The organism is Actinoplanes ianthinogenes (assembly GCF_018324205.1).
GTDB lineage: Bacteria > Actinomycetota > Actinomycetes > Mycobacteriales > Micromonosporaceae > Actinoplanes > Actinoplanes ianthinogenes.
The window spans coordinates 2,930,411-3,045,753 of the sequence record NZ_AP023356.1 but is presented as its reverse complement, the minus strand read 5'-3'; the positions used below and the strand labels follow the sequence as shown (position 1 = coordinate 3,045,753).

At 71.6% G+C, this 115,343-nt stretch carries 91 protein-coding genes, 3 pseudogenes and 2 riboswitches (2 of these 96 running past the window's edge); of the genes and pseudogenes, 52 read left to right on the top strand and 42 right to left on the bottom strand.

The features are described 5' to 3' along the window. The 4 genes from Aiant_RS13675 to Aiant_RS13660 form a co-directional block, all read left to right on the top strand. Positions 1–1,287: the 3' portion of an RICIN domain-containing protein gene (locus tag Aiant_RS13675; RefSeq protein WP_189334342.1), read on the top strand. It extends 243 nt beyond the left edge of the window; the window shows 1,287 of its 1,530 coding nt (coding positions 244–1,530); the start codon falls outside the window, past its left edge; the stop codon is at positions 1,285–1,287. A gap of 68 nt (positions 1,288–1,355) precedes the next feature. After that, positions 1,356–3,716 carry an ATP-binding cassette domain-containing protein gene (locus Aiant_RS13670; protein ID WP_189334343.1) on the top strand — a complete coding sequence of 787 codons (2,361 nt, stop codon included), beginning with the start codon at positions 1,356–1,358 and terminating at the stop codon, positions 3,714–3,716. A 273-nt stretch (positions 3,717–3,989) separates the two neighbouring features. Further along, on the top strand, positions 3,990–4,496 hold the full coding sequence (locus Aiant_RS13665; RefSeq protein ID WP_189334344.1) for a SigE family RNA polymerase sigma factor: 507 nt from the start codon (positions 3,990–3,992) through the stop codon (positions 4,494–4,496). Further along, entirely contained in the window at positions 4,493–5,416 is a 924-nt protein-coding gene (locus Aiant_RS13660; protein WP_189334345.1) for a hypothetical protein, read from the top strand. Before Aiant_RS13665 ends, Aiant_RS13660 begins: the two co-directional genes overlap by 4 nt. Positions 5,417–5,453: 37 nt before the next feature. On the opposite strand, the gene Aiant_RS13655 is transcribed toward Aiant_RS13660, so the two are convergent. The 3 genes from Aiant_RS13655 to Aiant_RS13645 all read right to left on the bottom strand — a co-directional run bounded on the left by Aiant_RS13655 (position 5,454) and on the right by Aiant_RS13645 (position 9,292). Next, a complete protein-coding gene (locus Aiant_RS13655) occupies positions 5,454–5,876 on the bottom strand; it encodes a hypothetical protein (RefSeq protein ID WP_189334346.1) in 423 nt (140 codons plus the stop codon). A 228-nt stretch (positions 5,877–6,104) separates the two neighbouring features. Continuing rightward, positions 6,105–8,543: a glycogen/starch/alpha-glucan phosphorylase gene (locus Aiant_RS13650; protein ID WP_189334347.1), complete on the bottom strand. Its 2,439-nt coding sequence runs from the start codon at positions 8,541–8,543 to the stop codon at positions 6,105–6,107. A gap of 317 nt (positions 8,544–8,860) precedes the next feature. After that, positions 8,861–9,292 carry an SRPBCC family protein gene (locus Aiant_RS13645; protein ID WP_189334348.1) on the bottom strand — a complete coding sequence of 144 codons (432 nt, stop codon included), beginning with the start codon at positions 9,290–9,292 and terminating at the stop codon, positions 8,861–8,863. Between the two features lie 265 nt (positions 9,293–9,557). On the opposite strand from Aiant_RS13645, the gene Aiant_RS13640 reads away from it, so the two are divergent. After that, positions 9,558–10,361 (top strand): MOSC domain-containing protein, encoded by an 804-nt coding sequence (locus Aiant_RS13640; RefSeq protein ID WP_189334349.1) that lies wholly within the window; start codon positions 9,558–9,560, stop codon positions 10,359–10,361. Between the two features lie 349 nt (positions 10,362–10,710). Continuing rightward, positions 10,711–11,346: a 4'-phosphopantetheinyl transferase family protein gene (locus Aiant_RS13635; protein ID WP_189334350.1), complete on the top strand. Its 636-nt coding sequence runs from the start codon at positions 10,711–10,713 to the stop codon at positions 11,344–11,346. A gap of 15 nt (positions 11,347–11,361) precedes the next feature. On the opposite strand, the gene Aiant_RS13630 is transcribed toward Aiant_RS13635, so the two are convergent. After that, a complete protein-coding gene (locus tag Aiant_RS13630; protein ID WP_189334351.1) occupies positions 11,362–15,669 on the bottom strand; it encodes an NACHT and WD repeat domain-containing protein in 4,308 nt (1,435 codons plus the stop codon). A gap of 175 nt (positions 15,670–15,844) precedes the next feature. Between Aiant_RS13630 and Aiant_RS13625 the strand changes: the two genes are divergently transcribed. Both Aiant_RS13625 and Aiant_RS13620 read left to right on the top strand, forming a co-directional pair. After that, positions 15,845–17,344: a glycosyltransferase family 39 protein gene (locus Aiant_RS13625; RefSeq protein ID WP_229830936.1), complete on the top strand. Its 1,500-nt coding sequence runs from the start codon at positions 15,845–15,847 to the stop codon at positions 17,342–17,344. A gap of 124 nt (positions 17,345–17,468) precedes the next feature. Beyond that, positions 17,469–18,308, top strand: a complete 840-nt coding sequence (locus Aiant_RS13620) for an LLM class flavin-dependent oxidoreductase (protein ID WP_189334352.1) — start codon at positions 17,469–17,471, stop codon at positions 18,306–18,308. Positions 18,309–18,414: 106 nt separating this feature from the next. On the opposite strand, the gene Aiant_RS13615 is transcribed toward Aiant_RS13620, so the two are convergent. The 4 genes and pseudogenes from Aiant_RS13615 to Aiant_RS45675 form a co-directional block, all read right to left on the bottom strand. Continuing rightward, positions 18,415–19,596: an LCP family protein gene (locus Aiant_RS13615; protein ID WP_189334353.1), complete on the bottom strand. Its 1,182-nt coding sequence runs from the start codon at positions 19,594–19,596 to the stop codon at positions 18,415–18,417. Positions 19,597–19,786: 190 nt separating this feature from the next. Beyond that, positions 19,787–20,983, bottom strand: a complete 1,197-nt coding sequence (locus Aiant_RS13610; RefSeq protein WP_189334469.1) for a CynX/NimT family MFS transporter — start codon at positions 20,981–20,983, stop codon at positions 19,787–19,789. Between the two features lie 75 nt (positions 20,984–21,058). Further along, positions 21,059–21,898, bottom strand: a complete 840-nt coding sequence (locus Aiant_RS13605) for a siderophore-interacting protein (RefSeq protein WP_189334354.1) — start codon at positions 21,896–21,898, stop codon at positions 21,059–21,061. Positions 21,899–23,113: 1,215 nt separating this feature from the next. Further along, positions 23,114–23,653, bottom strand: a pseudogene (locus Aiant_RS45675) (hypothetical protein); the annotation flags it as partial. A gap of 705 nt (positions 23,654–24,358) precedes the next feature. Here Aiant_RS45675 and Aiant_RS13595 point away from each other — a divergent pair. From Aiant_RS13595 to Aiant_RS13555, 8 genes are all read left to right on the top strand, one after another. Then, positions 24,359–25,135 carry an L-type lectin-domain containing protein gene (locus Aiant_RS13595; RefSeq protein ID WP_189334356.1) on the top strand — a complete coding sequence of 259 codons (777 nt, stop codon included), beginning with the start codon at positions 24,359–24,361 and terminating at the stop codon, positions 25,133–25,135. A 136-nt stretch (positions 25,136–25,271) separates the two neighbouring features. Beyond that, positions 25,272–26,117, top strand: a complete 846-nt coding sequence (locus Aiant_RS13590) for a glycosyltransferase family 2 protein (RefSeq protein WP_189334357.1) — start codon at positions 25,272–25,274, stop codon at positions 26,115–26,117. After that, positions 26,114–27,220, top strand: coding sequence for a glycosyltransferase family 4 protein (locus Aiant_RS13585; protein ID WP_189334358.1), 1,107 nt, complete (start codon positions 26,114–26,116; stop codon positions 27,218–27,220). Before Aiant_RS13590 ends, Aiant_RS13585 begins: the two co-directional genes overlap by 4 nt. Then, positions 27,217–29,292, top strand: coding sequence for a hypothetical protein (locus tag Aiant_RS45670; protein WP_229830938.1), 2,076 nt, complete (start codon positions 27,217–27,219; stop codon positions 29,290–29,292). The genes Aiant_RS13585 and Aiant_RS45670 overlap by 4 nt, the downstream gene beginning before the upstream one ends. Next, positions 29,289–30,197 carry a hypothetical protein gene (locus tag Aiant_RS13570; RefSeq protein ID WP_189334359.1) on the top strand — a complete coding sequence of 303 codons (909 nt, stop codon included), beginning with the start codon at positions 29,289–29,291 and terminating at the stop codon, positions 30,195–30,197. The genes Aiant_RS45670 and Aiant_RS13570 overlap by 4 nt, the downstream gene beginning before the upstream one ends. Further along, entirely contained in the window at positions 30,191–31,453 is a 1,263-nt protein-coding gene (locus Aiant_RS13565; protein WP_189334360.1) for a lipopolysaccharide biosynthesis protein, read from the top strand. The genes Aiant_RS13570 and Aiant_RS13565 overlap by 7 nt, the downstream gene beginning before the upstream one ends. Further along, positions 31,450–32,688 (top strand): glycosyltransferase family 4 protein, encoded by a 1,239-nt coding sequence (locus Aiant_RS13560; protein WP_189334361.1) that lies wholly within the window; start codon positions 31,450–31,452, stop codon positions 32,686–32,688. The genes Aiant_RS13565 and Aiant_RS13560 overlap by 4 nt, the downstream gene beginning before the upstream one ends. A 4-nt stretch (positions 32,689–32,692) precedes the next feature. Beyond that, positions 32,693–33,862, top strand: coding sequence for a glycosyltransferase (locus tag Aiant_RS13555; protein ID WP_189334362.1), 1,170 nt, complete (start codon positions 32,693–32,695; stop codon positions 33,860–33,862). Here Aiant_RS13555 and Aiant_RS13550 read toward each other — a convergent pair. The 4 genes from Aiant_RS13550 to Aiant_RS13535 form a co-directional block, all read right to left on the bottom strand. Further along, entirely contained in the window at positions 33,802–35,214 is a 1,413-nt protein-coding gene (locus tag Aiant_RS13550) for a cellulase family glycosylhydrolase (RefSeq protein WP_229830940.1), read from the bottom strand. The two genes, Aiant_RS13555 and Aiant_RS13550, sit on opposite strands and share 61 nt — an antisense overlap. Positions 35,215–35,562: 348 nt before the next feature. Then, positions 35,563–37,311, bottom strand: coding sequence for a precorrin-2 C(20)-methyltransferase (locus tag Aiant_RS13545; RefSeq protein WP_189334364.1), 1,749 nt, complete (start codon positions 37,309–37,311; stop codon positions 35,563–35,565). A 5-nt stretch (positions 37,312–37,316) separates the two neighbouring features. Then, positions 37,317–37,934, bottom strand: coding sequence for a precorrin-8X methylmutase (locus tag Aiant_RS13540; protein WP_189334365.1), 618 nt, complete (start codon positions 37,932–37,934; stop codon positions 37,317–37,319). Continuing rightward, a complete protein-coding gene (locus Aiant_RS13535) occupies positions 37,934–39,373 on the bottom strand; it encodes a precorrin-3B synthase (RefSeq protein WP_229830941.1) in 1,440 nt (479 codons plus the stop codon). The genes Aiant_RS13540 and Aiant_RS13535 overlap by 1 nt, the downstream gene beginning before the upstream one ends. Before the next feature lie 181 nt (positions 39,374–39,554). Then, a riboswitch (cobalamin riboswitch) is annotated at positions 39,555–39,622 on the top strand. Positions 39,623–39,677: 55 nt separating this feature from the next. Between Aiant_RS13535 and cobN the strand changes: the two genes are divergently transcribed. Continuing rightward, entirely contained in the window at positions 39,678–43,208 is a 3,531-nt protein-coding gene (gene cobN, locus Aiant_RS13530; protein ID WP_189334367.1) for a cobaltochelatase subunit CobN, read from the top strand. A gap of 13 nt (positions 43,209–43,221) precedes the next feature. Here the strand turns inward: cobN and Aiant_RS13525 are convergent, their stop codons facing one another. After that, complete coding sequence (locus tag Aiant_RS13525; RefSeq protein WP_189334368.1) at positions 43,222–43,677, bottom strand: carboxymuconolactone decarboxylase family protein; 456 nt, start codon at positions 43,675–43,677, stop codon at positions 43,222–43,224. An 86-nt stretch (positions 43,678–43,763) separates the two neighbouring features. On the opposite strand from Aiant_RS13525, the gene Aiant_RS13520 reads away from it, so the two are divergent. Continuing rightward, positions 43,764–44,591 carry a sigma-70 family RNA polymerase sigma factor gene (locus Aiant_RS13520; RefSeq protein ID WP_189334369.1) on the top strand — a complete coding sequence of 276 codons (828 nt, stop codon included), beginning with the start codon at positions 43,764–43,766 and terminating at the stop codon, positions 44,589–44,591. Here Aiant_RS13520 and cobF read toward each other — a convergent pair. After that, positions 44,588–45,334 carry a precorrin-6A synthase (deacetylating) gene (gene cobF, locus Aiant_RS13515; RefSeq protein WP_189334470.1) on the bottom strand — a complete coding sequence of 249 codons (747 nt, stop codon included), beginning with the start codon at positions 45,332–45,334 and terminating at the stop codon, positions 44,588–44,590. The genes Aiant_RS13520 and cobF overlap by 4 nt on opposite strands. A 1,504-nt stretch (positions 45,335–46,838) precedes the next feature. Then, complete coding sequence (gene dinB, locus Aiant_RS13510) at positions 46,839–48,011, bottom strand: DNA polymerase IV (protein WP_189334370.1); 1,173 nt, start codon at positions 48,009–48,011, stop codon at positions 46,839–46,841. A gap of 91 nt (positions 48,012–48,102) precedes the next feature. On the opposite strand from dinB, the gene Aiant_RS13505 reads away from it, so the two are divergent. Together Aiant_RS13505 and Aiant_RS13500 are read left to right on the top strand one after the other, a co-directional pair. Beyond that, on the top strand, positions 48,103–48,465 hold the full coding sequence (locus Aiant_RS13505) for a hypothetical protein (protein ID WP_189334371.1): 363 nt from the start codon (positions 48,103–48,105) through the stop codon (positions 48,463–48,465). Between the two features lie 110 nt (positions 48,466–48,575). Next, entirely contained in the window at positions 48,576–48,974 is a 399-nt protein-coding gene (locus tag Aiant_RS13500) for an Hsp20/alpha crystallin family protein (protein ID WP_189334372.1), read from the top strand. A gap of 4 nt (positions 48,975–48,978) precedes the next feature. Here Aiant_RS13500 and Aiant_RS13495 read toward each other — a convergent pair whose 3' ends face one another. The 8 genes from Aiant_RS13495 to Aiant_RS13460 all read right to left on the bottom strand — a co-directional run bounded on the left by Aiant_RS13495 (position 48,979) and on the right by Aiant_RS13460 (position 57,400). Further along, complete coding sequence (locus tag Aiant_RS13495; protein ID WP_189334373.1) at positions 48,979–49,602, bottom strand: carbohydrate-binding protein; 624 nt, start codon at positions 49,600–49,602, stop codon at positions 48,979–48,981. Between the two features lie 13 nt (positions 49,603–49,615). Next, positions 49,616–50,626: an ABC transporter ATP-binding protein gene (locus Aiant_RS13490; RefSeq protein WP_189334374.1), complete on the bottom strand. Its 1,011-nt coding sequence runs from the start codon at positions 50,624–50,626 to the stop codon at positions 49,616–49,618. Between the two features lie 12 nt (positions 50,627–50,638). Continuing rightward, a complete protein-coding gene (locus tag Aiant_RS13485) occupies positions 50,639–51,670 on the bottom strand; it encodes an ABC transporter ATP-binding protein (protein WP_189334375.1) in 1,032 nt (343 codons plus the stop codon). Continuing rightward, a complete protein-coding gene (locus tag Aiant_RS13480) occupies positions 51,667–52,644 on the bottom strand; it encodes an ABC transporter permease (RefSeq protein WP_189334376.1) in 978 nt (325 codons plus the stop codon). The genes Aiant_RS13485 and Aiant_RS13480 overlap by 4 nt, the downstream gene beginning before the upstream one ends. A 65-nt stretch (positions 52,645–52,709) precedes the next feature. Beyond that, entirely contained in the window at positions 52,710–54,446 is a 1,737-nt protein-coding gene (locus Aiant_RS13475; RefSeq protein ID WP_189334377.1) for an ABC transporter substrate-binding protein, read from the bottom strand. Between the two features lie 26 nt (positions 54,447–54,472). Beyond that, positions 54,473–55,447, bottom strand: coding sequence for an ABC transporter permease (locus Aiant_RS13470; RefSeq protein ID WP_229830943.1), 975 nt, complete (start codon positions 55,445–55,447; stop codon positions 54,473–54,475). Positions 55,448–55,780: 333 nt separating this feature from the next. Further along, the gene (locus tag Aiant_RS13465; RefSeq protein ID WP_189334378.1) at positions 55,781–56,653 is read right to left on the bottom strand and encodes a TIGR03619 family F420-dependent LLM class oxidoreductase; all 873 of its coding nucleotides are present in this window, start codon (positions 56,651–56,653) and stop codon (positions 55,781–55,783) included. A 9-nt stretch (positions 56,654–56,662) separates the two neighbouring features. Next, positions 56,663–57,400: a hypothetical protein gene (locus Aiant_RS13460; RefSeq protein WP_189334379.1), complete on the bottom strand. Its 738-nt coding sequence runs from the start codon at positions 57,398–57,400 to the stop codon at positions 56,663–56,665. Positions 57,401–57,712: 312 nt separating this feature from the next. On the opposite strand from Aiant_RS13460, the gene Aiant_RS13455 reads away from it, so the two are divergent. The 3 genes from Aiant_RS13455 (at position 57,713) to Aiant_RS13445 (ending at position 59,696) form a co-directional block, all read left to right on the top strand. Further along, positions 57,713–58,138: a ribosomal maturation YjgA family protein gene (locus Aiant_RS13455; RefSeq protein WP_212847081.1), complete on the top strand. Its 426-nt coding sequence runs from the start codon at positions 57,713–57,715 to the stop codon at positions 58,136–58,138. Between the two features lie 149 nt (positions 58,139–58,287). Next, positions 58,288–58,731: an MFS transporter gene (locus Aiant_RS13450; protein ID WP_189334380.1), complete on the top strand. Its 444-nt coding sequence runs from the start codon at positions 58,288–58,290 to the stop codon at positions 58,729–58,731. Continuing rightward, positions 58,731–59,696 (top strand): DNA polymerase domain-containing protein, encoded by a 966-nt coding sequence (locus tag Aiant_RS13445; RefSeq protein ID WP_306415846.1) that lies wholly within the window; start codon positions 58,731–58,733, stop codon positions 59,694–59,696. Before Aiant_RS13450 ends, Aiant_RS13445 begins: the two co-directional genes overlap by 1 nt. On the opposite strand, the gene Aiant_RS13440 is transcribed toward Aiant_RS13445, so the two are convergent. Further along, a complete protein-coding gene (locus Aiant_RS13440) occupies positions 59,685–60,206 on the bottom strand; it encodes a hypothetical protein (protein WP_189334381.1) in 522 nt (173 codons plus the stop codon). The genes Aiant_RS13445 and Aiant_RS13440 overlap by 12 nt on opposite strands. A gap of 124 nt (positions 60,207–60,330) precedes the next feature. Between Aiant_RS13440 and Aiant_RS13435 the strand changes: the two genes are divergently transcribed. The 3 genes from Aiant_RS13435 (at position 60,331) to Aiant_RS13425 (ending at position 64,820) form a co-directional block, all read left to right on the top strand. After that, positions 60,331–61,383 (top strand): sensor histidine kinase, encoded by a 1,053-nt coding sequence (locus tag Aiant_RS13435; protein ID WP_229830945.1) that lies wholly within the window; start codon positions 60,331–60,333, stop codon positions 61,381–61,383. A 1-nt stretch (position 61,384) separates the two neighbouring features. Next, positions 61,385–62,026 carry a response regulator transcription factor gene (locus Aiant_RS13430; protein ID WP_189334383.1) on the top strand — a complete coding sequence of 214 codons (642 nt, stop codon included), beginning with the start codon at positions 61,385–61,387 and terminating at the stop codon, positions 62,024–62,026. Between the two features lie 88 nt (positions 62,027–62,114). After that, entirely contained in the window at positions 62,115–64,820 is a 2,706-nt protein-coding gene (locus Aiant_RS13425) for a putative bifunctional diguanylate cyclase/phosphodiesterase (protein WP_189334384.1), read from the top strand. An 18-nt stretch (positions 64,821–64,838) separates the two neighbouring features. Here Aiant_RS13425 and Aiant_RS13420 read toward each other — a convergent pair whose 3' ends face one another. Next, positions 64,839–65,186, bottom strand: a complete 348-nt coding sequence (locus Aiant_RS13420) for an MmcQ/YjbR family DNA-binding protein (RefSeq protein ID WP_189334385.1) — start codon at positions 65,184–65,186, stop codon at positions 64,839–64,841. A gap of 1,101 nt (positions 65,187–66,287) precedes the next feature. After that, a complete protein-coding gene (locus Aiant_RS13415; protein ID WP_189334387.1) occupies positions 66,288–69,014 on the bottom strand; it encodes an ATP-binding protein in 2,727 nt (908 codons plus the stop codon). Positions 69,015–69,134: 120 nt separating this feature from the next. Here Aiant_RS13415 and Aiant_RS13410 point away from each other — a divergent pair, with 120 nt between their 5' ends. After that, positions 69,135–69,383, top strand: coding sequence for an SCO4226 family nickel-binding protein (locus Aiant_RS13410; RefSeq protein WP_189334388.1), 249 nt, complete (start codon positions 69,135–69,137; stop codon positions 69,381–69,383). 89 nt (positions 69,384–69,472) lie between these two features. Here the strand turns inward: Aiant_RS13410 and Aiant_RS13405 are convergent, their stop codons facing one another. Then, entirely contained in the window at positions 69,473–70,501 is a 1,029-nt protein-coding gene (locus Aiant_RS13405; RefSeq protein WP_229830947.1) for an intradiol ring-cleavage dioxygenase, read from the bottom strand. A gap of 145 nt (positions 70,502–70,646) precedes the next feature. On the opposite strand from Aiant_RS13405, the gene Aiant_RS13400 reads away from it, so the two are divergent. From Aiant_RS13400 to Aiant_RS13390, 3 genes are read left to right on the top strand one after another with little or no spacing between them, the layout of a single operon-like run. Next, complete coding sequence (locus Aiant_RS13400) at positions 70,647–71,183, top strand: ArsR/SmtB family transcription factor (RefSeq protein WP_189334389.1); 537 nt, start codon at positions 70,647–70,649, stop codon at positions 71,181–71,183. Then, complete coding sequence (locus Aiant_RS13395) at positions 71,183–72,424, top strand: MFS transporter (RefSeq protein WP_189334390.1); 1,242 nt, start codon at positions 71,183–71,185, stop codon at positions 72,422–72,424. The genes Aiant_RS13400 and Aiant_RS13395 overlap by 1 nt, the downstream gene beginning before the upstream one ends. A 13-nt stretch (positions 72,425–72,437) precedes the next feature. Next, a complete protein-coding gene (locus Aiant_RS13390; protein WP_189334391.1) occupies positions 72,438–73,688 on the top strand; it encodes an ABC transporter substrate-binding protein in 1,251 nt (416 codons plus the stop codon). On the opposite strand, the gene Aiant_RS13385 is transcribed toward Aiant_RS13390, so the two are convergent. Then, entirely contained in the window at positions 73,675–74,538 is an 864-nt protein-coding gene (locus Aiant_RS13385; protein ID WP_189334392.1) for a hypothetical protein, read from the bottom strand. The genes Aiant_RS13390 and Aiant_RS13385 overlap by 14 nt on opposite strands. A gap of 42 nt (positions 74,539–74,580) precedes the next feature. Continuing rightward, positions 74,581–75,174: a TIGR03086 family metal-binding protein gene (locus Aiant_RS13380; protein ID WP_189334393.1), complete on the bottom strand. Its 594-nt coding sequence runs from the start codon at positions 75,172–75,174 to the stop codon at positions 74,581–74,583. A 62-nt stretch (positions 75,175–75,236) separates the two neighbouring features. Here Aiant_RS13380 and Aiant_RS13375 point away from each other — a divergent pair, with 62 nt between their 5' ends. Further along, the gene (locus tag Aiant_RS13375; protein WP_212847080.1) at positions 75,237–75,659 is read left to right on the top strand and encodes a MarR family winged helix-turn-helix transcriptional regulator; all 423 of its coding nucleotides are present in this window, start codon (positions 75,237–75,239) and stop codon (positions 75,657–75,659) included. On the opposite strand, the gene rnhA is transcribed toward Aiant_RS13375, so the two are convergent. Further along, positions 75,660–76,127 (bottom strand): ribonuclease HI, encoded by a 468-nt coding sequence (gene rnhA / locus Aiant_RS13370; protein ID WP_189334394.1) that lies wholly within the window; start codon positions 76,125–76,127, stop codon positions 75,660–75,662. A gap of 124 nt (positions 76,128–76,251) precedes the next feature. On the opposite strand from rnhA, the gene Aiant_RS13365 reads away from it, so the two are divergent. From Aiant_RS13365 to Aiant_RS13340, 6 genes are all read left to right on the top strand, one after another. After that, positions 76,252–77,166, top strand: a complete 915-nt coding sequence (locus Aiant_RS13365) for an ABC transporter ATP-binding protein (protein WP_229830949.1) — start codon at positions 76,252–76,254, stop codon at positions 77,164–77,166. Then, the gene (locus tag Aiant_RS13360) at positions 77,163–77,924 is read left to right on the top strand and encodes an ABC transporter permease (RefSeq protein ID WP_229830951.1); all 762 of its coding nucleotides are present in this window, start codon (positions 77,163–77,165) and stop codon (positions 77,922–77,924) included. Before Aiant_RS13365 ends, Aiant_RS13360 begins: the two co-directional genes overlap by 4 nt. Before the next feature lie 84 nt (positions 77,925–78,008). Further along, positions 78,009–78,845, top strand: a complete 837-nt coding sequence (locus tag Aiant_RS13355; protein ID WP_189334396.1) for an ABC transporter ATP-binding protein — start codon at positions 78,009–78,011, stop codon at positions 78,843–78,845. Further along, on the top strand, positions 78,842–79,651 hold the full coding sequence (locus tag Aiant_RS13350) for an ABC transporter permease (protein WP_189334397.1): 810 nt from the start codon (positions 78,842–78,844) through the stop codon (positions 79,649–79,651). Before Aiant_RS13355 ends, Aiant_RS13350 begins: the two co-directional genes overlap by 4 nt. Next, positions 79,648–80,787: a sensor histidine kinase gene (locus Aiant_RS13345; RefSeq protein WP_189334398.1), complete on the top strand. Its 1,140-nt coding sequence runs from the start codon at positions 79,648–79,650 to the stop codon at positions 80,785–80,787. The genes Aiant_RS13350 and Aiant_RS13345 overlap by 4 nt, the downstream gene beginning before the upstream one ends. Then, positions 80,784–81,401, top strand: coding sequence for a response regulator (locus Aiant_RS13340; RefSeq protein ID WP_189334399.1), 618 nt, complete (start codon positions 80,784–80,786; stop codon positions 81,399–81,401). The genes Aiant_RS13345 and Aiant_RS13340 overlap by 4 nt, the downstream gene beginning before the upstream one ends. A gap of 606 nt (positions 81,402–82,007) precedes the next feature. On the opposite strand, the gene phoA is transcribed toward Aiant_RS13340, so the two are convergent. Further along, on the bottom strand, positions 82,008–83,354 hold the full coding sequence (gene phoA / locus Aiant_RS13335; protein ID WP_189334400.1) for an alkaline phosphatase: 1,347 nt from the start codon (positions 83,352–83,354) through the stop codon (positions 82,008–82,010). Positions 83,355–83,559: 205 nt separating this feature from the next. Here phoA and Aiant_RS13330 point away from each other — a divergent pair, with 205 nt between their 5' ends. From Aiant_RS13330 to Aiant_RS13320, 3 genes are all read left to right on the top strand, one after another. After that, positions 83,560–87,348 carry a Calx-beta domain-containing protein gene (locus Aiant_RS13330; RefSeq protein WP_189334401.1) on the top strand — a complete coding sequence of 1,263 codons (3,789 nt, stop codon included), beginning with the start codon at positions 83,560–83,562 and terminating at the stop codon, positions 87,346–87,348. 165 nt (positions 87,349–87,513) lie between these two features. Beyond that, a riboswitch (cyclic di-GMP riboswitch) is annotated at positions 87,514–87,592 on the top strand. Between the two features lie 60 nt (positions 87,593–87,652). Further along, positions 87,653–90,982, top strand: a complete 3,330-nt coding sequence (locus tag Aiant_RS13325) for a Calx-beta domain-containing protein (RefSeq protein ID WP_189334402.1) — start codon at positions 87,653–87,655, stop codon at positions 90,980–90,982. A gap of 111 nt (positions 90,983–91,093) precedes the next feature. Then, a complete protein-coding gene (locus Aiant_RS13320) occupies positions 91,094–91,573 on the top strand; it encodes a hypothetical protein (protein WP_189334403.1) in 480 nt (159 codons plus the stop codon). A gap of 85 nt (positions 91,574–91,658) precedes the next feature. On the opposite strand, the pseudogene Aiant_RS13315 reads toward Aiant_RS13320, so the two are convergent. The 3 genes and pseudogenes from Aiant_RS13315 to Aiant_RS13305 form a co-directional block, all read right to left on the bottom strand. After that, positions 91,659–93,619: pseudogene (locus Aiant_RS13315) on the bottom strand (ABC transporter ATP-binding protein). Then, on the bottom strand, positions 93,616–95,352 hold the full coding sequence (locus Aiant_RS13310; protein WP_189334405.1) for an ABC transporter ATP-binding protein: 1,737 nt from the start codon (positions 95,350–95,352) through the stop codon (positions 93,616–93,618). The pseudogene Aiant_RS13315 and the gene Aiant_RS13310 overlap by 4 nt, the downstream one beginning before the upstream one ends. Further along, positions 95,346–95,960, bottom strand: coding sequence for a TetR/AcrR family transcriptional regulator (locus Aiant_RS13305; RefSeq protein ID WP_189334406.1), 615 nt, complete (start codon positions 95,958–95,960; stop codon positions 95,346–95,348). The genes Aiant_RS13310 and Aiant_RS13305 overlap by 7 nt, the downstream gene beginning before the upstream one ends. A 96-nt stretch (positions 95,961–96,056) precedes the next feature. Between Aiant_RS13305 and Aiant_RS13300 the strand changes: the two genes are divergently transcribed. The 5 genes from Aiant_RS13300 to Aiant_RS13280 all read left to right on the top strand — a co-directional run bounded on the left by Aiant_RS13300 (position 96,057) and on the right by Aiant_RS13280 (position 101,410). After that, positions 96,057–97,709, top strand: coding sequence for an alkaline phosphatase family protein (locus tag Aiant_RS13300; protein WP_189334407.1), 1,653 nt, complete (start codon positions 96,057–96,059; stop codon positions 97,707–97,709). Positions 97,710–97,828: 119 nt separating this feature from the next. Then, positions 97,829–98,707: an NBR1-Ig-like domain-containing protein gene (locus Aiant_RS13295; protein WP_189334408.1), complete on the top strand. Its 879-nt coding sequence runs from the start codon at positions 97,829–97,831 to the stop codon at positions 98,705–98,707. A 143-nt stretch (positions 98,708–98,850) separates the two neighbouring features. Continuing rightward, on the top strand, positions 98,851–99,672 hold the full coding sequence (locus Aiant_RS13290) for a peptidoglycan-binding domain-containing protein (protein WP_189334409.1): 822 nt from the start codon (positions 98,851–98,853) through the stop codon (positions 99,670–99,672). 32 nt (positions 99,673–99,704) lie between these two features. Then, on the top strand, positions 99,705–100,487 hold the full coding sequence (locus Aiant_RS45665; RefSeq protein ID WP_229830954.1) for a peptidase inhibitor family I36 protein: 783 nt from the start codon (positions 99,705–99,707) through the stop codon (positions 100,485–100,487). Between the two features lie 5 nt (positions 100,488–100,492). Further along, on the top strand, positions 100,493–101,410 hold the full coding sequence (locus tag Aiant_RS13280) for a peptidase inhibitor family I36 protein (RefSeq protein ID WP_189334410.1): 918 nt from the start codon (positions 100,493–100,495) through the stop codon (positions 101,408–101,410). Positions 101,411–101,462: 52 nt separating this feature from the next. On the opposite strand, the gene Aiant_RS13275 is transcribed toward Aiant_RS13280, so the two are convergent. After that, positions 101,463–102,434 carry an Acg family FMN-binding oxidoreductase gene (locus tag Aiant_RS13275; protein ID WP_229830957.1) on the bottom strand — a complete coding sequence of 324 codons (972 nt, stop codon included), beginning with the start codon at positions 102,432–102,434 and terminating at the stop codon, positions 101,463–101,465. Between the two features lie 81 nt (positions 102,435–102,515). On the opposite strand from Aiant_RS13275, the gene Aiant_RS13270 reads away from it, so the two are divergent. Beyond that, positions 102,516–103,223 (top strand): adenosylcobinamide amidohydrolase, encoded by a 708-nt coding sequence (locus Aiant_RS13270; protein WP_189334412.1) that lies wholly within the window; start codon positions 102,516–102,518, stop codon positions 103,221–103,223. Here Aiant_RS13270 and Aiant_RS13265 read toward each other — a convergent pair. After that, complete coding sequence (locus tag Aiant_RS13265; RefSeq protein ID WP_189334413.1) at positions 103,183–103,767, bottom strand: DUF1684 domain-containing protein; 585 nt, start codon at positions 103,765–103,767, stop codon at positions 103,183–103,185. The two genes, Aiant_RS13270 and Aiant_RS13265, sit on opposite strands and share 41 nt — an antisense overlap. A gap of 96 nt (positions 103,768–103,863) precedes the next feature. Here Aiant_RS13265 and Aiant_RS13260 point away from each other — a divergent pair, with 96 nt between their 5' ends. Then, on the top strand, positions 103,864–104,841 hold the full coding sequence (locus Aiant_RS13260; protein WP_189334414.1) for a class I SAM-dependent methyltransferase: 978 nt from the start codon (positions 103,864–103,866) through the stop codon (positions 104,839–104,841). Between the two features lie 38 nt (positions 104,842–104,879). Here the strand turns inward: Aiant_RS13260 and Aiant_RS13255 are convergent, their stop codons facing one another. After that, the gene (locus Aiant_RS13255) at positions 104,880–105,689 is read right to left on the bottom strand and encodes an HAD family hydrolase (RefSeq protein ID WP_189334415.1); all 810 of its coding nucleotides are present in this window, start codon (positions 105,687–105,689) and stop codon (positions 104,880–104,882) included. A 138-nt stretch (positions 105,690–105,827) separates the two neighbouring features. Between Aiant_RS13255 and Aiant_RS13250 the strand changes: the two genes are divergently transcribed. From Aiant_RS13250 to Aiant_RS13235, 4 genes are read left to right on the top strand one after another with little or no spacing between them, the layout of a single operon-like run. After that, positions 105,828–106,982: an NAD(+)/NADH kinase gene (locus Aiant_RS13250; protein ID WP_189334416.1), complete on the top strand. Its 1,155-nt coding sequence runs from the start codon at positions 105,828–105,830 to the stop codon at positions 106,980–106,982. A gap of 6 nt (positions 106,983–106,988) precedes the next feature. Continuing rightward, positions 106,989–108,647, top strand: coding sequence for an NAD(P)/FAD-dependent oxidoreductase (locus tag Aiant_RS13245; RefSeq protein ID WP_189334417.1), 1,659 nt, complete (start codon positions 106,989–106,991; stop codon positions 108,645–108,647). A gap of 2 nt (positions 108,648–108,649) precedes the next feature. Continuing rightward, entirely contained in the window at positions 108,650–110,119 is a 1,470-nt protein-coding gene (locus Aiant_RS13240) for an ATP-binding protein (RefSeq protein WP_189334418.1), read from the top strand. Continuing rightward, positions 110,119–110,523, top strand: coding sequence for an SRPBCC family protein (locus Aiant_RS13235; RefSeq protein WP_189334419.1), 405 nt, complete (start codon positions 110,119–110,121; stop codon positions 110,521–110,523). Before Aiant_RS13240 ends, Aiant_RS13235 begins: the two co-directional genes overlap by 1 nt. A gap of 18 nt (positions 110,524–110,541) precedes the next feature. On the opposite strand, the gene Aiant_RS13230 is transcribed toward Aiant_RS13235, so the two are convergent. The 4 genes from Aiant_RS13230 to Aiant_RS13215 all read right to left on the bottom strand — a co-directional run bounded on the left by Aiant_RS13230 (position 110,542) and on the right by Aiant_RS13215 (position 114,297). Continuing rightward, positions 110,542–111,375 (bottom strand): class I SAM-dependent methyltransferase, encoded by an 834-nt coding sequence (locus tag Aiant_RS13230; protein WP_229830960.1) that lies wholly within the window; start codon positions 111,373–111,375, stop codon positions 110,542–110,544. A gap of 185 nt (positions 111,376–111,560) precedes the next feature. Beyond that, the gene (locus Aiant_RS13225) at positions 111,561–112,064 is read right to left on the bottom strand and encodes a mycothiol transferase (protein ID WP_189334421.1); all 504 of its coding nucleotides are present in this window, start codon (positions 112,062–112,064) and stop codon (positions 111,561–111,563) included. 12 nt (positions 112,065–112,076) lie between these two features. After that, positions 112,077–112,940, bottom strand: a complete 864-nt coding sequence (locus tag Aiant_RS13220; RefSeq protein WP_189334422.1) for a hypothetical protein — start codon at positions 112,938–112,940, stop codon at positions 112,077–112,079. Positions 112,941–112,950: 10 nt separating this feature from the next. Further along, positions 112,951–114,297 (bottom strand): MFS transporter, encoded by a 1,347-nt coding sequence (locus Aiant_RS13215; protein WP_189334423.1) that lies wholly within the window; start codon positions 114,295–114,297, stop codon positions 112,951–112,953. Between the two features lie 152 nt (positions 114,298–114,449). Here Aiant_RS13215 and Aiant_RS13210 point away from each other — a divergent pair, with 152 nt between their 5' ends. After that, positions 114,450–115,208 (top strand): Clp protease N-terminal domain-containing protein, encoded by a 759-nt coding sequence (locus Aiant_RS13210; RefSeq protein ID WP_189334424.1) that lies wholly within the window; start codon positions 114,450–114,452, stop codon positions 115,206–115,208. A gap of 93 nt (positions 115,209–115,301) precedes the next feature. Here Aiant_RS13210 and Aiant_RS13205 read toward each other — a convergent pair. After that, positions 115,302–115,343: pseudogene (locus tag Aiant_RS13205) on the bottom strand (IS110 family transposase); its annotated part runs 174 nt beyond the window's last position; the annotation flags it as partial.

Genomic DNA, 115,343 nt, shown 5'->3' with positions numbered 1-115,343 from the left:
CCGTGCACCGTCTCGGGTGACGTCGGCGTGGGCCAGGAGAAGATGGAGTACATCGTCCACGTCACCTACTACGACAAGTCCGGCAACGTGCTGACCTGCCCGCTCAAGACGGCGCCGAAGACCGCGAAGCTGACGTCGGAGGGCCTGGGTTCGCTCAACACCGCCCCGGCCGGCAGCGCCCCGCAGTACACCTCCCGCAGCCTGGAAGGGACGTACACCTTCGCGCTCGACAACGACACCCGCAAGGCCACCGGCGGCTCGATCCGGGTCGACACCTCGTCGGTCGGCAACCTCTGCATGGACGCGGTGTCGAAGACCCCGGTGGCGGGCGCGCCGGTCAAGGCGCGGCTCTGCGACGGCAGCAGCACCCAGCAGTTCCGATACACCGAAGAGCTGTACATCAAGCTGGTGAACTCGGAGACGGACACCTATCCGAACGGCATGTGCGTGTACGGCACCACGGCGCACGCCAACGGCAAGGCCATCGTGCTCCAGGCCTGTCCGGCCTCCGGCGGCACCATCGTTCCCGACTACCAGTGGAGCCTGGACAACAGCAGCGCGCTCAAGTCGACCAGCCCGACGGGTGGCGTCGAGAACTACTGCATCAACCTCACCACCGCCAGCAAGGTGGACACGCCGCTGATCCTGAACTCGTGCGGCAGCAACGCGTCGCTGAACGTCTGGCGGTTCGACGCCGGGGTGGGCGCCGGCATGGCCGGTGAGGACACCAACCAGCTGGTCAACTACTCCCAGTTCAGCCGCTGCCTGGACGTCACCGGCCGGTCGGTCACCGCGACGTACATGATCGCCTGGTTCTGCAAGCAGGACCCGAACGGCGTCGTCGACTGGAACCAGACCTGGTACCACCCGATGCCGAACGACTCCGCGAAGGAGTTCGAGAAGAAGGGCGTCATCTACATCAGCACCGGCGGCAAGCGGTACTGCCTCAAGTCGCCGCTGGTGGCGACGTCCAGCAGCTGGGTGACGGTGACGACGACCGGGTGCCCGCAGACCACCACGACGAGCCTCACCGGCATCCCCACCGAGCTCATCTGGAACGTCAAGCACAACACCGGCAGCTACACCACGAGCTACCGGATCGAGGACAGCAAGGGTCTGTGCCTGCAGCCGACCGACCTCGCCACCGGTGTGAAGAACGTCGACCTCCACGCGGACGGCACCAGCAAGGTCAAGGTGGCCGTGTGCAGCAGCAACGAGTTGCAGAAGTGGAACGCGCCGCCGGACATCAGCAACTCCAGTCCGCTGAGTGACGTCACCGAGGACTGAGGCCCGCTCCGGAGAACTGATCAGGAAAGGAGAAGCACCGCCTGGGGGCCGCCGTTAGCCTTGCCGCCATGGAGAAGACGCATGCAGCCGACAGCCACGACCTCATCCGCGTGCACGGCGCACGCGTCAACAATCTCAAGGATGTCAGCGTCGAGATCCCCAAGCGCCGGCTGACCGTCTTCACCGGCGTCTCCGGCTCGGGCAAGAGCTCGCTCGTCTTCGGCACCATCGCGGCCGAGTCGCAACGGATGATCAACGAGACGTACAGCGCGTTCGTGCAGGGCTTCATGCCGGCCCTGGCCCGCCCCGAGGTGGACGTCCTGGAGGGCCTGACCACGGCGATCCTGGTCGACCAGGAGCGGATGGGCGCCGACCCGCGGTCCACGGTCGGCACCGCCACCGACGCCAACGCGATGCTGCGGATCCTGTTCAGCCGGCTCGGCGATCCGCACATCGGCTCCCCGCAGGCGTACTCGTTCAACGTCGCCTCGATCTCCGGCGCCGGCGCCGTGAAGGTGGAGAAGGCCGGTGTCGTCACCAAGGAGCGGCGCAGCTTCAGCATCACCGGCGGGATGTGCCCCCGGTGCGAGGGCCGCGGCGCGGTGACCGATTTCGACCTCACCGCCCTGTACGACGACGAGAAGTCGCTCAACGAGGGCGCGCTCACCATCCCGGGTTACAGCATGGAGGGCTGGTTCGGCCGGATCTTCCGCGGCTGCGGTTACTTCGACCCGGACAAGCCGATCAAGGCGTACACCAAGAAGGAACTGAACGACCTGCTCTACAAGGAGCCCACGAAGATCAAGGTCGACGGGATCAACCTGACCTACAGTGGCATCATCCCGTCCATCCAGAAGTCCTTCCTGTCCAAGGACCGGGAGGCGATGCAGCCGCACATCCGGGCTTTCGTGGACCGCGCGATCACCTTCACCACCTGCCCCGAGTGCGACGGCACCCGGCTCAGCGAGGGCGCCCGCTCCTCGAAGATCAGGGGCGTCAGCATCGCCGACGCCTGCCGGATGCAGATCAGCGACCTGGCCGCCTGGGTGCGGGGACTGGACGAGCCGTCGGTCGCCCCGCTGCTGGCGAAACTGCAGCACACCCTGGACTCGTTCATCGAGATCGGCCTCGGCTACCTGTCCCTGGACCGTCCGGCCGGCACGCTGTCCGGCGGTGAGGCGCAGCGCACCAAGATGATCCGGCACCTCGGGTCGTCGCTGACCGACGTCACCTACGTCTTCGACGAGCCCACCATCGGCCTGCACCCGCACGACATCCAGCGGATGAACGAGCTGCTCCTGCAACTGCGGGACAAGGGCAACACGGTCCTGGTGGTGGAGCACAAGCCGGAGGCGATCGCGATCGCCGACCACGTCGTGGATCTCGGCCCGCGGGCCGGCGCGGCCGGTGGCGAGGTGGTCTTCCAGGGCACCCTGGAGGGTCTGCGGGCCAGCGGCACGCTGACCGGGCGGCACCTGGACGACCGGGCGTCGCTGAAACCCGAGTTCCGCAAGCCGTCCGGCTTCCTCGAGGTCCGCGGCGCCGACCGGCACAACCTGCGGAACGTGGACGTGGACGTCCCGCTCGGCGTGCTGGTCGTGGTCACCGGCGTCGCCGGCTCCGGCAAGAGCTCGCTCATCCACGGCTCGGTGGCCGGCCGGGACGGCGTGGTGGCCGTCGACCAGGGCGCGATCAAGGGGTCCCGGCGCAGCAACCCGGCCACCTACACCGGCCTGCTGGAGCCGATCCGCAAGCAGTTCGCCAAGGTCAACGGGGTGAAACCGGCCCTGTTCAGCGCGAACTCGGAGGGCGCCTGCCCGAACTGCAACGGCAACGGCGTCATCTACACCGACCTGGGGATGATGGCCGGGGTCGCGACCACCTGCGAGGTGTGCGAGGGGCGCCGCTTCGAGGCGTCGGTCCTCGACTACAAGGTCGGTGGCCGGGACATCAGCGAGGTGCTGGCCATGCCGGTCGCCGAGGCGGTCGAGTTCTTCGCGGCCGGCGACGCCCGGAACCCGGCCGCCCACAAGATCCTGGAGCGGCTCGCCGACGTCGGCCTGGGTTACCTCACGCTGGGCCAGCCGCTCACCACGCTCTCCGGCGGTGAGCGCCAGCGGGTCAAGCTCGCCGTGCACATGGGGGAGAAGGGCGGCGTCTTCATCCTCGACGAGCCCACCACCGGCCTGCACCTGGCCGACGTGGAACAGTTGCTGGGCCTGCTCGACCGCCTGGTCGACGCCGGCCGCTCGGTCATCGTCATCGAGCACCACCAGGCCGTGATGGCCCACGCCGACTGGATCATCGACCTGGGCCCGGGCGCCGGGCACGACGGCGGCCGCGTCGTCTTCCAGGGCACCCCCGCCGACCTGGTGGCCACCCCCACCACCCTCACCGGCAAACACCTGGCCGAATACATCAAGGCCTGACCCCTGCGCCGCGGGCCGGTCCCGCGCCGCGTCCGGTGGCGGCGGGATGTCGTTGCAGCGCTGCATTGACAGCGCCAACTCGTTTCGGCAATGTGACGAAGCAATGTCCGGACCGGCGGGAAAGCGTTGTCCGCACGGGCCCTCCGCGGGTGCCGTGCGGCTCACGTCTCATCCGCCGTCCGGACCTTGCCCGCGCGACTAGTTGATCTCTAACGTCAGCCGGTCCGGAAAAAGTTCAGGAAATGAACCTGCCGATGGTCGGGAAGGGTGCCGATGCGCGACGACGCGTTCCGCGCGTACTTCGAGCGGCATCATGCGTCGCTGTCACGGCTGGCCTACCTGATGACCGGGGAGTCGGCGGTCGCCGACGACCTGGCCGCGGACGCGCTCACCGAGGTGTGGCGGCACTGGGAGCGGGTGCAGGCGGCGGACGATCCGGCCGCTTACGGTCACGGCATCCTGATGAACCTGGCCCGGCAGTGGGTGCGCCGCCGGGGCCGGGAGCGCCTGCTCACTTTCGGTGTCACGGGCCGCGCGCCGAGCGGCAGTGACGTGCCCGCGGTCCTCGACGTCCGCGGCGCCCTGCGCAAACTCCCGCATCGCCGCCGGGCATGCGTAGTCTTGCGGTACGCGTTCGACCTGTCCGAGCGCGAGGTCGCCGCGACGCTGGGCATCTCCGTCGGCGCGGTGAAGAGCGCCACCTCTCGGGGTGCGAAACAGTTGGCCGGCCTGCTGGGCGGGGCGGTCACCCGGATCGACGGCTGGGAGGCGGCCCGATGAGGCCCTCGGACGATCACCACGGCGTCCCGACTCCACCCGCGGCCTCGCTCTCGGATGATCAGTTGCGGTCGTTGCTGCACGCCGAGGCGGCCGCGCACCGGCCGGACCGGGAGGCGATGCTGGCCCGGATCACCTCCACCGCGATCAACGACCCGGCGCCGGCCCGGCAGCGCGGCTCCCGGCTGCGACTCGCGGTCGTCGGGGCGCTGGTCGCGCTGTTCGGCGGCGGTGGCTTCGCGGCCCAGTGGGCCCTGGCCGGCCAGACCGACAACGATCAGGCCATCCCGAGCGTCTCGACGCCCGCGACCCCCTCCGCGACTCCCTCGACTTCCGGCATGTCCACGTCGCCCCCGGCGAACGGGCCGAGCACGAAGCCGGCCACCGCGGCCCCGATCAGGTCGACGACCCCGACCGGCGCACCCGCGACGCCGACGGCGACCGGGACGGGGCCCGGTGCGGCCACCGGGACCCCGGTTGATCCGGACCCGGCCCTGACCAAGGGGCAGCCCGGCTACACCCGGGTCGAGCAGGGCCCGCTCTGGTCGGACGGCTCGATCGACCCGGCCAGCGGCGACACCCAGGGCGCGGGCGTGATCACCCTGAAGTCCACCGAGAAGCTGACCGCCCTCACGGTCACCGTCCGCGTCGCCAAGACCCCGGGCCTGACCTCGCGGGGCGGCACCAAGTCGGTCCCCGGCGCCAGCGTGAGCACCGATGTCACCGAGCGATCGGAGGCGCTGCTCTACACGTTCACGCTCGCCTCGGCCGACGAGATCGCCCCGGGCACCTACACGTTCACCGCGAAGTACAGCTACCCCGCGGGCGGCCGAAACGCCGGCGGCGACACCTACGAGGCGGTCGCCACCACGGCCGGCGGCCAGTCCCTCGACGTCTACGGCAACTTCTACCCGGCCGGCTGAGTTCTCCGAAAGCCCGCTGCCACCGGCGAACTGCATGTCACAGACAGTTGGCCAGGGCGTGCGGGCCGTAGGCGACGTCTTCGGACATCGCCACACCGGCGAATTCCGATCCGACGTCGATGCCGATCCAGCAGGTGATCTTGGCGTCGTCGCGGTCGCTCGTGGTGGTGACGCTCATCTTGACGTCCCTGGCCGGAATGTTCCTCGGCGCCATCACCGTCACCTTCCACGGCGTCATCACCCTGGTGCGGACCATCGTTCCGTCCGGGCCGGGCGTGTACGTCACGTCAGCCTCGCCGCCACCGGTGACCTTGAAAGTCAGCGGCAACGGATCGTTGTTGATCGTGGAGGAGGCCGGCGGGGCCTTCACGGTCACGCTCTCCGGAATCCCGCCCGAGTGGGGCCACCAGATGACGAGGTGGTAGACGAGCGCGCCCACCAGGGCGGCCACCACCGCCACGATGACAACTTCGACCTGACGGCGCATCAACGCTCCTGACACAGAAAATGATCATGAGCATGATGCGGCATCGGCCGGGACCGTGGGGGTCCCGGACCACCCGCGGACCGTGAAGGGTGGGCTGATCGTTATGGACGCGCAGCGGCCAGATCAGCCCGCCCGGCCCGCGCGGGAGCATGCGGTCTGCACCCGCGCGGACCTGCGTAGATAAATATTCTGATCGTGTGATCAGTCCTCGCGGGGGACCGTGACCGGAGCCACCCGCCAGATCCGGGCGGCATAGTCGGCCACCGTCCGGTCCGCCGAGAAGAACCCGCTGTGCGCCGTGTTCAGGATCGACATGCGGGTCCAGCGTTCCGGATCCCGCCAGGTCTGCTCGACCTCCTCCTGACTGTCCAGGTACGACCGGAAGTCGGCCAGCGTCAAATACTCGTCCCAGCCCAGCAGCGACTCGGCCACCTCGTGTCCCACCCCGGCGAACGTCCCCGCCGTGATCGAGTCCAGCGCCAGTTTCAGCTCGGCGTCCCGGTCGTAGAACTCCCGCGGGTGGTAGCCGTGGATCTGCATGTCGGCCGCCTGGTAGGCGTCGAGTCCGAAGAGGAAGAAGTTCTCGTCGCCGACCCGCGCCCGGATCTCGATGTTGGCGCCGTCCAGCGTGCCGATGGTGATCGCGCCGTTGAGCGCCAGCTTCATGTTGCCGGTGCCGCTGGCCTCCTTGCCGGCCAGCGAGATCTGCTCGGACAGGTCGGCGGCCGGGATGATCCGCTCGGCCAGCGTGACGTTGTAGTTCTCCGCGAAGACCACCTTCAGGTACGGCGCGACGACCGGATCCGCCGCGATCGTGGCGCCCACCGCGTTGATCAGCCGGATGATGCTCTTGGCCGCGTGGTAGGCCGGCGCCGCCTTCCCGGCGAACAGCACCACGCGCGGCACCCAGTCGCCGGTCGGGTTCGCCCGGATCCGGTGATACATGGTGATCACGTGGAGCAGCTTGAGCTGCTGCCGCTTGTACTCGTGGAACCGCTTGATCATCACGTCGGTGAGCGCGTCCGGGTCGCCGGCCGCGAGGTCCACCTTGTTGGCGCGTTTCACCGCGCGCCACCGCTCGGCGAACGACGCGTCCCCGGCCAGCCGCTCCAGCCCGGCCAACTTGTCCAGGTCGTTGAGCCAGCTGTCGTCGCCGAGCCCCTCCGAGATCAGGTCGGACAGCCGCGGGTTGGCCAGCTTGACGAACCGGCGCGGGGAGACGCCGTTGGTCACGTTCTGGAACTTGGCGGGCCAGAGGTCGGCGAAGTCGTGGAGCACGGTCTCGCGCAGCAGCTTGGAGTGCAGCTCGGCGACCCCGTTGACGGCCTCGGTGCCGACCACCGCCAGGTGCGCCATCCGGACCCGGCGCTCACCCTCCTCGCCGATGATCGACATCCGGCGGATCCGGTCGGTGTCGCCCGGGAAGTGGGCCTCCACCTCGCGCAGGAACAGCATGTTGATCAGGTAGATGATCTCCAGGTGCCGGGGGAGCAGCCGCTCGAACAGGTGCACCGGCCAGGTCTCCAGCGCCTCCGGGAGCAGCGTGTGGCACGTGTACGCGAACGTCCGCCGGGTGATCGACCAGGCCTTGTCCCAGTCCACCTCGTACTCGTCGACGAGCAGCCGCATCAGCTCCGGGATGGCGATCGTCGGGTGCGTGTCGTTGAGCTGGATGACCGTCTTGTCGGCGAAGTCGTCCCAGTCCTCGTTGCGCAGCCGGAACCGGCGGATGATGTCCCGCAGCGAGCAGGAGCAGAGGAAATACTGCTGCTTGAGCCGCAACTCCCGGCCCAGCTCGGTGCTGTCGTCGGGGTAGAGTACCTTGCTGATGTTCTCGGCGCGGACCGCCTCCTGCACGGCCTCGGCATACTGCCCGGCGGAGAAGCGGGACAGGTCGAACGAGGCCTCGCTGCCGCGGGCCCGCCACAGCCGGACGATGTTGACGGTCTCGGTGCCGTAACCGGGGACCAGCATGTGGCTGGGCTCGCCGAGCACGATCTCGCCGGGCAGCCACCGCTTGCGGGTCGGCGAGCCGGCGATCGGCTCGGTGTGCCCGTAGAAGCCGACCGTCTGCCGGTCGTCGGGCGCCGGGAACTCCCACGGATTGCCCTGGAACGCCCAGTCGTCCGGACGCTCCGCCTGCGCGCCACCCTCCAGGGTCTGCCGGAAGATGCCGAAGTCGTAACGGATGCCGTAGCCGACCGCCGGGATGTCCCGGGTGGCCATCGAGTCGACCAGGCAGGCGGCGAGCCGGCCGAGGCCGCCGTTGCCCAGGCCGGGCTCGACGTCCAGGTCCTCGATCTCCTCCAGCGAGCGGCCGAGCACCTTGACCGCCTCGGCGGCGACCTCGCCGGTGCCGGAATAGAGCAGGTTCTGCTCCAGCTGCGCGCCCAGCAGATACTCCGCGGAAAGGTAGTAGACCCAGCGCGGATTGCTGGCGAAGTGCGCGGCCGCGGTGCGCGCCCGGCGGTCGGCGAGGCGGTCGCGCACGGTCATGGCCAGCGCTTCATAGGCGTCCCGCGGGCTGGCCGACTCGACGGTCGTCCCGCGCCGGTAATAGAGGCTGCTGAGCAGATCCTGTTGGAACTCGTCCGCGGTGGTGCCCAGTCGTCGCAGACCGATGCCTTGGCGAAGATCCATGCCCCCATTCTGCCGCCAGCAAGTTTCCAACGGCTTGCGTTCCTCGTTCCCCCCGGCGAAGAACCCGCCACCGCGCCCCGCGCTGACGTGCGTGTCCCCGCCCACCCGCAAAAACGCAACCACCCCCGCGACTCGCGGTCCGCTGCGAATCCGACCGGTTTTGTACGCCCTCCGCAAACTCCCCGTCCGTACCGCGCGACGCAGGCGGCCCGTCCGGACCGCGACGCCCCGCCGGGCTGAAGCCCTCCCGCACGGAACCAATGTTCAGCCCAGCCGAAGCACCCGCGCCCATCTCGTCCCGCGGACGTCAGCGGTCGTCAGGCGGTGGCCATGCGGCGGGTCAGTTCGGCGGCTCGATGGAGTTGGACGGAGCGGGCCTGACCCAGGACGAACCGTCGGAGCGGGGCCGGCGCGGTGAGCGCGATCGACTCCCGGACCGTGGTGCCGCCCACCTCCGGGATGAGGGTGACGCGGGAGGTCAGCGTGACGAAACCGGGGCTGCGGACCGCGCTGACAATCGCCTGGCCGGGGACCTCACCAGTCATCGTGACGCGGATCGGGTTGTTCCAGTGGAACGGGCCGAAGGTGAAGCGTTCGACCGCCACGTACGAGACCACGGAGCCGGCCGGCCGGATGTCGCGGACCTCGACCACCAGCGGGGACAGGCCGATGTAGTTGCGCGGATCCATCAGGTGCGCGTAGACCCGCGCGGCGGGCGCCGCGACCGTGAACTCGTGGGCGAACTCCATGATCGCGCACCCTAGTGGATCGCGGTCGATTCGCGGGGCACCCGACGGCACGGGCGGACCCGGCCGTGCGCCGGCTCGCTGTTGATCCCGGCCAGCGGCAACTCGGCTGCGGTCCGGCCGTTCCCCTTCAGGTCCGTGTCGACGCTCCCCCCGCAGCCTTGCGTGCCTCTCCCGCCCGTTGCGTGTCCGTCCATCACCTCTCGCGTGGCGTCGGCGCCGTCCCGGGGCCGCGAGTTCCCGCCCGGATCTGGTAGGCACGGTGGTCATGGGACAGATAGCGGGGATCTGGCGTTATCCGGTGAAGAGCGCCCGCGGAGAAACCCTCGCCGAGGCCGAGGTCGAGGACGGCGGACTGGCCGGAGACCGGACGTGGGCGTGCGTCGACGACCAGGACGCGACGATCGGAAGCGCCAAGCACCCGCGCCGCTGGGGCGCTCTGCTCCAGGTCAGGGCGTCCGGGGATCCCGCGATCGTCGAGGTCGGCGGCGCGCGCTACGAGGCCGGCAGCGCGGAGGCGGACAAGGCGCTCGGCGAGCACCTCGGCCGCCCGGTCCGGCTGACCCGGACCGCCCCCGCCGAGCCCCGGATCCACCGGCTGCTGCCGGAGGAGGCCGGGATGGTGCCGGACTGGCTCGCCGACCTGCGGCCGGGGCAGGAGCGCGTCGAGGAAGCCGGCGGCCACGCGCGGACCGGCCGGTTCGTCGACTTCGGGGCGGTGCACCTGGTCACCACCGGCGCGCTGGCCGCACTGGCGGAGAAGGCCGGCCATCCGGTACCGGCCGAACGCTTCCGCCCCAACCTGCTGATCGACGCCGACGCCGACCCGGACCCCGGAACCGAGGTGGCGATCGGTGACGTGCTCCTCCGGGTCCTGTTCCGAACCCCGCGCTGCGTGATCCCCAGCCTCCCCCAGGCCGGACTGCCCACGGACCCCGTCGTGCTCCGGACACTCGCCCGCCACTACCGGATCGACGTGTTCGGAAACGGTAAGGGCGCCTGCTTCGGCGTCTACGCCGACGTGGTCCGCCCCGGCCGGCTGACGCTCGGGGCCCCGGTCACCCCGACGTAGGCAAGGCCACGCCCCACGCCTCGCCGCGGCGTCGGCAGGGGCGCTCCGGGCGTACCGACCATCCTCCGCGGCGTACCGACCATCCTCCGCGGCGTTCCGAACATCCTCCGTGGCGTACCGAACATCCTCCGTGGCCGGCGTGATCACTTTGACTCGCCGCCGTCCGGCGGTCGGCGCGTTCCGTGCCCGCCGCCCTGCCGTGGCCGTCCGGCGGGCGCTGGTGCGATTCGCCCGATCGTGCGTGACGCGGAGGTCCGCATCGGCGGCTCGACGTGATAACTTAGGGCAGCCTTACCTAAGGCGTTGCCCCACCTCCTCCGCTGCCCGGAGGAGGTGGGACACTCCGCAGGTGCTCGATCAACTGCTGCCGCACCCGGTGCGCGTCGCCGTCGCCTACTCCGACGATCCGGACGAGGCGTGTTACCCCGGCGAGGAAGCCCTGGTCGCCAGCACCGCTCCGGGCCGCCGCCGGGAGATCCTCACCGCCCGCCGCTGCGCCCGCGAAGCGCTCCTGGCACTCGGCCACGCGCCCACCCCTATCCTCCGCGGCCCACGCCGTGAGCCGATCTGGCCATCCGGCGTCGCCGGCAGCATCACCCACTGCGCGGGCTTCCGCGCGGCGGCGGTGTCGCACATCAGCGAGGTCGCGAGCGTAGGCATCGACGCCGAACCGCACGCCCCGCTGCCCCCACGGGTCCTCGGCGCCGTGACCACCCCGGACGACCGCGACCTGCTGGCTCGGCTCGCCGTCAGCCATCCGGAGACCTGCTGGGATCGCCTGCTGTTCAGCGCCAAGGAGTCGATCTACAAAGCGTGGTACCCCCTGACCGGCCGCTGGCTCGGCTTCGAGGACGCCTCCCTCGACATCGACCCGGCCACCGGCACCTTCGTCGGCCGGATCCTGCTGCCCGACACCCCGATCCCGCACCTCTCCGGCCGCTTCCTGGTGGAGCGCGACCTCATCCTCACCGCCGTCTGCCGCTGACCTCGCATGCCGCTTTCAGCGGCAGAGGGGCGACGGTTCGCTCCCTTCGTTGCGGCCCGCGATGATCGCGATCCGGCACATCTCCGGTACGACCTCGGCCGGATTCAGCTGCCACAACCCGAACGCCCCGTCGAGCTCAGAGCTCGCCAGCAGCCCGCCGCCCGGTGCGAAGCTCAGCGAAGCGATCCGGCTACGGTGCCCATTCAGAGTGGCGACCTCCGCCCTGCCGATCGTGTCCCAGAGATGAATGCGGCCGTCGAATTCGCTCGAGGCCAGCGTCCGGCCGTCCGGCGCGAACGCGATGGTGTCGATCTGCTGCACCTGCCGGGGCGTCTGCCAGCGTGGCTGTGCTCCGTCCGGGCTGAGGAACTCGACGTACCCATCCGTTCCGGCCACCGCGATCGAACCGTCGGCCGGGGCGACCGCGAGATCGGTGGCCTGATGGTTGCCGAGGCGATGGCTGCTGATCGGGGTGAAGTCGGTGGTCCGCCAGGTCCGCAGGTCCGAGGAGAAGATCTTGGTGGTGTCGTCGGCAGTGGTCGTCGTCGCGAGCAGGGAATCGCCGTCCGGGGTGAACGCCACCGTGTAGGGCATCCCCTCCGGCCGCAACCGGGTGCGCACCTCGCGGCGGACCAGGTCGTAGACCAGGATCTGTTCCCGGGACTTCGGATCGACCCCGGTCTGGAAGACCTCCGCGGGGGTCCGGCCGGTTGCCACCGCCACCAGGGAGCCGTCCGGCGAGACGGCGAGGTCCGTCGGCGTGCCGGCCAGCGGCACGGTCTCCCTGAGCCGGCCGGTCGCCGCGTCCCGGATCTCCAGCCCGGGCTTCACGGTGGCGTCCACCAGCAGGCCACCGGAGGTGAACGCGACCTGAACCGGGTTTCCGCCGGTCCCGACCTCGGCGGTCAAGTCGCGGGAGGCCACATCCCAGATGCGTATCCGCCCGCCCTCGGTGCCGGCCGCCACGTGCCGCCCGTCCGGCGAGAAACTGCTGTCGAACACCACGCCGTGATGCGGGAGCCAGGTCGTGGCCCGGCGGAACACCGCGGTCGGGGCGTCCTGACCGGTGACGACGACCAGCCTGCCGTCCGGCGAGGTGGCGACAACCGGGGAGACGCCGACCCCGGTGTCCTGGATCGTCTTGGTGCCATCGGCCAGGGAGAACATGGCGACGCTCCGGGATCCGTTGTTCGCGACCACCATCCCGTCGGCGGTGACGGCGAACCGGCTGTATCCGGGCATGTTCTCATCCGCCACGAGCGTCCTGAGCTGTTTCCCGGACGGGATCGCCGACTGAGCGAGCTGCCCGAACCAGTTCATCCCGACCAGGGTCCCGTCCGGCGCGAACGCGACCTGGACCGCGTCGGGGATGGTGGTCACCGGCCGCCCGTCGCTCAGCCGGAAGACCCGCGCGCTGCGCCCGGGATTCTTCGCGATCGCGGCGTATTTCCCGTCCCGGCTGATCGCCAAGTCGTAGGCGAAGTAGTCGCCGACCGGGATCGACCGCGTCAGCCGGCCGGTCCCGGCGTCCCACAGGCCGAGTTGGAATCCGGAGCCGCCGGTGTCGGTGCGGGTGGCCACGACGGTGCTGGTGCCCGGCACCCAGGTGGCTGCCGCACCACCCGGGAGGGTGTGGACGACGGCGCCGGAGGTGGTGTCCCAGATCTGCAGACTGTTCACCGCGAACGCGCTGGAGAGCAGGAACCGGCCGTCCGGCGAGAACGCCACGGAGACCACACTTTCCCGGGCCTTCTCCGCGGGCGTCACCAGTGGCTCGCCGATCGGCGTGAACGTGGCGGCGTCCCAGAGCCGGATCACCCCGCCGCCGTAACCGATCGCGATCCGGGTGCCGTCCGGGCTGACCGCCGCCGACCAACCGCCCGCTTCGGTGCCCAGCGTGCCGAGCGAGTTGAACATCTGCGCGGAGAGCAACGCTCCGCGGGCCTGCGCGGTATGTGCCTCCTGCCACCCGTCAAGTGCCCGCCGCACCGCGGTGATCTCGTCCCGGTCCAGCGCGTTCACCGACTCGGCGGCGGCCTGCCGGGAGGCGGCATCCTGCCGGGCGGCCTGTGCCTCCCGCTCCTTGTCCGCGGCGACCTGCTGCTTGTCGAGCGCCAGCAGACCGCCCCCGACGGCCAGCAGGAGCGCCACCCCGAGCCCGGCGGCGAGTCTCCGCAGCCGTCCGGTGGCCCGGCGCCGCGCCGCCTCGGCGGCCTCGGTGGCCTCGACTCCGGAGGCCACGAAGGCCAGGGCCGGCTCGGGCAGGGAGTTCGCGTCGGCGAGGCGTTCGCGGGCGGCGAGCAGGCGGGCGCCGCGCAGCAACAGGTCCGGGTCGCGGCCGGAGCGTTCCCAGTCCGCCGCGGCCTCGATCACCCGCTGCCGCAGCTCCAGGTCGGCGCGGGCCTCGGCGACCCAGCCGGCCAGCCGCGGCCATCCGGTGAGCAGCGCCTCGTGGCTGATCTCCACGGTGTCCGTCCCGGCGGTGACCAGCCGCTCGGCGACCAGGCGGTCGAGCACCCGGGAGCCGGCCGCGCCGCGCTCGCCGCGCCGCCGGACGACCGTGCCGTTGCCGGTCACCGTGACCAGGGAGAGAAGCTCGGCTCGCAGCGCCGACCGGTCGTCCGGGTCGAGCTCCAGGTAGATCCGCTCGGCGGTCTCCGCGACCGCGTGCCGGATCCCGCCGGTGGCCCGGTAGGCCTCGACGGTGAGCCGGTCGCCCTCGCGCCGCTCCCAGGTGGCCCGCAACGCGTGCGCCAGCAGCGGCAGGGTGCCCGGCTCGTAGCTGTCGCCGTCGCTGAGATCGCGCAGCATCAGCTCGGGCAGGCCCGGGTCGACGGTCAGGCCGGACTGCTCGGCCGGCTCGACCACGGCCCGGCGCACCGCCGCGGCGTCCAGGGGCCCGAGCACCACGTGCCCCGCGGCCAGCAGCTCGGCCAGCGGCGGCAACTCCACACAGGCTGGATAGAAGTCGGACCGCACCGCGATGACCACGAGCGCGGGCGCCGCAGCGGTCAGCGCCGCCGCGAAGGCGAGCTGCTCAGCCGGGTCGGCGCCCTGGGTGAACAGCTCCTCGAACTGATCCACCACGATCACCGGCCGCCGCCCCCGGGCCGCCGCCCGCCCGGCGAGCACGCCCATCTGCTGAGGCTCCCGCCGCACCGCCTCGATCAGCTCGTCGAGCGTCGCCTCCCTGTTCTCCCCGGACCCGACCCACCCGCCAACGCGGATCTCGTCCGACCCGCCACCGCCGTCACCCGACCCGCTGTCACCGTCCTCGCCCGGCCCATCCGGGTCGGTCTTGCCCGGCTCGCCTCCGCCCCGCGGCACGAGGTCGACGCTGGGCGCGGCCGGATCGGTGCTGAGCAGGGTGGTGATCTGCTGGATCAGGGTGCGCAGGGGAGTGGGGCCCGGAGTCAGCAGGATCCAGGGCCACCCGGACGCGGCCTCGCCCAATCGGCCGGTCCCGATCGCCGGGAGCAGGCCGGCCCGCAGCAGGGACGACTTGCCGGCGCCGGAGACGCCGGTGACGACCAGGGGCGGCGCGCCCACGATCTGCTCACTGAGCCGGGCCAGCAACTCGGCGATTTGTGTCTCGCGGCCCCGGAACAGCGGTGCGTCGGCCGGCTCGAAGCTGGCCAGACCGGGGTAGGGCGGGACCGAGGAGGCCACCGCCCGGGTCGCCGGTGGTGGCTCGCCGGTGACCGCGAGCAGTTGGCGGCGCACCTGTTCGAGCTGCTGGTTGAGCAGCAGGCTCTGGCCGGCGAACTGCTGGCGCAGGTCATCGATCGAGCGGCGGACGTCGATGAGCATCCAGTGCAGCTCGCCGACGTCGCTGCCCAGCTCCTCGAAGACCTGCTCCAGCTGCCGGCGCAACTCGTCGTCGGCGGTGGCCGCCTCGGTCAGCGCGGTGGCCACCGCGTCGATCTCGTGCAGCACCGCGGAGACCTCGGCCCGCAACTGCCGGCTCTGCTCGTCACCGGCGTCGAGCAGCGGCAGCAGGTCGGCGGCGACGGCGTCCCGCCACTGCTGCTCGGTGATCGGGCCGGCGCCGCGCATCCGCTGGGCCGTGCCGGCCAGGGCGTCGGCCAGGAAGTTGCTGCCCAGGCCGCCGAGCTGGGCCAGCGCCACCGCGAACCCGGCCGAGGCGCCGAGCCCGGCCCCGGCCACCGGGGCGACCGCGGAGGCGGTCAGGAAGGCCAGAATCGCATAGGGACTGGCGCCGCGGATCCGCTGCTTGGTGCGGCGGCCGGACTCGCGCACCCAGGCTCGCACGCCGGCGCGGGCACGCTCGGCGGGTGGCGGGGTGACATCGGGCTCGGGCACGTTTCCGTCCTTCGTGGACACCTGACAATTCCGGCCACCATCGTGGCATCGCCGGGCGACCGCCACATCAGACCCAGGGTTGAATCCGAGCTTCGGCCCGGGTCGTCCGGCCGGTTTTCTGCCGGACGCGGACGCGTACCGAAAAATGTCGGTGGGGGTGCGTAAGTTGGGCGCCGTGACCGAGACGCTGACGCCGCGTGGGGAGATCGGCCGCAGGCCGATGGCCTGGGTGCCGGTCGGCCTGATCGCCGTGGCCGCGACCCTGCTGCTCCTGGCCACCGCCGGGCGTTATGGCTATCACCGCGACGAGCTCTACTTCCGGATGCTCGGCGACCACCCCGCCTGGGGTTATGTCGACCAGCCACCGTTCACCCCGCTGCTCGACCGGCTGGCGATCGAGCTCCTCGGTGACTCGGTGTGGGCGATCCGGGTGCCCGGTGCCCTGATGATCGGCCTGGCCGCGGTGCTCGCCGCGGCGCTCGCGCGCGAGGTCGGCGGCGGCGCGGGGGCCCAGTCGCTGGCCGCCTCGGTGGTCTTCGGCACGTTTCCGCTCAGCGCCGCCCACGTCGGCTCGACGGCCGCGCCCGACCTGCTGGTCTGGCTCGGGGTGCTGCTCTTCGCGGTGCGCGCGCTGTTGCACGACCGGCCCCGGGCCTGGCTCGGGGCGGGCCTGGTCGCCGGGCTCGGGCTCTACAACAAGCACCTGGTCGTGCTGCTCCTGCTGTGCCTGGCCGGTGGCCTGCTGCTGGTCGGGCCGCGCCGGGTGCTGCGTTCGCCGTGGCTCTGGGCCGGCGTCGCGGTCGCGCTGCTCGTCGGCCTGCCCAACCTGATCTATCAGGTGGTCAACGACTTCCCGCAGGCGGAGATGGCCCGGGCGCTGGCCGAGGACAAGGGCGACGAGTCCCGGGTGTTGCTGCTGCCGTTCCAGTTCGCGCTCCTCAGCCTCCCTCCGGTGTGGATCGCCGGGATCGTCGCCCTGCTGCGCGACCCGGCCTGGCGACCGATCCGCGCCCTCCCGGTGGCCTATCTGTTGATGCTGGTCCTGCTGCTGCTCATCGCCGGCCAGCCGTATTACCCACTGGGTCTGCTCGCCGCGCTCTACGCCATCGGCGCGGTGCCGACCGTGCGCTGGCTGGCCGGCCGGCGGGCCCGGCTGGGCTGGCTGGTCGCCGGAGTGGTGATCTTCAGCGTGGTGGGGATCGGCATGTCGCTGCCGGTGATCCCGGAGGACCGGTTGGCGGGCTCGATCGCGGCCGAGGCCAACCAGACGGTGTCCGACCAGGTCGGGTGGCCGGACTATGTCGCGCAGGTCGCCGCGGTCTTTCGCGCGTTGCCCGCCGGCGAGCAGGCCCGGGCAGTTCTGTTCACGAGCAACTACGGGGAGGCCGGGGCGCTGGACCGGTTCGGCCGGCCGCTCGGCCTGCCCGAGGTCTACAGCGGACACAATGAGCTGCACCATTACGGACCGCCGCCGGACGACAAGACCGTGGTGCTGGCGGTGCTGCAGGCGGGACCGGCCCGGGTCGCCGAGATGTTCGGCACCTGCACCGAGCACGGCGCCCTGCGCAATGCGGCGGGTGTGGAGAACGAGGAGACGGAGGACGCCCACATCTACGTCTGTCATCCGACCGAGCCGTGGCACACCCTGTGGCCATCTCTCCAGCACTATTCCTGACGGCTGGGGTGGGCGCGGTCCGCTTGGGGGAGCAGGGGACTGCTTTCGGGTACGACCATGGGCGTACGCCGGAAGTCGTCCCGGAGCGGACGCGGTCGTGGGCCGCGTCCGCGACAGTGGGCGGATGACTGAGCGTGCGTTTCGATTCGGAGTCATCGCCGGGCAGGCTCGCACCGGCGCGGAGTGGACAGCGACCGCGCGGCGGGCCGAGGAGCTGGGCTATGACATCCTGCTCATCCCGGACACCCTGTTCACCCTCTCGCCGTTCGCGGCCCTCGCCGCGGCCGCCGCGGCGACCAGTTCGCTGCGCGTCGGCACCTATGTCCTGAACACCGCGAACCGCACCCCGGCGCACGTCGCCTGGGAGACCCGCAGCCTCCAGACGATCAGTGACGGCCGGTTCGAGCTCGGCGTCGGCGGCGGCCGGCCCAACGGCCAGGCGGACACCGCCGCGCTCGGCGGCATGTGGGGCACCCCGGCAGACCGGCTGGCCCGGACCGCTGACGTGATCGCCGCCGCCCGGGACCTGCCGATCCCGCCGGAGGTGCTCGTCGCGGCGTCGAAACCGGGCATGATGCGGCTCGCCGCCGAACAGGCGGACACGGTGACGTTCGGCCTGCCGCCGGCCACCACGCCGACCGAGCTGTTCCGTGCCGCGGACGCGTTCCGGTCGATGGCGAACCGGGCCGACCAGGTCGAGCTGCTGGTCGGGGTGACCGCGTTCGCGCCGACCATCTTCGCCCTGCCGGACTGGCTGTCCCGCCAGGTCGGCGGCGACCCGCAGGAGATGGCCGCGTCCGGCGCCGCCACGTTCCTGATCGGCGACGCCGACCACGCCGCCGAGGAGCTGCGCCGGCGTCGTGCGGAGGGCGGCTTCTCGTACTTCGCGGTGAACGGCATGTTCATGGAGGACTTCGCCCCGGTCCTGCAACGCCTGCGCGCCACCGACTCGGTGACCGCCTGAGCTTCCGGCGGCCCGGTGGTGGCGCCGGGGTCGCCGGCCTCGGCGCCACCGCCGAGGCGGTGGTGGACGGAGCCGGCGAGGGCTGGACGAAAGACCGGCCGGGGGCTCAGTTGCTGTTGACGACGAGTTCCGGGTGGCTGAGCAGGAACGGGTCCAGCTTGTCCTTCGCCGCGGCCGCGAACAGCTGCTTGGTCACGTCGTTGATCAGCTCGGCCTTGCCGTCCGACGTGCTGTAGAAGCTGCCGCTGTTGCTGCGGATGGGCAGCAGCTCGGCGCTGGCCAGCCCTTTCAGCCCGAAGAAGAAGTCGGACACCGGGACGTTGTTGGTGTCCAGGGTGAGCGACGAGCCGGCCGCCGCGAGCAGTTTCGACACCTTGGAGAGGTCGGTCAGCACGCCGCTGCTGGTCGCCTTCTTCATCATGGCGCGCAGCAGCTGCTGCTGGTGCCGCTGCCGGTCGTAGTCGCCGTGGGCGGAGTGCCGGATCCGGGAGTACTCCAGGGCCTCCCAGGCCTTCATGTTCCGGCAGCCCTTCTTGAACCACAGCGCGTTGCTCGGCGGGGACGTCGGGTCGGCGCCCTTCGCATACTCGATCTTGCCGTTGTTCACCACGTAGTGGCTGGACCACATGTCCTGGTCGACGCACATGTAGACGCCACCGAGGGCTTCCAGGATGTCCTTGAAGCCGTTGAAGTTGATCACGATGACGCCGTTGAAGCTGATCCCGGTCAGGTTGTGCACGGCCTTGGCGGCGAGCTTCATGCCGCCCGCCACGCCGCCCTTGCCCCGGGAGCCGTAGTAGAACGCGCCGTTGATCTTCTCGGTGCTGCCGTTGAAGCCGAGGTCCTTGTCGGCCGGGATCTCGGCGTTCGTGTCCCGGGGGATCGAGATCATCTGGGCCTTGTCCCGGGCGGCCGGGATGTGCAGCACCATGATGGTGTCCGACCGGGAGCCCTCACCGGACTGCTCCCAGCCGGTCCGGGTGTCCAGGCCGAGCATCAGCAGGTTGATCGCGCCGTCCGGCAGCTTGCCGTTGGTCTGCACCGCGCCGACCCCGCCCGACTGGCCGAGGGCCGAGGTGGTCGTCTGAACGTTGTCGGTCACCTGGCTGAGCAGGTAATTGGCGGTGACGCCGGTGCCGGCGCTGGTCACCAGCAGCACCGCGCCGAACGCGGTGAGCAGCTTGGTCCAGAGCGGCGCTTTGGGGCCCTTGGCCTTCTTCTTCTTTTTGTCCGGTGCGTCGGCTGCCAGAGGCTGACGGCCGTTGGTCCGGTCGGTTGCCGCTGGCATGCGTGACTCCTTGACTGAAGCGGCAGGCGTGGGTCCAGCCTGCCGCCGGAAGGATAGTGAACCTGATCCACCTTTGAAAGATCGGGTCGTCGACCTGGAGATCGGCTGTGAATAGCCTGAGGTCACTATCGGCCAGTCGCGAACGTCGTTGAGGTCTCCGGATTCAGGTTTGCGGCACCTGGAGCAAGACCTAAATCTGGCGATTGCGACCGGCGAAAAAGCCGGCAGTGATCTGCGGCACCATCAGACCCACCATGACCGCCAGCGGAGCGCGCCAGCCGCCCGTCGCGTCGTGCAGCACGCCGATGAGGATCGGCCCGGGGATGGCGATCAGATAGCCGACGCCCTGCGCGAAGGCGGACAACTTGACCACCGTGGCCGGTGTCCGGCCGCGCAGCGCGATCATCGTCAGCACCAACGGGAACGCCGTGTTCACGATGCCCAGCAGGACGGCCCACAGCCACGGCGCCGCGGCCGGATCGGCCCACAGGCCGGAATAACCAGCAATACCGAAAAGCCCCAAAACGACGGCAATACCGCTTTGCGCGCGCACCTTGCCGGCCACCGCGGAGAGCGCCAGGCCCAGCGGCACCCCGAGCAGCGAGGTGGTCGCGAAGAGCACGCCGGCCAGCTCGGCCGAGAGCCCGGCGTCCCGGTAGATCTGCGGCAGCCAGCCGATGATCACGTACGCCGAGGTGGACTGCATGCCGAAATACACGGCCAGGGCCCAGGCGATCGGCTGCCGGATCAGGCGCACCGGCGGCGTGCTCGCCGCCTGTGCCGGCGCGGCGGTGCGCTCCCGGGCCATCAGCAGCCACGGCGGCAGCGCGATCAGCGCGGCGAGCGCCCAGCAGCCCAGCCCGAGCCGCCAGTCCCCGAAGCCGGCGGTCAGCGGCACGGTCGCGGCCGCGGCCGCCGTCGCCCCGAGGTTCAGCGCGACGGAGTAGACCCCGGTGACCGTGCCCACCTGGGTCGGGAAGTGATCCTTGACGATCGACGGCAGCAGCACGTTGACCAGCGCGATACCCGCCAGCGAGACGGCGCTGAGCAGCAGGAACGTCACCGAGTCGGTGGCGAACGGCCGCGCGGCCAGACCGGCGGTGAGCAGCAGCAGGCCGATGACGATCACCCGTGCGGCGCCCAGGCGCCGGGCCAGGCGGGGCGCGAGCAGCCCGATGGAGGCGAAACAGACCACCGGCACCGAGGTCAGCAGCCCGGCCACCGTCGAGCTCATCCCGAGCCCGTCCCGGATCTCGGTGAGCACCGGACCCACGCTGGTCACCGCGAGACGCAGGTTCACCGCGGCGAGCACCAGGGCGACGAGGGTGAAGACCCGGCCATGCCGGGACCGGGTCCGCTGTTCTTCGAGCACTGCCACGTCCACCATCATCGTCCGACGGTGACGGACCCGCGACCTGGGGAGACGCCGGATGAGACGAAGGCCTCATCCGGCGTTCGGTCCTTACCGGGGGGTCGGCTGCTCCTGCTCCTGCTCGACCTTCGCGTTCCACTCCCGCTTGCTGGACTGCCAGCCGTCCTCGTTCATCCCGGCCCGCCAATACCCGGAGATGGAGAGCTGGTCCATGGGCAGGCCGCGGTCGAGGCGCAGATGTCCGCGCAACTCCTTCACGAAGCCGGCCTCGCCGTGCACGAACGCCTGCACCCGCCCGGCCGGGAACTCCAGCCCGCGCACCGCCTCGACCAGCGCCGCGCCGACCGGCCGCCCCTCGCGGTGCAGCCAGACGATCTCGGCGTCCGCGGCGGTCTCCAGTTTCTGCTCCTCGTCCGGACCCTCGACCTCGATGAACGCCCGCACCGAGGCGCCCTCCGGCATGCCGGCCAGCGCGGCGGCGATGGCCGGCAGCGCGCTCTCGTCGCCGGCCAGCAGGTGCCAGTCCGCCCCGGCCTCCGGCGCGTAGCCGCCGCCCGGGCCCATGAACCGGAACGGCTCGCCGGCCCGCGCCCGTGCCGCCCAGGGCCCCGCGATGCCGGCGTCGCCGTGCACCACGAAGTCGACCCACATCTCCGCGGCCTCGGGCAGCCACTTGCGCACCGTGTAGGTCCGAACCAGCGGCCAGCTCTCCCGCGGCAGCGTCTCCCGGATCAGGCCCATGTCGAAGGGCTCCGGATAGTCGACGCCGGGCTGCGGGAAGAGCACCTTGATGTAGTGGTCGGTGCAGCGGCTCGCGTCGATCCGGGCGATCGCCTCGCCACCGACCACCACCCGCACCATGTGCGGGGTGAGCTGCTCCACGCGCGTGACCACGCCTTCATGGGCGGGTCGCGCCGGTCTGTTCGACATGTTCGCACCTCAACTGGCCGGTGGGATCTTCGGCTGGTAAGGCTACCCTTATTCTGCGCGAAGAACCGGCCGGCAGGTGCGTTCTCCGGCGGCACGACGCGCGGTCCGGGGTCGAGCCGGCCCCGCGGCAGACGATGCCCCGCTGCTCAGCACACCGCTTGCCAGGTCCGGGGCCGCCAAAGACGTAATCGTTTTACGGTACGACCTCCAGCGCGCGCGACGCCGTTCCCGGCGATGCGCGGCCGCGTCCCTTCGCCGGGCGCGACTCCGTTGTCACGGGCGTGCGATTCCGGGCGTCCGGTTGCGCGCGACTCCGGGAGCACGGGCGTGCGGCTCCGGGCGTACCGAAATCGGATTTTGATCGTGGAAAGGGTGGTGCCCCGGGCGGCGCGGAGTTCGCGTCGGCCGGGGCACCCTCGTCAGCGGGATGGTTCAGTACCGCCGGGGGCGGGAGCGGGCGAAGGAGAACCCGATCACCGCGAGCAGGATCAGCACCGCGCCGCCGCCGAACCAGGCCGGGTGCTCGCTCAGCAGCGTGAGCGGCCCGCCCTTCGATCCGCCGCCGGCCGGGGGCTCGGCCAACTGGACGTCGGCGCCGGAGGTGGCGGTCGGCGCCGCCTGATCGGGCTGGCCACCGTCCACGCCGTAGTCCGCCGCGGGCGCCTCTTCGCTCTCGGTGACCTGCGGCTTCGGCTTCTTCGTGGCCGGCGCCGTGGTCTCCTCCGGGTCCTCGTCGCCGGTGGAGCCGGACGTGGTGGTGGAGGAGTTGCCGCTGGTGGACTTCGTCGACTTGGTGGTCACCGGCTTGGTGGTCGTCGCCGACGGGGACGGCGTCGCCTTGGTGGTGCTCTTCGTCGTGCCGGTGGTCTCGTCGGAGTCGCCGCCGGTGCCGGTGTTGGTGTTCTTGGTGGTGCCGGGCGAGACGGTGGTCTTGGTGGTCACCTGCGGGGTGGCGGTCGCCTGACCGCCGTTGTTGTTGCCACCGGTGTTGTTGTTGTTGCCACCGGTGTTGTTGTTGCCGCCGGTGTTCCCGCCACCGTTGTTGTTGCCACCGGTGTTGCCACCGTTGTTGTTGCCGCCGGTGTTGTTCCCGCCGGTGTTGCCACCAGTGTTGTTGCCACCCTGGTTGCCGCCGTTGTTGTTGCCGCCGCCCTGGTTGCCGCCCTGGTCACCGCCGGTGTTGCCGCCCTGGTTGCCGCCCTGTCCGGCGCCGGCGCGGACCGTGATCCGCACGGCGTCGATGGCCGGGGTCTGGTTGGCGCGCTCCATCATCGGCGTGCGGTGCGAGCCGTCACCGGCCCACGACGCGCACTGCGCGGTGCCCTCGGCCGGCATGCCTGGCACCTGGATGGTCACCGTGTCCGGCGTCCGCCCGCCCTTCTGGTCCTCGGTGGCGACGAAGAACGCCGGCACCGGCTCGGGGTTGGGCGCCTCCCGGGTGCTGTCCAGCATCCGGCACGCGGTGTGGAAGTGTCCGCGGACGATGCCGTTCTGCAGGACGCTCGACTCGACGTAGTAGCCACCCTTGCCGGCCGCGAGGAACCGGTCGCGGATCAGGTTGCGGGTGCTCACCTTGAGCGTGAACGGGGTGTTCGGGGCGACCTGGCGCGGCGACTCGGTGATCAGCAGCGAGGCGTCGTTGGCGGCCGAGGCCACCTCACCGAACTCGGTGGAGACGCAGCGGTCACCCTTCTGGAAACCGTCGTGCGCGGTGAGCTTGCTGTCGATGCAGGTGTCGGTGAGGATCTTCTGCCCATTGACGATCTTGCCGGCGCCGCTCTCGCTGGCCGCCTTCGTCGACGGGGTCTCGTCAGCGCGCGACAACTGGGTGAACCCGATCGCGCCACCCACGGCGATGACCGCGGCTCCGGCGGCCAGCAGCCGGGTGCGGCGCGACCCCGCGGCCGCGAGACCGGACCGGCGGTGACCCGTGCTTCCCATGACGTGCCCTTCGGTGATGTGGCGTTCGCCATTGTGTGGCGCCGACGAGCAGACGTTAGGAGCAGCACTCACAGAAAGCAATTCCGGAACATTATTTAAGGTTTCCGCGATCGAAACTTAAAGAAAAAGTCGGTCCGGCTCGTGAACCCCGGGCATCCTCCGAACGGATGATGCCGGTGGTTCAACGAGATCGCGCCAGATTTCGCTGACCTGCTCTAATGCAACCACACCCGCAGCGCAGAGTAAACGTGCCGCGACACGGCGGCGCGGGCGGGTCAATTCTGCGCCGATCGGCGGCCGTCCCTGCGGGGCGCCACCGAAGAATTCGACGTGCGTCTTTATGGAATGGCGTAATCGGGGCGGCTCGGCGCGATCGGTCCGGGCCCGGCGCCGGACCTGGGTGATCACGACGGGGGGACCGTCTGGGGTGAATAACCAGGACTCGCTCACGCGGCTCCGGAGTCTGCCCTACCTTTGGCCAGGTCTTAGTCGGGCAAATCGACTGAAATGGAGCATGTAGTGCGTCTCTCTCGTACATCGAGACTGGCGCGGGGCGGTCGGCTGGCCGCCACCGTGCTGTCGATACTCGCCGCCGCGCCCGCCGCGGGCGCGGCAGCCGCACCTCGCGCCATGCACGAGAGTCACCCGATCACCGACGGTTCCGGGAAGCACCTGGAACTCAACGGCACCGCCGCCATGATCACCCGCAGCAGCACCGGCAAGCGGCTCATTCAGCTGACCGCCGGCGGCTACAAGCAGATCGGGTCGGCCTGGTCCACCGAGCGGGTCGACCTGAACAGGTCCTTCACGACCTCGTTCAAGGCGTTCCTGCACCACGACCGGCCGGGCGCGGACGGCATCGCGTTCCTGGCACAGGGCCACGGGCCGCGCGCGCTCGGCGGCTGGGGCGGCGGCCTCGGCTACCGCGGCATCCGGCACAGCGTCGCGGTCGAGTTCGACACCTACCAGAACAGCACCGACCCGAGCGGCAACCACCTGGCCGTGGTGCTCGGCGGCAACCCGGACCGGCACCTCAAGACCGCCGAGGTCTCGATCCCGCTGTACGGCAAGCCGTTCCTCGCCCGGATCGACTACGACGGCGGCCACCAGCGGCTGCGGGTGTACGTCCAGGGGCTTTACAAGCACGCGCGGGAGAAGCTGATGCTCGACGAGAAGGTCGACCTGGCGCGCTGGGCCGGCGTCTCCGACGGCTGGCTCGGCTTCACCGGCGCGACCGGCGACCGGGTCTCCCACCAGGACGTCTACGACTGGACGGTCGACGCGCCGCCGGCGTGACCGCCCTCGCCGGCGCCGTTCCGGCGCCGGCCGACCCCCTCCCGCCGACGGCGCCGCAGCCGCCCGTCAGCACATTCGCCCACCCATGCGCCCGGCCCGCCAGGCCGTTTCCACCCTGCCCGATCGGAGACACCACATGCCCACGGTCGACCGTGTGCTCCCCACCGAGACCGGCACTGAACAGACCACCGTCGAGCCACCGGCCCGACCCGACCCGGAGCCCGATCCCGAGCCGATCGTCAGCGTCGTCGTGCCGGCGCTCAACGAGGCCCGGAACCTGCCGCACGTCTTCGCCCGGCTGCCCCAGGTGGACGAGGTGATCCTGGTCGACGGCGGCTCCACCGACGACACCGTGGCGGTCGCCCGGAAGCTGCGGCCGGACATCCGCGTCGTCACCCAGAACCGCCGCGGCAAGGGCAACGCCCTGGCCTGCGGCTTCGCGGCGTGCACCGGCGACATCATCGTGATGATCGACGCCGACGGCTCGACCGACCCGGGGGAGATCCCCAGCTTCGTCGCGGCGCTGCGCGGCGGCGCCGACTTCGCCAAGGGCTCGCGGTTCCGGCCCGGTGGCGGCAGCGCCGACATCACCCGGCTGCGCCGGGCCGGCAACCGGATGCTGAGCATCCTGGTCAACGTCCTTTTCGGTACGCGATACAGCGACCTCTGCTACGGCTACAACGCGTTCTGGTCGTGCCACCTGGACGTCTTCGACCTGGACAGCACCTCGCCCGCCCCGGCCGGCGCCGACGGCCGGCTCTGGGGCGACGGCTTCGAGATCGAGACCCTGCTCAACCTGCGTGCCGCCCGCGCCCGCCTGGTCATCGAGGAGGTGTCCAGCTTCGAGCACGACCGGATCCACGGGGTGAGCAACCTGAACGCGTTCACCGACGGCATCCGGGTGCTGCGGACCATCGCCCGGGAGTGGCCGCGCGGCCGCAAGCGGGAGTCCCGGCAGCTCGCCGGGCGGTCGGCGCGATGAGGGTCGGCGTCGTCAGCAACGCGTACCACCCCGACATCGGCGGGGTGGAGACGCATGTGCGGCGCCTGTGCGCCGGGCTGGCCGCGGCCGGCGACGACGTCGAGGTGCTCACCCAGCACGCCGCCCGGTCCACCGCGACCGTGGACGGCGTGCTGGTCCGGCGCTTCCCGCTAACCGTGCCGGCCCGCGACTACCGGGTCTCGCTGCCGCTGTGGCGGTGGCTGCGCCGGCACGGCGGGGACTACGACGTGCTGCACACGCACAGCTATCACGCGCTGGTGTCGCTGGGCGCCGCGCTCGGCCGGCACCGCACGCCGCTGGTCTTCACCCCGCACTACCACGGGACCGGGCACACCCGGCTGCGCGCCGCGCTGCACCCGGCCTACCGGCCGTTCGGGCGGCGGATCATGAGCCGGGCCGGGCGGATCGTCTGTGTCACCGGCGCGGAGCGCGACCTGGTGCTGCGCGACTTCCCGGAGACCGCCGGCCGGATCGTGGTGATCCCGAACGGGACCGATCCGCGCCCGGTGGTGCCCGGGCAGCGCAGCGGGGTGCGCGGCATCCTCTGCGTCGGGCGGCTGGAGCACTACAAGCGCGTCGACCGGGTGATCCGGGCGATGGTGCCGCTCGGTCCGGCGTACCGGCTGGACGTGGTGGGCGACGGGCCGGCCCGGGCCGCGCTCAAGCAGCTGGCCGGGCGTCTCGGGGTGGCCGGGCGGGTGGTGTTCCACGGCCGGCTCGACGACGCCGCGTTCGCCGGCTGCGTGGCCCGGGCCTCGGCGGCGGTCTCCGCCTCGGCGCACGAGGCGTTCGGGATGACCGTGGCCGACGCGCTCGCCGCCGGCATCCCGACCGTGGCCGCGCCGATCCCGGCCCACCAGGAGCTGGCCGGGCTGGCCGGAACCGCGGCCTGGCTGCGGCTGACCGACCCGGAGGAGACCGGCGCCCTGGCCGGTGCGCTGCGCGAGGCCGTCGCGGCGGGCCGGTCGGCCACCCCGGCGCCGCTGCCCACCTGGGCCGACGTGGTCGCGGCGACCCGCGACGTGTACTCGGAGATCACCGGGATGCCGTTGGCCGCCGGCGCGGGAGCGGGAGGCCGGTGAGCGCGGTCACCACCCGGCCGGCGCCGGGACTCGCCGGGCTCCGGCCCGGTGGCCCGCGCCGCCGGTTCGCCGAGGCGGCCCGGTGCGCGGCGACCCTGACGGTGGCCGGGGCGGCCGGCGCGGCCGCGATCGTGATCGCCTACCACCGGGCCGAGTGGGGCAGCGGCGGGCAGTTCGGCTGGTTCTGGGCCGGGATGCTGATCTTCACGCTGCCGGTCGGGTACTGGGCGCTGCGCCGGTCCGCCTCGCCGTGGCTGCGGCTGGGCGTGCTGGTCGGCTACGGCGCCTTCACCTACCTGCCGAAACTGCTCCGGCACCCGAGCGGCCCGCTGTACCACGACGAGTACGCGCACTGGGGCCAGAGCCACGAGATCCTGCTCGACGGCCGGCTCTTCGCGATGAACCCGATCGTCCGGGTGATCGGCGACTACCCCGGCCTGCACGCCTGCGTCGCGTCGCTGGCCGCGCTCACCGGCCTGAGCATCTGGCAGGCCGCGCTGGTCGTACTGACCACCGCGCACGTGCTGCTCACCCTCGGCGTCGCGGTGCTGGCCGGGCAGCTCTGGCCGGACCCGCGGATCGCCGCGGCGGCAGCCCTCGGCTACAGCCTGAACAGCTCGTTCCTGTTCTTCGACACCCAGCTCGGCTACGAGTCCCTGGCGATCGGGATCCTGGTCTGGGCGCTCGTCGCGGCGCTGCGCGCGATGCGGGCCGGCACGGTGCCGGCCCGGCTCGGCTGGGCGGCGCTCACCCTGCTGCTCGGCGCCGCGACCACCGCCACCCACCACCTCACCGCGCTCTGGCTGACCGGGGTGCTCGGCCTGCTCGCGCTGGTCACCACGATCCACTCGATCCCGGCCCGCGAGCTGGTCACCGCGGCCCGGGTGGCCTGGGCGCTCACCTCCGGCACGGCGCTGATCGTGGCGACCTGGCTCGGCGTGGTGGCCCCGCGGACCGGGGACTACCTGGATCCGTACCTGGGCCGGGCGCTCGACCAGATCAGCGGGCTGGCCGGCGGGGAGGAGGGCGGCCGGGAGCTGTTCAGCAAGTCGGTGCTGCCCTGGTGGGAGCAGAACGCGGCGTACGCCGCCCCGGTCGTCGCCCTGCTCGCGCTGCTCGGCGCGGTGGCCCTGTGGTGGCGCCGGCGGTACACCGACGACCCGCTGACCCGGGCGGGCACCACCGCGATGCTGCTGCTCGGGGGCCTGTACTTTCCGGCCACCCTGCTCATCCTGACTCCGGCGGGGGCCGAGGGCGCCCGCCGCTCCTGGGCCTTCAGCTACCTGGGCCTGGCGATCGTGGTGGCCCCGCTGGTGGTCGCGCTGCTGGACCGTTCCCGTCGCGTCCCGGGGCAGGGTGGCGCGTCATCCACATCGGCGCGTTGTCCACAGCCCGGCCGCGCGGGATCCCGTTTCCGCGCCACACTGGCTGCTGGGCTCGGCCCCCTGGGTGGGCGGGGACTGGAAAGTGGCGCGGGGCCGGTGGCCGTCGGGGGTGTGCTCCTCGCGGTCTGCGCGTTGCTGCTGGTCGGGAACAACGCGGCCGGGATGAACCCGTCCTACCGGTTCCCCGGGCCGCCGGCGTACGGCTCGGACACCCGGGCCGCCACGCCCGAGGTGCTCGCGGCCGCGCACTGGCTGCGCGACACCCAGGGACGCGGGGTCCGGCTGGTCGCCGACCGCTACTCCGGGTTGATCCTCGGGTCCTACGGCGAGCAGCAGCCGACCACCGGCTCGGTCAGCTTCCCCGCCTACGACCTTTACCGTGCGCGCCCCGGGCAGCCGATGCCGCCGAAACTGCTGGCCCAGCTGCGGGACTGGCGGTTCGAGTTCCTGGTGGTGGATCGGCGGATGGCCGAGCAGGTGCCGGACATCAACATCTACTTCGAGACGAACGAGCCGCTGCGCCACGACGGGGTGCCCGCTTTCGATCGGGCTCAGCTGACCAAGTTCGACAGTCTGCCGTGGCTGATCAAGATCTACGACGGGCCGCACCTGGCGATCTACCGCTTCGACTTCGCCGGCCTCGGGCGGCGGGCCGTGACGGCGCCGCGGCGCGAGGGACAGCGATGACAACGATTCTGCGGCCGCTCATGGTGGCGTACGCCAGCCTGTCGGTCCTGATCCCGGCCGCCGGACTGCCGTGGCCGGTCCTGCTGCCGGCCTGTCTGCTCGCCCTGCTCGCCATCGGCGAGCTGTGGGTGCGCGCGGTCACCGGGGCGCCGGTCGAGACCGGGATCCCGGCGGTGCGGCCCGGGCTGGTGGTGCTGGCCGGGCTGCTCACGTTGCCGGCGGTGGCGCTGCTGCTGCATCCGCTCGGCATCCGGGTCGCCGCGGGGCCGCTGATCATCGGGGCGGCGCTGGTGGCGACGGTGCTCGGCCTGGTCGCCCTGCTGCGGTTGCGCCGTGGGGCGGGGTGGACCGAGCGTGAGCCCGGGCCGGGCCGGCCGGACGGGTGGCCGGGGCTGGACGGTGCCGGCTTCCGGGGGGCGCCGTTCGCCGGAGCGTCCCGGGGCGGCCTGCCGGAGCCGGGCGGCCGGGTGGCGGTCCGGACCGCGGCGGCGGTGCTGGTGCCGATCGTGCTGTCGCTGCTCGGCGGCGGGGTGGCGATCCGGGCCGTGGAGCGGGGCGCGCGTCCCGAGCTGCCCGGGTACCTGACCGTGGCGCTGAACGGCTGGGCGGCCGGGATCAGCCACCCGGTGGCGGTGCCGGCCGGTGGGCTCGCGGTGCCGGTGCGGGTGACCAATTCCGGTCTGCCGACCACCACCCAATGGCTGCGGCTGCGGGTCGGCGGCGCCCTCGTCGCGGCTCGGCCGGTGACCGTGGTGACCGGAAAGGTCTACGCGCTCAGCGTCCAGGTGCCGGCCCTGCCGGCGGACGGATGCCTGCGGCCGGTCGGGATCAGCGTGGGCGGGGCGAGCACGGTCTTCTACGCCCGGTCCGGTCCGGCCCCCGCGGTCCGGGGGCGGGCGTGCTGATCACCGCGACCCGGCGGGTGCTCGACGACTCGCTGGCCCGGAACAGCCTATTGATCATGGCGACCACGGTGGCCAACGGCGGGCTGGGCTACCTCTACTGGATGCTGGCCGCGCGCGCGGTGCCGCAGCCGCAGGTCGGCACCGCCACCGCGCTGATCTCGGCGGCCACCGCGATCAGCATGCTGGCCAATCTGGGCGCCGGGCACATGTTCATCCAGCGGCTGCCGGGCAGCGCCCCGGACGTCTGGTCCCGGATCGTCGGCGGCGGCCTGCTGGCCGGTTGCGCGGCCACCGCGGCGGTCGCCACGGCCGGTGCGGTGCTGGTCCCGATGGCGGCGGCGAACTTCGGCTTCCTGGGCCGCCCGGCCGGCGCCGTCGCGCTGATCTGCGCGGCGACCGCGGTCACCGCCACCACCCTGCTCGACAACGTCTACGTGGCCCACCGCGCCGGGCACGGCATGTTCGTACGAAACCTGGTCCTGGCCGCGGGGAAGATCGGCGCGCTAGCCGCGATGCTGGCCGTGGGGGCGCACTCGGCCGGCGCCGTGGTGCTCTCCTGGACCCTGCCGATCCTGCTGGTCAGCGCCGCCACCCTGAGCGCCGGGCTGGGCCGCCTGCGGCCCGGCGTCCGGCTTCGGCTCAGCGGCCTCGGCGCCGAACTGCCGCACCTGCGGGCCGCGCTCACCGGCCACCACCTGATCAACCTGACCCAGGCCGGGCCGGCCGCGCTGCTGCCGGTGCTGGTCACCGCACGGCTCGGTGCGGGCGCCACCGCACACTTCTACCTGGCCTGGATGACCGCGTCGATGCTGTTCATGGTGTCGCCGGCGGTCGCCGCGGCGCTGTACGCGGAGCGCACCAACGCCGAGCGGGTCGGCCTCGGCCGGGCCGCGCTCGTGGTGCTCGCCATGGTCGGCGCCCCGGCCGCGCTGCTGCTCGCCGCCGGGGACCGGATCCTCGGGCTGTTCAGCGCGGGTTACGCGGCCGAGGGCGGACTGCTGCTGCAGATCCTGGTGCTGGCCGCGATCCCGGACGCGGTCACCAACCTGGCCGTGGCGCACTGGCGGTCGCGGGGCGAGTTCCGCCTCTGCCGCCGGCTGAACGTGGTCCGGGCCGTCTGCTGTCTCGCGCTGACCTGGCTGCTGCTGCCCGGCGTCGGGGTGACCGGGGCGGGCGTCGCCTGGCTGGTGGGGCAGTCCGCGGGCGCGCTGCTCGTTCTCTGTCTGGTCGCGCGCCGCGTGAAGGAGAGCCGATGAGGATTCTGCACCTGTCCAACCTGTACGCGCCGGTGATCGGCGGGCTGGAGCGCAGCATCGCGACCAGCAGCGAGGAACTGGTCCGGCGCGGCCACGAGGTCACCGTGCTGACCCTGGCCACCCCGGCCGCGCCCGGCCACGAAACGCTCAACGGGGTTCGCGTGCACCGGGTCCGCAGCGTCGCGAACACGCTGCTCCCGGCGATGAACGAGAACCCGGACAAGCCGTTCCACCCGACGTGTCCGGACCCGCTGACCACCGCCGCGATCGCCCGGCTGCTGCGCGCCGAGCACTACGACGTGGTGCACAGCCACGACTGGCTGATGTACAGCTACCTGCCGCTGCACCGGTCCCCGCTGGGGCGGCCGCACGTGCACACCGCGCACGACTTCGGGCTGACCTGCGTCCGCAAGACCTTTGCCCGGGACGGCGCCCCGTGCCCCGGCCCGCGCCTGTCCCGCTGCGTGAGCTGCGCGTCCGCCCAGTACGGCCGCCCCCGCTCGCTCGCCCTGACCACCGGCCTGCACGCGCACCGGCATCGCGGCATCGACGCGCTCACCGCCATCTCCAGTTCCGTGGCGCACGCCCTGGAGCAGGCCCGGCTCCCCGGTGACCTGCCCGTCCAGGTGGTGTCCAGCCTGGTCCCGGACGGGCTCGACGAGCTGGCCCGGACCACGCCCCGCCCGGACTGGCTGCCGGCCGGCGACTACCTGCTCTTCGTCGGGGCGCTCGGGCCGCACAAGGGCATCCACGTGCTGTTCGAGGCGTACCGGAAGCTCGTCGCCGGATGGGCCGGGCCCGGACCGGCGCCCGCCCTGGTCTGCCTCGGCACCCGCCGCGACGACACCCCGCCGCCCCCGCCCGGCGTGCTGATCCGGCACGACGTGCCGCACGCCCAGGTGATGGCCGCCTGGCGGGGCGCCGCGGCCGGCGCGGTCCCGTCGTTGAACGAGGGGATGGGCCAGGTGGCGGTGGAGGCGATGCTGGCCGGCGCGCCGCTGGTCGCCTCGGCCGCCGGCGGGCTCACCGACGTGGTGCGCGACGGCGAGAGCGGGCTGCTGGTGCCGCCCGGCGAGGTGGACCCGCTGCACGCCGCCCTGCTCCGCGTGCTCACCGACCACGAACTGGCCGCGCGGCTGCGCGTGGCCGGCCAGCAGCGCGGCCTGGACTTCACCGCCGCGCGCGTCGTCCCCCGGATCGAGGAGGTCTACCGTGCCTGCGTCGCGTCGTCCTAGGGTCATGGTCGTCGGATCGGGATGGCACTTCCTGTCCGGGATCAGCTATTACACTTGCCGGCTGAGCAACGCGCTCGACGAGCGCTTCGACGTCGGCGCGATCCTGATGCGGCGACTGCTTCCGGCCCGCCTTTACCCCGGGCGCGCCCGGGTCGGGCTTCGCCTGACCGATTTACGGTACGCCGAGAGCGTCCCCACCTTCGACGGCGTCGACTGGTGGGCGCTGCCCAGCCTGGCCCGAGCCGTCGCGTTCCTCCGCGCGCAGCAGCCCGACGTGCTGGTGCTGCAATGGTGGACCGGGGCGGTGCTGCACTCGTACCTGGTGCTCGCGATGGCGGCCCAGCGGCTCGGCATCCGGGTGGTGGTCGAGTTCCACGAGGTGCAGGACACCGCGGAGCTGCGGCACCGGTGGGCGGCCCGATATGTGCGGGCGGCGATCCGGCCGCTGCTGAGGCGGACCTCCGGGGTGGTGGTGCACTCGGCGTACGACCGGGACGCGCTGGCCGCCGCGTACGACCTGGACGGGGTGCCGGCGGAGATCGCGCTGCACGGGCCGTTCGACCACCACGCGGCCGGGGCCGAGCGGGTGCCCGGGCCGGACGGGGTGGTGCGGCTGCTGTACTTCGGGACGATCCGGCCGTACAAGGGGCTCGAAGACCTGATCGAGGCGTTCGCGGCGCTCGGCCCGGCCTTCCGGCTGACCGTGGTGGGTGAGACCTGGGAGGGCTGGACGCTTCCCGCCGAGCTGATCGCCGCCTCACCGGCTCGGGACCGGATCACCTTCGTCAACCGGTATGTGCCGGACGCCGAGGTGAACGAGTACTTCGCGGCGGCGGACGCCGTGGTGCTGCCGTACCGGCGCAGCTCGGCCAGCGGGCCGCTGCACATCGCGATGAGCCACGGGCTGCCGGTGGTGGTCACCTCGGTCGGCGGGCTGGTCGAGGCGGCCGGGCCGTACTCCGGCACGGTCTTCGTCCGGCCCGCCGACCCGGCCGCGCTCGCCGCCGGCATCACGAGTGCCGCCGGCCTCACCGGCCGGCGGCACGTGGACCCGTCCTCGTGGGGACGGACCGTCGAGGCGTACGAACGCCTCTTCGCGAGGATCGGCGTGACTCAGGAGAGCGTCACGTCGTCGAACCAGACGCTGCCCCTGTTGTCGCCCGACTTGAGGTGAAGCTGGACGCTGGCCGCCCCGGCCGGGGCGGTCGCGGTCACGGTCAGCTTGGTCCAGCCGGTGGTGCCGGCCGCGACCCGCTTCGACGAGGTCTGGCCCAGCCACCTGTCGTTCGCGTCGAACCAGCTCAGCGCGATCTCGCTGGTCCCGGTCGCGTTCTGGCCCTTGGCCCAGGCCTCGGCGCGCCACGTCTGTCCGGGCCGCACCGGGGCCACCGGGGCGATCCGGATCGACGGCAGGCCACCGTCGGCGCGGGTGGTGCCGCTGAACTTCGCCGACCAGGAACCGGTGTGCGCGGCGTCCGAGGAGCGCACCGCGGCGCCCTCCGACGCCAGGTACGGCCGCCACGGCGAGTTGCCCGGGGTCGCCTCGAAGCCGAGGTCCAGCAGGGTGTTCGTGAGCGGCTGCCCGGACCAGTAGGTCTGCACCACGGCCGCCGCGGCCTTCGCCGCACCGTCCGCCCGGTACAGGCCGTACTTGTACTGCGCGGGGATCTTGGAGACCGCCGAGTTGGCCGGGATCGCCCCGGTGCTGAAGTCGGTCAGGGTCCACGGGGCGACCGAGCCGACCCCGGCGGTCCGGGCCGCCTGGAACACCCGGGCCAGGTAGGCGGCCTGCTCACCCTCGGTGCCGGCGGCCGTGCTCAGGCCGGTCTCCCCGATCACGATCGGGAACGGGGCGGCCGCCTCCTGCGCCTTCTTGATCTCGGTGAGCGCCCGCTCCGAGTTGCCGTAGAAGTGGAAGTCCAGGTAGTCGAGCGGGGTGGCGGCCAGCGCGGTGCGGATCCGGGTGAGCCCGCTCGAGCCGGTGGTGCCGGAGACCGAGAGCGTCAGCGGCATCGTCGGCACGGCGGCCCGGATGCTCGGGACGATCTGCTTGACCCAGGCGACGGCCTTCGCGTCGGTCGGGTCGAACTCGTTCTGCACCTCGACCGAGAGCACGCGCGGGTCGTCCGCGTACGGCGTGAGCACGGCCTTCGCCCACTTGGCGCTGCCGGTCGCGTCGGTGTAACCGGTCCACCAGTCGAACAGGGTGAACTTGACGGTGAGGCCCTGGCCGGCCGCGATGCTGACGAACTTGGCCAGCTTGGCGGCGTAGTCGGCCTTCGGGGTGGGGTAGCCGAAGGCGGTCGGGAAGACGATCACGCGTACGGTGCCGGCGCCCAGAGCCTTCGCCTTGGCCAGGTCCGCCTCGATCCGGGCGGCGTCGAAGCTGGTCCACATGGCCGACCAGCCGGCGTTCGACGGGTAGTAGTTGATCGTCTTGGCGACCGTGACCGCGTCGAGCCGGGTGGCCAGGCTGGGGGTCTCCCTGACCGCAGCCGTCGCCGGGGTCTTCGCGGGGGTCTTCACCGGGGTCTTCGCCGGGGCGGGAGCCGGCGGCTTGGTCGTCGCGGGGGTGCTCGCTTTGGTGGCGGCCGGGGTTCTGCCCGGGGCCGGCGTCGCCGCTTCGGCCGCGCCGGTCTGCGCGAAAACGGACAGAACGAGTGAAGAGGCCAACATGGCAACGCGTCGAGCGGCGGATGTCATCTGAGGAGGAGCCCTTCACGGAGGTGCTTTCAGTGGCCTCTCCATTCGGCTCGGTGGCGCGTTGCCATCAGGTAACTCGTCGATGCAGTGCGGTTGCCCTTCGTTGCGTTTCGGGAGCGGCGGAGGCATTCCCCGAGCGGTGGCCGATGGTCGGCCACCGCCGTGCGGACGCTAGGCGACCGGGTAATGCCGTGGGGTGTAGACGATGGTCTCGCCGTCCGCCCTGGTCACCGCCCTGGTCTGGGACGAGCCGACGATCAGCAGGCAGCGCATGTCTACGGTGGCCGGGTCGAGCTCGCCCAGCGTGGTGACCCGCAGGGTCTCCTGCGGCCCGCCGACGTCCCGCCCGACCACCACCGGTGTGCCCGCCGCGCGGTGCTCCAACAGCACCTCCCGGGCGCGGACCAGCTGCTGCTTGCGGGTCTGCGAGGCCGGGTTGTAGATCGCGATGACCAGGTCGGCGGCGGCCGCCCCGGCCAGCCGGGTCTCGATGATCGACCACGGTTTGAGCCGGTCGGAGAGGGACATCACGCAGAAGTCGTGCCCGAGCGGCGCACCGGCCCGGGAGGCGACGGCCTGCGCGGCGGTCAGTCCCGGCACGACCCGCACCGGTACGTCCTTCCACTGCGGATCCTCGGCGACCTCCAAGACGGCCGCGGCCATCGCGAAGACGCCCGGGTCCCCGGACGAGACCACCGTGACCCGGCGCCCGCGTTTCGCCAGGTCGAGGGCGAACGCGGCGCGCTCGGCCTCCACCTTGTTGTCGGAGGCGTGCCGCCGCTGCCGGGGGTTGGCCGGGACCCGGTTGACATACGTGGTGTAGCCGACGATGTCGTCAGCCTCGGCCAGCGCCGCGCGTGCCTCCGGGGTGAGCCACTCGGCCGCGCCCGGCCCGAGCCCGACCACGGTCACCGCACCGGTCGCCGCCTCGGCCGCCGGATCGGTCCCGCCACCGGCCGTCGCCGTCCCGGCGTCGGCGGACGGCACTGCCGCCGGTTCGCCGCCGGTGCCGGCCGCCGCCGTCGTCTCAGCGCCGGCGAGCCGAGCGCCGCCGGTGCCTGCCGCTGCCGTCGTCTCAGCGCCGGCGAGCCGAGTACCGCCGCTGTCGGCCGCTGCCGTCGTCTCAGCGCCGGCGAGCCGAGCGCCGCCGGTGCCGGCCGCTGCCGCTTCGGCCTCGGCGAACGCGGTTGCCGCCGGGCTCGGCAGCAGGGCGAGCGAGAAATACGGCACGGTCGCCGGATCCACCTCGGCCAGCCGCCCGACCCGCTCCGCCGCCATCGTCGCGCGCTCCACGTAGAACGCGTCGTCGAGCCGCCCGGCCCGCGCCAGCGCGGTCCGGACCCCGTCGAAGGTCCGCCCGAGTTTCATCACCGCCGCCGACTCGGTCCCGGCGAGACGCCGCGCCAGCTCGTCCGGCGGCAGCGTGCCGGGCAGCACGGTGAGCACCTCGTCCCGCTCCATCAGCGGCCGCCCGAGCACCGCCGAGGCCGCGCTCACCGAGGTCACCCCGGGCACCACGGTCGTCTCGTAGCGGTGCGCGAGCCGCTTGTGCATGTGCATGTAGGACCCGTAGAAGAACGGATCCCCCTCGGCCAGCACCACCACGTCGCGCCCGGCGTCCAGGTGCGCGGCGAGCCGGGCCGCGGCCTGCTCGTAGAACTCGTCGATGGCGCCCTGATAGCCACCCGGGTGATCGGTGGTCCCGGTGGTCACCGGGTAGATCAGCGCCTCCTCGATCTGCCCGTCCCGCAGGTAACCGGCCGCGATCGCCCGCGCGTTGCTCCGCCCGTGCCGCGCCGCGTGATAGGCGATCACGTCGGCCGCCTCGATCAGCCGTGCCGCCTTGACCGTCACCAGCTCCGGGTCACCGGGCCCGAGCCCCACCCCGTAGAGCCGCCCGCGAACCACGTCGTTCGTCATGTGTCCTATTCCGCTTCCGAGGCCAGGGCGTTCACCGCGGCCGCTGTCATCGCGCTGCCGCCTCGTCGCCCGCGCACGATCAGATATTCCAGACCGGACTCGGCCAGGGCCTCCTTCGACTCGGCCGCGCCGATGAAGCCGACCGGGATGCCGAGCACCGCCGCCGGTCGCGGCGCGCCCGCCGCGACCATCTCCAGCAGCCGGAACAGCGCCGTCGGCGCGTTGCCGACGGCGACCACGGCCCCGCCGAGGCGGTCGCCCCAGAGATCCAGGGCCGCGGCGCTGCGGGTGTTCCCGATGCGAGCGGCGATTTCCGGTACGCCCGGCTCGCGCAACGTGCAGATCACCTCGTTACCGGCGGGCAGCCGCGAGCGGGTCACCCCGGACGCCACCATCTCGGCGTCACAGAGGATCGGCGCACCGTCCAGCAGCGCCTTCCGTGCGGCGGTCGCCACGCCCGGGCTGAACCGGACGTCCCGCACCAGGTCGACCATCCCGCAGGCGTGGATCATCCGGACCACCACCCGCGCGACGTCCTCCGGCAGCCCGGCCAGGTCCGCCTCGGCCCGAATCGTGGCGAACGACCGCCGATAGATCTCCGCGCCGTCCCGTACGTAATCCATCAGCCTCTCCTCGCCCCCGCCACCACGTCCCCCAGCACGTCCACCGGGAAGGTCTCCACACGGCCCGTCGCCCCGTCGAGCCCCGAGTCCGGCGCACTGCCCGGCCCCGGCTCCCGGCCCGTCACCGATCCGCCGCCGTGCTGATCTCGATCGGCCGGCCGGCCGTCGCCGGCCCGGCGGGTCACCGTGTAGCCGCCGCCGGTCGCCTCGACCCGAACGTGTGCACCCGCCGGACTCCCGCACGCTCGCGCGCAGCCCACCCAGTGCACCGGCAACCCGTCCACGAACCGGCTCGCCACCTCGGCGTCCTCCCGCACGTCGGCCAGCGATCTCGCGCAACCCGGCCGCCCCGCGCAGGCGGTGACCCCGGTCCACCGGGAGGTCGCGGTCACCGCAAGCCCCGCCCCGGCCAGCCGCTCGATCCAGGCCCGCGCCGCGGCCGTGGTGAGACCCGGCACCAGGACACCCCGCCACGGCGTGATCACCAGCCGCTCGGCGTCCTCCAGCACCCTCATCTGCCCGCCCTCGAGCCGCCCCAGCGGCACCAGAGCCCCGGCCGCCGCCCGGCCGCCATCGGTCGCGACAGCATCCGCGGCCTGGCCGCCCTCGGTCGCGACAGCATCCGCGGCCTGGCCGCCCTCGGTCGCGACAGCATCCGCGGCCTGGGCGCCGCTGGTCGCGGGAGGACCCGCGGCCTGATCGCCATCGGTCACCATGCCGATCAGGGCGGCCGGGTCGACGACCTCGACCGGCACCGCCACCGGCACATCCACCGGCACGATGCCGAGCGCCTCCGCGACCCGCGCCGAAACCCGCCCGGCGCCGTCGGCCAGCTCCCGCAACCGCCAAGCGGCCGCCCCGCCGCCCCGCTGCTCCTCGCGCTCGGCGAGAAACGCGTGCGCGCTCACGATCAGCGCCTCGACAACCCGGCCGGACTCGACCCGCAGCCCGGTGTCCCACCCGCCGAACCGCAGCCCGAACCGGACCCCGTCCGGGATCGCCGCCACATCCGCCGCCAGTGGCACCTGACCGATCGCGAACAGGAATTTCCCCGGCAACCGGGCCAGCCCCGGATCGCCACAGATCGCGGCGTCCAGCTCGCCGGTCAACTCCCGCACCCGGGAGTCGGCGAGCGGCGGCGCGGCAATGTTGCGTACCGAATCGTGGGTCGAGGACGGCAGCAGCCCGGCGTCGCGCAAGCGGTCGGCCAACCGCACCGCGTCGCTCGCCTGCAAGCCTCTGAGCTGCACATTCGCCCGGGAGGTCAGCTCCAGGCGGCCATCGCCGAACTTCTCGGCGAGCTCGCGCAGCGAGCGCAGCTGCGCGCCGGTCAGCAGGCCACCGGGCAGCCGGACGCGCGCCAGCAGCCCGTCGGCGGCGGCATGCAACCGCAGCGCGCCGGGGCAGGCGTCCGTGTCGGACTGTCGGTGGGCTGTCACGGCCCGGATACTACGGGCGGCCGCCGACAGGAACGCCATCTCGGGTCGGCAGCATCACAAGTTCGTCAGCGGCGTCACATCGAGAGCCCCCGGCCCGGAATCGTCAGCGGCGTCACTGACCAGCGGCCCCGGGCGTCCGATAGCGTGTAGCCGAACAAGTGAATCGAGCGGCGACGCCGCGGAGGAAGCCGGTGCGAGTCCGGCGCGGTCCCGCCACTGTCACCGGGCATGCCCGGGAGCCAGGAACTCCGGTCGCCGTTGATCTCTACTACCCGGGGCGCGGACCCCGAGGGGGAGCGCACGCGTGTTTTTGCTGCTGTCGACGTCCGACACGGACCTGCTCAGTGCCCGGGCCAGCGGCTCGGCCTGGCGGCTGGGCAACCCGGCCCGCACCGGGGTCGACGACCTGCCCGCCCTGCTGGACGGGGTCGAGCTGGTCGTGGTCCGGATCCTCGGCGGCCGCCGCGCGTGGGAGGAGGGCCTCGACGCGCTGCTCGGCGGTGACATCCCGGTGGTGGTGCTCGGCGGCGAGATGCTGCCCGACGCCGACCTGATGAAGCTCTCCACCATCCCGGCCGGCATCGCCGCCGACGCGCACACCTACCTCGCGCAGGGCGGCGCGGAGAATCTCGCCGCGCTGCACGACTTCCTCTCCGACACCGTGCTGCTGACCGGCAACGGTTTCGCCCCGGCCACCGAGAGCCCGCAGTGGGGCATCCTGCCGCGCGCGACGGACAACGACGCCGAGCCGACCGTCGCGGTGCTCTATTACCGCGCCCACCACATGGCCGGGAACACCGCGTTCGTCGAGGCGCTCTGCCAGGCGATCGAGGCCAAGGGCGCCCGCCCGCTGCCGATCTTCACGGCTTCGCTGCGCACCGCCCCGCCCGAGCTGCTCGCCGAGTTGCGCAAGGCGGATGCCCTGGTGGTGACGGTGCTCGCGGCCGGCGGCACCCGCCCGGCCACGGCGAGCGCCGGCGGCGACGACGAGGCGTGGGACGTCGGCGTGCTGGCCGACCTGGACGTGCCGATCCTCCAGGGCCTCTGCCTGACCAGCTCGCGGTCCGCCTGGGAGGCGAGCGACGACGGCCTGACCCCGCTCGACGCGGCGACCCAGGTGGCGATCCCCGAGTTCGACGGCCGGATCATCACGGTGCCGTTCTCGTTCAAGGAGATCGACCCGGACGGCCTGTCGGTCTACGTCGCCGACCCGGAGCGGGCGTCCCGGGTGGCCGGGATCGCGGTCGCGCACGCCCGGCTGCGGCACATCCCGCCCGCGGATCGCAAGATCGCCCTGATGCTCTCGGCCTATCCGACCAAGCACTCGCGGATCGGTAACGCGGTCGGCCTGGACACCCCGGCGTCGACGGTGGCGCTGCTCGCGGCGCTGGACGAAAAAGGCTACAAAGTCGGGAATTTCCGATCCTACGACGGCGACGGCCTGATCCACACGCTGATCGCGGCCGGTGGACAGGACCCGGACTGGCTCACCGAGGAGCAGTTGTCCGGAAACCCCGTCAGGATTCCGGCATCTCGCTACAAGTCGTGGTTCGACACCTTGCCGAGCGACTTCCGGGAGAGCGTCGAGCAGCACTGGGGCCCGCCGCCCGGCGAGCTCTACGTGGACAACGGCGACATCGTCCTCGCCGCCCTGCGCGACGAGAACATCGTGGTCATGGTCCAGCCCCCGCGTGGCTTCGGCGCCAACCCGGTCGCCATCTACCACGACCCCGACCTCCCGCCGAGCCACCACTATCTCGCCGCCTACCGCTGGCTGGCCGACGAGTTCGGCGCGCACGCGGTGGTGCACGTCGGCAAGCACGGCAACCTGGAGTGGCTCCCCGGCAAGAACGTGGGCATGTCCGCGTCCGACGGCACCGACGCGGCGCTCGGCGACCTGCCGCTGATCTATCCGTTCCTGGTCAACGACCCGGGGGAGGGGACGCAGGCCAAGCGCCGGGCGCACGCCACGCTGGTCGATCACCTGATCCCGCCGATGGCGCGGGCCGAGTCGTACGGCGACATCGCCCGCCTGGAGCAGCTGCTCGACGAGCACGCGAACATCGCCGCCCTCGACCCGGCCAAGCTCCCGGCCATCCGGGCGCAGATCTGGACCCTGATCCAGGCCGCCAAGATGGACCACGACCTGGGCCAGGCCCACCGGCCGGACGACGAAGAGTTCGACGACTTCATCATGCACATCGACGGATGGCTGTGTGAGGTCAAGGATGTGCAGATCCGCGACGGCCTGCACGTGCTCGGCGCCGCGCCGACCGGCGAGGCCCGGATCAACCTGGTGCTGGCCATGCTCCGGGCCCGGCAGATGTGGGCCGGCCAGGTCGCCGCGCTGCCCGGCCTGCGGGAGGCGCTGGGCCTGGCGGAGGACGCCTCCACTGCCGAGACCGACGCGATCGAGGAACAGGCGCGGGCGCTGGTCGCCGCCATGGAGGAGCGCGGCTGGCGCGATTCCGACATTTCGGATTTGTCCGATAACCCGGACGTCGTGCGAGTGTTGGAGTTCGCCGCCCGGGAGGTCGTTCCCCGGCTGGCCCGCACCACCGACGAGCTGACCCACGTCCTGCACGCGCTCGACGGCGGCTACGTCCCGGCCGGCCCGAGCGGTTCCCCGCTCCGCGGCCTGATCAACGTCCTGCCCACCGGCCGCAACTTCTACTCCGTCGACCCCAAGGCCATCCCCAGTGCCCTGGCCTGGGAGACCGGCCAGGCCATGGCCGATTCCCTGCTGGCCCGCTACCGCGCCGACTACGGTGACTGGCCGAAATCGGTCGGCCTCTCCGCCTGGGGCACCAGCGCCATGCGCACCGCCGGCGACGACATCGCCGAGGTGCTGGCGCTGATCGGGGTGCGCCCGATCTGGGACCCGGCCTCCCGCCGCGTCACCGGGCTGGAGCCGATCGCCCGCGAGGAGCTGGGCCGCCCGCGCATCGACGTCACGATCCGCATCTCCGGCTTCTTCCGGGACGCGTTCCCGCACGTCGTGGCGATGCTCGACGACGCCGTGCAGCTGGTCGCCGGGCTGGACGAGCCGGACAACTACGTCCGCGAGCACGCGCTGCGCGACCAGGCCGGGCACGGCGACTGGCGGCGGGCCACCACGCGCATCTTCGGGTCCCGGCCGGGGGCGTACGGCGCCGGCATCCTCCCGCTGATCGACAGCCGGAACTGGCGGGACGACGCCGACCTGGCCGAGGTCTACGCGGTGTGGGGCGGGTTCGCGTACGGGCGGGACCTGGACGGGGTGCCGGCTCGGGGGGACATGGAGAACGCGTACCGGAGGATCGACGTCGCGGCGAAGAACATCGACACCCGCGAGCACGACATCGCCGACTCCGACGACTACTTCCAGTACCACGGCGGGATGATCGCCACGGTCCGGGCGCTGACCGGGAAGGCGCCGGCGGCGTACATCGGAGATTCCACCAACCCGGACGCGACGCGGACCCGCAGCCTGACCGAGGAGACCGCGCGGATCTTCCGCGCCCGGGTGGTGAACCCGCGCTGGATCGCCGCCATGCGGCGGCACGGCTACAAGGGCGCCTTCGAGCTGGCCGCCACGGTCGACTACCTCTTCGGGTACGACGCGACCGCCGGCGTGGTCACCGACTGGATGTACGAGCAGCTCGCCACGACCTACGCCCTGGACGCGGAGAACCAGGAGTTCATGAAGAAGTCGAACCCCTGGGCGCTGCACGGCATCACCGAGCGCCTGCTGGAGGCGGCCGACCGCAAGCTCTGGGACTCCCCGTCGCCTGACACGCTGGCCGCGCTCCAGCAGCTCTACCTCGAGACCGAGGGTGACCTGGAAGACGCTTGATTTCTCAAGAGCGTCAGTCCCAGTTCTGGGGAGCCTGCTGCCGGGTCGTCACGTTGATCCGGTTGAAGAAGTTGGTGGTGGCGATCCACAGCACGATCGCGCTCAACTGCTCCTCGGTGAAGTGCTTCGCGGCCTCGTCCCAGATCGCGTCCGGGACGGGGTCGGGGTTGTCGGCCATCCGGGTGGCGTACTCGGACAGCGCCAGCGCCGCCCGCTCCGGCTCGGTGAAGTACGGCGTCTCCCGCCACACCGGCACCGCGAACAGCCGGTCGTCGGTCTCCCCGGCCTGCCGCATGCCGCGCGCGCCGCTGTCGGCGCACGGGGCGCACCCGTTGATCTGGCTGGCGCGCAGGTGCACCAGCTCCAGGACGACTTTCGGCACGCCCGCCGAGAACGCGGTCTTGTAGAGCAGGTTGACCGCCTTGGTCAGGTCCGGCTGCGGTGCGGTGTTCTTGATCCGAGGCTCCATGATCGGCTCCTTGTCACATCGGGTGAACTTGCTTCGTCGGACTCGTGACGCGCCGCGTCGCTCAGATGTGACAGGGGGACCGAAAAATGGGTGATGACCTGCTGGCCGCCGAGTTCGAGGCGAACCGGGGACGGCTGCGCGCGGTGGCCTACCGGATGCTCGGTTCCGGCGCCGAGGCGGACGACGCGGTGCAGGAGACCTGGTTGCGGCTGAGCCGGACCGGCGGCGACACGGTCGACAACCTGCCCGCCTGGCTCACCACCGTGCTCGGCCGGGTCTGCCTGGACATGCTGCGCTCCCGGGCGTCCCGCCGGGAGGATCCGCCGCCGGTCACCGAGCTGCCGAGCGCCGAGGACCCGGAGCGGGAGGCGGTGCTGGCCGATGCGGTGGGTGCCGCGCTCACCGTCGTACTGGAAACGCTCACCCCGGCCGAACGCCTCGCGTTCGTGCTGCACGACCTGTTCGCCGTCTCCTTCGAGGAGATCGCGACGGTGGTCGGGCGCAGCCCGGCCGCCGCGCGCCAGCTGGCCAGCCGGGCTCGGCGCCGGGTGCGGGGCGGCTCCCCGGCCGGCGCCGCCGACGCCGCACGGCAGCGCGAGATCGTCGACGCCTTCCTGGCCGCCGCCCGCGGCGGTGACTTCGCCGGCCTGCTCACCCTGCTCGACCCGGACGTGGTGATGCGCGGCGGCGACGGCGCGGTCGGGCTGCGCGGCGCGGACGAGGCAGCGCGGTTCTTCTCCGGGCGGGCCCAGGCCGCGGTGCCGGCGACGATCGACGGCGCGGCCGGCGCGTTCGTCCGCACCGAGCAGGGCGTGCGGATCGCGCTCAGCTTCACGGTGGCCGACGGCCGGATCATCGCGATCGACTCGATCATGAACCCCGACGAGTCGATCGTCATCGAGCTGCTGGACTAGCCGTCGTTCGGGCGCCGCAGCAGGTAGGTGTCCATGATCCAGCCGTGCCGCTCCCGAGCCTCGGCGCGGGTCGCCACGATGTCCTCCGCGACGTCGGCGACCCGCCCGGCGGCGAGGATCTCGTCCTCGGTGCTCACGTAGGCGCCCCAGTAGATCTCCGCGTCCGGATGCCCGGTGAACGCCTGCTGCGCGTCGAGCATCACCACCACGTCGTCGACGCCCTCCGGCCACCCCTCGGCCAACCGCCGCCCGGTGGTCACCTGGAACGGCTGCCCCACCCGGTTCAGCCCGATCCGGTGCTTGGCCGCGAGCGCCGACACGCTGCTGATCCCCGGAATCACCTCGAACTCGAAACTGACCGCCCCGCGAGCCAGGATCTCCTCCAGGATCGCGATCGTCGAGTCGTAGAGCGACGGATCGCCCCACACCAGGATCGCCCCGGTCTCGTCCTCTTTCAGATGCTCGGCGATCAGCTCCTCGATCACCTGCGACCGCCGAGTCCGCCAGTCCGCGATCGTCCCGGTGTAATCCGCCGGCGTCCGATCCCGATCAGGGTCCCGCCCCTCCACGATCCGCTTCCGCGGATGCGAATACCCCCGGATCATCCGCTCCCGCAGATCGATCAGGCTCTGCTTGGCCTCCCCCTTGTCGAGCAGGAAGAACACATCGGTCCGCCCGATCGCCTTGGCCGCTTGCAGGGTCAGGTGGTCCGGATCCCCCGCACCGATGCCGATCACGTACATCTTCCGCACGCATGCAGTCTGCCTCACCCCCAACCGTCGGCGTGCCTCCACCCTCGCGTCCAGCCCGCTTCGGCGGATCCCGCAGCCGCCGGCCCGTCTCGCCCTCCCTCCACCAAAATCAAATTCCTCATCGACGCGCGTCCGCTGGGGTGCGGATCGCACGCTCCCGCGCGGGCCGAGGGCGGCGATCTGGCCGCTGGCGCGTCCAAACCAATCGCCGCCCTCTTCACTGTCCGCGGCCGGTTCCGGAGATCAACCCCCGGCTGGCCCCCAGCGCCCTATCCGATCCCCGAATAGGGCCACCAGCACCAGCCGGACACTCCCCGGCTGGCCCCCAGCGCCCTTTCCGATCCCCGGATAGGGCCGCCAGGACCAGCCGGATGCTCCTCGGCTGGTCCTCGGCGCCCTGTCCGATTCCTGGGTAGGGCGGTCAGGGCCAGCCGGATGCTCCTCGGCTGGTCCTCAGCGCCCTATCCGATCCCCGGATAGGGCCGCCAGCACCAGCCGGATGCTCCTCGGCTGGTCCTCAGCGCCCTGTCCGATTCCCGGGTAGGGCGGCCATGGCCAGCTGGAGACTCCTCGGCTGGTCCTCAGCGCCCTATCCGATCCCCGAATAGGGCCATCAGGGCCAGCCGGATGCTGCTCGGCTGGGCCTCAGCGCGCTGGGCAGACGCGGGATCGGGGCGAGCCGCTTGATACCCCTGGCGCATGGGATCTCTTCATTGCCCGTGGCGGGTCACCGCCACCCCCGAACCCCACCCCGCCTCCCCGCCGCCTCGGCTGGCCGGAAGCCCTGCGACCTGCACAGGGCCGTGGTTGGGCTGGGCCCGGTGATGGTCATCCGGGATGGGAAACCACGCCCGTGCGAGTCGTTGCCGAGCGCACGTCACCCGCCCGTGCCGGGTCGTGGCCCGGGGCGGGTGACGTGCGGAGTTGTGATTCGGCGCGTGCCGTGTCCGTGGCTCGGGGTGGGTGGTTCGGCGTGTGGGTCATGGCCGACTGGGGGTCCTGCCGGCGCCGGGTCGTGGCGCGGGGCGGGTGACGTGCGGAGTTGTAATCCGGCGCGGCCGTGTCCGGCGCCGGGATCGTGGCGGGGGTTGGGTGGCTCGGCGTGTGGGGACGTGACCCAGCGCGGATTGTGGCAGGCGACCAAGGGTTGGCTGGGGTGGCTTGGCCCGCGGGTCGTGACGGAGCGGCGGGTCGCGGACGAGCGCGGGTCGTGACGGAGCGGCGGGTCGCGGACGAGCGCGGGTCGTGACGGAGCGGCGGGTCGTGAGCGGGCGCGGGTCGTGACGGAGTGGCGGGTCGTGGTCGAGCGCGGGTCGTGACGGAGCGGCGGGTCGTGACGGAGCGCGGGTCGTGATGGAGCGGCGGGTCGTGAGCGGGCGCGGGTCGTGACGGAGCGGCGGGTCGTGAGCGGTGGCCGGGTCGCGAGGCGGGGCTTTGCGGTCGTGGCCGGCGGCTTCGGGACACGGGGCGGACAGTGGTCGCAGGTCGTGGTGGGTCAGTCGGGGAGGATGGGGACGGAGGGGTGCATTTCGCGGTTGAGCATGTCGGCTCGGCGTAGGGAAGAGGCACCGAAGCGGTCTCGGACCCGGTCGACGGCGGCGTCCAGGCCGTCCTGGCGAGGCGGGGTGAAGGGCAGCTCGAGCTGCACGTTGCCCTCGCCGTCGAGGTTGCTCACCGCGACGCCGACCAGCGTGAGCCCGCGCTGGGCGATCAACGGCTGGGCCTCGCGCAGCAGCTCGACCGAGGTGCGGAGGATCGCACCGGTCTGCATCGTCGCTTTCAGCAGGCTGCGGGATCGGGTCACCCGCTCGAAGTCGGCGAAGCGCAGGCGCAGCGTGACCGTCCGCCCGGCTCGGTGGGCGCCGCGCATCCGGTGGGTGACCCGGTCGACCAGGGCCGCCAGCACCGCCTCGATCTCGTCGAAGGACCGGCCCCGGCCGAGGGCGCACTGCGCCCCGATGGAGCCGCGCCGCCCGCCGGTGGTCACGCGCCGTGGGTCGTGGTTGTGGGCGAGGGCGTGCAGGTGGCGACCGGCATTCGCCCCGAGCATCGCGACCAGGGCGGCCTCGCCGACCCGGGCCACGTGGCCGACCGTGTGGATCTGGAGGTCGCGCAGCTTGGCCGCGGTTTTCGGGCCGACGCCCCAGAGTTTCTCCACCGGGAGCGGGTGCAGGAACTCCAGCTCCGCGCCGGGCGGCACGACCAGCAGGCCGTCGGGTTTGCCGACGCCGCTCGCGACCTTGGCCAAGAACTTGGTGCGGGCGACGCCGACCGTGATCGGCAGGCCGGCCCGGGCGCGCACCTCGGCACGCAGCCGCCGGGCGATCTGCTCGGCCGTCCCGCTGATCCGCCGCAGCCCGTCGACCTCCAGGAACGCCTCGTCGATGGAGATCGGCTCGACGATCGGTGTGGTGTCCCGGAAGACCGCGAAGACGGCCTTGCTGGCCGCCGAATACGCACTCATCCGCGGCGGCACCACCACGGCCTGCGGGCAGAGCGCACGGGCCCGGCTCAGGCTCATCGGGGTGCGCACCCCGAAGGCTTTCGCCTCATAGGACGCGGCCAGCACCACGCCGCCGCCGACCAGGACCGGCCGCCCGCGCAGCGCGGGGTCATCGCGCTGCTCGACCGACGCGTAGAAGGAGTCCAGGTCCGCGTGCAGGATCACGGCGCCAGCTTAGTACACCTGTTCGAATAACGAGCGCTGTGGCGATAGAATCGGCAGGTCGTCGACGGTTCCGCTGAGCGAGGGTGGACATTTGTCCGAGATGGTGAAGAATGCCTGGGCCGGTTTCGCGCTGGGGATCTTCGCGGTGCTCGCGTCGCTGATCTTCGTGCTTGCCACCCCGGTGACGTCGACGGTGGAGACGCGGGCGCCGGGGAGCGACAGCATCGTCGTCGAGTCGTCGATCGGGCTGTATCCGCTGACCACGCTCATCATCCAGGCGATCGCCGCGGTCCTGATGTGCGCCGCGCTGGTCGTCATCGTCCGTGGCGGGCTGCCGGCCGGTCGCCGGTTGCTGCTGATCGGCGCGATCGTCGGCCTCTTTCCCGCCGTCGTCCCGGGAGTGCTGGGCTTCACCGCGTGGCTGACGTTCGGCCGGACGCCGCCGGCGCGCTGAGAGGGCCGCTGCGTGGCCGCGGTCACCACCGCGAGGGGGAATTGCACAGTGAGATTCTCGGTTCCTCAGACTTGAGTCACCCACACTCAAGTAAGAACGAGGAGCCACCCATGTTTCTCACCACCCCGACCGTGCGCGACCTCGAGCGTCTCACCGCCCGGGTCGTCGAGACCTCGTCCCGGACCGCGGGCGCGCGGCTCGACGCGTACCGGGAGAACGACACGTTCTGCATCGACATCGACCTGCCCGGTGTCGACCCCGCGTCGATCGACATCACCGTCGACGGCAAGGTGCTGACCGTGCGGGCCGAGCGCGGGCGCGCCGACCGCGAGGGTGTCCGCTACCTGGTCGCCGAGCGCCCGGTGGGTGTGTTCAGCCGGCAGGTCCAGCTCTCCGACAAGCTGGACACCGACCGCCTGGAGGCCGGTTACGACCAGGGCGTCCTCACGCTGAGCATCCCGGTCCTGCAGGAGCGCGAGCCCCGCAGGATCCAGGTCGCCGCGAAGTAAGGCCTCAGTGGTCGAACTGGATCCAGTTCACGTTCATGAACTCGCTGTCGTCGTCGGCGGCGAACGTGATGTAGACGGTGTGCGTGCCGGTCACCGGGGTGAGCACCGCGGTGTCGGTACGCCACGTCTGCCACCCACCGGTGTTGCTCACCGACACCTGCCCGACCGGCGCGTTCTCCAGCGTGTCGAGCCGGATCTGCACCCGCCCGCTCACCCCGGCGCCGGACGCCACCCGGAACTTCGCCTTCGTGGCCGGCACCTCGCCGAACTCGAAGTTGTCGAACCGCAGGTGATCGGCCCGGTTGATCCAGCCGACGTTCTGCCCGCCGCCCTCGTCCTCGGTGTCCTGCGCCTGGATCCCGGCCAGCTCGTTCGCCGCCTCGGCCTGGAGCAGCCCGTATTTCACCGGGACGGGCGCGGGCGAGGGCGACTCGGACGACGGTGAGACCGACGGCGCGGGAGCGACGGAGGTCAGCGCCGCCGGGGTGGTGACGGACGCGGGAGTGTCCTGCCAGCGGCCGATCAGATAGCCGATCAGCAGCAGGCCGAGCGCCGCCAGGCCGGCGACGGCCCGGTTACGGTTCGTCCAGGAGCGGGTCCGATAGACGGTCGGTGAGGGCTGGTCCACCCGGCAAGGGTAATCAAGCGTCCGTTCCCGCCATCGCCATAGCCTCGTCCCCCGCGAAGTGGCAGGCCACCTGCTGTCCCGGGGCCAGCTCCCGCAGCGCCGGCGTCTCGGTCGCGCACCGGTCGACGGCCTTCCAGCAGCGGGTCCGGAAGTGACAGCCGGACGGCGGGTTCACCGGGCTGGGCACGTCGCCGACCAGCCGGATCCGCTCCCGGGGCGCCGCGCCGCGGACCACCGCGATGTCCGGCGCCGCGGAGAGCAGAGCCTGCGTGTACGGATGCCGCGGCCGCTCGTACAACGCGTCGCGCCCGGCCTCCTCGACCACCCGGCCCAGGTACATGACCGCCACCCGGTCGCAGAAGTGCCGGACCACGCCCAGGTCGTGCGCGATGAACACGAAGGCGATGCCCAGCTCCCGGCGCAGGTTCTCCAGAAGGTTCATCACCTGCGCCTGGATCGACACGTCCAGCGCCGAGACCGGCTCGTCGGCCACGATCACCCGGGGCCGGGCGGCGAGCGCCCGGGCGATCCCGATCCGCTGCCGCTGGCCGCCGGAGAACTCGTGCGGGTACCGGTTGTAGTGCTCCGGGTTCAGCCCGACCATCTCCAGCAGCTCCTGGACCCGGCGCAGCTCGTCGCCCTTCGCCGCCATCCCGTGGACCCGCAGCGCGGTCCCCACGATGGTGCCGACGGTGTGCCGCGGGTTCAGCGACGAATAGGGGTCCTGGAAGATCAGCTGGATCTCCCGCCGGTACGGCCGCAGCTGCCGCTGGGTCAGATGCGCCAGGTCGGCGCCCTGGTAACGGATCGCCCCGCTGGTGGGTTCGAGCAGCCGGGTGATCAGCTGGGCGGTGGTGGACTTGCCGCAGCCGGACTCACCGACCAGGCCGAGCGTCTCGCCGGCGCTCAGCGAGAAGCTGACGCCGTCGACCGCGCGGACCCATTGCGCCCGGCGCGCCAGCAGGCCGTCGCCCTTGATCCGGAAGTGCATCTTCACGTCGTCGAGTTCGAGCAGCGTGGTCATCGGTGGGGTCCTCTACGGCAGCCGGGGCAGGATCTCGGTGTCGAAGATCCGGGCGGGTTCGGTCAGGTGGCACCGGGAGAGGTGGGCGGCGCCCGTCATCTCCGGCTGGTCGGTGGCGCAGCGGCCGGCGGGCACCCGGTCGCGGAACTCGCAGCGCGGGTGGAACGCGCAGCCACTGGGCACGGCGAGCAGGCTGGGCGGCGAGCCGGGGATCGGATGCAGCATGCCCGACGAGCCGGAGACCGCCGGGATGCTCTCCAGCAGCCCCCAGCTGTACGGGTGCACCGGGGTGCCCAGCACCTCCTTGACGGTGCCGTGCTCGACGGCCGTGCCGGCGTACATCACCAGCACCTCGTCGGCGATCTCGGCGACCACGCCGAGGTCGTGGGTGATGAAGACGACCGCCGAGCCGAAGTCCCGTTGCAGGTCGGCGATCAGGTCGAGGATCTGCGCCTGCACGGTCACGTCCAGCGCCGTCGTCGGCTCGTCGGCGATCAGCAGCTTCGGGTCGTTGACCAGAGCCATCGCGATCATCGCGCGCTGCCGCATGCCGCCGGAGAACTCGTGCGGATACTGGTCGAGCCGGCGGCCGGGGTTCGGGATGCCGACCCGGTCCAGCATGTCGGCCGCACGCGCCCGGGCGACCCGGCGGGACACGGAGTGGTGCGCCCGGTACGACTCCACGATCTGGTCGCCGATGGTGAAGAACGGATGCAGTGACGACTGGGGGTCCTGGAAGATCATCGCCGCGCCGGCGCCGCGGAACCTCATCAACTCGCGCTCCGGCAGCCCGACCAGTTCCCTGCCGCCGACCTTGATCGAGCCGGAGATCTCGGTGCGTTTCGGATCGTGCAGGCCGAGCACGGCCATGCTGGACACGCTCTTGCCCGAGCCGGACTCGCCGACGATCGCCAGCGTGCGGCCCAGCGGCACGGAGTAGTTCAGCCCGCGCACCGCGGTCACCGTGCCGTCCGGGGTGGGGAACCGGACGTGCAGGTCGGTGATCTCCAAGTAAGAATCCACAGCCGTTCCTAGGGTGGTCATCCGAGCCGGACCCGCGGGTCGAGGAAGGTGTACAGCACGTCGACGAGCAGGTTCAGCAGCACCAACATGATCGAGCCGAGCAGCACGCTGCCGAGCATCACCGGCAGGTCGTAGGTGGCGAACGCGCGCAGCGTCAGGAGCCCGATGCCGGGCAGGCCGAAGATGGTCTCGGTGAACAGGGTGTTGGTCAGCTGGAACGCGATGTCCATGCCGAGGATCGTCACCACCGGGGTGAGCGCGGCCCGCAGGCCGTGGCGATAGGCGACCCGCCGGGCGCTGATCCCCTTGGACCTGGCGGTACGCACGTAGTCCTGGCCGAGCGACTCGACCATCGACGAGCGGGCGTACCGGGTGTAGTAGGCGGCGTTCGTGACGCCGAGGGTCAGCCAGGCGGCCAGCAGTCCGGCGGCCCAGGCGATCGGGTTCGTCAACAGCGGGTGGTACTCGCTGTCCGGCAGCACCGTCACGTAGAGGGCGACGAGCAGAGCCACCACGAAGTACGGCACCGAGTTGATCAGCTGGGCGCCGCTGATCACGGTCCGGTCCAGTGAGGTGCCGCGGTGCCGGGCGGCCACCGAGCCGATCAGCACGCCCAGGCTGAAGTAGATGACCGCGCCGCCCAGCACGATCGAGAAGGTCACCGGCAGCGCCTGCCTCAGCAGCGTGGTGACCGGCTGGTTGAGCGTGTACGAGTACCCCAGGCAGGGCGCGTCGCAGTGCCGCTCGACGCCGCCGCTGGAGTACTCCCGGCCGACGGCGATGCCCTTGAGGTAGGAGCCGAGTTGCTCCAGAGCCGGCTTGTCCAGGTCGAGGCTGCCCTCGATGTCGGCGAGCCGTTCCGGCGTGCACTTGGGCCCGCAGATGACGCCCGCCGGATCGGTCGGGGCGAGGAAGAACAGGGCAAAGCTGGTGACCAGCGCGAGGATGACGACGGTGACCGAGCTCGCCACGCGCCGCAGGATGTAAAGCAGCACCGCAGGGAGTCCTATCGGGAGAGCCGGCCCCGGCCCGGGTGATCCCGGGCCGGGGCCGGGACGGGTCAGCTCTTCAGGTACATGTTCTGGAAGAACGGCATGCCCTGGGTCGGGTCGACGACCGTGCTACCCACGTTGGTGCCCTGCACGACGCCGGCCTTGGTGTAGTAGAACGGGATGCCGACGTACATGCCCATGATCTTCTCGTCGAGGGCGCCCCACTTCGTGGCGGCTTCCTCGGCGGGCAGCGCGCCGATCGACTCGATCTCGCTGTCCAGCGCCTTGTCCTGCATCATGCCCCAGCTCAGGCCGTTGCCGACCGAGGAGGACTCGAAGAGGACCGGGAACCAGCTGTTGCCGTTCGGCCAGTCGGAGCACCAGCCGCGCGGGCCCTGGGCCATGTTCACGTCGGACTTGTAGTCGGAGATCTTGGTGCGCAGGTCGGCGGTGGCCACCCCGACCGGGCGCACCTTGAAGCCGGCGGCCTTGAGCGCGTCCGCGCGGACCTGGCTGACCTGCTGCGAGACCGGCTTGGTGTTGTCGAAGAACCAGCTCACCTCGAAGCCGACCTTGCCGGCCGCCTCCAGCATCTTCTTCGCCGCGGCCGGGTCGCCCTGGCCGGTGCCGGACAGGCCGGGCAGCGGGTTGTACTTGGTGTAACCCGGGACGCTCGGCGGCATGATGGTGCTGGCCTTCTGCCCGATCAGATCGGAGATGCCGGCGGCCTTCCAGGTCTGGTCGTACGGCCACGCGGCGGCGATCGCCTTGCGGACCTCCAGCGGGATCTTGGTGGTGTCCATCTGCCAGACGTACGTGCACGGGCCGTTGCCCTGCACCAGCTGGGCCTTCTTGTCGCCGAGCACCTGCGGCACCAGCGAAGCGTCCACGTCGACGTAGTTGATCGCGTTCGCGTCGCCGCCGGCGCTGTTCAGCACCTGCTGCTGGGTCTTGACGTCGTCCTGGCCCCACTTGAAGTCGAAGCCGTCCGGGTACTGGTGGCGCGCCGGGTCGGTGTTCGCGTCCCAGTTGGTGTTGCGGACCAGCTTGAGCTCCGAGCCCGGGGTGTACGACGCGTACTTGTACGGGCCGGTCGCCATCGGGTGGCTCTGGTACTCCTGCTTGGTGTCCTTCGCCTGGGGGATCGGCGTGAACAGCGGGAAGGTCATGTAATACGGCAGGTCGGGGAACGGCTTGGCCAGGTGGACGATCAGGGTGTCGGCGCCCTGGGTCTCCACGCCGGCGAACTTGTCGCCACCGGCGTACGGGCCCTTGTACTTGTCGCCGTCCTTGAAGTACGCCTGCTGGTACGTCGCGCCGTCCGGGAAGACGTCGTGGGCGAAGGACCGCTTGATGGCGTACGCCAGATCCTCGACCTTGACCGCGGAGCCGTCCTCGTACTTGAGGCCGGCTTGCAGCTTGAACGTCCAGGTCAGCTTGTCGGCCGAGACGGTGCCCAGGTCGGTGAGGTCCGGCACCAGCACCGGGGTGCCGTTACGGACGTCGTACTGGGTGGGCGTACGGAAGAGCAGCTTGGCGATCTCGCCGGAGTCGGTGTAGTAGATGTCGGTCGGATCCATGTTGTTCGGGGTCGAACCCGAGTACACGGTGATCGTCCCGCCCTTGACCGCGCCCGCGATCTCGGCGGCCGGCCCCTTGGCGGCGGCGTCGATCGCCTGGGTCGCCGTGGTGATCGTGCCGGAGTCGTCCTTGGCCGACCCGTTGCTGGCCGACGGGCTGCCGCAGCCGGCGAGTCCCAGGGCGACCGCGGCGGCGGCCACCACGACCTTCTTGCCTGTTGCCATATTTCCTCTTCCTGAGTGTGCTTGCACTAACGCCGCGTGCGCGGGTCGAATGCGTCGCGGATCGAGTCACCGAGCAGGCTCAGCACGAGCACCAGCAGGGTGATGCCGATGACGGGCAGCCAGAGGTACAGCGGGTCGGCCCGGTAGTAGTTGGTGGCGGCCGAGATGGTCACGCCCCAGGACGGGGTCGGCTCGGTGAGCCCGACACCCAGCACCGTGAGACCGGCCTCGGTGACCATGTACGCCGGCAGGGCCATCGAGACCGACACGATGATCGGCCCGACCAGGTTGGGCAGCAGCTCCTTGCCGAGGATCTGCCAGGTGGGCACGCCCAGCACCCGGGCGGCCTGCACGAACTCCCGCTCCCGCAGCGAGAGCACCTCGCCGCGGATCAGCCGGGCCAGGCCGGCCCAGCCGAAGACGGAGAGCACGAAGATCAGCGAGTAGAACCGGATGGTCGACGTCTGCTCGGCGGAGATGCCCTCGGCACTGCCGAGGAAGATCGCCGCGAAGGTGGCCGGCACCGCGATGGCGAACAGCAGCTGCGGCAGGCTCAGCACGAAGTCGATCAGCCAGGACAGGATCCGGTCGAGCCAGCCGCCGGCGAAGCCGGCCACCAGCCCGACCAGCACGCCGATCAGGGTGGAGACGACGGTCGCCAGGGTGCCGATGATCAGCGACGGCCGGGCGCCGTAGACCCAGCGGGCGAAGAGGTCCCGGCCCAGCCGGGGCTCGATGCCGAACCAGTGCTCCGCGGTCGGGCCGATCGTCGGGTATCCGTAGTCGTCGATCAGATCCTGGTGCAGCGTGGTCGAGTCCTGGCCCTCCAGCGCGGCCAGCAGCGGCGCGAAGATCGCCATCAGCACGAAGAACAGGAAGATCCCCAGGCAGATCATCGCGGTCCGGTCCCGGCGGAGCCGGGCCAGCGCGATGCGCGTCGGCGACTTGCCCTGGGCCGGCGCGGCGGGCGCCGCGGCCTTCGGTTCGGCCAGCACTTCCACGAAAAGGTCACCTCCAAGAACGACACACCTCGCAGGCGCCGAGCGTGAGAGGTATTCGGGTGGAGGGAAGGTAGCCGGGAGCCCGGCGTCCGGGAAATGCGCTTGCGCATCGAATCAATAACGGCGGGGATATTGTTCAGGTCATATCTTCGGCGCTATTCGCAGATGGTTGTGCCGGTGCGATGGCGCCGTCGTTTCCGGTCCGTGAAGGTTTCGGTGGGCACCGTCGTATTTCCGGTCACCTGGCCGAAACGCCGGAAGATCTCCGGTTTCCAGCCGTGAAGACGGGACATCGAAGATCGTTCAGAGTCTAAAATGGAGAACCGAAATGACTCAAGGAGCCAATTCGGTGAGCATTCGGACACCGCGTTCGGCGGCCTTTTCCGGATCCACGTCCGGCCCACCGATCCGGGGATCCCAGTTGGGTTCGTAGAAAAGCTCGGTGGCGCCGGCGTCGGCATACCGTCGCGCCTGCGCCCGCATATCGGCCCAGGACGACTCGGCATTCATCACGGCGCGCACCACCACGCGTACCGAAGAAGGGTCCTTGCCGGCCTCGGCCGCGGCCTCGCGGACCACCCGCGCCCCGTGCTCGATCTCCGCCAGACTCGTCCGGCTGCTGCTCACCCATCCGGCGGCGATCCGGCCGGCCCGCCGCAACGCGACCTCGGCGCTCCCGCCGAGCAGGATCGGCGGGCCGCCGGGCTGCACCGGCCGGGGCAGCATCCGGCTCGGCGGCACCCGGTAGAACTCGCCGTCAAAAGCGGACACGTCGTCGGCGAAGAGGGTGCGCAGGACGGCCAGGTACTCCTCGGTGCGGCGGCCGCGCGGGTGCGGGTCCGAGCCGGTGGCCACGAACTCGGGCTCCGACCAGCCGGTGCCCAGCCCCAGCTCGAACCGGCCGCCGGTGAGCAGGTCCAGGGTGCCCGCCTGTTTCGCCAGGTAGGCCGGCGACACGTAGGGCAGGTTGATCACCGAGACGCCCAGCCGGATCCGGGACGTGGCGGCCCCGGCCCAGGTCAGCGCCACGATCGGGTCGAGCACGCTCTGATAGATCGAGGCGAGGTCCTGCTCCTGGCCGACCAGCAGTCGCTGGAACGCCCAGAGGCCGTGGTAGCCGAGCTCCTCGGCCTGCTGGGCGATCGACGTCAGCGTTTCCGGCCGTGCCCACGCGCCGGACACCGGGCATCCGAAACTGATCAACACTCGTGCAGGTTACTGCGCGGTGCCGCCCTCCTGCGCCAGCAGCTTGTCCACCTTGGCATTGATCTCGTGGCCGACGTACGCGGCGATCGAGGCGTGGTTCAGCGCGGTCGCCGGCGCGATCGTCGGGTTCGTGGCGGCGTCCGGTCCCGGGTTCGCCACGCCGCCGGGAATGACCTTGCCGCTCGCGTCCTTGCCCGGGTCGAAGCAGAGCATCGCCTGCGCGAGTGCCTCCCGCCCGGCCTTGCTCCGGGCCCACTCGGTCATCCAGGCCTGGAATTCGCTCTTGGTCACGTCGTCCTCCAACAGCCCCCAGGGGCTGGTGTCGCTCTCCTGCACGGTCGTGTACCGGGCGGAGAAGTGGGCGTGCTCGGTGTGCGGACTGTTCCCGGTGTAGCTGCGCGCGGTCCATCCCCAGGACCGCGACCAGATCGTGCGGTTGTAGATGACGTTCTGCAGGCGGTCGTCGCGCCCGTCGCGGTGCCGGGTGATGATGATCTCCAGCGCCCGCTGCATGGTCCAGCCGGGTTTGTGCAGGTCATCGTCGACGTCGATGGCGTGCACCTCGTTCCTGTAGTCGGCGTCCTCGTAGGGCGTCGACCCGGTCTCGTCCGGGTTGTGGTCCGACGGCGTGCGGGCGTGCGCGGCGTCGCCGATCGAGCCGTCGCTGGACCTGTCCCGGGCGGGCGCCAGCGCGTCGAACTCACTCCGCAGGGTGACCAGGCACGGGACCAGGATCCAGGACGCCATGGGGTTCCTCCTCCCAGGGATCGGGCACCGGTTCGCCGGCGTACTGCTCGGCGGGCCCCGGATCGTGCGGCCCGGCGGTCCGTTCCTCCGCGCCCGGCGTGGCCCGAGCCGGTATCGAGACGGGCGGGGCGGCTCTCGGGTCGGTCATCGCTCACTCCCTTCGCGACATCCGATGATTCCCGCGATCCCCGGCGAATCGCATTCCCCGACCGGGTGGCCGCAGTGCCAATTCACCACCATCAAAAACAGACAGACCCCTTCTTTGCGTACGCCATGAAGCGCCCCTTGAGGTGATCGCCTAGCGTGCTGAGCGTGACCGATCCGGAGAGTGCCGGCGCCTGGCGGCGGTTCGACGGCGCCGTGCGACTGCCGGCCGCCGCCGCGGCGGCCGGCAGCGTGCTGCTGGCGTTCGCGATCCGGATGGTCACCGGGAGTCCGATGCTGAGCACCGGTCTGGTCGAGCAGGCGTCCGGGACGGCGCTGTACGCGAGCGCGGTCTTCGCCGGGGTCGTGTTCCTCCGGCCGCGGCTGCCGGTTCCGTACGTCGCCCTGATCGCCGCGGGGTGGTGCTGGGCGGTCGAGTTCCTGCAACTCACGCCGATCCCGGCGGACCTGTCGGCACGCAGTGTGGTGGCTCGTCTGGTGCTCGGGGTGAGCTTCGACCCGGCCGACCTCGTCTGGTACCTGGCCGGGGTGGTACCGGCGGCCTTGGCGCTGGCCTGGACCCGGCGGCGGTGACCACGGGTTCAGCCCGGCGGTCGCCGGGCGGTCCGGCACCGGGAACACCTCGCGGGTAGCCACGGGACGGTGCGCTGCCGTACCAATAATGGATCGCAACGGGCGGCGACCGTGAGTGATCCGCATGTCGAGCAGACCGAGAGGCGGCCGTGACCGATCCGCATGTGCACGTCGAGGTGAACCTCGTGCGCTCGGGTTCGCGGTGGGCCGTCGGGTGGATGACCGGCGTTCTGGTCGCCGGGGGCCTGGGGTCGCTGGTGTTGTTCGTGCGGTTCTTCGTCAACTCGTTCGCGCTGCCCGGCGTCGAGCCGGAGAACCCGGTGCGCGGCGGGTGGTACCTGCTGTGCTGCGCGATCGTGCTGGTCACCGCCCCGCTGACGGCCACCGTGATCGGCGTCGTCGGCAAGCAGAAGATCTATGCCACGGTGTGCGCGATCCTCGCCCTGGGCGGGCTGGTCCTGGCCGGGCTGATGACACCGAGCGCGCTGGACGGGATCGGCGTCGTGCGGAAACCGCCGGCGCCCGCCCCCACCCCGCGGATCTCGCAGTGCGTGGAGCGCAGCGGCGGCGACACCCGCTGTCCCGGTGGATGATGGACGGCATGGCTGACGAGCGCGACGGTGTGCCGCTGACCAATCTGGATCAGGAGATCTTCCCGGGGGCCGGGGCGACCAAGCGGGACCTGATCGACTATCTGGACGCGATGGCCGACCGGCTGGTCCCGGTGCTGCGCGACCGGCCGCTCTCGGTGATCCGGGTGCTCCGCGGCCAGGACCAGTTCATGCAGAAGAACCTGCCGAAATACACCCCGGAGTGGGTGCCGCGGACCACCGTGTGGGCGGAGGCGTCGCACCGCGAGGTGACCTACGCGCTCGGCAACGACCGGCGCACCCTGCTGTGGTTCGGCAACCAGCGGGCCGTCGAGTTGCATCCGGCGCTGGCCACGATCGACGCCCCGCACCGGCAGACCCACCTGATCATGGATCTCGATCCGCCGCCGGACCGGGACTTCACGGTGGTCGTCGGGGCGGCCCGGCTCGTCCGGCAGGCCCTCGCCGACTGCGGGCTGAGCGGGGCGGTGAAGACCAGCGGGTCCAAGGGGCTGCACGTCTTCGTGCCGCTGGGCGGCGATCCGGCGCCGGAGGACGTGGCCGCGGCGCAGCGCGCCGTCGCCGCCCGCGCCGAGCGGATCGATCCGGAGTCGGCGACCACCGCGTTCATCCGCCAGGACCGGCACGGGAAGGTGTTCCTGGACGCCACCCGGGCGGGCGGGGCGACGGTGGCGGCCGCCTACAGCCCGCGGATCCGGCCCGGGGTGCCGGTGTCGTTCCCGGTCGCCTGGGAGGCGCTGGACGACGTGACGCCGGCCGACTTCACCATTCACACCGCCGTCGAGCGCCTGGGCGGGGCCGACCCCTGGGCGGCCGCGATGCCCGCGGCCCAGGTGCTTCCCGATGATCTCGTGGCCGAGGGGCACACCATTCCGGTGGCCCGGGTGCAGGCCATGCACGAGGGGAAGCGCCGGGCCAAGGCGAAACGCGAGGCTTCAGGAGGCTAGGGCGCTCCAGAACGGGACGGTCGGGCGGACCCGCCGGTTGGCGGGCTCGCCGAGGCCGAACTCGCGGTGCAGCCAGTCGCTGAGGTCGACGCCGTAGCAGAGCACGTCGCTCTGATAGATCGAGAGCACCGGGTGCCCGGGGATGGCGGCCGGCAGATAGCGGTGGGCGTAGAGAGGCACCATCCGGGGCGCGATCATCAGGCCGGCGCGAGCGGTCGCGACCCGGTCGCCGAACGGGGCGCCCCAGCCCTCGTACCAGAAGTCATTTTCGGCCACGTCGAACAGCACGCCCTCGACCGGGGCGGTCAGGGCGGAGCGCAGCGCGGAGCGGTCGCCGCCCCGCCAATCCGGCCAGCCGATGCCGGTGGGCAGGCCCGCGGCGAGGAAGGCGCGATGGTCAGGTGCGAACGTGAAGCCGAACTCGGCCTCCAGGTCGCTGAGTTCACGATCGGACAGGCCGGGCGCGATCGTGAAGCGGCCGGAGGCGGCGAGCAGTTCCGCGGCGGTCACTCGATTACCTTAACCAGCGAGGCGGCATACATCGAACGATGTAGCTCGTACGCGGGAGGCGTCCATGCGGGTGACTACTGCCGGACGACGCGCCGGAGCGGGCGTCGCGCCTAGCGTCCTGAGCATGAACTTCATCTATCCCGTCGCCGCCGCCGCGACACTCGTCGGGGTGCCCGCCGGGCTGGCGCTCACCGGCGGCAATACGCAAACTGTGATGACTGTCTCACTCGCCGTGACTCTCGCCGGGCTGACCCTGGTGGCCCGGCGCCGGCCGCGGAGCGCGCTGCTGCTCTCGGTGCTGATCGTCGCGGCCTGGCGGTCGTCCGAGCTGATCGGGACCGGCTGGGTCTGGCCGGCCACCGCCGTCCTGGTGCTGACCGTGCTGGCCGGGTATCCGCGGACCGCCGTCACGGTCGCGGTGTGCTTCCTCTGGTACGGCGTCGCCTGGGACTGGGCGGTCGAGGAGCATTCCGCCGACTGGGTGTTCGCCCATCTGGGTGGCGAGGGGCTGTGGCTGACCGCGGCGCTGGCCGGGGCGTTCGCGGGCGTGACCACCGTCCGCTGGCGCGCCGAGCGGGACGAGCGCCGCTCCGCGCAGGCGCACGTGGAGATCGCCCGGGACCTGCACGACGTCGTCTCGCACACCCTGGCCGTGGTGGGCGTGCACCTGAACGTGGCGATGGACGCCTTCGACGACGACCCGGCCGAGGCCCGCGCCTCGCTGAGGCTGGCCCAGGAGGTCCGCGGCCGGGCGATGGCCGACCTGGGCGCGCTGGTCGGGGTGCTGCGCGGCGGCGAGGTGCCCGGCCTGACCGGTCTCGGCCGGCTGGCCGAGCAGGTCCGCGCGGCCGGGTTGCCGGTGTCGCTGAACGAGTTCGGCGACCCGGTCGAGGTGCCGGCGCCGGTCGCCATCGCGGTCTACCGGGTGGTGCAGGAGGCGCTGACCAACGCGGTCCGGCACGCCGGGGCGACCCGGGCCGTGGTGACCGTCCGGTACGCGCCGGACGGGGTGCTGGTCGACGTGCAGGACGACGGCGCCGGCGCCGAGCCGGCCGCCGACGGGCACGGCATCGCCGGGATGCGCGAGCGGGTGGCCGCGCTGGGCGGGGCGCTCACCGCCGGTCCCAACGCCAAGGGCTTTTCGGTACGCGCGAGCCTGCCCCTGCTGAAAGGGTGACATGACGATCTCCGTGCTCATCGCCGACGACCAGCAGCTGGTCCGGGCCGGGTTCCGTAGCCTGCTGCGGCGGGGCCGGGACATCGAGGTGGTGGGTGAGGCCGCCACCGGGGACGAGGCGGTCCGGGCGGCTCGCGCCCTCTCTCCGGATGTGATCCTGATGGACATCCGGATGCCCGGGATGGACGGCATCGCCGCCACCGGGAAGATCCTGGAGTTCAGCTCGACCAAGATCATCATCCTGACGACCTTCGAGACCGACGAGTACGTCTTCGCCGCCCTCGCCGCCGGCGCCAGCGGCTTCCTGACCAAGGAGATCGACCCGGAGGGCCTGCGCACCGCGGTCCGCGTGGTCGCCGCCGGCGACGCGCTGCTCTCCCCGAGCGTCACCCGCCGGGTCGTCGGCCGGTTCGCGCACCGCCCGCCCGCGGCACCGGCCGGCGACCGGCTGGCCGTGCTCACCGACCGCGAGCGCGAGGTGGTCGCCCTCGTCGCCACCGGCCTGTCCAACGACGAGATCGCCGCCCAGCTGGTGATCAGCCCGCTGACCGCGAAGACGCACATCACCCGGGCGATCAGCAAGCTCGGCGTCCGTGACCGGGTCCAGCTGGTGATCGCCGCCTACCGGGACGGGCTCGTCTAACCGCTTTGCACCCCGGCTCCTCCTCAACCGGGTGCGTTCCGGCCCGATAGCCCCGGTTGACCAGTAGATCGAGGGCGGAGGCGTCGCGATGACTCGCAACAACGCGGAGGGACCGGTGGACATCCGCGCCTGGGTCCGGGTCTGCATCGCCGTCGCCGCGGTCCTCGCGGTGCTCGTCGTGCTGATCGGCGCCGGCGTCGGCAGCCCGGGTCTCTCCACCTGGGCGCTGGCCATCGGGGCCGTCGTCGCGGCGGCGACCTGCTGGCGGCGTGGCCGGCTGTTCACCGGCCGGGCCCGGTGGGGCTGGTCGACCATCGCGGCCGGCGTGCTGAGCTGGGGTCTCGGCATCGGGTACACGCTGGTGCGGTACTGGCCGACCGGCGGCACCTCGGAGGTCCCGTCCCCGGCCGACACCGGATACCTGGGCCTGCTGCTGCTGGTTCCGCTCGGTCTGCTGATCCTGCCCAGCGCCAGCCAGCCGCTGGCCAACCGGGCGCGCAGCGTGCTCGACGGCATGCTGGTCGCGGCCTCGCTGGTGCTGGTCAGCTGGGTCTTCGTGGTCGACGGCCGGCTCGACCCGGCCGACAACGGCCTGGGTTTCTACCTGACGCTGCTCTACCCGCTCGGCGACATCGTGATCGGCACCATGATCGGGTACATGCTGCCGCAGCGGCGGGCGTTGTACCGCTGCTCGGCCGACCTGACCTTCTTCGGGCTCGGCGTGGCCGCCTTCGCGGTCTCCGACATCGGGTACGCGTACCTGCGGATGATCCACGACTACCAGGCCGGGAACCTGATCGACCTGGGCTGGCTGATCGGCTTCGGGCTGATCACCATCGGCGCGGCCCGGCCCAAGGACGCCGAGCCGCTCAAGAGCGAGTTCAGTCCGCGGCTGCGGACCAGCGGGGTGCTGCTGCCGTACGCGGCGGTCCTGGCGGCGCTGTTCGCCAGCGTTCTCTTCCACCTCACCACCGGGCACAGCAGCCCGTTCGTGGCGTACACCCGCTCGCTGCTGATCCTGCTGCTGATCGGGCGGCAGGTGCTGACCCTGCTGGAGAACCGGGAACTGACCCGGAACCTGGAGGCCCGGGTCGAGGACCGGACCGCCGAGCTCTACGCCCGGGAGCAGCACTTCCACGCGCTGATCCGGCACAGCTCGGACGTGGTCACGGTGATCGACGCGGACGGGCGGGTGACGTACCAGAGCGAGTCGATGCAGCGGGTCTTCGGCTACCCGCCGGAGGTGTTCGTCGGCCGGCACTACACCGAGATCGTCGACGCCGAGGTGTCGATGCGGCTGGCCGAGGCGATGCGGCAGGTGGCGGCCCGGCCGTACGCCACGACCACCCGCGAGGTGGTGCACACCCACCAGGACGGCCGGAAGCGTCCCTCCGAGATGATCATCACGAACCTGGTGGACGACCCGCACGTGGGCGGGTTCGTGCTGAACACCCGCGACATCAGCGAGCGCAAGGAGCTCCAGGACCAGCTGGTGCACGAGGCGTACCACGACCCGCTGACCCAGCTCGCGAACCGGGCGTTGTTCCGCGACCAGGCGGCGACGGCGCTGCGCCGGAGCACCGAACTGACCGTGCTGCACCTGGACCTGGACGGGTTCAAGCGGGTCAACGACAGCCTCGGCCACCTGGCCGGCGACCAGCTGCTGGTGCAGATCGCCGACCGGATCCAGGCCTGCGTCCGGGGCGAGGACCTGGTCGCCCGGTTCGGCGCCGACGAGTTCGCGGTGCTGATCGAGACCTCCGACGCCGAGACCGTGGCCCGGCGCATCCTGGACGATCTGGAGGCTCCGGTCGAGGTGGGCACCCGGCGGATCCACGTCCGGGCAAGCATCGGCCTGGCCGACGCGACCCTGCTCGACGAGCCGGACGCGGAGCAGCTGCTGCGCAACGCCGACCTGGCCATGCACCACGCCAAGGCGGCCGGTGGCAGCGCCTTCGTCAGCTTCCGCGCGCAGATGCAGGAGGGCCTGGTCGAGCGCCTGGAGCTGGAGAACGACCTGCGCGCCGCGCTGGAGAACCACGACCTGCGCCTGCACTACCAGCCCACCGTCGACCTGGACACCAGTGAGGTGGTCGGCTTCGAGGCCCTGGTCCGCTGGCCGCACCCGACCCGCGGCATGATCAACCCGCTGGACTTCATCCCGATCGCCGAGGCGACCGGCATGATCGTGCCGCTCGGCCGCTGGGTCCTGCACGAGGCCTGCCGCCAGGCGGTCGAGTGGAGCGCGGCCGCCGGGGGCCGGCCGCTGAAGATGTCGGTCAACGTGTCGGTCCGCCAGTTCGACCAGCCCGACTTCGCCGAGACGGTCGCGGCCGTGCTGGCCGAGACGGGCATGCCGGCCGACCGGCTCTGCCTGGAGATGACCGAGTCGGTGCTGATGACCGACACCGAGGCCAACCTGGAGCAGCTGGTCCGGCTCAAGGCCCTCGGCCTGACCCTGGCCATCGACGACTTCGGCACCGGGTACTCGTCGCTGGCCTACCTGCGCCGCTTCCCGGTCGACACGCTGAAGATCGACCGCTCGTTCGTCGAGCGCCTCGGCGGCGTCCTGACCGGCGACACCGCGCTGACCGACACGATCGTCCGGCTCGGCAAGAGCCTGGGCATGGCGACGGTCGCGGAGGGCATCGAGGAGTTCGGGCAGCTGGCGGCGCTGCGGGAGATGGGCTGCGGGTTCGCCCAGGGCTACTACTTCTCCCGCCCGGTCCCGGCGGCCGAGGCCGGCCGACTGTTCCTGGAAGGCGCCGACACGCCGGTCGAGACGTCCGTCTGACCCCGGGCGAGGTGCGGGTCAGGCTAGGCGTGGGAGATAGGCGGACCAGACCTTTCTGGGGACGACCATGCGCCAGGCGTCCAGGACCAGCTCGGTCATCTCCTCCTCGCCGAGCTGGTCGAGGCGGGCGACGACCCAGTTGAAGCGCATGTCGGACTCGCGGGGCAGCTGGAACGTCGCCGGGTCGGCGGCGACCAGGGCGGCCCGCTCCTGTTTGGGGAAGCCGAAACCCATGGTCGTCTCGTCGCGGGAGAACGCGACGTAGACGATCTTGCCGACGCGGAATTTCACGCGGTCCCGGATCAGGTGTTCCTCGCTGCGCGGCAGATCCCGGGCGATCCGCCGGACGTCATCGACGGTGACCATGTCAGCGAACCTAGACCCGGGGTACGACAGGAAATCCGCTCAGAGACCGCGGGGCCGGGGCACCGGCGGCCGCCTCCGGAGATCCGGTGAGGCGGAGGACTCCGAGGCGGGCGGCGTCGGGACGGGAAAGTCCGCGGGAGTGGGCAGCGGCGCCGTGGGTGCGTCCTGCACCTTGGCCCGTGCCACCCGATCGGCCGCGAGCTTGTAGGTCGCGGCCCGCACCAACTCCTCGGGTACGCCATGCCGTCCGGGCCCGTCCGACGCCGCCTCCGCGAGATTCCGGGGCGGTTCAGCCGCACGCCGGGGCCGCTGCGCCTCCGGCTCCGGCTCCGCAACGGCGTGTCCTGACCACTGCGGATCCGGCAGCGACGAGTAGCGCACCCCGCCGACCGCCTGCGGCCCGGGGATTCCCGGCACCACATGCGGCACCGGAGCCGGGAATCCGTCCGCGGCCCCCACCGGTGAACCCGTGCCCGCGGTCCTGCGCCGGCTCGGCATCGACTCGGGTGCCGCGGCCGAACCCCCCGTTCGCAGATCCGCCGCGGAAGCGGCAGGTGAAGCGGGCGCCAGAGGTGAAGCGGGTGCCAGAGGTGAAGCGGGCGCGAGGGGTGAAGGGGGCGTCAGGGGTGAAGGGGGCGCCAGGGGTGAAGCCGGCGCCGCGGAGGAGACCGGCGTCCGAGGTGAATCCGGTGCGGCGGGTGAGGCCGGCACCAGAGGCAGAGCGGGTGCCGGCGGTGAGGCGGGCGCGGGACGGGACGCCGGCGCGGGAGGTGACGCGGGAACGGAAGCGGCCGCGGGCTCACCCGTTCGGGACACGGCCGCGGAGGCGCGGACCGCGCCGCGGCGGCGTGGCCCGGCCACCCGGGCCGCCAGGCTGAACACTCGCCGGGACGCCTGGTCGTACCCGTCCCGGTACGCCTCCTCCCGCTCGAACCCGCTGGCCCGCCGCTCGTGCCACCGCCCCAGCGCATACCCGACGCAGCCCACGAAAGCGCTGAGCAGGACGAGCAGAATGACGGTGTTGCCCGGAGCGGTCATGTGCGTATTGTGCCGATCGAGATAGACCGTGAGCTATGGCCCGTTTGACGTACCCCGAATGAATTAACTCGAAGGCTCAACCGTCGCGAGCCAGCCCGCGATCTGGGTCCGGCGGGTCACGCCCAGCTTCGTGCGGATGTGTTCGACGTGCGCGGCCACCGTCCGCGGCGAGATGATCAGCGTCCCGGCGATCTCCCGGTCGGTGTGCCCCGAGGCGACCAGCCGGGCCACCTCCAGCTCCCGCGCGGTCAGCACGGCCTGTGCCGCGAGAGCGGAACCGCCCGCCGGGGTGCCGGCCAGCCACGCCGCCGGCAGCCCGGGCCAGGCCGCGCGGGCCGCCGCCACCAGCGCCGCCGCCTCCCCGGGGCGCCGCGACCGGTGCGCGCACCGCGCCTGGTCCAGCAGCACCGCGGTGCCCTCCCAGAACCGCCGCCGCCCGGCCCAGAAGCCGGCCGCGGTGGAGAGCGACGAGCGTGCCTTGCCGGTCTGCCCCTCCGCCAGGTGGATCAGGCCCCAGGCGTGGTCGAGGGCGCCCAGCGTTCCCGGGATCCGGCGCTCGGTCAGCAGCGCCGACACCCGGGCGAGCCAGTCCCGTGCCTGGGTCGGCCCCTTTCCGGCGAGGTAGGCGCGGGTGCCGCTCACCGCGTACGGAAAGAGGTAGGAAGCGTCCTGGACCGCGGCCGAGGCCGCGTAGCCCTCCTCGCACCAGGCGATCGCCGCGTCGTGGTCCTCGTCGAGCAGAGCGAGTTCGGCCAGGCCCCACCAGGCCGGCGAGACCCGCTGGAGCTCGCGCATCGCGCCGCCCAGCTCGGCGGCCCGGGTGAGGGCATCCCGCGCCGAGGCCAGGTCGCCGTGGCCGAGTGCGGCGTACCCGAGCACGTGCAGCGCGGTGATCCGGGTGGTGATGCCGCCGCGGCCGTCGGCGAGCGCGGCCCGGGCCTGCGCCGCGGCGCCGTCGAAGTCGCCGGTCGCCCAGCGGACGTGTGCCAGGTGGGCGGCCATGTAGTGCCGGTCGTTGAAGCGTTCGACGCGGTCCGCGTACGCGATCCCCTCGCCCAGCCACCGCTCCGCCCGGTCGTAGTCGACCAGCACCGACGCGGACGAGCCGAGCATCCGGTACGCCCGCGCCGCCTCCCGTTCCCGATCCGCCTCGGCGGCCCGGGTGATCACGCTCTCCAGCAGCGCGTACCCCTCGTCGAGCCGGCCCAGGAAGAGCAGCACCGAGCCGACCGTGGCGTCCACGTCGTACCCGTGCGAGAGCCGCCCGTGGTCGAGCGCCTCGGGCAGCCGGCGGTCCAGCATGTACGCCGCCGCCAGCGCCGCGTGCAGCTGGGCGAGCACCTCGGTGTCGCCCGCGGCCAGCGGCAGCCCGGCCCGCAGCATCGCGGTACGCCGGTCCAGCCCGTCGCCGAGCAGGTGGCGCACCGCCACCCAGCCCGGCAGCAGCGCCGCGGCGGCGAGTGGTTCGCCGCCGTCGAGCCGGATCCGGTACGCCTCCGCGTACGCCCGGTCGGCCCCCTCGTTGTCGTCGATCGCCGCCAGCTCCCCGGCGTACGCGGCCAGCAGCGCCGCCCGGGACACCGCCGGGTCGAGCGTGCGCAGCGCCCGCTGGTACAGCTCGGCCGCCTCCTGGTGCGCGGAGAGGGCGGCGGCCCGGGCGGCGGCGGTCAGCGCGTAGGGAAAAGCCTCGCCGGGACGCTGGGCCCGCTCGTACTGATCGCTGATGAACGCGGCGGCGAAGCCGGCCGCCGTGGCCGCCTCGGCGGCCTGTCCGTGCAGCTCCCGGCGCCGCAGCGGGGTGAGGTCGGCATACAGCGCGTCGCGGATCAGCGCGTGCCGGAAGTCGAACGCGGTCCCGTCCGCGCGGGCCTGCACGAAGAACCGCTCGCTCAGCTCCCGCAGGGCGCCGTCGAGCGCCTCCGGCGAGCTTCCGGTGATCGCCGTGAGCAGATCCAGGTCGAACGAGCGGCCGAGCACCGACGCGGCCCCGGCCAGCGCCCGCGCGCCCGCGCTGAGCTGCTCGGCCCGGAACAGCACCGCGTCGGCCAGGGTGTCCGGCACCCCGTCGGCCGCGGCCAGGAACTCCTCGACGTGCAGCGGGATCCCGTCGCTGCGATTGAAAACCGTCGCCACGGCCGCGGTGGCCAGCGTGCCCCCGGCGATCGCGGCGGCCATCGCCGCGGTGTCGGCGCGCCCGAGCCGGGGCAGCCGCACCTCCTCGGCGTGCCGCTGGGTGAGCAGCCGGGTGCGCCAGACGCGCATCGGGACCCGCGGATACAGCTCGTCACTGCGGTACGTCCCGATCACCAGCAGTGGCCGGGACCGGGCGCGCGGGGCGAGCCGGGCGAGCACCTCCAGGGTCAGGTCGTCCGCCCAGTGCAGATCCTCCAGTGTGATCAGAACCGGTCGGTCGGCGATCTCGTCGAGCAGCTCTACCAGGTCGGTGACGAGCATCCGCCGATGCCGGTCCGGGTCACCGGCCGGCTCCTCGCGCAGCCGCCGCCGCATCCGCTCGCCGGCCTCGGCGGTGACCGGATGCCGGCTCAGCCGGGCGCTGAGATCGGTGAGCAGCCCGGCCGCGGAGCCCGCGTCGCCCGGCGCGGCGCCCGCGGCGATCACCAGGAACGCGCCGGCCCGCCGGCTGATCTCGCCGAGCAACCGGGTCTTGCCGATCCCCGCCTCCCCGGCGAGGAAGAGCAGTTCGCCGCGCCCGGCGGCGGCCTCGGCCAGCCGCCGGTCGGCGAGGCCGAGGAGATCGTCGCGTCCGATGAGGACGGGACTGCTGAGCATCACAGCGGAACTTTAGGGGCCGCGATCGAGCTTCCTAGGTGTTATGACCGATGTCCGACCGGGCCGGCGCGGGCACGCTGAGCGAGTCACGTTTTCGCCGCACTGCGAGGAGAAAAGGCGATGGCGAAGTTCATGGACGTTCACGAGGGGTTCTTCGGGGTCACCGCGGAACAGCTGAGTGCGGCGCACGATGCCGATCTGAAGATCGAGGGCGAGGAGGGCGTGCACTTCGAGCGCGCCTGGCTCGACCCCGAGTCCGGCAAGGTTTTCTGCCTGAGCACCGGACCCAGCAAGGAGGCCGTGATGCGCGTGCACGAGCGCGCCGGCCACCCGACCACCCAGGTCTACGAGCTTACCGCCGAGGTCTGAGTGGGGGAGTCGGGGCGCGGGTTCGCATGGGGGCCGGCCCGCGCCCCGACTCCACATCAAAAACCCGATTTACGGTACGGCCGGAGCCGTCACCAACTGAACGGATTCCACCAGTGCCGCACCTTCTTCGGGTGCGGCTTCCGCTGTTGCGGGGGCTTCGGCGCCGTCGTCGCTGGACTGGCGCTCGTACTCGTACTCGTACTCGTGCTCGTGCTCGGCGCGGCGCTGGCTGACGGAGACGGGCTGCCCGACGGCGCGCCCGAGGGCGGCGCCCCGGACGGCGGTGTCCCGCCGCCGCTCTCCTCGGTGCCGCTCGGGTCCACCGCGGCCGTCAGCCTCGCGACGAACCCGGCCTCGACGCTGCCGGTCACCGTCGCCAGCTCGCGGGCCGCCGAGTCGTCCCCGAACACGTTGTCCGTGGCCAGGGTGATCTGGCTCAGGTTGGTGACGCTCCGGCTGTATCCGTCGGTGGCGTAGACCAGGTCCGCCACCTCCTCCGGGATGGCGATCTGCGAGGTCTTCACGATCGGCCCGGCCCCGCTGGTGGCGTTCGCCAGCGACGAGTACACCTCGAAGTGGATGTGCGGCCAGCGTCCCGAGTAACAAGCCGGGAAGATGCTGGTGAAGGTGACCGTCCCGGCGGCGTCGGTCTCCTGGATGCCGCGCAGGTAGTTCTCGCCGGTGATCCCGGTGGAGTACAGCGAGTAGTTGCCGTCCCGGTCGCAGTGCCACGCGTAGACCGCCGCCCCGGCCAGCGGCGCGCCCTCCAGGTCGACCACGGTCAGCGAGAACTCCAGCGGGACGCCCTCGGCAACGGTCGCCGAGGTGCCGAACGACGACCGGATGTCGCTGCGCACGATGCCGGACTCGGTGCGCACGTCGATGCCGTTGGAGCCGTCCGCCGGGTACGGCCCGGCCGTCTCCGACTCGACCTCCGCCAGGGCCGCGGCCGCCGGTCCGGCCGTGCCGGCCAGCGTGCCGGTGACCGCGATGGCCGCGCCGGCCCCGCCGATCAGGGTGAGCATCCGGCGCCGGCTCATGGTGCCGAGGTCGAAGGCCAGGCCCTTGTCGTGCACCTCCCGCACGTACGCCGCGTTGTCCTGTTCCAGCTCGGTCAAGGGTGCCGCCCTCCTCAGTGGTTCGTTGACCGGGAGAGCGAAACATCGACGTTTGTGCGGGCCCTGTCGTGCGCCTGTGCCCCGGATAAGCGCGACTTGGTAAAGAACTGTTGCGCAACATCTCTTTACCAAGCATGCTGGGGGCATGGCAGAGATTCGCGACGAGGCCGTCCTCAAGGCCGTCGCCCACCCGCTGCGCCGCCGCATCCTCGACAACCTGCGCGTCGACGGCCCCTCGATGCCGAGCGCGCTCGCCCGCGCCACCGGCCAGGCGGTCGCCAACGTCAGCCACCACCTGCGGGTGCTCGCCGAGGCCGGTCTCGTCGAGGAGGCCCCGGAGCTGGCCCGCAACCGCAAGGAGCACTGGTGGCGGATGGGCGACCCGCGCCTGACGTGGGACCCGGCCAACTTCTCGCCGGAGGCCGCCGAGGCCGCCGACGCGATCGGCCTGCAACGCCAGATCGACCTGATCAACACCTGGCTGGGCAGCCCCGCCTCGCGCACCGAGCCGTGGGTGCACAGCGCGATCGCCGCCGACTTCTGGCTGCGGCTGTCCCCGCAGGAGCTGGCCGAGCTCGGCGCCGAGCTGGAGGCCGTGGTCCTGAAATATCGGAACCGTCCCGAGCGGGAGGATCGCGAGCCGGTCTTCCTGATGAGCCGCGGCTTCCCGGCGAGGCCGTGATGACGGGCATCCTCGCCGATCCGGAGTTCCGCAAGCTCTGGGGCGGGCTCACGGTCAGCAAGCTCGGCAGTTCGGTGGCCGCCGTGGTGACCCCGCTGCTCGCCGTGCAGGTGCTGGACGCCGACGCGTTCACGGTCAGCCTGCTCACCGCCGCCGCCTGGGTGCCCTGGTTGCTGATCGGCCTGCCGGCCGGCGCCTGGGTCGATCGGATGACCAAGCGCCCGGTGCTGCTGGCCTGCGACGCGGCCAGCGCGTTGCTGGTCGCCAGCCTGCCGGTGGCCGCCTGGCTCGGGCACCTCACGGTCGCCCACCTGCTCGCGGTCGCCCTGCTGACCGGCATCGCGTCGGTGTTCTTCGAGGTCGCGCACACCGGATACCTGCCCGCCATGTTCTCCGCGGGCGACCTGGTCCGGGCGAACGCGATGACCCACGGCAGCGACTCGGCCGCGCAGATCGCCGGGCCGGCCCTGGCCGGGCTGCTCGCCGCGGTCACCGGCGCGGTCGCCGGCCTGGCCGTGGACGCGGCCAGCTTCGCCGCCTCGTTCCTCGGGCTGGCGCTGATCCGGCGCCCGGAGCGCCCGATCGCCCGGCCGGCCCGGCAGCACCTGGCCCACGAGATCCGGGCCGGAGTCCGCTGGCTGCTGCACGATCGGTACCTGCGCAACCTGATGCTGCACGGCACCGTGGCCAACCTGGCGCTGACCGGATACACCGCCATCATCGTGGTCTTCCTGGTGCGTGACGTGGGCGTCGGCACCGGCACGGTGGGGCTGCTGCTGTCCGCGTCCGGACTGGGCGGGGTGGCCGCGGCCGGGGCGGCGCCGTTGATGGTCGGCCGGTTCGGCGCGGCCCGCGCGATGCTCGTCTGCAAGGTGGCGGCCGGGGTGTCGTCGCTGCTGATCCCGTTCGCCGGGCCGGGAGCCGGGCTGATCCCGTTCGTCGCCGGGACCGCGCTGGTGGCCGCGTCCGTGGTCGCCGGGAACGTGATCGTGGGCAGCTTCCGCCAGGCCTACGTGCCGCCGGCACTGCTGGGACGGGTGCTCACCGCGATGCAGTTCGTCAACTACGGGATGATTCCGCTGGGGGCGGTGCTCGGTGGGGCGCTGGCTACCGCGTACGGAAATCGGACGGCCGTCGCCGTGATGACCGTGACCTACGCGCTCTCCGGCCTGATCCTGATCTTCGGGCCCTTCCGGGCCCGGCGGGAGTTGCCCGGACCGGCGCTTTGCGGCGTTCGGTAATAGTCTGAGCGGCATGCGCATGGTGGCCGTTCTCGCAGTGGCCGCGCTGCTGGGCGCCGCCGCCTGCGGGTCCGGCGGTGATCAGGAGCCGCCCGCACCCAGCACCGTCGAGGTGTTCACCTGGTGGACCGAGGGCGGGGAGAAAGCCGGGCTGGACGCGCTGGTGTCCCGGTTCACCCAGGACTGTCCCGGCCAGCGCTTCGAGAACGGGGCGGTGGCCGGCGGCGCGGGCGTCAACGCGAAACAGGAGCTGACCCGGCGGATCGCCCGCAAGGACCCGCCGGACACCTTCCAGGCGCACGCCGGCGCCGAGCTGACCGACTACATCGACGCTGCTCAGGTGCAGGATCTGACGGCCTATTACGACACCTGGGGGCTGCGTAAGGCGCTGCCCGCGGGCCTGGTCGACCACCTCACGGTGAACGGCAAGATCTACTCGGTCCCGGCGAACATCCACCGCGCCAACGTGGTCTGGACCAACCCGGCGGTCCTGGCCCGCGCCGGGATCACCGCCCCGCCGAAAGATCTTCCCGCCTTCCTCGCCGACCTGGCCAAGCTGAAAGCGGCCGGCGTCGAGGCGCCGCTCGCCCTGGGCCGCGACTGGACCCAGCTGATGCTGCTGGAGGCGGTCCTGATCAGCGACCTGGGCGCGCCGGGATTCGCCGGCCTGTTCACCGGCAAGACCGACTGGACCGGCGCGCCGGTGAGCCGGGCGATCGGTGACTTCGCCCGGCTGCTCAGTTACGGCAACCCGGACCGGGACAGCCTCGACTGGCCGCAGGCCGAGCGGTTGCTGATCGACGGCAAGGCCGGATACCAGCTGATGGGCGACTGGGAGGCGGCCGACCTCACCGCGAAAGGCTTCCCCGGGTACGGCTGGTTCACCTTCCCCGGCAACGGCGGCACCTTCCAGTGGCTCGCCGACGCGTTCACGATGGCCACCGGCACGCTGAACCTGACCGGCACCGAGTGCTGGCTCAAGACCGTCGGCTCGGCCGCCGGGCAGCGTGCCTTCAACGCCGCGAAAGGCTCGATCCCGGCCCGCACCGACGTGCCGTCCGCCGGCTTCTCGCCCTACCAGCAGTCCGCCATGGCCGACTGGAAATCGGCGACCCCGGTCCCGTCCTGCGCGCACGGCTCGGCCTGCTCCCAGCCCTGGCAGAACGCGATCAACGCGGCGCTGACGGCCTACGCCGTCCGGCGCGACCAGCGCACCCTCCAGGCCGACTTGGCCCTCGCGGCCGACCAGTTCATCCGCCGCTAGGCCGGCCGTAACCGTGCCGCATCCGGAACCTCATCGGGTCGGTGCCGGTGGCAGTGACGTGCTCGATCAGCTGCGCGCGCAGCGGCTCGGGCACCGGGGACTCGTTCCACTCGAGCGCGGTGACCAGCTCGGCTACCCCGTCGAGCTGAGCCGGACCGAGGGGGGCCGCGGCCAGCGCGGTGAAGATCAGGTCCTGCGGCTCGGTCAGCAGGAGACGGTGGGGCGCCAGCTCGTGCCAGGGTGTGCCGCCGTCGCCCTGCCGCGGCGAGAACCCGGCCCAGGTGATCAGGGCCCGGATCCGCTCGATCGCGTCCGGATACCGCCGGGCCACCAGCGCGGCCAGCCGCTCCTCTGCGTCCTCCTCGGAGCGTGACACGGGCTCAGCCGCCTCGGCGAGACCGGGGGGCGCGGCCCGCAGCCATCGGAGGCGACGGTCCGCCCGCTTCGTCTCCTGTTCGGCCAGCCGCTGCTCCATCCGCAACGAGCCGGTCAGGCCGTGCTGGGCGAGCCACCCGCTCAAGGCCCGGCCGTCGAGCAGGTCGGCGTCACTGTCACCCATGGCGCGGATGCCGGTCTGGTGGTGCAGGCTCCACCGGGCGATCTCGGCACCGCCCGCGTCGCGGACCAGGATCGTCGGCCAGCCGCGACACCGGCATCGGTCACCGTTGCCGCCGTCCTCGATGGCGAGCAGACGGGACAGCTCGTCGATCCGGGCGCCGGTCACCGTCAGGCGAGCGGCGTCCGGGTCGTCGACCTTGTCCGGCGGCGCCTCGACGATCAGAACCTCGGCGGCCGCTGCGAGGACCCGCTGGATGAGTGCGGTGGTCGGCGGCATCTCCTCATCGATCACGAGGAAACCGTAGAAGGACGCCGAGTCGGCCCCAGGCCGGGATCAGGGGCAGCGGCCGAGGAGCAGCAGGATCTCGGCCAGCGGGCCGCTGCCGGGCGGGACCGGCCGGGCGGGGGCGAAGGCGGCGCCGGGAGCCAGCCGACTCGCGTCGTCGGGGACGGCGCGGGCGATCGGGAGCGTGGCGGCCAGGATCTCCGGCTCCGGACGGTAGGGCAGGCCCAGGGATCGGGCGACGTCCCAGCCGTGGACCACGTAGTCGACCAGGTGGAACGTGAGGGCGAGGCGGCCGGGGAAGGTGCGGTCGGTGCTGAACTCGGGCAGGACGAACGGGCGGTCCAGGACGTCCGGCTCGGCGAAGGCGTCGAGGACGGTGGTGACGGCGTCGGCGTAGCGGTCGGCGAAGTCGGCGCCGATCGGCTCCGGTGTCCAGAAGGAGACGTCGGCGCCGTGGCCCCGGGCGGCCGCGGCGAAGCCATGGTGCTGGGCGGTCATGTGCGCCAGCAGGGCGGCCAGGTCCCACCCCGCGCACGGGGTCGGCTGGGCCAGGTCGGCCGGGGTGGCCCGGGCGACGAGAGCGACGGTGGCGCGGACGGCTGCGGCATGGATCGGGCGGAGGTCCTCGGTAATCGTGTGCATCCGCCTACCATCTACTCTCGCTTACGATTGGTCAAGCCCGCGGGACGTGAAAAGCTGCGCGGGTGGAGCGGGACGATCTCGGGGCGATGGTGGCGCGGCTGGGGCGGCGGCTGATCGCCATGGAGCAGCCGATTCTGGGCCGGCACGGGCTGTCGATGTGGGCCTACGTCGTGCTGAACGGGCTGGCCGGGGGGTCGGTGCGGACCCAGGCGGCGCTGGCGGCGAGCATCGGCGCGGACAAGACCCGGCTCATCCCGATCCTCGACGACCTTCAGGCGCGGTCGCTCATCGAGCGGGAGCCGGATCCGGCCGATCGCCGGGTTCGGCTGCTCGGGCTGACCGCGAAGGGACGGGCTCTGCATCTCGCGGTGCAGGGGGAGATCCGGGAGGCCGAAGCGGAACTTCTCGGGGACCTGCCGGCGGGGGAGCGGGACGCGTTCCTGCGTGCGCTCGTCGCCCTGTCCACCCGTGCGGCGCCGGGCTGATCAGAGCTTGGCGGCGGCCACGGCTTCCTGGAGGCCACGGGCGGCCAGGCGGTCGGCCCGCTCGTTCTCCGGGTGGCCGGCGTGCCCCTTCACCCAGTGCCAGCGGACCTCGTGCTTGCGGACCACCTCGTCCAGGCGCATCCACAGGTCGACGTTCTTGACCGGCTGGCGGGAGGCGGTCTGCCAGCCGTTGGCCCGCCAGCCGCGGATCCACTTGGTGATGCCGTCGCGGACGTAGACGCTGTCGGTGTAGATGTCGACGACCAGCGGGGCGCGGTTCAGCGTCTCCAGCGCGCGGATCGGAGCGGTCAGCTCCATCCGGTTGTTGGTGGTCGGGGTGGCCTCACCGCCGCACAGATCCTTCTCCGCCGTGCCCCAGCGCAGCACCGCGCCCCAGCCGCCGGGCCCCGGATTCGGCACGCAGGCCCCGTCGGTGTAGATCTCCACGACCCGGGTCAGCTCCGCCATGCCGGGAACCCTACCGGCGAGTGAGCGAAACCATCCGGGGCCTGCCCCGGACAGGGGCGGGGGGAGGTCGCCGTATGGTGGCCGGAGGCGGATCGGATGGGCGGAACTCATGGTGGGTGGCGACGTGGCCGCGGTCGAGGTACGGGACGTCGTGGTGCGTTACGGCGACACCACAGCCGTCGACGGGGTGTCGCTCAGCGCCCCGCGCGGGCGGGTGCTCGCCCTGCTGGGACACAACGGCGCCGGCAAGACCAGCCTGCTCCAGGTCTGTGAGGGCTTCCGGAAACCGGACGCCGGCACCGCCCGCATCCTCGGGATGGACCCGGTCGCCGAGCACGACGCCCTGATGCCGCGCCTGGGCATCATGCTTCAGTCCGGCGGCGTCTACCCGTGGGCCGCGGCCGGCGAGATCCTCCGGCTGTTCGCCTCGTTCGCGGCGAACCCGCTGGACCCGGAGATGCTGCTCGACCGCCTCGGGCTGCGCAAGGTCGAGAAAACCCGGTTCCGGCGGCTCTCCGGCGGCGAGCAGCAGCGGCTCAGCCTCGCGGTCGCCCTGGTCGGCCGCCCCGAGCTGGTCTTCCTCGACGAGCCGACGGCCGGCATGGACACCGAGGCCCGGCACACCACCTGGCAGCTGATCGAGGAGCTGCGCGCCGACGGTGTGTCGGTGCTGCTCACCACGCACCTGCTGGACGAGGCGGAGCGCCTCGCCGACGACGTGGTGATCATGCGGTCCGGCCAGGTGGCGGCCACCGGCACGCCGGCCGAGCTGACCGCGGCGGCCGGCATCGACCTGCTGGAGGTCCGTGCCGACCCGGGCCTGGACCTAACCGTGCTCCAGGGTGTCCACGAGGTCGCCGAGACCTCGCCGGGGGAGTACTCGATCTCCGGCGCCCTGGACACCCGGGCCCTCGCCGACGTGCTCGGCCGGTTCGCCGCGGCGGGCGCCCACGTCACCGCGGTGAGCAGCCGCCGCCGCACCCTGGAAGACGTCTACCTGTCCCTGACCTCGCAGCACACGGTGGGAGCCGCCAAGTGAGCGCCGGAACCTTCGCCCCGGCACCCGGCCGGGCCCCGATGCGCACCGTCATCGGCAAGCAGATCCGGATGGAGCTGCTGCTCACCGCGCGCCGCGGCGAGGCCGTGGTGCTGGCGATGGGCGTGCCGTTGCTGGTCCTGCTCGGCGCCGGCCTGACGCACGCCACCAACCTGCCGACCGACGACCGCCTGGGTTTCGTGGTGCCCGGGGTGCTCGCGCTGACCGTGATGTCCACGGCCTTCACCGGCCAGGCGATCACCACCGGGTACGAGCGCAGTTACGGCGTACTGAAAAGGCTCGGCGCCTCCCCGCTCACCCGCCCCGGGCTGCTGCTCGCCAAGACCGCCGCGGTCCTGGCGCAGATCGTGCTCCAGGTGCTCGTCCTGGGCCTGGTCGGCGTGGCGGTCGGGTGGCGGCCGGAGCTGAGCGAGGTCCTGCCGGCCGCCGGGGTGACCGTACTGGCCGCGGCCGGGTACAGCGGGCTCGCGCTGCTGCTGGCCAGCGTGCTCAAACCGGAGACGACGACCGGCGCGGCCACCCTCATCTACGTGCTGATGCTCTCGGTCGGCGGCATCATGTTCGCCGCGCCGGACCTGGGGACCGTCGGCTGGTTCCTGCTGCCGCTCGCCGCGCACGCCCAGGCGCTGCGCGACACCCTGCTCGACGGTGGCAGCATCCCACTGTCGATCTGGCTGGCCCTGGCCGCCTGGGCGATCGTCTGGCCGGCCCTCGCCGCCAAGAAGTTCCGCTGGGAGTGAGCGGCTGTCCATCGATCGGTGGACAACCGATGACCGCCGCGCGGTCGTCGCGCCGGGGTGGCCCGGACAGCGACGATCGTCGGTATGGAAGCCATCGAGGTAACCGGTCTCCGGAAGACCTACAAGGACAAGGAAGCGGTCCGCGGCATCGACCTGGTCGTCGCCCGGGGTGAGATCTTCGCGCTGCTCGGCCCGAACGGCGCCGGCAAGACCACGAGCGTCGAGATCCTCGAGGGGCACCGGCGCCGGACCGCCGGGGACGTGCGGGTGCTCGGCGAGGACCCGGGCTCGGCCGGGCGCGCCTGGCGGAGCCGGATCGGGATCGTGCTCCAGGACGCCGCCGACGCCGCCGACCTCACCGTCACCGAGATGGTCCGGCACGTGGCCGGCTTCTACCCCGAGCCGCGCAAGGCCGACGAGGTCATCGAGCTGGTCGGCCTGACGGCCAAGAAACGCAGCAAGATCCGTACGCTCTCCGGCGGCCAGCGGCGCCGCGTGGACGTGGCGCTGGGCATCGTCGGGCGGCCCGAGCTGCTCTTCCTCGACGAGCCGACGACCGGTTTCGACCCGGAGGCACGCCGGCAGTTCTGGGAGCTGATCCGGACCCTGGCCGGGGACGGCACCACGATCCTGCTCACCACCCACTACCTGGACGAGGCGGAGGCGCTCGCCGACCGGCTCGCGGTGCTCGCCGACGGGCGGATCGTCGCCGAGGGCACCCCGGCCACGCTCGGCGGACGGGCCGCGGCGGGGTCCAAGGTCAGCTGGCAGGAGGGCGGGCGTACGCGTACCGAAGAGCACGCCGACCCCGGTGACCTGCTGCGCAGGCTGGTCGCGAGCGACGTCGACCTGCGCACCCTGACGATCACCCGGCCCACCCTCGAGGACACCTACCTCACCCTGATCGGAGCGAACCGATGACGACGACTCGCCTGGGCTCGCCGACGAAGATGAGTCTGGCCCGCGGCCACGTGGAGGTCCTCCAATTCCTCCGCGACCGCACCTCGGTGATCTTCACCTTCCTCTTCCCGGCGATGCTCCTGCTGCTGTTCGGCACGATCTTCGGCCAGTCCTACGAGGAGACCGGGGTGAGTGCCAGCCAGGTCTACGCGGCCAGCATGATCGCTTACGGCGTCCTGACCACCGGGTTCGTGACGATGGGCGCGGGCCTGGCGATGGACCGCGAGGACGGCACGCTCAAGCGGCTGCGGGGCACCCCGCTGCCGGTGGTGTCCTACCTGGCCGGCAAGCTGATGCTGGTCCTGGTCCTGGCGGTGTCCGAGGTCGTGCTGCTGCTCCTGGTCGGCGTCCTGGCCTTCGACATGCCGCTGCCGGACGCGAGCCACTGGGCCACGTTCGCCTGGCTGTTCGTGCTGTCGGTGATCGCCTGCACCCTGCTCGGCGTCGCGGTCAGCGGGATCGTCAAGCACGCCCGCAACGCCGGCGCGATCCTCAACGTGCCGGTGGTGTTCCTCCAGTTCATCTCGGGCGTCTTCATCACCCCGATCACCCTGCTGCCCTCCTGGCTGATCACCGTCGCCTCGCTGTTCCCGGTCAAGTGGATGGCGCAGGGCTTCCGGTACGTGTTCCTGCCGGACAGCATGAAGCAGTTCGAGGTGACCGGTTCCTGGGAACTGGGCCGGATCGCGATGGTGCTCGGCGCCTGGTGTGTGATCGGATTGGTGTTGTGCCTGGTGACCTTCCGGTGGAGCGACAAGGACCGATGACCCGTCCGGAGGCCGGCCAGAGTGATCACTCACTGTGGTGGGACATCTACTTCGCGGTGATCGCGATCGTCGTCTCGATCGCGATCACCGTCGCCGACGCTCCACCGGCGCGCCGGATCACCGCGGTCGCCGCCCTGGCCGGGATGGCCCTGGTGCACATCGCGGTCGGGCGCCGGATGGTCCGCCTGCACGCCGACACGGTCCCCTCGATCGTCACGCTCTTCGTCCAGATCGCCCTGTTCGCGGTGGCGATCGTCGCGATGCCGTCGGCCACCTGGATGCTGTTCGCCGTCATCCCGCTGATCTTCCAGATGGCCCCGCTGCGGGTCGCGATCGCCGCGGTGCTCCTGGTCAACGCGGTTCCGGTGGTCGTCGACGTGCTCTTCGGCACCGGCGACGTGCGGGCCGACCTGGCGATCGCCGGGGTCTCCGCCGCCTCCGGCATCTTCCTCGGCCTGTGGATCGTCCGGGTGGTCCGGCAGAGCACCGACCGGGCGAACCTGATCGCCGAGCTGGAGGCGAGCCGCGCCGAGGTGGAGCGGCTCTCCCACGAGGCCGGCGTCCAGGCCGAGCGCGCCCGGCTGGCCGGCGAGATCCACGACACCCTGGCCCAGGGCTTCACCAGCATCATCACGCTGGTCCAGGCGGCCGACCCGGAGCTGCGCGACGAGCGCCTCGCGCTCGCGGTCCGCACGGCGAAGGAGAATCTGGCCGAGAGCCGGGCCATCGTCGCCGCCCTGTCACCGTCCGCTCTGGCCACCGGCCTGCTCGACGCGGTGCGCCGGCAGGCCGCCCGTTTCACCGAGGAGTCCGGCGTCAAAGCCCATTTCCGTACGACCGGGGAGCCCCGTGACCTGCCGACAGCGGTCGAGGTGGTGCTGCTCCGGGCGGCGCAGGAGGCACTGACCAACGTGCGCCGGCACGCCAAGGCGAACGAGGTGGGCGTGCTGCTCGCGTACTCCCCGGCGTCCGTGCGGGTGGTGGTGCGGGACGACGGCGACGGCTTCGACACCGCGGCGACGGGCGGCTTCGGGCTGCCCGGCATGCGGGCGCGCGCCGAGCAGGTGGGCGGCACGCTGACCGTCCGCAGCGACCCCGACACCGGTACCACGATCGAACTGGAGGTCCCCGCATGATCCGCATTCTCCTGGTGGACGATCATCCGGTCGTACGGATGGGGTTGCGCGGCATGCTGGACGCTGAGCCGGACCTCACGGTCATCGGCGAGGCCTCCGACGGCGCCGAGGGCGCCGAGCTGGCCCTGCGCGAGCGCCCCGACATCGTCCTGATGGACCTGCGGATGCCCGACGCCGACGGGGTCGAGGCGACCGGCCGGATCCTCGCCGCCGACCGCGACATCAAGGTCATGGTCCTGACCACCTACGAGTCCGACCGCGACATCCTGCGCGCCATCGAGGCCGGCGCCAGCGGCTATCTGCTCAAGGACGCCTCCCCGGCGGAACTGGCCGACGCCGTCCGCGCCGCCGCCCGGGGCGAGACGGTGCTCGCGCCCAGCGTGGCGTCCACCCTGGTCCGTCAGGTCCGCAGCCCGGCCCCGCCGGCCCTGTCCGCCCGCGAGACCGAGGTGCTCAAACTGGTCGCGGCCGGCCACACCAACGCCGACATCGGCAAGCGCCTGTTCATCTCCGAGGCCACGGTGAAGACGCACCTGCTCCGAGTCTTCAACAAGCTCGACGTCGCCGACCGCACCGCCGCCGTGACGACCGCCATGCGCCACGGCCTGCTGTAGCGGGCTGGTGCTCCGGGCCCTGTCCGGGGCCTCGATAGGGCCGTGTGCGCCAGCCCGACAAACCCGGCTGGTGCTCCGGGCCCTGTCCGGGGCTCCGATGGGGCCGTGGGCGCCAGCTCGACAACCTGGGCTGGTGCTCCGGGCCCTATCGAGGGCTTCGGTGGGGCCGTGGGTGCCAGCTCGACAACCTGGGCTGGTGCTCCGGGCCCTATCGAGGGCTTCGGTGGGGCCGTGGGGGCCAGCTCGACAATCCGGGCTGGTGCTCCGGGCCCTATCCGGGGCTTCGGTAGGGCCGTGGGCGCCAGCTCGACAACCCGGGCTGGGCCTGGTGGCCCTATGCCCGACCGGGATGGGGCCGTGGGCGCCAGCCGGGGGTGGGGGCGCGCCGCGACGGCGAGTTGCGTCGGTTTTGATCTCCGGAACCACCCGCGGACAATGAAGGAGACGGCGATCGCTCTGGACGCGCCAGCGGCCAGATCGCCGTCTCCGGCCCGCGCGGGAGCATGCGGTCCGTACCCCCCAGGGCGCGCGTACACCAAGAATTTGATCTTGGGGTGGAAGAACGCGAGGACCGAATCTCTGGCCCTCGCGTCGTTCGCGCAGAAACTAACGAATGCCGAGGGCTCGCTTCATCGTGAAGAAGAGGTCCGTCTGGTTGGTGACGCCGAGGACGTTGGCGGCCTGCGGGCCGCCCGCGGCGATCCGGACCTCGGTGCCGGTGTGCTGCTGCGAGCCGGTGATCTCGGCGGTGGCGTAACTGATCGTCATGTTCGCGTTGTCGTGCGTGATCAGCGTGGCGGTGTAACCGAGCGTGGCGGCCTCGACGATCTGGCTGGTGTGGCCGTGGTCGGCGGTGACGACGACCAGGGTGTCGGGGTTCCGCTTCTGGTAGTCGAGCGCCTTCTTGACCGCGAGGTCGAAGCCGACCGTCTCGCCGATCTGCCCGCACGGGTTCGCGGCGTGGTCCTGCTTGTCGATCGAGGCGCCCTCGATCTGGAGGAAGAAGCCGTTCTTGCGGTGCCGGGTCTGCTTGTCCAGCACGTCCAGCGCCTTGGTGGTCATGTCCACCAGGTGCGGCTGGGTGGCGGTGCGGGCGGTGTTCCCGGCGCACCTGGACGGTGCGGTGCCGGTCCGGGTCGGGGCCGGGCCGACCCACTCCAGGTCCATGTTGTTCTTGGCGAAGGCGCCCAGGATCGGGGCGTCCGGGGACGCCTTGGCGAGGCCGTCGGCGTCGGTGACGATCTGGTAGCCGGCCGCCTTCGCCTGATCGGTAACGGTCTTGCCCTGGAACGGACCGGCCTGCACGACCTGGTCGAAGTACTGCTTGCCGCCGCCCAGCAGGACGTCCGGCCGGGTCTGCACGAGCTGCTCGGCGATCGAGCCGGCGCCGCCGTTGACCTTGTCGTTGACCGCGCACGCGGTCATCGACTGCGGGCCCTTGCAGCCGCGGTCGACCACGTGCGAGCCGAGCACGGCCGGGGTGGCGTCCTGCAGTTCGGCGGTGGTCACGTCGCCGGTGCGGTAGCCGGCCTTCTTCGCCAGCTCCAGGATGGTCGGGAGCGGCTTGCCGTCGGGGAGCACCGAGATCGCGCCGTTGTAGGTCTTGTGGCCGGTGGCCCAGCCGGTGCCGGACGCGGCCGAATCGGTCACGTACTCGGGCAGCGACGGGTTGTCCTTCTGCACGGCGTAGGTGGTGTACGCGCCGGTCAGCGGCAGCGTGTCCATGGCCAGGCGGCCGTTCGCGCCGACCTGGTAGTTGCGGGCGATGGTGATCTCGCTGTCGCCCATGCCGTCACCGATGAGCAGGATGACGTTGCGCGCGGTGCCGCCCTGGATGGCGTGCTTGGCCGCCCGGGTGTTGTCGTGGTGCGAGTCGCCCGCCATCGCCATGGACGGAACGGCCACGACCGCGATCGCGGCGGCGGCCAAGGCTGCGCGTCCTCGGATATTCATACGTGCGCACTCCCTTATGCGTGGTGATCGGCCTCAGGTCATCAGCTCCCGGCGTCCGGGAGGTGTCCGGCGGGTGCTGAATCGGACAACAAGGCACTACGGATGATCGATGAACGCGGGAAACGGTGAATGCCGGACAAGGCGGTGCCCGAGCGGCCACAATCATTGCGGCGAGACGTGTTTCCGCAGCTCAGAGGTGGTACAGATGCGTTTTCAGATTCCGCCCCGGCTGTGGTCGCCGGCGAGGTTCCGGAAGGCTCTGGTGGCCGCGGTGGCGGCGGGACTGGGGTCGGTCTTCGTGGCCGGGGTGCCCGCATCAGCCGACGGCGAGCCCACCGTGATGACCGGATGGGTGGAGGGATTCGCCGAAGGTGAGGCCGGCACGCACACCGAGACCCTGGCGATCACCACGGACCCGCCTCCGGCCGAACCGGTCAACCTGCACGTCTCCGTCGAGGAAGACGCCAACGCGGCCGACAACGGGGGACGTGGCCACGCGACCGCGGGAGTCGACTTCGAGCCGGTCGAGACCGACGTGCTCTACGACCCCGACTCCGAGACCGGCGCGGCGTTCGTCGAGGTGACGATCCACGGAGATGCCGTCTTCGAGGGCATGGAGACGTTCACCGTGGTGGTCGGCGGGGAGCCGCATCAGGTCCTGCTCCCGGACGACGAGGAGCCGCCGCTTCTGCCGGTGGGATTCGACGAGAAGGAGGGCTCGACCGTCGATCTCAGCGCCACGGTGAACGAGCCGGTCGACGCGCCCACCCCGTTCTTCGCGCAGGTGATCCCGGACGCGTTCCCGGACGAGGGGGACACCGCGGAGGTGGACGACTTCGACGACGCGGGCCTGGTGAAGTCCGGAACGGTCAACCCCGGGGACACCAGCATCGATCTGGGCTCGATCGACCTGAAGATCGACCGGACCGACGAGTTCACCGAGCGGGTCGTGATCGTCGTCGGGCTCGGCCAGCCGCAGGACGGTCTGGCTTTCGGCGTGGCCGCGACGATCCAGGACGCCGACGACGACCTGCCCCCGAGGATCGTGGCGAACCCGCCCGGGGACATGTCGATGCGGGAGGGCGCCTTCTACGACGTTCCGTTCCACCTGGAGTTCGGCTACGAAGGCAACATGGCCGCGCGTACCGAGAAGCCGGTGTCGGCGAGCTGGACGATGAGCTCGGCGGACGCCACCCTGGACGCCGATTACGACGGCCCGGCCGAGGGCACGGTGGACTTCGACCCGGGTTCGGGTGAGGGAAGCGTTCACTTCGGCACCGTCAACGACGGGGACTTCGAGTCGGACGAGCACGTCAGCCTCAGCCTGCACGACCCGGTGAACGCGAGCGAGATCGCCGGGAGCCCGATCACGCTGACCATCACCGACGACGAGAGCTATGTGCCGCCCGCGTTCTCGATGACCTCCGAGGTCTCGGCCACCGAGGGCCAGGCGGAGACCGCGAAGTTCACCGTCACGCTCGACGAGACGCAGTCGGAGGACGCCTACTTCAACGTCTTCGTGCGGGAGGGAAGCGCCGGCGCCGGCGACTTCGGCCCGGTGGACGAGAAACTGCTGATCGAGGCCGGTGACCGCACCGCGACGGTCGAGGTGCCGATCCTCGACGACTCCGCGTACGAGAGCACCGAGCAGGCGACCGTCGAGGTGGTGCTGGACGGGGACGAGTCCGGCCCGACCGGGACCCTGTCCATCGACGACGACGACCCGGTGCCGACCCTCACGCTGAACACGGTGACGGGCGCCGAGGGCGGGACGGTCGACGTGATGGCGACCCCGACCGGCGTGGCCCAGGACGATCTGACCTATGCGGTGACGCTGACCGGCGACGGGGCGAGCCCGGCGGAGGCGGAGGACTACAGCGCCGACTCCGGTCCGGTGGAGCTGCCGGCCGGCACCACCGAGCCGGTGCGGCTGCGGCAGATCTCGCTGCTCAACGACACGATCGACGAGCCCGCGGAGTCCCTGAAGGCGACCGTGACCAACGAGTCCGTGGAGGGCGTCGACCCGGTCAGCACCCACTACACGATCACCGACGACCCGGCGGACCTTCCGCCCACGGTCTCGCTCGGCAGCACGACCGCGGTCGAGGGCGGCGGCTTCGCCGAGGTGCCGGTCGACCTGTCCTTCGCCGGGGCCAACGGCGCCACCTCGACCGAGCAGTCCGTGTCGGTCGGCTACGAACTCCTTCCCGGCACCGCGACCGCCGCTGACTTCGGCCCGTCGGCCAGCGCCAACCCGCTGGTCCTGCCGCCCGGCACCACGCACGGGTCGATCCAGGTGCCGATCGTCGACGACGCGAGCCGCGAGCCGATGGAGTCGTTCTACGCGCGGACGACCGGTGTCACCCCGACCGGCGCGACCCTCGGCAGCGAGATCGGGACCGTGACGATCCGGGAGAGCGACCAGGACCAGCCGCGGCCGACCTTCTCGATCAGCGGCGACACCCGTGTCGCGGAGGGTGGCACGGCCACCTTCAAGATCGTGCTCAGCAAGGCGGCCGATGCCGACGTCGACCTGACCGTGGCGATGCGGCCCGGCACCGCGACGGCGGCCGGGAACGACGAGGGCGAGCAGGACTACGGGCTGCCGGTCGCGACCGTGCGGATCCCGCAGGGCGGCGTCAGCGCGACGGTCGAGGTGCCGATCCGGCAGGACTCCGTCTACGAGGGGGACGAGTCCGCACAGCTCATCGTCCAGCTCGCCACCGGCGAGGACGACGCCGCCGGGGATCCGCAGCAGGTGGACCTGACGATCGTGGACGACGACCCCAAGGTGCAGATCGTCCTTGACCCGGCCGCGACCGCGGTCACCGAGGGGGACACCGTCAAGCTGTCCGGACAGGTCAAGGGGGTGGCGCAGCGGGACGTGACCTTCGACCGCCCGGTGATCGCGGCCTCCGCCGAGATCGCCGACTACGAGCTGAGCGACCCGGACACGGTCGTCCCCGGCGGCACGGCCAGCGGCACCAAGATCAATCTGGGCACGATCCACTTCAACCGGGATGCCACCGACGAGGACACCGAGGCGATCAAGCTGTCCTTCGGCGGCAACGTGCTGACCTTCCAGGTCGCCGACGACCCGAAGGACGTCGCGCCGAAGGTGACCATCGACGACACCTCGCTCGGCGAGGGCGACGGCGCCGCCGAGCTGACCGTCTCCCTGGTCTTCAGCGGCGAGACCAGGGCCACCGAGCGGACCATCACGGTGCCGTGGCAGACGGTCGACGGGACGGCCGACGCCGGCAAGGACTACACCAAGTCGAGCGGCCAGCTGACGCTGACACCGCCGCTCTCGGTGGGCACGATCCGCGTGCCGGTCCTGGCCGACACCCGGGACGAGGCCGATCAGACCTTTACGGTACGGCTGGGAGCACCGTCGCCGGCCGACGTCGCACTGGCGAAACCGGCCGGCAAGGTCACCATCGAGGACGACGACAAGCCGAAGGCGCCCACGCTGACCGCGCCGGCCGGTATCTCCGGTGTCGGCCGGGTGGAGCTGACCGGCTTCGCCGGGGCGAACGCCAAGGTGGAGCTGCTCAGCGCGGTGGGCACGTCCGGCGGATCGTTCCGGACGGTGCTGACGACCAAGGCGGACGACGACGGGGCGTACCAGTTCACGCCCAACTTCGCTCTCGGGTACCGGGTGATGACCAGGGCGAACGGGTTGACCTCGCCGGTGCGTACGGTCCAGGTCAAGCAGGATCCGACGCTGACCGTGGTGTCCGCGAAGCGGAACGTGACCTTCTCGGTCAAGGGCGACCCGGACGAACCGGGCCAGCGGGTGATCATCCAGCGGCAGGTGTCCGGTGACTGGCGTGAGGCCGACACCGGCGAGCTGAACGGCGCGGGGAAGTTCACCACCACGCTGAAGTCGCTGAAGCCGGGCACGTACGTGTTCCGGGCGGTGATCGCGTCGTCGCCCTCGATCGGGGTCGTCTCCGGAGCGTCGGACTCGGTGACGGTCAAGATCAAGTAGTCGCTCCGGGCGGTGAAGGATCCTTCGCCGAAAAAGGCGTTCCGCCAAAAAGGCCCCGATTTGCCGGTTAGATTACGGATGGCTCCGCCTCACGTGGCTCTGTCGTCCCGTGTTTGCGCTGCTGAGGGCCGGTTCACCCGGCACCCCGACCGCCCCAAGGTGCGGTACCCGAAAAGGCAACCTCGTCCCGCGACGAGGACGCGAAGCCAGGGGCCTCCCCGCTGGAGGTAGCCCAGCCGCCGAAGGAGACAGGAAGAGAATGCGTCATCGACCAATCCAAACGGCGTCGCACGAGCGAGTGCCGTTGACACTCTGGGGACCCAAGCGGATCCGGACAGTTCTGGCGACGGTCGCTGCCGCCGCGGCGGGCCTGGTGCCGGCCATGATGGTGCCGACGCCGGCGCTGGCGGCCAACCCGTCGTCGGTCGACAACCTGACCATCAGCGATGCCGGGAACTGGGAAGGCAGCAAGGTCACCTTCACCGTGACCTATGCCGGGTCGGCGCCCGGTGACTTCACCTTCAGCACGGCGGATATCGCTGGGCAGGCGACCGGCGTCGCCAGCTTCTCCAACAGCGGTGCCGACGACCTTCAGGACTACATCTCCACGCCGAGCCGCACCAGCATCACCTTCCCGGGAACCGCGGCGAGCACCAACAACACGGTCACCGTCACGGTGGATACGCAGAAGGACGCGGGCACCACCGACGAGACGTTCAGTCTGGTGGCCACGGACACCCTGTCGAACACCAAGTCGGCGACCGGGACGATCTGGGCGGCGTCCAGTTACCCGACGTTCGCGCTGTCGCCGTCGACCTCGACCGTTGCGGAGACCGCGACCAAGGACGCCGGGGGGAACCCGGTGCAGAAGACGGTGACTGTCACCGCCACTCTCACCGCTCCACTGGCACACGACATCTCCATCCCGGTGTCCACGGCCAACGGTGACAACGCGGACCCGCTGAAGGACGCGGTCTCCACGGGCGGTGTCCTGCGCGACTACGACGCCCTTCCGTCGACCGCGATGATCACGATCCCCGCGTACACCTACACGGGTAGCACCACGGTCCAGCTCTACGACGACAACGTCGACGAGACGGACGCCGCAGGGCAGTTCTTCTGGGTCAAGGCGGCCGCGACCCCGGTCCTTCTGTCGACCACTCCCAGCACGACCGACAAAGCGAAGATCACGATCACCGACGACGACGCCACACCGGTGGCGACGATCGGTGACGCGGCGGCGGCGGTGACCGAGGGGGGCGCGCTCAACTTCCCGGTGACTCTGGACCGGCCGTCGGACGCGACGAACCTGGTTGTCGGCTACTACTCGGCGGACGGGACGACCACGACCGACTCGACGGCGGCGACCGCCTCGGCGGACATCACCACCCCGGGCACCAGCGGCAGCCCCAACACGGCGACGATTCCCGCCTACGCCACGACCCGGACGATCGCGGTCCCGACTGTCGACGATGCGACCTTCGAGGGCACCGAGAACGTCAAGGAGATCCTCACCAGCACCAGTACGGTGGGCGTCACGATCGGCACGAAGTCGACCGGCGTCGGCACGATCAAGGACAACGACGCGGGCCCGGCGGTCACCCTCACCACCGTGACCACGGTTCCCGGTGACCCGCTCCCGGAGGGTGACTCCGGTGAGAAGGTGCAGAAGATCAAGGTGACGGTGGCCTCCAGCCCCTCCACCAACCCGGTTCCGGTGAAGATCGACTGGGCGACCAAGGACGGGACCGCCACGGCGGGCTCGGACTACAAGGCCGCCTCGGGCAGCTTCACCATCCCGGCCGGCACCACCCTGGCCGACTGGTACGGGGAGATCCCGATCACGGTCTACGGCGACACGGTGAAGGAGGGCACCGAGAACTTCACCATCGACGTCACCAGCTCGACCAGCACCATCGGCGCGGTGAGCAGCAGCCCCAGCCCCATCACCATCACCGAGTCGGGTGAGGCGGACGCCAAGCCGACGTTCAACGTCGGCGACGTCTCGGTGGCCGAGGGCAACAGCGGCACGACGCTGGCCAAGGTCCCGATCGTGATGACCGGCGCCTCGCCGACGGACACGGTCTTCACCACCACGTTCCACGACGGCAGCGCGATCACCGGCGGCACGGCGGCGGGTGACAACGACTACACCCCGCCGACCGACAGCACGGTGACGATCAAGGCCGGCGACAAGACCGGGTGGCTGAGCATCCCGATCAACGCGGACACCACGTTCGAACGTGACCAGGTCTTCAGCGTCGACGTGACCACCCTGAGCGGCAACGTCACCTACCTAAACACGCCGGATGTGCAGCACACCGCCCGGGTGACGATCGGCAACGACGACACGCAGCCGACGATCACGTTCAACTCGAGCAACGCGACCGAGGGCCAGCCGGTCACGGTCACCGGCAAGGTTGTCGGCGTCTCCGAGTACGCGTACAGCGTGGGTCTGACCATCGGCGGATCGGAGAAGGACCCGGCGACGGCGGGCACCGACTTCAAGGCGCCGGACGCCCTCACGGGCACGAGGATCGCGGTGCCCCGCGGTTACTCCGGAGCGCTGACCGACATCCCGACCGTCGGCGGCAGCTACACCTGGAACGTCACCACGCTCGACGACCTCATCGACGAGCCGACCGAGGGCTTCACGGTCACCGCGAACGAGACCACCGCGACCGGATTCACCCCGGCCTCCGGTACCTACAAGATCGCGGACGACCCGCTGGACCTGCCGCCGGCCGTGTCCGTCGGCGACGTGACGGTCAACGAGAAGGACGGCAACGCCGAGGTGCCGGTCAACCTGGCCTTCACCGGTGACGCGACCTCGACCGTGCAGAGCGTCACGATCCCGTACTACACGGCGGACGGTACGGCCAAGGCCGGCAAGGACTACACCCTGACCAAGGGCACGCTGACGGTGGCGCCCGGCACGATGACCGGGACCATCAAGGTTCCGATCATCAACGACGCGGAGATGGAGCCCGACGAGACCTTCTCGGTCCGGCTGGGCGCTGTCGGTCCGGTGGGCGCCAGCGTTCTCAGCGGTGACTCGACCGTCACCATCAAGAGCGACGACATGTCCAACCCGGTCACGCCGACGCTGGCTGCTTCTGGGCCGGCCAAGGGCGCGGGTGTGTTCACGCTGAGCGGTAAGGCGGCGCCGAACACCAAGGTCGAACTGTGGGGCTCGGCACTGCCGGCCACCGACCCGACCAAGATGGACTACTACCAGATCGTCACGTCGGACGGCAGCGGCAACTTCTCCTTCAAGACGAAGTCGCTGACGCAGGGTTACGCGTTCGTCGCCCGGTCGCAGGAGATCAACTCCAAGACCGTGACGGTCAAGCTGACCCAGAACCCGGCTCTGACGCTCGGCAGCACCAAGGGCAAGCTCACCGTCACCGTCAACGGCAACCCGAAGGCCGCCGGCCAGACGGTCACCGTCCAGCGCCTGGTGAGCGGCAAGTGGACCACCATCGCCTCCGGCAAGACGACCGCGAGCGGCTTCTCCAAGTCCGTCTCGATCAAGTCGAAGACGAAGGTCTCGGTGCGCGCCATGGTCTCCGGCAACAGCAGCATGGGCATCGCGTCCGGCTACTCGGCGACCAAGACCATCACCATCAAGTAAGCATCACCTGACCCGAAACAACGGGGGCGGCCGTGAGGCCGCCCCCGTTCCCTTTTCTCGGATGCGGTGACCGGCGGGCTTATGCTGCCCGGCATGAATCGAATACTGCGAATGTCTGCTGTCATCCTCCTCGCGCTGGCCGGCACGCTGGTGAATGCCGGTCCGGCCGCCGCCGTCCCGCGGCTGCTCGCGCACGTTTGCAAGGAGATCGGTTCGTTCGCCGGATACACGGGTGTGCACTGCGCCGACCTGTACCGGGAGGGCAGCCAGGTCTGGGGTGGCAACGAGATCATCTGCCAGTTGACCGGTGACCAGCACCAGGTCGTGGCCTGCGCCGGAATCAAGGAGCAGCCGACGCTTCAGGTGAACTCGACCACCTACCGCGGCACGGCGGGCACCTGCGGTGCCGCATACGGGCACTCGCCGTGCCGCGCCGAACGCATCATCAACTACACCCAGCGAGTGACTGCCTGCGACGCGATCGTTTATGGCGGCACCGTCAAGACCACGATCTTGCTACCCGGGGCCACCCAGCCCATCGGCGGCACCTACACCCAGCTCTTCACGGACGAGTACGGCATCCGCTGCTGAGCGCCGCCGGTCGGGCACCGCTTGAAGGCGGGAGCATGGTGGCGGGGCCGGCCCTGAGGACCGGCCCCGCCATTACCGTGAGCGGTCAGTCCACCTCGGCGACGGCCTGGGCGAACTGGGCCGAGTACAACCTGGCGTACGCGCCCTCCGCCGCGATCAGATCGTCGTGGGTGCCCTGTTCCACGATCGAGCCGTTCTCCATCACCAGGATCACGTCGGCGTCGCGGATCGTCGACAGGCGGTGGGCGATGACGAAACTGGTGCGGCCGGTGCGGAGTGTGTTCATCGCCCGCTGGATCAGCACCTCCGTACGGGTGTCCACCGAGCTGGTCGCCTCGTCCAGGATCAGGATGCTGGGCTCGGCCAGGAACGCCCGGGCGATCGTGAGCAGCTGTTTCTGCCCGGCGCTGACGTTCGAGCCCTCCTCGTCGATGGTCGTCTCGTAGCCCTCGGGGAGCATCCGGACGAACCCGTCGACGTGCGCGGCCTCGGCGGCCCGCACGACCGCGGACTCCTCGAAGACATCCGCACCGTAGGCCAGGTTCTCCGCGATCGTCCCGCCGAACAGCCAGGTGTCCTGCAGGACCATCCCGATCTGCTCGCGCAGCTGCTCCCGCGGCATCGTGGCGATGTCCACCCCGTCCAGGGTGATCCGCCCGCCGGTCACGTCGTAGAACCGCATCAGCAGGTTGACCAGCGTCGTCTTGCCCGCCCCGGTCGGCCCCACGATCGCCACGGTCTGCCCGGGCTCGACCGCCAGCGACAGGTTCTCGATCAGCGGCTTGTCCGGGGTGTACCGGAAGGAGACGTTCTCGAAGGCGATGCGCCCCTGCACGGACGGAAGCGACACGGGAGCCGGGTCCGGCGACTGCTCGGGCGCGTCGAGCAGGGCGAACACCCGCTCGGCGGAGGCCACCCCGGACTGCACCAGGTTCGCCATCGACGCCACCTGGGTCAGCGGCTGGCTGAACTGCCGCGAGTACTGGATGAACGCCTGCACGTCGCCCAGCGACAGCGACCCGGACGTCACCCGCAGCGCGCCCACCACCGCGACCAGCACGTAGTTGACGTTGCTGATGAACATCATGGCCGGCTGGATCAGGCCGGAGATGAACTGCGCGCGGAAGCTCGACAGGTACAGCTTGTCGTTGTGCTCGCGGAACGTCTGCTCGGCCTCGTGCTGCCGGCCGAACACCTTGACCAGCGAGTGCCCGGTGAACATCTCCTCGATGTGCCCGTTGAGCTGGCCGGTGGTCTTCCACTGGGCGACGAACTGCGGCTGCGCCCGCTTACCGATGGACTTCGTCAGCAGGAACGACACCGGGATGGTGACCAGGGCGATCAGCGCCAGCAGCGGCGAGATCCAGAACATCATGCCGAGCACCCCGACGACCGTCAGCAGGGCCGTGACCAGCTGGGCGAACGTCTGCTGGAGCGTCTGCGCGATGTTGTCGGTGTCGTTGGTGGCCCGGCTCAGCACCTCACCGCGCGGCTGCTTGTCGAAGTACGACAGCGGCAGCCGGGACAGTTTCGCCTCGACCTGGTTACGCAGGTCGTAGACGGCGGTCTGCACCACCCGGGCGGTGATCCGGCCCTGGAACACGCCGAACACCCAGGCGAACACGTAGACCACGACCACCCAGGCGAGCACCCGCATCAGCTTGTCGAAGTCGATGCCCTGGCCGGGGATCACGTCGTTCATCCCGGCGAGCAGATCGGCGACCTTGGTGTCGCCCTGCTGGCGCAACCCCTCGACGGCCTGCTCCTTGGTGACGCCGGCGGGCAGCATCTTGCCCACCACGCCGTTGAAGATCACGTCGGTGGCGTGGCCGAGCAGCCGGGGCCGAGCACCGACAGGAAGACCGACGCGATGCCGAAGAGCAGCACCAGCCCGACCAGCATCCGCTGCGGGGCGAGCATGCGCAGCAGCCGCTTGGTGGAGCCCTTGAAATCCTCCAGCTTCTCCGGCGGTCCACCCGCCATCATCATCCGGGCGGCCGGCGGACCCCCTGCCGGGCCCATCGGGCGACGGTTCGGCGCGGTCATGCGGCAGCCTCCTGCTCCGTGAGCTGCGAAAGGACGATTTCCCGGTACGTCGGGTTGCCGTCCATCAATTCCTCGTGCGTCCCGGTCCCGACCACCTTGCCGTCGTCCAGCACGACGATCCGGTCGGCGTCCCGGATGGTGCTGACCCGCTGCGCCACGATCACCACGGTCGCGTCCGCGATGTGCTCGGTCAGCGCCGCCCGCAGTGCCGCGTCGGTCGCGTAGTCCAGCGCCGAGAACGAGTCGTCGAACAGGTAGATCTCCGGCCGGTGCACCAGCGCCCGGGCGATCGCCAGCCGCTGCCGCTGCCCGCCGGACACGTTGGTGCCGCCCTGCGCGATCGGCGCGTCCAGCTGCCCGTCCATCCGCTCGACGAAGTCCCGGCCCTGGGCGATCTCCAACGCCTCCCAGAGCTCCTCGTCGGTGGCGTCCGGATTCCCGTAGCGCAGGTTGGAGGCGACCGTGCCGGTGAACAGGTACGGCCGCTGCGGCACGATCCCGACGATCCGTGACAGCAGGTCCGGGTCGAGCTCGCGTACGTCCACCCCGTCCACCAGCACCGAGCCCTCGGTCGCGTCGAACAGCCGGGGGATCAGGTTGAGCAGGGTGGTCTTGCCGCTGCCGGTGGAGCCGATGATCGCGGTGACCTCCCGGGGCCGGGCGATCAGGCGTACGTCGGAAAGCACCGCGGCCTCGGCCCCCGGATAGCGGAAGCTGACCGCTCGCAGTTCCAACTCGCCTTTGCCGGTCACCTCGGTGACCGGCGCCGTGGGCGGCGTCACCGAGGACTCGGTGGTGACCACCTCCTGGATCCGCTCGGCACACACCTCGGCCCGCGGGATCATGATGAACATGAAGGTGGCCATCATGATCGACATGAGGATCTGCATCAGGTAGCTGAGGAACGCGGTGAGCGCGCCGACCTGCATGGCCCCGTCGTCGATCCGGTGGCCGCCGAACCAGAGCACGGCGACGCTGGACACGTTCACGATCAGCAGCACGGTCGGGAACATCAGCGCCATGATCTTGCCGGCCTTGAGCGAGACCTGGGTGAGGTCGTCGTTGGCCACCTCGTAACGGGCCTGCTCGCGCTCGTCGCGGACGAACGCCCGGATCACCCGGATGCCGGTGATCTGCTCGCGCATCACCTGGTTGACCCGGTCGAGCTTGACCTGGAGGCTGCGGAACAGCGGCCGCATCCGGCTGATGATCAGGCCGACCACGCCGATCAGGAGCGGGATGATCACCAGGAGCAGCGCGGAGAGCGGCACGTCCTGGCGCAGCGCCAGCACGATCCCGCCGACGCACATGATCGGCGCGGAGACCATCAGCGTGAAGGTGAGCAGCACCAGCATCTGGATCTGGAGCACGTCGTTGGTGGTCCGGGTGATCAGCGACGGCGCGCCGAACTGACCCACCTCGCGGGTGGAGAACCGCTGCACCTGGCTGAAGATCGAGGTACGCAGGTCCCGGCCGACCGCCATGGCGGTACGCGCCCCGAAATACACCGCGACGGCCTGCGCCGCGATCTGGAGCACGGTGATGCCGAGCATCCCGCCACCGACCCGCATCACGTAGTCGGTGTCGCCCTTGATCACGCCGTTGTCGATGATGTCGGCATTCAGGGTCGGCAGGTAGAGCGTCGCGAGCGTCTGCAAGAACTGGAAGAGCACGATCAGGCCGATCGTGTTCCAGTACGGCCGCAGGTGCGCGCGAAGCAGTTTGATCAACACTTCGATTGCTCCCCCGAGTCGGATAGAAGGATGCCGTCGAGCAGCAGCGACGCCAGATCGGCGCCGGAGAAGGAGTCGTCGGCGTACGGCCCGAAATTGGTGGCCCCGCAGTAGAGCAGCAGCACGCGGGCGGCCTGGGCCGCCGGAATCCGCAGCCGGTGCGCGTCCGGTTCGAGGACGGCGGTGACCGCGTCGAGCAGCCCGGCCCGGGAGGCCGCCATCCGTTCCCGGGCCTCGGGGTTCTCCTCATTCGCGAAGATCAGCCGGCGCGCGGCGTGGAAGAGCTGCGCGTGCTCGGCCATCCGGGCATACACGATCTCGGCCGCCTCGGTGACCCGGCTGCGCAGGTCGGCGGAGCGGTCGATGGCGGCGAGCGCGTCGAGTGTCGGCTGCGGGTCGAGCGCCTGGAGCACCGAGCAGACCACCAGCTCGGACTTGTTCTGGAAGACGCCGAAGATGGTGCCCTCGGCGACCCCGGCGGCGTGCGCGATCTGCCGGGTGCTCACCTCGATGCCGTGCTCGTGCACCAGCGGGATGGTCGCCGCGATCAGGGCGGCCCGCCGTTCGTCCGGCGCCAGGGCCGGTTGTCGTCTGCGTCTGGCTTCCACGCCGCCCAGACTAATGAGCGAGTACTCACTCATCCACTGACTTTTGTCATGGGGGTGGTTCGAACCTGAACCGGTGGGTGGGCGTATCAAGGGAATGTGAGCCAACCGAAGTCGTACCGCCGGGTCATCCGTCACGTGACCACGGGTTTCGCCGCCGTCCTCGTCTTCCTGGCGCTGATCCTGCCGGACCAGATCACCCGGCTCCCGCCGGGCAACCACTGGTACACCGCGCTGCTCCGGATCCCGGTCGAGGCGCTGGTGGCCGGCGCGGTGCTGCTGCTGACGCCGGTCCGGGCCCGTCGCTGGGTGGCCGCCGGGCTGGGCGTGCTGCTCGGCGTGCTCACCGTGGTCAAGCTGGTGGACATCGGGTTCTTCGCGGTGCTGGCCCGCCGCTTCGACCCGGTGCTGGACTGGACGCTCTTCGACGACGGCTTCCACTTCCTGATCGACTCGATCGGCAAGGCGTCCGCGATCGGCGTGGCGGCCGGCGCGGTGCTGGCCGCGGTGCTGCTGATCGCCGGGATGACCTGGGCGATGCTGCGCCTGACCACGGTCGCGGCCGGTCACCGGCGGCTCGCCTGGAGCGGGATCGGCGCGGCCGCAGTGGCCTGGGCCGCCCTGTTCGCGATGAGTTTCCAGCTGATCGGCGGCATCCCGGTCGCCGCGCACGCGGCCGCCGACCTGGCTCAGGAGACCGCGCTCGCGCTGCCCAAGGACCTGGCCGACAAGCGACGCTTCGTGGCGGAGGCGGGAAACGACAAATACCACGACCAGCCCGGCAGTCAGCTGCTCACCGCGCTGCGCGGCAAGGACGTGGTGGTCTCGTTCATCGAGAGCTACGGCCGCGACGCGGTGGAGAACCCGGCGTTCAACGCCTCGGTGCTCACCGCCCTCGGCGACGGCGACCGGAAGCTGGCCGCCGCCGGGTTCGCCGCCCGCAGCGGCTTCCTCACCTCGTCGACGGCCGGCGGCGGCAGCTGGCTCGCCCACTCGACGTTCCTGTCCGGCATGTGGGTGAACAACGAGTCGCGGTACCGCAGCCTGATGGCGACCGACCGGCTCACCCTGACCAGGGCGTTCAAGAACTCCGGGCACCGCGCGGTGGGCATCGAGCCGGGCGTCATCTACGCCTGGCCGGAGGGCCAGTTCTACGGTTACGACCAGGTCTACGACAAGGCCGCGCTGAACTATCACGGCCCGCAGTTCAGCTGGTCGCCGATGCCCGATCAGTACGCGCTGGCGCAGTTCCAGAAGTTCGAGTACAGCAAGAAGAACCGCGGCCCGCTGCTCGCCGAGATCACCCTGACCTCCAGCCACACGCCGTGGGCGCCGGTGCCCACCATGCTCGACTGGGACCAGCTCGGCGACGGCAGCGTCTACGGCCCTCAGGCCAAGACCACCGACCCGAAGGCGGTCTGGAAGGACGACTCGAAGATCAAGACCGAATATGCCCGCTCGATCGCGTACTCGGTCGACAGCCTGATCGGCTGGGCCGCCAAGTATGCCGACGACAACCTGGTCATGGTCTTCCTCGGCGACCACCAGCCGGCCTCGGTCGTGGTCGGCCAGAACGCCAGTCACGACGTGCCGATCACCATCGTCGCCAAGGACCCCAAGGTCTTCGACCGGATCGCCTCGTGGGGGTGGACGAGCAGTGTCAAACCCGCCGCTGACGCGCCGGTCTGGCAGATGGACACCTTCCGCGACCGCTTCCTGACCGCTTTCGGTCCGGAGGGCGACCCCCACTGAAACCCGTTTTCGGTACGCCCGGAGCGGTCCCGCTCATCGGCATATGTCACATCGATGTCCAGTGAATCCGTTAGGTACCCTCTTACCCGATCTGACAAGGGTGTCTGACAGGGGTATGGATGGACGGCAGGGCCACCGAAGCGTTCGCCGAGCAGTTGCGTGCCCTGCGGGCCGCCGCCGGCGATCCGTCGTTCCGGAAGATGGCCGGGCGGTCGGGCCGGATCTCGCACACGACGTTGCACGAGGCGGCCGCCGGGACCAGGTTCCCCTCGTGGGAGACGACCCGGGAGTTCGTCCGGGCCTGTGACGCGGACGAGGCCGAGTGGCGGCGCCGGTGGGCGGCGGCCGCCCCTTCGGACCCACCGGCCGCGGACCTCGTGCCGCCGCCACCTCCGCCTCCGGCCGCGGATCTCGTGCCGGCTCCGGCCGCGGATCTCGTGCCGCCTCGGGCCGCGGATCTCGCGCCGGCTCCGGTGCGGGTCGAGGTCCCCGCGGTGCGGCGACGCCGGTCGCCGTGGCTGGCCGCCGCGGCGGCGGTGGTGGCGCTGATCGCCGTCCTGGGCGCCACGGTCCGCGGCCGATCGGCCCCGGACAGCCCGGCCGCGGCGCCCTCGCCGTCCGCCTCGGGGTTCTCCGACTCGCTCATCCCCGGCGACTCGAGCAAGTTCGTCGCCGACGTCACCATCCCGGACGGCACCAAGGTCAAGGTGAACGCCCACTTCGTCAAGGTGTGGGCGCTCGCGAACGTCGGCACGGTCGACTGGCACAACCGCTACCTGGAGCGGACCGACCCCGGCGTCGACGACGGCTGCCAGGTGCCGGACCGGGTGGCGATCGGCGACACGCCGCCCGGCGAGAAGGTGATGATCAGTGTTCCGGTCACCGCGCCGAGCCGCCCCGGCAAGTGCTGGGTCAGCTGGAAGATGGTCGACGAGGCCGGGCAGCCCTACTTCCCGAGCCGCCGCCCGGTGTACTTCATGGTCACCGTCACCGCCTGACGGAACTGACAACACCTGATTCATCCAGGTCAATGACCGTCAGGCCGTTCTGACAGCACGACGGGGGTACCGAACACCCGATCTCCTCTCGCAGGGTGATGTCCGTTCCCAACGCGACACACCCACCACGAGGAGGATCGACCATGCGCCGATCTTGGCCGGCCGTCGGGCTGGCCGCGCTGTGCATGACCGTCGGCGTCCCGGCGGACGCCTGGGCGGCGCGGCCGGTGGTCGACATGGAGGCCACCGTGCTGGCGGCCCAGATCGACCCGCGCCGCGCCGACCACACGCTGACCCCGGGCGCGAAGGCCTCGGTGCTCGCCGTCGAGCAGGCGCTCCAGGCCCGGAACCTGCTGGACGCCCAGTGGGTCGACGGCTACTTCGGCACCGAGACGGTCGCGGCGTACGCGGCCTACCAGCGCTCGCTCGGCTACACCGGCCTGGCCGCGAACGGGCTGCCCGGCACGACGTCACTGACCAGGCTCGGACAGGACCGGTACACCGTCGCCAACCCGATCGGGCCGGGCGCCAAGGTCCCGCGGGACGGGTACGTCGTCGACGCGCGTACCCAGGCCATGCTGGCCGAGGCGCAGCGCCTGCTCGGCTACCCCCTGGTGCTCGACCAGGGCTCCTACAACCCCGGCGGCGACCCGACCTCGGCCGGCACGCACGACGGCGGCGGCGTGGTCGACATCTCGGTCACCGGCATGACCGCGGCCAAGCGCACCGCCGTGGCCCGGGCGCTGCGCCGGGTCGGCTTCGCCGCCTGGGTCCGGGACCCGAGCCAGGGCGACTGGCCGTGGCACATCCACGCCGTGGCGATCAACGACACCGACCTCTCCAGCCAGGCCCAGCACCAGGCCGGCGACTACTACCTCGGCCTGAACGGCCTGGCCGGCCGTGGCCCGGACGACGGGCCACGACTCCCGATCACCACCTGGGAGCAGTACCAGCGCGGGCAGTGACCCGCATCCCCTCACGTCCCGGAAAGGACACCATGAACATCCGTAAGACTCTCGCCGCCGCAGGCCTCGCGCTGGCCGCGACCACCTCGATCCTCAGCGTCGCCTCGCCCGCGTCGGCGGCGGCCCGCGACGGGGTCTGTGACAGCGGCGAGTTCTGCTACTACTACAACAGCAACGAGGCCGGCTCGGTCTCCGACTTCACCGAGTCGGTCGACGACTACGGCACCACCCAGCCCAGCTGTTACGAGTTCAAGGGCTCGGGTGCGGGCCAGGGCGTGTGCGTGAAGAACAACGCCGCGTCGGTGTGGAACCGCACCGGCAAGACCGTGGTCGTCTATTTCAACAGCAACTTCGCCGGCGCCACCCAGTCGTTCGCCTCCGGGGCGAAGGGCAACCTCAACGCGACGCTGAAGAACAACAACGCCTCGCACGACATCGGCGGCTCCGCGGGCGGGTCCTACCCGGCCGACCCGCGCGCGTCCGAGGCCGTCGCGTTCGCCAAGGCGCGGCTCGGGCACACCGACTGGAACAACGAGTGCGAGCTGTTCGTCGAGCGGGCGTTCGGCACCAGCGGCCGGTTCGCCACGGCGCGCACGCACTACCAGTGGCAGAAGGACAACGGGCGGATCCACACCGGGTCGGTGCCGCCGGCCGGCGCCGCGGTGTTCTTCACCTCCACCACGTCGGCCGGGCACGTGATGCTCTCGATCGGCGGCAACAGCGCGATCAGCACCGGGCCGAGCGTCTACCAGACCAGCACGTTCCGGCAGCGGTCCGACTACCTGGGCTGGGCGTACGTCCCGAGCAGCTGGTGACCCGGGTGCGCATCCTCCAGACAGCGGTCGTGCTGGTGGCGGTGCTGGCCGGAATGGTGGTGGCGCCGGGCGCGGCGTCCGCGGCCGGCCGGGACGGCACCTGTGACAGCGGCGAGTTCTGCTACTACTACAACAGCAACGAGGCCGGCTCGGTCTCCGACTTCACCGAGTCGGTCGACGACTACGGCACCACCCAGCCCACCTGTTACGACTTCAAGGGCGCGGGTGCCGGCCAGGGCGTGTGCGTGAAGAACAACGCCGCGTCGGTGTGGAACCGGACCGGCAAGACCGTGCGGGTCTTCTTCAACAGCAACTTCGCCGGGTCGCACCAGGACTTCGCGGCCGGCGCGAAGGGCAACCTCAACGCCACGCTGAAGAACAACAACGCCTCGCACGAGCTGCTGACCGGCGGGCCGACCGGGTGCGGCACCGACGGCACGAACACCACGCCGCCGAGCACCATCCTGGTCTACCGGGTGGGGCTGGGGCGGGTCGACCGGGTGGACTTCAAGACGTACGTCAAGAACGTCCTGCCGAACGAGTGGGTGCCGAGCTGGCCGAACGCCTCGCTGCAGTCCGGCGCCATGGCCGTCAAGAGTTACGGCTGGTACTGGGCGCTGCACTCGACCCGCAAGACCTCCGGCGGGCAGTGCTACGACGTCCGGGACGACACCGCGGACCAGGTCTACAAGCCGTCGTCGGCGCTGTCGGCGACCTCCGCCGCGGTGGACAGCACCTGGTCGGCCCGGATGACCCGGAGCGGCAACGTCCTGCAAGCCCACTACTGCTCGACCACCACGGCGTGCGGTGGCTGGGTGGACGGTGACTGGATGTCGCAGTACGGCTCGCGGGATCTCGCGAACGCGGGCCGGGACTACAAGTCGATCCTGCGCAACTACTACGACGACATCGCCCTCTCCTGACGTCGCGCGTCGCGCCGCCTGCCCCGGACCCCGGGCAGGCGGCGCGCTCGCGTCAGTCGACGACCTCGATGACCTGGGTGGCGGGCAGGCGCGGGGTGTGCGGCGGCGCGGCGTGCGCCGGGTCCTGGAAGCCGAGCCGGATCGCCAGATAGGGCACCCCGGTCCCGCCGAGCATCCGGCGCAGCGCCTCCCGGGTGAACGGCACCTCGACCGGCCCGCTGAACGGCAGCAGGCTCACCGCGTGCTCGGTGGCGGCCAGCCACAGCCGGCTCAGCGACTCGCCGGCGCGCAGCCAGTCCGGCTCGGCGTCCCCGGAGCCGTACAGCACCGCGTACGTCGCGGAACGATCGTGCCCACCGCCGGCCGCGACCGTGCCCGCGGCCTGGAAGTCGCGCTCCGCGACCGTGGTCAGCGGCACCTCGGCCGGCAGGGCCGAGGACGGGATCCCGGTGCCCTCCGGGCGCTCGCCGCCCACCCAGGTGGCCAGCTCGGCCTGCGCCCGGTCGTCGGCGGCCTCGGCCGCCTGCGCCCGCTCCACCGCGACCGCCAGGTCGAGCACCTGGTCCCGGCCCAGCACGTGCAGCCGTGCGCCGGCCTGCTCGGTGGCCTTGACCAGCTCACCCAGCACGGTCTCCGGGACCGCCTCCTCGCTGACCGTGCGCCGGTCGGTGCGCCGCACCCGGAGCATCTGGAGGTGCCGGGCGGCGGCCGGCTCGGCGGCCCGGCGCTCACCCGGGACGAGCACGGCCAGTGGCGTGTCCGGGGTCAGCGACGCCGGCCGCTCCACCGTGTAGGACAGCCCCTCGGCGTCCAGCGCCACCTGCGCGTGGTGCAGCGCCGCCCCGCAGCTGACCAGCAACATCCGGGCGTCCGGGTCCTGGGCGCGCAACTGGCGCTCGGCCACCGCGAACAGCTCCAGGCGGTCGGCCCGGACCACCCAGCGCCACGGCTGGGTGTTGTGGATCGACGGGGCGAACCGAGCCGCGTCCGCCGCTTGCACCAGTGCCTGCTTGACCTCGCTCATGGTCTCCATGGTGCCGCGCCGAGGGGCCCCCGAGTAAGGCCGAAAGGCCTGGTTGGTACTGGTCACCGTAGGATTTACCGGATGTTCGCCGAGCCCTCCCTGACACACCGCAAGGAAGACGGGCACGAGGTGCCGCTGCTGCTCTGGCGGTTCCCGGAGCCGGTGCTGGCCGCCTCCAGCGCGGTCCTCGGCGGCGGCACGGGCCCGCGCGAGTGGCTGATCAACGCGAGCGTCCCGATGTCCTACGCCCGCCCCGACCCGGAGGCCCACCTCGCCGAGCTGGCCGGGCAGCTCAGCCTCAGCGGTCCGGGGATCGGCCTGCTCACCGGCGTCGACGTGCACGACGTGGTGCCCACGGCCGAGGACGGCGTGCAGGTGTGGGCCACCGTCGGCCTGGGTGCGCCGATTCGCGCCGCCGAGCCCGGCGTGACCGGTTTCGCCCATCGGCCCGGCACCATCAACATCGTCGTCTGGGTGCCCCAGCGCCTCGGCGACGGCGCCCTGATCAACGCGGTCGCCACCGCCACCGAGGCGAAGACCCAGGCCCTGTACGCGCTGGGCCTGGACGCCACCGGCACCGCCACCGACGCGATCTGCGTGCTCTGCCCGCTCGGCGGCCCGTCCGCGGCGTACGGCGGCCCGCGCTCGCACTGGGGCACCCCGATGGCCCGCGCCGTCTACACCGCCGTCCGCGACGGCGGCGAGGTGAACCTGTCGACCGGCCGCTCCTGGTCCGACCGGGCCGGGGTCAGTGATACGACAGCTCACCGGCCCGCAGCGGGTGGCTGATCCGGTTCTCCGGCGGGGCCAAAGGACAGGCCCACCGCGGGTCGTAGGCGCAGCTCGGGTTGTACAGGTAGTTGAAGTCGAGGCGGACCCGGTCGGCGCCGAGCCACTGGACGCCGCGTCCGTGCGTACCTTTGATCGTGTCGGTCAGATAGCGGCCGCCGCCGTAGGTCTCCCGCCCACAGGTCCCGTCGCGGACCGGGAGGAACAACCCGCCGCCGTAAGCGGCGATCCACCAGAGCGTGAGCTCGCCGAACGGGGTCTCCAAGACCCCGGCCCGGGTGTAGCGGACCACCCCGTCCGGGCCGCCGGTGTCGATGGTCAGCTCGCCGTCCGCCGGGCGCAACGGCACGTCGACGATCGCGGCGTCGTTCGCCGGGTAATACCGCAGACCGGTGAAGGCCGCGCGCTCCGCGGGCGGGATCGGGGACTGCGGATGGGTGGCGAACAGGTCGTCCCGCCGGGTGCGGAAATCCGACAGCCCCTCCGCGCCGAGGTGGATGCGGGCGACCGCGGCCCGGAAATCGGCCAGCTCCAGTGACTCCATGCCTGGCACGCTAGCCGGAGCTTTATGCAGCTCACACGGACGTGGTTGAGTGAATGAGCGTTGCGCGGGTCACACCGCGGCTGCATTCTGGGGGGCGTGCCGGAACGGATTAGCGAAGTCACCGCCCTGCTGGCCGAGGTGCTGGCGCCGCGGGCCCCGCTCACGGTGATCGTCGACGGCGGCGACCCGGGAGCGGCGGCCGCCTTCGCGTCCCGGCTGGCCGCGGCCTTCCCACCGGCGTCCCGGGCCTGGAGCATCGACGCGGTGCTCGGCCTGACCGGGCCCGGCGCCGGTGGCTTCGACTCGGCGCTCAACGTGCTCGAACCGGCCACCGACCAGGTCCTGGTCTATCTGCGGGGCGGCCCGCGCAACCGGTTCACCGCCGGGGACGGCGAGCGGCGGGCCCAGGTGGTGATCGACAACCGCGACCCGGAGTGGCCGGTGATCCGCCACGTGCACCCCGATCTGGCCGATCCTGATCGGTGGTACCTCTCCGAGAGCCGGGCGTTCTTCGCGGCCCGCGCGGCGAACTGGGACGTCAAGTTCGGCGACGACATGCCGGCGTACGCGCAAGCGGTCCGGGAGGCCGGCGTCCGCCCCGGCGACGTCGCGATCGACGTCGGCTGTGGCACCGGCCGCGCGCTGCCGGCCCTGGCCGCCGCGGCCGGACCGGCCGGCCGGGTGATCGGCCTGGACTTCACCCCGGACATGCTGACCGAGGCGAGCCGGGCCGGCCGGGACGCGGCGGCCACGCTGGTCGTGGCGGACGCCCGGCGGCTGCCGCTCGCCGCCGCGGCGGTCGACGTGGTCTTCGCCGCCGGCCTGGTCAACCACCTGCCCGACCCGGTGGCCGGCCTGGCCGAGCTGGCCCGGGTGACCCGGCCCGGGGGCCGCCTGGCGATCTTCCATCCGATCGGGCGGGCCGCCCTGGCCACCCGGCACGGCCGGACGCTGCGCCCGGACGAGCCGCTGAGCGAGGCCCGCCTGGCCCCGCTGCTCGCCGACGCCGGTTGGACGGTCACCCACTACGAGGACGGCGACGACCGCTTCCTCGCTCTCGCCACCAGGGCGTGATCGAAGCCCTCGTCACCAGGGCATGATCGAGGACCTCGTCACCAGGGCGTGATCAGGCCCAGCTCGGCGAGGTGGTGGGCGAAGCCGTCCTCGGCGAGACCGGGCGCGTGCGCCGACGCGGCCGCCAGCACCGCCGGGTGCGCCGCGCCGATCGCCACCGAGTGCCCGACCAGGGCGAACAGCGGCAGGTCGTTGGGCATGTCGCCGAACGCCACGGTGTGCCGCGGCGACACGCCGAGCCAGTCCAGGGCGCCGGCCACCCCGGTCGCCTTGTCCACCCCGAGCGGACCGGCCTCGACCAGCCGCGGCGCCGAATAGGTCAGCGTGGTCCGCTCGGCGAAGCCCGCGTCGGTCAGCCGGGCGATCAGCTGGTCAGAGCTCAGCGACCGGTGCCGGATCGCCACCCCATAGGCCGGCTGGTCGGTGATCCCGGCCAGCGGCACCTCCCGCCACGGCTCGGCCGGCGGACGGCCGCGCAGCGCCAGGTACTCCGGGGTGAGGTCCCAGGACGACACGCCGAACACGGACAGGCCGGCGCCGGGCAGGCGGGCGACGAAGGCGGCCAGATCCGTCAGCTCGGCGGCCGGCAGCGTGCGCTGCCAGAGCGTGCGGCCGCCCTCCTCGGGCGACCAGCCGAGCCCGCCGTTGTGGCAGACCGCGACCGCCAGGTGCCCGGCGAACGCGCCGAGCCGCTCCACACCGTGCCGGGTCCGTGCGGTGGCGGCCAGCAGCGGCAGCCCGCGATAGCGCAGCTGGGCGGCGGCGTTCAGGGTGGCCGGGCTGACCACGTCGTCCGCGCCGACCACCGTGCCGTCCAGGTCCGTGACTACTGCCTGCCACCGCGTCATGACCGGCATTCAACATCATGTGTACGCCGTTCGCCGCCCCACCGTATTCACGTGCTGTCCGCCACGGTGCCTTCGGTCGCCGTTCCCGGCTCCGGCGTGCAAGGCTGACACCCGTACCGGGCGAAGGGGGACGCGCTGATGGGCATGATCAAAGTGGTCGGCCTCGTGCTGCACCCGCGCCGCGACTGCGGGTCGGCGGTCGACACCATCGTGAGCTGGGCGGCCGCCCGCGGAGTGACCGTGCTCGGCCTGCCCGACGAGATCACCCGCATCGACTGCACCGCGGTCGCGGTCACCGCGGAGGAGATGGTCGACCGGGCCGGCCTGCTGGTCAGCCTCGGCGGCGACGGCACCATGCTGCGCACCATGCGGCTGGTCGAGGGCCGCAAGACCCCGGTGCTGGGGGTGAACGTGGGCCGGCTCGGGTTCCTCGCCGAGGTCGACCTGCCCGATCTCAAGGACGCGCTGTCCGCGATCGACGAACACGCGTACAAGATCGAATCGCGCACCGCGGTGCGCACCACCCTGCCGGACGGGCGGACGGTGACCGCCTTCAACGACATCGCCCTGGTCCGGGTGCCCGGCCACGGGCTGGCCGCGGTCGGCATCCGGGTCGAGGGCAAACGGTTCGTCAACTACGCGGCCGACGCCGTGCTGGTCTCCACCCCGACCGGCTCCACGGCCTACAGCTTCTCGGCCGGCGGCCCGATCGTCTCGCCGAACGTGGAGGGCCTGATCGTCAGCGCCGCCGCCGCGCACTCCTCGTTCAACCGGTCCCTGGTGCTGGACACCTCCGAGCACCTCTGCCTGGACGTGCTGTCCACCAGCGGCCGGCTCGCCATCGAGGTCGACGGGATCATCGAGGGTCACGCCGAGCCCGGCGCCGCGATCGAGATCGAGCCGATGCCGGCCGCCGCCCAGGTGATCCGGTTCGGGCGCACCACGTTCTACGAGCGGGCCCGGCGCAAGCTGCGGGTGGAGGGCAGCGCGCAGGCCGGCGACTGGGACGCCGAGTCCGCCGTGGTGGTCGACAGCTTCGAGCACGAGCGTTACGAGGTGCTGGTCGGCGGCGAGAGCGCCGGCGTGCTGCACTACCGCCGGCACGGCGACCGGATCGAGCTGCTGCACACCGAGGTCGACCAGGCCTTCTCCGGTCGCGGGCTGGCCGGGCGGCTGGCCCGCGCCGCCCTCGACGACGCCCGCTCCCGGGCCGTCCCGGTCATCGCCTCCTGCCCGTTCGTGGCCGGCTATCTGGAACGCCACCCCGAGTACAACGATGTGGAGCTGAGGTAACCAGTCATGGGTCAACCCGCGATCCTCACCGTCGACGACGATCCCTCGGTCTCCCGGGCCATCGCCCGCGACCTGCGCCGCCGCTACGCCGACCGGTACCGGATCATCCGGGCCGGCTCCGCCACCGAGGCGCTCGACGTGCTCAAGGAGCTGAAACTGCGTGGCGGCCGGGTCGCCGTCATGCTCGCCGACTACCGGATGCCGCAGATGAACGGCATCGATTTCCTGGAGCAGGCGATGGACCTGTTCCCGCACGCCCGGCGGGCGCTGCTGACGGCCTATGCCGACACCGACGCCGCGATCCAGGCGATCAACGTGGTCGACGTCGACCACTACCTGCTGAAACCGTGGGACCCGCCGGAGGAGAAGCTCTATCCGGTGCTCGACGCGCTGCTCGACGCCTGGCAGGCCACCGGCGACCAGGAGCTGCCCGACCTGCGCGTGGTCGGCCACCGGTGGAGCGAGCCGTCCTTCCAGATCCGCGACTTCCTCGCGCGCAACCTGGTTCCTTACAAGTACTTCGGCGCCGACGAGCCGGAGGGCCGCCGCCTCATGGAGGCCGCCGACGCCGGGCCGGAGTCGATCCCGCTGGTGGTCACCGCGGACGGGAGCGCCCTGTCCCGGCCGACCGTGCAGGAGGTCGCCGAGGCGGCCGGGCTCTCGGTCACCCCGGGCCGCGACTTCTACGACCTGATCATCGTGGGCGGTGGCCCGGCCGGGCTGGGCGCGGCTGTCTACGGCGGGTCGGAGGGGCTCAAGACGCTGCTGATCGAGCGGCAGGCGGTCGGCGGCCAGGCCGGCCAGAGCTCCCGGATCGAGAACTATCTGGGCTTCCCGGACGGCATCTCCGGCGCCCAGCTCACCGACCGGGCCCGGCGGCAGGCCGACAAGTTCGCCGCCGAGACGCTGAACACCCGCGAGGTGGTCGGTCTCCGCACCGACGGCTCGGCCCGCACGCTCACCTTCGCCGACGGCGGGGAGATCTCGGCGCACGCGATCCTGCTCGCCACCGGGGTGTCCTATCGCCCGCTGCTCGCCGACGGGGTCGCCGACCTGACCGGCTCCGGCGTCTTCTACGGCTCGGCGGCCACCGAGGGCCCGGCCTGCTCGGGCAGCGACGTCTACATCGTCGGCGGGGCGAACTCGGCCGGCCAGGCCGCGCTCTTCTTCTCGCGCTATGCGCGCCGGGTCACCCTGCTGGTGCGCGGCGACTCGCTCGAGGCCTCGATGTCGTACTACTTGATCCAGCAGCTCGCCCAGGTGGCGAACATCGAGGTACGGACCCGCTGCGAGGTGACCGGGGCGCACGGCGACGGGCACCTCCAGGCGATCACCATCTGCGACAGCAAGGACGGGACGAAAGCCACCGTCGAGTGTGGTTACCTGTTCGTCTTCATCGGCGCCGAGCCGCGGACCGACTGGCTGGGCGACGCGGTGCAGCGCGACGGCAAGGGCTTCATCCGGACCGGCGCAGATCTTCTCGCCAACGGCGAGCGTCCGCGGGGATGGGATCGCGACCGCGATCCGTTCTATCTGGAGAGCAGTGTCCCCGGCATCTTCGCCGCCGGCGACGTCCGGGCCAACTCGATCAAACGGGTGGCCTCGGCGGTCGGTGAGGGAGCGATGGCCGTCGCGCTGGTCCACCGTTACCTGGAGGCGCAGTAAAGATGGCCGCTGAGACCGACGAGATCCGGCTCGAACCGTGCGAGCCGGGCCGGCTCACCCCGGACGAGCTGAAGACCCTGTTCCTGTTCGAGAAACTGACCGACGAGCAGCTGGCCTGGATCGCCGAGCACGGCTGCACCATGCGGGTGCCGGCCGGCGGGCTGGTGCTGCGCGAGGGTGACCCGGCTGAGCAGTTCTTCGTGCTGCTCAGCGGCACCATCTCGCTGAGCCGCCGGGTCGGGCAGGACGACGTGCAGACGGTGCGCACCGAGCAGCGCGGGGTGTACATGGGTGCGACGAACGCGTACCTGCGCGACGACGGTGCGCCGCGCAACTACATGGGCTCGATGCGGGCGCTCTCCGACAGCGAGTTCTTCGTGCTGTCCGCCCACGACTTCGGTCACCTGATGCGCGAGTGGTTCCCGATGGCGATCCACCTGCTCGAGGGCCTGGCGCTGGGGATGCGCAACTCGCAGGCGGCGATCGGCGAGCGGCAGCGGTTGCAGGCGCTCGGCGCCCTCTCGGCCGGTCTCATGCACGAGCTGAACAACCCGGCCGCGGCCGCCGCCCGGGCCACCGGCGCGCTGCGCGAGCGGGTCGCCGCGATGCGGATGAAACTCGGCAAGCTGGCCAAGGGCAAGGTTGCCCCGGACCGGCTGACCGCGCTGCTCGAGCTCCAGGAGGAGGTCATCGAGCGGGCCGCCAAGGCGCCGGTGCGCACCGCGATGCAGATCGCCGATCTGGAGGACGAGCTCGGCGACTGGATGGACGAGCACGGCGTCACCAACGGCTGGGACGTCGCCCCGATCTTCGCCCAGGGCGGCATCGACACCGGCTGCCTCACCGAGATCCTCAACCGGCTGGAGGCGCCGGAGCTGCTCGACCAGGCGATCCACTGGATCGGGTACGCCCTGGAGACCGAGCAGCTGATGAGCGACATCGAGGACGCCACCGGCCGGGTGTCGTCGCTGGTCAACGCGGCCAAGCAGTACTCGCACGTGGACCGTTCGGCGCACCAGTGGATCGACGTGCACACCGGGCTGGACAGCACCCTGGTGATGCTCTCCCACAAGATCGGTGACGGGATCCGGGTGGTCAAGGAGTACGACCGGTCCCTGCCGCAGGTCCCGGCCCACCCGGCCGAGCTGAACCAGGTGTGGACCAACCTGATCGACAACGCGGTCCAGGCCATGTCCGGCGCCGGCACGCTGACCCTCCGGACCTACCGGGAGGACGACCGGGTCGTGGTCTCGGTCGGCGACACCGGGCCGGGCGTGCCCGACGAGATCAAGAAAAGGGTGTTCGAGCCGTTCTTCACCACCAAGGCGGTGGGGGAGGGTACCGGCCTGGGCCTCGACATCTCGTACCGGATCGTGGTCAACGGGCACGGCGGCGACATCTTCCTCCAGTCGGTCCCGGGCGACACGCGTTTCCTGGTGCGGCTGCCGGTGAGCGAGCCGGCGTCAGCCTGATGGCCACCATTCGCGTCGAGGCGGACGTCGAGGTTTCCGCGGTGCATGCCTGGGCGGCGATCGCCGACGTCGGGGCGGTGCACGAGCGGCTGCTGCCCGGCCGGGTGTCGTCCGCCGAGATCGACGGCGACATCCGGACCCTGACCATGCCGAACGGCGCCCGGATCCGGGAGCGGATCGTCGCGGTCGACCACGAGCTGCGGCGGCTGGCGTACTCGGTGATCGACGGGCAGGCGCTGCCGCTGAGCTATCACCATGCGACGTTTCAGGTGGTGGAGGGGGAGGGGCGGACCACGATCGTCTGGACGACCGATCTCCTCCCGGACGCCCTCGCACCCGCGGTCCGGGCCCGCGTGGAACGCGGCATCCTGGAGCTGAAAGCGGTCCTCGAAGCCGCCGCCTGAGCCCCCGGCCCGGCGGGGTCAGATGTCGGCGACGGCGACGCGGCTGCTGCGGAACGACACGGTGCTCGACTCGGTGTCCATGCCGGCCGGGGCGAGGGTGTGCAGGTCGTCGTCGCGGCGGACGGTGAAGCCGTGGCGGGTCAGCAGGCGGCTCATCGTCGCCGGCGACCAGGTGGAACGCCACGGCTCGGCGGCCCACGGATTCGGGCGGTCGGCGACCTTGGTCATGGCCTGGACCACGAACCGGCCGAACATCGACCTCATCGAACGGGCCTGATAGTTGACGATCAGCCGGCTGCCCGGGGAGGAGAGCGAGGCGATCGCCTGGACCGTGGTCGCCACCTCGTCCCGGGTCAGATAGGGAACCACGCCCTCCCACACCCAGGTGGTCGGCTCGGCGCCCCGGTGCCCGGCCGCGACGAGCGCGTCGCCGAGACGGTCCCGGCCGAAGTCGACCGGCACGAACACCGGAGGCTTGCCGTCCAGCGTCGCGGCGCGGTCGCGTTTATCCTGTTGGGAGGCGGGTTGGTCGACCTCGAAGACGGTGACGTCGGCGAGCTCCGGCATCCGCCAGGCACGTCCGTCCAGGCCGGCGCCTAGGATCACCACCTGAGTGGCCGGGCGTTCGCGGACCGCCTCGTCGATGGCCAGGGTCCGCGGCACCATCATCTCGGCGCAGCGGGCCACCATCTCGAAGCCGACCCGCTCGCTCCACTCGGCCGGGGGCTGCTCCTTGCGGACCAGGTCGACCAGGGCCCGCTCGTCGTCGCGGAGCAGAGCCATCGCGGTCGGATCGGCGAACTGGTCCGGCGCCAGCCGGTCGTGTGCGGCGGCGCGGCCCTGGCAGACCATTACGGCAGTCTGACTTGCCCGATATTCCGGCATGATTCTCCCTCCGCTCCGCAGCCGACGGTAGCGCCGCTCCGCCGCACGGACCGCTGACACCTGTCACTGAACCGGCCCGCGGTCGATGTCCCCGGGAGCGGACCGGTCCGCGTGTACTGGAAGTCGGGCAGCCCCCGTGTACTTCGGCTGGGTTACGGCAGGAGACCGCGGACGTACGCGGCCTGGCCGGCGTGCTGGGCGTCGTCGTCGTAGACGCTGATCAGGCGGACGCCGAGGGTCACCGGCGGGTCCCAGCGGCGGTCGACGACACGGTCCAGGTCGGCCTCGGTCAGGCCGCCCAGATAGGCCACGGTCCGCTCGTGCACGGCCTGGTAGTAATCGGTCAGCGCCTGAGCGCTCTCCGGGACGACCGCGGCCACGTCGGCGGCCGTGTGGCCGTAACCGGTGTCCGACGGGTCCGGCTTGCGGCCGAACCGGGCGGCCCAGTCGCCGGTGAGGTAGACCTGCTCGGTGTCGAGCAGCTCGGCGAGATGGTGGTCCTGCACCCGGGTCAGGTGCCAGACCAGCCAGCCGATCGAGTTGGCGCCGGGCCGCGGCGCCCAGCGGAGCTGCTCCGGGGTGAGCCCGTCGATCGCGGTGCCGATCAGTTCGGGCAGGCGGCCGTATGCCTCTTGCAGCACACCTTTCGCGTCCATCCTCGATCCCTCCTACTGCTGCGGTTGCTCGGCGGCACCCTGCTGCTCGGTTCCGTCGCCGGAGCCCTGATCGCCGCCCGGGCCGGTCCCGCCGGTCGGCGTCGGCTCGGCCGGGGCCTCGGTCGTCGGCTGCGGAGCCGGGTCGGTGGTGCCGGTCTCGGTCGGCTGCGGATCCGTGGTCGCGCCCGTCTCGGTCGGCTGCGGATCCGAGGTCTGGCCGGTCTCGGCCGGCGTGCCGGCCGGTGCCGGTTTCTGCTCGTCGTCGCCGGAGTGGTTGCCGGTCCATTGGAACACGGTCGGCGCCCCGCCGTCCCGCCCGCCGGTGGCGTCCGCCGCCGACCGCCCGGCCAGCAACTCGGCCAGGGTGAGCGTCCCCATCGCCAGCACGAACAGCGCGCCGGCCACCAGCGCGACCCGCTTCCAGCGGATCCGCCGGAATACCGCCGCGGAGGAGCCCGACCCGGCGGAGGACGACGGGCCCGCGAACGAGGACGGATCCGCGAAGGAGTGCGGGTCCGCGGCGGAGTGCGCGTCCGCCGAGGAGTGCGGGTCCGTGGAGGAGTGCGGGTCCGTGGAGGAGGCCGGGGCCGTGAACGACGACGAGGAACGCGAAGCCGCCGCCACCGCCGGGGTCCCGACCGCCGCCGGCGCCGTCACGAACGCGGCCTGCAACTTCTTGGTCCCGCGGTCCAGGTACCGGTGGTAGATCTCGGTGCTGATCGAACTGATCAGACTGACCAGCGCCGCGCCGACCAGCGTCCCGGCCACCCCGAGGAACGACCCGACCACCGCGGCCGAGACCGCCGCGAGCGTGCCGGCCAGGGTTTTCGGGATGTCGATGCCGGCCCAGATCCGGGATTGGGCGTGCTCAGTCATGTGCCCCCTCTCAGTCGCGCCAGCTTTCCGCCTTTACCGCTCGGCTCGCCGCTAAACCACGCCGCTCGGCCAGCGCCACCCGCAGCGGCCGGATGACGATGCCTTCCTCCTCCTCAAGGCGGCGACGGGCCAGTTTCCGGGTGCGCAGGATGCCTGTCAGACCGGCGAAGGCGACCAGGAACTGCACCGACATCGCGACCCGGAAGTCGGCGATGTGATAGTCGGCACTGCCGCCGGTGCGGGCGTCCAGGATCAGGCCGATCAGCTCGATGGTGAGCAGCGAGGCGACGAACCCGCCGACGTTGACCACGCCGGTCGCGGTGCCCAGGCGGTGCGGGGGATTGAACGTACGCGCATAGTCGAACCCGATCATCGAACCCGGACCACCGGAGCCGAGTGCCACGACCAGCAGCACGAGCAGCGGCAGGGGCGCCCGCCCGGGCCAGAGGATGACCGTCGCCCACGCGCCCAGGTTGATCGCGACGATGCCGAGCACCAGCAGCGAGCGCCGCAGCGGATAGCGCTGCACCAGGGTGCCGAGCACCGGCCCGGCGCACATGCCGGTGATCACGAAGATCGTGAGCAGCGTCCCGGCCTCGCCGCGGGTCAGCCCCTCCCCGGCGATCAGGAACGGGATGCCCCACATCAGGGCGAACACCGTGCCGGTGAACTGGGTGGTGAAGTGCGTCCAGAGGCCGAGCCGGGTGCCCGGGTGCCGCCAGGCGGCACTCAGGTCCTCGCCGAGGCGCCGCAGGTTGATCGGGTGACCGCTGTTGACCCGGCGCTCCGGCGTGTCGCGCAGCGCGGCGATCGCCACCAGCGACACGAAGAGCCCGGCCCCGGCAGCGCCGAGGAACCCGGTGGTCCAGCCGGCCCCGGCCAGGATCGCGGCCAGCGGCACGGCGGAGAGGATCTGGCCGAGCTGCCCGACGATCCCGGTGAGCTGGGTGAGCACCGGGACCCGGCGGGGCGGGAACCAGTGCGGGACCAGGCGCAGCACGCTGATGAAGGTCATCGCGTCACCGGCGCCGACCAGGACCCGGGCCACGATCGCGCCGGTGATCCCGTCCGCGAAGGCCATCAGGGTCTGCCCGGCGGCCATCACCAGACCGCCGCAGACCACCAGCCGGAGTGATCCGAATCGGTCGAGCAGCAGGCCGACCGGGATCTGAAGGCCGGCGTAGACCAGCAGCTGGAGCACCGCGAAGCTGGCGAGCGCGCCGGCGCCCACGTCGAAGCGGTGCTGCGCGTCCAGCCCGGCCACCCCGAGCGACGTGCGATGCAGGACGGCGACGACATACGCGGCGAGGCCGGCGGCCCACACCGCCCAGGCCCGGGCTCCGGGTCGCAGGGACATGTGGTGCCTTCCACTCGCGCGTTCAAGGTTCCTTTCCAGCCTTCTCCGCAGGTAGCCGAGGTGCAACGTGCGATTGCCCACTGCCTCGCCTTGATGTAACCCCCATGGGGGTATAGCTTTATAACCCCAAGACTCACGGAGGAGTGCGCACGATGCCGAAGATCAACGTGTACCTGCCCGACGAGCTGGCCGAGGCGGTCAAGGAGACCGGGCTGCCGGTCTCGGCGATCTGCCAGCGCGCGCTGGAGCAGGCGGTCCGCCGGGTCACCGCGATCCGCGAGACCTCGCTCACCGAGCTGTCCGGTGCCGACCTGGAGGAGCGCTTCCCGCTGATGACCGGCCGCAGCCGCACCGTGCTCGGCCTGGCCGTCGAGCGGGCCGGGGCCGCCGCCCGCACGTCGGTGAGCAGCGGCGACCTGCTCGGCGCGATGATCCAGGAGGGGACGAATCTGGCGATGCACGTCCTCCAGGCGCTGGAGATCGAGCCCGCGGCACTGGCCCGCGACCTGGAGCGGCTGACCGGCGACGAGGCGGCCGGCCCGGGGCAGGGCCTGCACTTCAGCGTTCCGGCCGCCGGCGCGCTGGAGCTGGCGGTGGGTGAGGCGGTCGGTCTCGGGCACAACTACGTGGGCTGCGAGCACCTGCTGCTCGGCCTAGTCACCGAGCCGGACGGGGCGGCCGGCCAGGTGCTGCGCGCGGCCGGCGCGGAGCCCCGGCTGACCCGCCGGGCGGTCGCCTCGGCCCTGGCCGGTTATCGCCACCTGCAGGCGAACACGGCCGCCGCCTCCGGATTCTCGGACCTGCGTAACGCGGGCAACGCCGACCCGGCGGCGCTGCTGGCCACCGCGTTGCAGCCGCTCCTGGCCCGGATCGAGCGGCTCGAGCAGCTCGTCGGCCCGTCCCGGGAGTGACGCGGCCGCCCGGCCACCGTTGATCACCGGCCTACTTCACGGCCCACCCGCCCTGGGGGAGGGCCCGCTGGTCAGTATGGCGGGGGTGTCCCTATGGGTCCTGTCAAGCGGCGAGAGGTCGGCCAGGACCGCGAA

Bases quoted from the DNA above. Each gene is read 5' to 3' on its own strand.
- Aiant_RS13670 (WP_189334343.1), top strand. From the start codon at position 1,356: ATGGAGAAGACGCATGCAGCCGACAGCCACGACCTCATCCGCGTGCAC.
- Aiant_RS13665 (WP_189334344.1), top strand. From the start codon at position 3,990: ATGCGCGACGACGCGTTCCGCGCGTACTTCGAGCGGCATCATGCGTCG.
- Aiant_RS13660 (WP_189334345.1), top strand. From the start codon at position 4,493: ATGAGGCCCTCGGACGATCACCACGGCGTCCCGACTCCACCCGCGGCC.
- Aiant_RS13650 (WP_189334347.1), bottom strand. From the start codon at position 8,543: ATGGATCTTCGCCAAGGCATCGGTCTGCGACGACTGGGCACCACCGCG.
- Aiant_RS13645 (WP_189334348.1), bottom strand. From the start codon at position 9,292: ATGGAGTTCGCCCACGAGTTCACGGTCGCGGCGCCCGCCGCGCGGGTC.
- Aiant_RS13640 (WP_189334349.1), top strand. From the start codon at position 9,558: ATGGGACAGATAGCGGGGATCTGGCGTTATCCGGTGAAGAGCGCCCGC.
- Aiant_RS13620 (WP_189334352.1), top strand. From the start codon at position 17,469: ATGACTGAGCGTGCGTTTCGATTCGGAGTCATCGCCGGGCAGGCTCGC.
- Aiant_RS13615 (WP_189334353.1), bottom strand. From the start codon at position 19,596: ATGCCAGCGGCAACCGACCGGACCAACGGCCGTCAGCCTCTGGCAGCC.
- Aiant_RS13610 (WP_189334469.1), bottom strand. From the start codon at position 20,983: ATGGTGGACGTGGCAGTGCTCGAAGAACAGCGGACCCGGTCCCGGCAT.
- Aiant_RS13605 (WP_189334354.1), bottom strand. From the start codon at position 21,898: ATGTCGAACAGACCGGCGCGACCCGCCCATGAAGGCGTGGTCACGCGC.
- Aiant_RS13590 (WP_189334357.1), top strand. From the start codon at position 25,272: ATGCCCACGGTCGACCGTGTGCTCCCCACCGAGACCGGCACTGAACAG.
- Aiant_RS13585 (WP_189334358.1), top strand. From the start codon at position 26,114: ATGAGGGTCGGCGTCGTCAGCAACGCGTACCACCCCGACATCGGCGGG.
- Aiant_RS13570 (WP_189334359.1), top strand. From the start codon at position 29,289: ATGACAACGATTCTGCGGCCGCTCATGGTGGCGTACGCCAGCCTGTCG.
- Aiant_RS13560 (WP_189334361.1), top strand. From the start codon at position 31,450: ATGAGGATTCTGCACCTGTCCAACCTGTACGCGCCGGTGATCGGCGGG.
- Aiant_RS13555 (WP_189334362.1), top strand. From the start codon at position 32,693: ATGGTCGTCGGATCGGGATGGCACTTCCTGTCCGGGATCAGCTATTAC.
- Aiant_RS13545 (WP_189334364.1), bottom strand. From the start codon at position 37,311: ATGACGAACGACGTGGTTCGCGGGCGGCTCTACGGGGTGGGGCTCGGG.
- Aiant_RS13540 (WP_189334365.1), bottom strand. From the start codon at position 37,934: ATGGATTACGTACGGGACGGCGCGGAGATCTATCGGCGGTCGTTCGCC.
- Aiant_RS13525 (WP_189334368.1), bottom strand. From the start codon at position 43,677: ATGGAGCCTCGGATCAAGAACACCGCACCGCAGCCGGACCTGACCAAG.
- Aiant_RS13520 (WP_189334369.1), top strand. From the start codon at position 43,764: ATGGGTGATGACCTGCTGGCCGCCGAGTTCGAGGCGAACCGGGGACGG.
- cobF (WP_189334470.1), bottom strand. From the start codon at position 45,334: ATGTACGTGATCGGCATCGGTGCGGGGGATCCGGACCACCTGACCCTG.
- Aiant_RS13500 (WP_189334372.1), top strand. From the start codon at position 48,576: ATGTTTCTCACCACCCCGACCGTGCGCGACCTCGAGCGTCTCACCGCC.
- Aiant_RS13490 (WP_189334374.1), bottom strand. From the start codon at position 50,626: ATGACCACGCTGCTCGAACTCGACGACGTGAAGATGCACTTCCGGATC.
- Aiant_RS13485 (WP_189334375.1), bottom strand. From the start codon at position 51,670: ATGACCACCCTAGGAACGGCTGTGGATTCTTACTTGGAGATCACCGAC.
- Aiant_RS13475 (WP_189334377.1), bottom strand. From the start codon at position 54,446: ATGGCAACAGGCAAGAAGGTCGTGGTGGCCGCCGCCGCGGTCGCCCTG.
- Aiant_RS13460 (WP_189334379.1), bottom strand. From the start codon at position 57,400: ATGGCGTCCTGGATCCTGGTCCCGTGCCTGGTCACCCTGCGGAGTGAG.
- Aiant_RS13445 (WP_306415846.1), top strand. From the start codon at position 58,731: ATGGACGGCATGGCTGACGAGCGCGACGGTGTGCCGCTGACCAATCTG.
- Aiant_RS13435 (WP_229830945.1), top strand. From the start codon at position 60,331: ATGAACTTCATCTATCCCGTCGCCGCCGCCGCGACACTCGTCGGGGTG.
- Aiant_RS13430 (WP_189334383.1), top strand. From the start codon at position 61,385: ATGACGATCTCCGTGCTCATCGCCGACGACCAGCAGCTGGTCCGGGCC.
- Aiant_RS13425 (WP_189334384.1), top strand. From the start codon at position 62,115: ATGACTCGCAACAACGCGGAGGGACCGGTGGACATCCGCGCCTGGGTC.
- Aiant_RS13420 (WP_189334385.1), bottom strand. From the start codon at position 65,186: ATGGTCACCGTCGATGACGTCCGGCGGATCGCCCGGGATCTGCCGCGC.
- Aiant_RS13415 (WP_189334387.1), bottom strand. From the start codon at position 69,014: ATGCTCAGCAGTCCCGTCCTCATCGGACGCGACGATCTCCTCGGCCTC.
- Aiant_RS13410 (WP_189334388.1), top strand. From the start codon at position 69,135: ATGGCGAAGTTCATGGACGTTCACGAGGGGTTCTTCGGGGTCACCGCG.
- Aiant_RS13400 (WP_189334389.1), top strand. From the start codon at position 70,647: ATGGCAGAGATTCGCGACGAGGCCGTCCTCAAGGCCGTCGCCCACCCG.
- Aiant_RS13395 (WP_189334390.1), top strand. From the start codon at position 71,183: ATGACGGGCATCCTCGCCGATCCGGAGTTCCGCAAGCTCTGGGGCGGG.
- Aiant_RS13390 (WP_189334391.1), top strand. From the start codon at position 72,438: ATGCGCATGGTGGCCGTTCTCGCAGTGGCCGCGCTGCTGGGCGCCGCC.
- Aiant_RS13380 (WP_189334393.1), bottom strand. From the start codon at position 75,174: ATGCACACGATTACCGAGGACCTCCGCCCGATCCATGCCGCAGCCGTC.
- rnhA (WP_189334394.1), bottom strand. From the start codon at position 76,127: ATGGCGGAGCTGACCCGGGTCGTGGAGATCTACACCGACGGGGCCTGC.
- Aiant_RS13355 (WP_189334396.1), top strand. From the start codon at position 78,009: ATGGAAGCCATCGAGGTAACCGGTCTCCGGAAGACCTACAAGGACAAG.
- Aiant_RS13350 (WP_189334397.1), top strand. From the start codon at position 78,842: ATGACGACGACTCGCCTGGGCTCGCCGACGAAGATGAGTCTGGCCCGC.
- Aiant_RS13345 (WP_189334398.1), top strand. From the start codon at position 79,648: ATGACCCGTCCGGAGGCCGGCCAGAGTGATCACTCACTGTGGTGGGAC.
- Aiant_RS13340 (WP_189334399.1), top strand. From the start codon at position 80,784: ATGATCCGCATTCTCCTGGTGGACGATCATCCGGTCGTACGGATGGGG.
- phoA (WP_189334400.1), bottom strand. From the start codon at position 83,354: ATGAATATCCGAGGACGCGCAGCCTTGGCCGCCGCCGCGATCGCGGTC.
- Aiant_RS13330 (WP_189334401.1), top strand. From the start codon at position 83,560: ATGCGTTTTCAGATTCCGCCCCGGCTGTGGTCGCCGGCGAGGTTCCGG.
- Aiant_RS13320 (WP_189334403.1), top strand. From the start codon at position 91,094: ATGTCTGCTGTCATCCTCCTCGCGCTGGCCGGCACGCTGGTGAATGCC.
- Aiant_RS13295 (WP_189334408.1), top strand. From the start codon at position 97,829: ATGGACGGCAGGGCCACCGAAGCGTTCGCCGAGCAGTTGCGTGCCCTG.
- Aiant_RS13290 (WP_189334409.1), top strand. From the start codon at position 98,851: ATGCGCCGATCTTGGCCGGCCGTCGGGCTGGCCGCGCTGTGCATGACC.
- Aiant_RS45665 (WP_229830954.1), top strand. From the start codon at position 99,705: ATGAACATCCGTAAGACTCTCGCCGCCGCAGGCCTCGCGCTGGCCGCG.
- Aiant_RS13275 (WP_229830957.1), bottom strand. From the start codon at position 102,434: ATGAGCGAGGTCAAGCAGGCACTGGTGCAAGCGGCGGACGCGGCTCGG.
- Aiant_RS13270 (WP_189334412.1), top strand. From the start codon at position 102,516: ATGTTCGCCGAGCCCTCCCTGACACACCGCAAGGAAGACGGGCACGAG.
- Aiant_RS13265 (WP_189334413.1), bottom strand. From the start codon at position 103,767: ATGGAGTCACTGGAGCTGGCCGATTTCCGGGCCGCGGTCGCCCGCATC.
- Aiant_RS13255 (WP_189334415.1), bottom strand. From the start codon at position 105,689: ATGACGCGGTGGCAGGCAGTAGTCACGGACCTGGACGGCACGGTGGTC.
- Aiant_RS13250 (WP_189334416.1), top strand. From the start codon at position 105,828: ATGGGCATGATCAAAGTGGTCGGCCTCGTGCTGCACCCGCGCCGCGAC.
- Aiant_RS13245 (WP_189334417.1), top strand. From the start codon at position 106,989: ATGGGTCAACCCGCGATCCTCACCGTCGACGACGATCCCTCGGTCTCC.
- Aiant_RS13240 (WP_189334418.1), top strand. From the start codon at position 108,650: ATGGCCGCTGAGACCGACGAGATCCGGCTCGAACCGTGCGAGCCGGGC.
- Aiant_RS13235 (WP_189334419.1), top strand. From the start codon at position 110,119: ATGGCCACCATTCGCGTCGAGGCGGACGTCGAGGTTTCCGCGGTGCAT.
- Aiant_RS13230 (WP_229830960.1), bottom strand. From the start codon at position 111,375: ATGGTCTGCCAGGGCCGCGCCGCCGCACACGACCGGCTGGCGCCGGAC.
- Aiant_RS13225 (WP_189334421.1), bottom strand. From the start codon at position 112,064: ATGGACGCGAAAGGTGTGCTGCAAGAGGCATACGGCCGCCTGCCCGAA.
- Aiant_RS13220 (WP_189334422.1), bottom strand. From the start codon at position 112,940: ATGACTGAGCACGCCCAATCCCGGATCTGGGCCGGCATCGACATCCCG.
- Aiant_RS13215 (WP_189334423.1), bottom strand. From the start codon at position 114,297: ATGTCCCTGCGACCCGGAGCCCGGGCCTGGGCGGTGTGGGCCGCCGGC.
- Aiant_RS13210 (WP_189334424.1), top strand. From the start codon at position 114,450: ATGCCGAAGATCAACGTGTACCTGCCCGACGAGCTGGCCGAGGCGGTC.